Annotated in this window: 106 protein-coding genes, 2 tRNA genes and 1 pseudogene (2 of these 109 only partly in view); 58 read left to right on the forward strand and 51 right to left on the reverse strand. The window is 69.0% G+C overall.

Annotated features, from left to right (window positions below; translation table 11 throughout):
• Positions 1–708: the 5' portion of an MFS transporter gene (locus tag HPO96_RS15945; RefSeq protein ID WP_337796655.1), read on the reverse strand. It extends 534 nt beyond the left edge of the window; only the first 708 of its 1,242 coding nucleotides appear in the window; the start codon lies at positions 706–708; its stop codon lies beyond the left edge, outside the window.
• Between the two features lie 97 nt (positions 709–805).
• Here HPO96_RS15945 and HPO96_RS15950 point away from each other — a divergent pair, with 97 nt between their 5' ends.
• Complete coding sequence (locus HPO96_RS15950; protein ID WP_171674224.1) at positions 806–1,954, forward strand: alkaline phosphatase PhoX; 1,149 nt, start codon at positions 806–808, stop codon at positions 1,952–1,954.
• On the opposite strand, the gene HPO96_RS15955 is transcribed toward HPO96_RS15950, so the two are convergent.
• The gene (locus HPO96_RS15955) at positions 1,951–2,667 is read right to left on the reverse strand and encodes an SDR family NAD(P)-dependent oxidoreductase (protein WP_171674225.1); all 717 of its coding nucleotides are present in this window, start codon (positions 2,665–2,667) and stop codon (positions 1,951–1,953) included. The genes HPO96_RS15950 and HPO96_RS15955 overlap by 4 nt on opposite strands.
• Entirely contained in the window at positions 2,664–3,230 is a 567-nt protein-coding gene (locus HPO96_RS15960; RefSeq protein WP_171674226.1) for a TetR/AcrR family transcriptional regulator, read from the reverse strand. Before HPO96_RS15960 ends, HPO96_RS15955 begins: the two co-directional genes overlap by 4 nt.
• A 118-nt stretch (positions 3,231–3,348) precedes the next feature.
• On the opposite strand from HPO96_RS15960, the gene HPO96_RS15965 reads away from it, so the two are divergent.
• The 3 genes from HPO96_RS15965 to HPO96_RS15975 are packed head-to-tail and all read left to right on the forward strand — an operon-like array spanning position 3,349 to position 6,458.
• Entirely contained in the window at positions 3,349–4,266 is a 918-nt protein-coding gene (locus HPO96_RS15965; RefSeq protein ID WP_202885979.1) for an SDR family NAD(P)-dependent oxidoreductase, read from the forward strand.
• A gap of 55 nt (positions 4,267–4,321) precedes the next feature.
• Entirely contained in the window at positions 4,322–5,452 is a 1,131-nt protein-coding gene (locus HPO96_RS15970; RefSeq protein WP_171674227.1) for a peptidoglycan bridge formation glycyltransferase FemA/FemB family protein, read from the forward strand.
• Positions 5,453–5,456: 4 nt separating this feature from the next.
• Complete coding sequence (locus HPO96_RS15975) at positions 5,457–6,458, forward strand: alanine racemase (protein WP_171674228.1); 1,002 nt, start codon at positions 5,457–5,459, stop codon at positions 6,456–6,458.
• Here the strand turns inward: HPO96_RS15975 and HPO96_RS15980 are convergent, their stop codons facing one another.
• A complete protein-coding gene (locus HPO96_RS15980) occupies positions 6,459–7,877 on the reverse strand; it encodes an amidohydrolase family protein (RefSeq protein ID WP_171674229.1) in 1,419 nt (472 codons plus the stop codon). It lies immediately after the preceding gene.
• Between the two features lie 107 nt (positions 7,878–7,984).
• Here HPO96_RS15980 and HPO96_RS15985 point away from each other — a divergent pair, with 107 nt between their 5' ends.
• On the forward strand, positions 7,985–8,515 hold the full coding sequence (locus tag HPO96_RS15985; RefSeq protein ID WP_171674230.1) for a methyltransferase domain-containing protein: 531 nt from the start codon (positions 7,985–7,987) through the stop codon (positions 8,513–8,515).
• Here the strand turns inward: HPO96_RS15985 and HPO96_RS15990 are convergent.
• On the reverse strand, positions 8,508–9,617 hold the full coding sequence (locus HPO96_RS15990) for an MFS transporter (RefSeq protein ID WP_171674231.1): 1,110 nt from the start codon (positions 9,615–9,617) through the stop codon (positions 8,508–8,510). The genes HPO96_RS15985 and HPO96_RS15990 overlap by 8 nt on opposite strands.
• Positions 9,618–9,727: 110 nt before the next feature.
• Between HPO96_RS15990 and HPO96_RS15995 the strand changes: the two genes are divergently transcribed.
• Positions 9,728–10,621 carry a LysR family transcriptional regulator gene (locus HPO96_RS15995; RefSeq protein ID WP_171674232.1) on the forward strand — a complete coding sequence of 298 codons (894 nt, stop codon included), beginning with the start codon at positions 9,728–9,730 and terminating at the stop codon, positions 10,619–10,621.
• Here HPO96_RS15995 and HPO96_RS16000 read toward each other — a convergent pair.
• Complete coding sequence (locus HPO96_RS16000) at positions 10,611–11,759, reverse strand: NAD-dependent epimerase/dehydratase family protein (RefSeq protein WP_171674233.1); 1,149 nt, start codon at positions 11,757–11,759, stop codon at positions 10,611–10,613. The two genes, HPO96_RS15995 and HPO96_RS16000, sit on opposite strands and share 11 nt — an antisense overlap.
• Positions 11,760–11,890: 131 nt before the next feature.
• Between HPO96_RS16000 and HPO96_RS16005 the strand changes: the two genes are divergently transcribed.
• Entirely contained in the window at positions 11,891–12,319 is a 429-nt protein-coding gene (locus HPO96_RS16005) for a GtrA family protein (protein ID WP_171674234.1), read from the forward strand.
• Here the strand turns inward: HPO96_RS16005 and HPO96_RS16010 are convergent.
• Together HPO96_RS16010 and HPO96_RS16015 are read right to left on the reverse strand one after the other, a co-directional pair.
• Entirely contained in the window at positions 12,249–14,384 is a 2,136-nt protein-coding gene (locus HPO96_RS16010; protein WP_171674235.1) for a glycosyltransferase family 2 protein, read from the reverse strand. The genes HPO96_RS16005 and HPO96_RS16010 overlap by 71 nt on opposite strands.
• Positions 14,360–15,259 (reverse strand): NAD-dependent epimerase/dehydratase family protein, encoded by a 900-nt coding sequence (locus HPO96_RS16015; RefSeq protein ID WP_171674236.1) that lies wholly within the window; start codon positions 15,257–15,259, stop codon positions 14,360–14,362. Before HPO96_RS16015 ends, HPO96_RS16010 begins: the two co-directional genes overlap by 25 nt.
• Before the next feature lie 270 nt (positions 15,260–15,529).
• Here HPO96_RS16015 and HPO96_RS16020 point away from each other — a divergent pair, with 270 nt between their 5' ends.
• Positions 15,530–19,429 carry a GH92 family glycosyl hydrolase gene (locus HPO96_RS16020; protein WP_337796656.1) on the forward strand — a complete coding sequence of 1,300 codons (3,900 nt, stop codon included), beginning with the start codon at positions 15,530–15,532 and terminating at the stop codon, positions 19,427–19,429.
• A gap of 21 nt (positions 19,430–19,450) precedes the next feature.
• Here the strand turns inward: HPO96_RS16020 and HPO96_RS16025 are convergent, their stop codons facing one another.
• From HPO96_RS16025 to HPO96_RS16045, 5 genes are all read right to left on the reverse strand, one after another.
• A complete protein-coding gene (locus HPO96_RS16025; protein WP_171674238.1) occupies positions 19,451–20,164 on the reverse strand; it encodes a hypothetical protein in 714 nt (237 codons plus the stop codon).
• Positions 20,161–20,673 carry a SigE family RNA polymerase sigma factor gene (locus HPO96_RS16030; protein ID WP_171674239.1) on the reverse strand — a complete coding sequence of 171 codons (513 nt, stop codon included), beginning with the start codon at positions 20,671–20,673 and terminating at the stop codon, positions 20,161–20,163. Before HPO96_RS16030 ends, HPO96_RS16025 begins: the two co-directional genes overlap by 4 nt.
• A 268-nt stretch (positions 20,674–20,941) precedes the next feature.
• The gene (locus HPO96_RS16035; RefSeq protein ID WP_171674240.1) at positions 20,942–22,039 is read right to left on the reverse strand and encodes a mannosyltransferase family protein; all 1,098 of its coding nucleotides are present in this window, start codon (positions 22,037–22,039) and stop codon (positions 20,942–20,944) included.
• A gap of 103 nt (positions 22,040–22,142) precedes the next feature.
• Complete coding sequence (locus HPO96_RS16040; protein WP_171674241.1) at positions 22,143–24,371, reverse strand: transglycosylase domain-containing protein; 2,229 nt, start codon at positions 24,369–24,371, stop codon at positions 22,143–22,145.
• A gap of 120 nt (positions 24,372–24,491) precedes the next feature.
• Positions 24,492–25,976 carry a short-chain fatty acid transporter gene (locus HPO96_RS16045; protein ID WP_171674242.1) on the reverse strand — a complete coding sequence of 495 codons (1,485 nt, stop codon included), beginning with the start codon at positions 25,974–25,976 and terminating at the stop codon, positions 24,492–24,494.
• 216 nt (positions 25,977–26,192) lie between these two features.
• On the opposite strand from HPO96_RS16045, the gene HPO96_RS16050 reads away from it, so the two are divergent.
• From HPO96_RS16050 to HPO96_RS16075, 6 genes are all read left to right on the forward strand, one after another.
• Positions 26,193–26,774, forward strand: a complete 582-nt coding sequence (locus HPO96_RS16050; protein WP_171674243.1) for a PadR family transcriptional regulator — start codon at positions 26,193–26,195, stop codon at positions 26,772–26,774.
• Positions 26,771–27,850, forward strand: a complete 1,080-nt coding sequence (locus tag HPO96_RS16055) for an inositol-3-phosphate synthase (protein ID WP_171674244.1) — start codon at positions 26,771–26,773, stop codon at positions 27,848–27,850. Before HPO96_RS16050 ends, HPO96_RS16055 begins: the two co-directional genes overlap by 4 nt.
• 9 nt (positions 27,851–27,859) lie before the next feature.
• Complete coding sequence (locus tag HPO96_RS16060; RefSeq protein WP_171674245.1) at positions 27,860–28,690, forward strand: DUF72 domain-containing protein; 831 nt, start codon at positions 27,860–27,862, stop codon at positions 28,688–28,690.
• A gap of 65 nt (positions 28,691–28,755) precedes the next feature.
• Positions 28,756–28,908 carry a hypothetical protein gene (locus HPO96_RS16065; RefSeq protein WP_171674246.1) on the forward strand — a complete coding sequence of 51 codons (153 nt, stop codon included), beginning with the start codon at positions 28,756–28,758 and terminating at the stop codon, positions 28,906–28,908.
• Positions 28,905–29,822, forward strand: a complete 918-nt coding sequence (locus HPO96_RS16070; protein ID WP_171674247.1) for a hypothetical protein — start codon at positions 28,905–28,907, stop codon at positions 29,820–29,822. Before HPO96_RS16065 ends, HPO96_RS16070 begins: the two co-directional genes overlap by 4 nt.
• A 718-nt stretch (positions 29,823–30,540) precedes the next feature.
• Complete coding sequence (locus HPO96_RS16075; protein ID WP_171674248.1) at positions 30,541–31,719, forward strand: amidohydrolase; 1,179 nt, start codon at positions 30,541–30,543, stop codon at positions 31,717–31,719.
• A gap of 48 nt (positions 31,720–31,767) precedes the next feature.
• Here HPO96_RS16075 and HPO96_RS16080 read toward each other — a convergent pair whose 3' ends face one another.
• Positions 31,768–33,150 carry a pre-peptidase C-terminal domain-containing protein gene (locus HPO96_RS16080; protein ID WP_337796657.1) on the reverse strand — a complete coding sequence of 461 codons (1,383 nt, stop codon included), beginning with the start codon at positions 33,148–33,150 and terminating at the stop codon, positions 31,768–31,770.
• A 162-nt stretch (positions 33,151–33,312) separates the two neighbouring features.
• Positions 33,313–34,755 (reverse strand): zinc-dependent metalloprotease family protein, encoded by a 1,443-nt coding sequence (locus HPO96_RS16085; protein WP_171674250.1) that lies wholly within the window; start codon positions 34,753–34,755, stop codon positions 33,313–33,315.
• 142 nt (positions 34,756–34,897) lie between these two features.
• Here HPO96_RS16085 and HPO96_RS16090 point away from each other — a divergent pair, with 142 nt between their 5' ends.
• A complete protein-coding gene (locus HPO96_RS16090; RefSeq protein ID WP_171674251.1) occupies positions 34,898–35,335 on the forward strand; it encodes a YciI family protein in 438 nt (145 codons plus the stop codon).
• Position 35,336: 1 nt separating this feature from the next.
• Here HPO96_RS16090 and HPO96_RS16095 read toward each other — a convergent pair whose 3' ends face one another.
• On the reverse strand, positions 35,337–36,440 hold the full coding sequence (locus HPO96_RS16095; RefSeq protein ID WP_171674252.1) for a zinc-dependent alcohol dehydrogenase family protein: 1,104 nt from the start codon (positions 36,438–36,440) through the stop codon (positions 35,337–35,339).
• Positions 36,437–36,853 (reverse strand): acyl-CoA thioesterase, encoded by a 417-nt coding sequence (locus HPO96_RS16100; RefSeq protein WP_171674253.1) that lies wholly within the window; start codon positions 36,851–36,853, stop codon positions 36,437–36,439. Before HPO96_RS16100 ends, HPO96_RS16095 begins: the two co-directional genes overlap by 4 nt.
• A 40-nt stretch (positions 36,854–36,893) precedes the next feature.
• Here HPO96_RS16100 and HPO96_RS16105 point away from each other — a divergent pair, with 40 nt between their 5' ends.
• On the forward strand, positions 36,894–38,231 hold the full coding sequence (locus HPO96_RS16105) for an MFS transporter (RefSeq protein WP_171674254.1): 1,338 nt from the start codon (positions 36,894–36,896) through the stop codon (positions 38,229–38,231).
• Here the strand turns inward: HPO96_RS16105 and HPO96_RS16110 are convergent.
• The 4 genes from HPO96_RS16110 to HPO96_RS16125 form a co-directional block, all read right to left on the reverse strand.
• The gene (locus HPO96_RS16110) at positions 38,133–39,317 is read right to left on the reverse strand and encodes an ABC transporter permease (protein ID WP_337796658.1); all 1,185 of its coding nucleotides are present in this window, start codon (positions 39,315–39,317) and stop codon (positions 38,133–38,135) included. The genes HPO96_RS16105 and HPO96_RS16110 overlap by 99 nt on opposite strands.
• Before the next feature lie 215 nt (positions 39,318–39,532).
• Complete coding sequence (locus HPO96_RS16115; protein ID WP_171674256.1) at positions 39,533–40,228, reverse strand: ABC transporter ATP-binding protein; 696 nt, start codon at positions 40,226–40,228, stop codon at positions 39,533–39,535.
• A complete protein-coding gene (locus tag HPO96_RS16120) occupies positions 40,225–41,520 on the reverse strand; it encodes a peptidoglycan-binding protein (protein WP_171674257.1) in 1,296 nt (431 codons plus the stop codon). Before HPO96_RS16120 ends, HPO96_RS16115 begins: the two co-directional genes overlap by 4 nt.
• Complete coding sequence (locus HPO96_RS16125; protein ID WP_171674258.1) at positions 41,517–42,581, reverse strand: hypothetical protein; 1,065 nt, start codon at positions 42,579–42,581, stop codon at positions 41,517–41,519. The genes HPO96_RS16120 and HPO96_RS16125 overlap by 4 nt, the downstream gene beginning before the upstream one ends.
• 113 nt (positions 42,582–42,694) lie before the next feature.
• On the opposite strand from HPO96_RS16125, the gene HPO96_RS16130 reads away from it, so the two are divergent.
• The 4 genes from HPO96_RS16130 (at position 42,695) to HPO96_RS16145 (ending at position 46,495) form a co-directional block, all read left to right on the forward strand.
• Positions 42,695–43,393 (forward strand): response regulator transcription factor, encoded by a 699-nt coding sequence (locus HPO96_RS16130; protein WP_171674259.1) that lies wholly within the window; start codon positions 42,695–42,697, stop codon positions 43,391–43,393.
• Entirely contained in the window at positions 43,383–45,365 is a 1,983-nt protein-coding gene (locus HPO96_RS16135; protein ID WP_238355140.1) for a sensor histidine kinase, read from the forward strand. Before HPO96_RS16130 ends, HPO96_RS16135 begins: the two co-directional genes overlap by 11 nt.
• A 114-nt stretch (positions 45,366–45,479) precedes the next feature.
• On the forward strand, positions 45,480–45,899 hold the full coding sequence (locus HPO96_RS16140) for an MmcQ/YjbR family DNA-binding protein (RefSeq protein WP_171674260.1): 420 nt from the start codon (positions 45,480–45,482) through the stop codon (positions 45,897–45,899).
• Complete coding sequence (locus tag HPO96_RS16145) at positions 45,896–46,495, forward strand: hypothetical protein (RefSeq protein WP_171674261.1); 600 nt, start codon at positions 45,896–45,898, stop codon at positions 46,493–46,495. Before HPO96_RS16140 ends, HPO96_RS16145 begins: the two co-directional genes overlap by 4 nt.
• Here the strand turns inward: HPO96_RS16145 and HPO96_RS16150 are convergent.
• The 6 genes from HPO96_RS16150 to HPO96_RS16175 are packed head-to-tail and all read right to left on the reverse strand — an operon-like array spanning position 46,479 to position 51,958.
• Positions 46,479–47,432, reverse strand: a complete 954-nt coding sequence (locus HPO96_RS16150; protein WP_202885980.1) for an LLM class F420-dependent oxidoreductase — start codon at positions 47,430–47,432, stop codon at positions 46,479–46,481. The genes HPO96_RS16145 and HPO96_RS16150 overlap by 17 nt on opposite strands.
• Positions 47,432–48,178, reverse strand: a complete 747-nt coding sequence (locus HPO96_RS16155) for an SDR family oxidoreductase (RefSeq protein WP_171674262.1) — start codon at positions 48,176–48,178, stop codon at positions 47,432–47,434. Before HPO96_RS16155 ends, HPO96_RS16150 begins: the two co-directional genes overlap by 1 nt.
• A complete protein-coding gene (locus tag HPO96_RS16160; RefSeq protein WP_171674263.1) occupies positions 48,175–48,837 on the reverse strand; it encodes a histidine phosphatase family protein in 663 nt (220 codons plus the stop codon). Before HPO96_RS16160 ends, HPO96_RS16155 begins: the two co-directional genes overlap by 4 nt.
• A gap of 1 nt (position 48,838) precedes the next feature.
• The gene (locus tag HPO96_RS16165; protein WP_171674264.1) at positions 48,839–49,888 is read right to left on the reverse strand and encodes a phosphotransferase family protein; all 1,050 of its coding nucleotides are present in this window, start codon (positions 49,886–49,888) and stop codon (positions 48,839–48,841) included.
• Entirely contained in the window at positions 49,881–50,711 is an 831-nt protein-coding gene (locus HPO96_RS16170; protein WP_171674265.1) for an SDR family NAD(P)-dependent oxidoreductase, read from the reverse strand. Before HPO96_RS16170 ends, HPO96_RS16165 begins: the two co-directional genes overlap by 8 nt.
• Positions 50,708–51,958: an acyl-CoA dehydrogenase family protein gene (locus HPO96_RS16175; protein WP_171674266.1), complete on the reverse strand. Its 1,251-nt coding sequence runs from the start codon at positions 51,956–51,958 to the stop codon at positions 50,708–50,710. The genes HPO96_RS16170 and HPO96_RS16175 overlap by 4 nt, the downstream gene beginning before the upstream one ends.
• A 69-nt stretch (positions 51,959–52,027) precedes the next feature.
• Here HPO96_RS16175 and HPO96_RS16180 point away from each other — a divergent pair, with 69 nt between their 5' ends.
• Positions 52,028–52,627, forward strand: coding sequence for a TetR/AcrR family transcriptional regulator (locus HPO96_RS16180; protein WP_171674267.1), 600 nt, complete (start codon positions 52,028–52,030; stop codon positions 52,625–52,627).
• 358 nt (positions 52,628–52,985) lie between these two features.
• On the opposite strand, the gene HPO96_RS16185 is transcribed toward HPO96_RS16180, so the two are convergent.
• Both HPO96_RS16185 and HPO96_RS16190 read right to left on the reverse strand, forming a co-directional pair.
• Positions 52,986–54,431 (reverse strand): M81 family metallopeptidase, encoded by a 1,446-nt coding sequence (locus HPO96_RS16185; protein WP_171674268.1) that lies wholly within the window; start codon positions 54,429–54,431, stop codon positions 52,986–52,988.
• 376 nt (positions 54,432–54,807) lie between these two features.
• Positions 54,808–55,821, reverse strand: a complete 1,014-nt coding sequence (locus tag HPO96_RS16190) for a LacI family DNA-binding transcriptional regulator (RefSeq protein ID WP_171674269.1) — start codon at positions 55,819–55,821, stop codon at positions 54,808–54,810.
• A 125-nt stretch (positions 55,822–55,946) separates the two neighbouring features.
• Between HPO96_RS16190 and HPO96_RS16195 the strand changes: the two genes are divergently transcribed.
• Positions 55,947–57,854 carry a glycoside hydrolase family 30 beta sandwich domain-containing protein gene (locus HPO96_RS16195; protein WP_171674270.1) on the forward strand — a complete coding sequence of 636 codons (1,908 nt, stop codon included), beginning with the start codon at positions 55,947–55,949 and terminating at the stop codon, positions 57,852–57,854.
• On the opposite strand, the gene HPO96_RS16200 is transcribed toward HPO96_RS16195, so the two are convergent.
• Positions 57,851–59,374 carry an alkaline phosphatase D family protein gene (locus tag HPO96_RS16200; RefSeq protein ID WP_171674271.1) on the reverse strand — a complete coding sequence of 508 codons (1,524 nt, stop codon included), beginning with the start codon at positions 59,372–59,374 and terminating at the stop codon, positions 57,851–57,853. The two genes, HPO96_RS16195 and HPO96_RS16200, sit on opposite strands and share 4 nt — an antisense overlap.
• Positions 59,375–59,518: 144 nt before the next feature.
• On the opposite strand from HPO96_RS16200, the gene HPO96_RS16205 reads away from it, so the two are divergent.
• Positions 59,519–60,046 carry a GNAT family N-acetyltransferase gene (locus HPO96_RS16205; RefSeq protein ID WP_171674272.1) on the forward strand — a complete coding sequence of 176 codons (528 nt, stop codon included), beginning with the start codon at positions 59,519–59,521 and terminating at the stop codon, positions 60,044–60,046.
• On the opposite strand, the gene HPO96_RS16210 is transcribed toward HPO96_RS16205, so the two are convergent.
• On the reverse strand, positions 59,960–60,574 hold the full coding sequence (locus HPO96_RS16210) for a YgjV family protein (RefSeq protein WP_171674273.1): 615 nt from the start codon (positions 60,572–60,574) through the stop codon (positions 59,960–59,962). The genes HPO96_RS16205 and HPO96_RS16210 overlap by 87 nt on opposite strands.
• Before the next feature lie 53 nt (positions 60,575–60,627).
• Between HPO96_RS16210 and HPO96_RS16215 the strand changes: the two genes are divergently transcribed.
• Complete coding sequence (locus HPO96_RS16215; RefSeq protein ID WP_171674274.1) at positions 60,628–61,380, forward strand: aminotransferase class IV; 753 nt, start codon at positions 60,628–60,630, stop codon at positions 61,378–61,380.
• On the opposite strand, the gene HPO96_RS16220 is transcribed toward HPO96_RS16215, so the two are convergent.
• Positions 61,377–62,795 carry a CCA tRNA nucleotidyltransferase gene (locus HPO96_RS16220; protein WP_171674275.1) on the reverse strand — a complete coding sequence of 473 codons (1,419 nt, stop codon included), beginning with the start codon at positions 62,793–62,795 and terminating at the stop codon, positions 61,377–61,379. The genes HPO96_RS16215 and HPO96_RS16220 overlap by 4 nt on opposite strands.
• 75 nt (positions 62,796–62,870) lie before the next feature.
• Here HPO96_RS16220 and HPO96_RS16225 point away from each other — a divergent pair, with 75 nt between their 5' ends.
• The 9 genes from HPO96_RS16225 to HPO96_RS16265 all read left to right on the forward strand — a co-directional run bounded on the left by HPO96_RS16225 (position 62,871) and on the right by HPO96_RS16265 (position 73,113).
• Positions 62,871–65,135 carry a DUF6049 family protein gene (locus tag HPO96_RS16225; RefSeq protein WP_171674276.1) on the forward strand — a complete coding sequence of 755 codons (2,265 nt, stop codon included), beginning with the start codon at positions 62,871–62,873 and terminating at the stop codon, positions 65,133–65,135.
• Positions 65,128–66,774: a murein biosynthesis integral membrane protein MurJ gene (gene murJ, locus HPO96_RS16230; protein WP_171674277.1), complete on the forward strand. Its 1,647-nt coding sequence runs from the start codon at positions 65,128–65,130 to the stop codon at positions 66,772–66,774. Before HPO96_RS16225 ends, murJ begins: the two co-directional genes overlap by 8 nt.
• Positions 66,775–66,876: 102 nt before the next feature.
• Positions 66,877–68,535, forward strand: a complete 1,659-nt coding sequence (locus HPO96_RS16235; protein WP_171674278.1) for a protein kinase family protein — start codon at positions 66,877–66,879, stop codon at positions 68,533–68,535.
• Complete coding sequence (gene sigM / locus HPO96_RS16240) at positions 68,532–69,230, forward strand: RNA polymerase sigma factor SigM (protein ID WP_238355141.1); 699 nt, start codon at positions 68,532–68,534, stop codon at positions 69,228–69,230. The genes HPO96_RS16235 and sigM overlap by 4 nt, the downstream gene beginning before the upstream one ends.
• A 142-nt stretch (positions 69,231–69,372) precedes the next feature.
• The gene (locus tag HPO96_RS16245; protein ID WP_171674279.1) at positions 69,373–70,140 is read left to right on the forward strand and encodes an anti-sigma factor family protein; all 768 of its coding nucleotides are present in this window, start codon (positions 69,373–69,375) and stop codon (positions 70,138–70,140) included.
• 117 nt (positions 70,141–70,257) lie between these two features.
• The gene (gene trxB / locus HPO96_RS16250; RefSeq protein ID WP_171674280.1) at positions 70,258–71,241 is read left to right on the forward strand and encodes a thioredoxin-disulfide reductase; all 984 of its coding nucleotides are present in this window, start codon (positions 70,258–70,260) and stop codon (positions 71,239–71,241) included.
• A gap of 43 nt (positions 71,242–71,284) precedes the next feature.
• Positions 71,285–71,602, forward strand: a complete 318-nt coding sequence (gene trxA / locus HPO96_RS16255) for a thioredoxin (RefSeq protein WP_202886097.1) — start codon at positions 71,285–71,287, stop codon at positions 71,600–71,602.
• Positions 71,603–71,644: 42 nt separating this feature from the next.
• Positions 71,645–72,766: an N-acetylmuramoyl-L-alanine amidase gene (locus HPO96_RS16260; protein ID WP_171674282.1), complete on the forward strand. Its 1,122-nt coding sequence runs from the start codon at positions 71,645–71,647 to the stop codon at positions 72,764–72,766.
• A gap of 20 nt (positions 72,767–72,786) precedes the next feature.
• The gene (locus HPO96_RS16265; protein WP_171674283.1) at positions 72,787–73,113 is read left to right on the forward strand and encodes a PadR family transcriptional regulator; all 327 of its coding nucleotides are present in this window, start codon (positions 72,787–72,789) and stop codon (positions 73,111–73,113) included.
• Here HPO96_RS16265 and HPO96_RS37600 read toward each other — a convergent pair.
• From HPO96_RS37600 to HPO96_RS16285, 4 genes are read right to left on the reverse strand one after another with little or no spacing between them, the layout of a single operon-like run.
• A complete protein-coding gene (locus tag HPO96_RS37600; RefSeq protein WP_184999596.1) occupies positions 73,093–73,737 on the reverse strand; it encodes a permease prefix domain 1-containing protein in 645 nt (214 codons plus the stop codon). The genes HPO96_RS16265 and HPO96_RS37600 overlap by 21 nt on opposite strands.
• A gap of 30 nt (positions 73,738–73,767) precedes the next feature.
• Complete coding sequence (locus tag HPO96_RS16275; RefSeq protein ID WP_171674284.1) at positions 73,768–74,154, reverse strand: DUF2784 domain-containing protein; 387 nt, start codon at positions 74,152–74,154, stop codon at positions 73,768–73,770.
• A gap of 1 nt (position 74,155) precedes the next feature.
• A complete protein-coding gene (locus HPO96_RS16280) occupies positions 74,156–74,806 on the reverse strand; it encodes a GNAT family N-acetyltransferase (RefSeq protein ID WP_171674285.1) in 651 nt (216 codons plus the stop codon).
• A 42-nt stretch (positions 74,807–74,848) separates the two neighbouring features.
• The gene (locus HPO96_RS16285; protein WP_171674286.1) at positions 74,849–75,037 is read right to left on the reverse strand and encodes a hypothetical protein; all 189 of its coding nucleotides are present in this window, start codon (positions 75,035–75,037) and stop codon (positions 74,849–74,851) included.
• 138 nt (positions 75,038–75,175) lie between these two features.
• Between HPO96_RS16285 and HPO96_RS16290 the strand changes: the two genes are divergently transcribed.
• From HPO96_RS16290 to HPO96_RS16310, 5 genes are all read left to right on the forward strand, one after another.
• Positions 75,176–76,486 carry an aminotransferase class I/II-fold pyridoxal phosphate-dependent enzyme gene (locus tag HPO96_RS16290; RefSeq protein WP_171674287.1) on the forward strand — a complete coding sequence of 437 codons (1,311 nt, stop codon included), beginning with the start codon at positions 75,176–75,178 and terminating at the stop codon, positions 76,484–76,486.
• 109 nt (positions 76,487–76,595) lie between these two features.
• Complete coding sequence (locus tag HPO96_RS16295; protein ID WP_171674288.1) at positions 76,596–77,543, forward strand: D-alanine--D-alanine ligase family protein; 948 nt, start codon at positions 76,596–76,598, stop codon at positions 77,541–77,543.
• A gap of 24 nt (positions 77,544–77,567) precedes the next feature.
• Positions 77,568–78,368, forward strand: coding sequence for an SURF1 family protein (locus HPO96_RS16300; protein WP_337796659.1), 801 nt, complete (start codon positions 77,568–77,570; stop codon positions 78,366–78,368).
• Positions 78,365–78,706, forward strand: a complete 342-nt coding sequence (locus tag HPO96_RS16305) for a DUF3817 domain-containing protein (protein ID WP_171674289.1) — start codon at positions 78,365–78,367, stop codon at positions 78,704–78,706. The genes HPO96_RS16300 and HPO96_RS16305 overlap by 4 nt, the downstream gene beginning before the upstream one ends.
• Positions 78,707–78,748: 42 nt before the next feature.
• Complete coding sequence (locus HPO96_RS16310; RefSeq protein ID WP_171674290.1) at positions 78,749–79,552, forward strand: methyltransferase domain-containing protein; 804 nt, start codon at positions 78,749–78,751, stop codon at positions 79,550–79,552.
• A 191-nt stretch (positions 79,553–79,743) separates the two neighbouring features.
• On the opposite strand, the gene HPO96_RS16315 is transcribed toward HPO96_RS16310, so the two are convergent.
• The 8 genes and pseudogenes from HPO96_RS16315 to rpmH form a co-directional block, all read right to left on the reverse strand.
• A complete protein-coding gene (locus HPO96_RS16315) occupies positions 79,744–80,706 on the reverse strand; it encodes a ParB/RepB/Spo0J family partition protein (protein WP_171674291.1) in 963 nt (320 codons plus the stop codon).
• A 99-nt stretch (positions 80,707–80,805) separates the two neighbouring features.
• Positions 80,806–81,741 (reverse strand): ParA family protein, encoded by a 936-nt coding sequence (locus tag HPO96_RS16320; RefSeq protein WP_171674292.1) that lies wholly within the window; start codon positions 81,739–81,741, stop codon positions 80,806–80,808.
• Between the two features lie 500 nt (positions 81,742–82,241).
• A complete protein-coding gene (rsmG, locus tag HPO96_RS16325) occupies positions 82,242–82,877 on the reverse strand; it encodes a 16S rRNA (guanine(527)-N(7))-methyltransferase RsmG (protein ID WP_337796660.1) in 636 nt (211 codons plus the stop codon).
• A gap of 46 nt (positions 82,878–82,923) precedes the next feature.
• Complete coding sequence (locus HPO96_RS16330; RefSeq protein ID WP_171674294.1) at positions 82,924–83,430, reverse strand: R3H domain-containing nucleic acid-binding protein; 507 nt, start codon at positions 83,428–83,430, stop codon at positions 82,924–82,926.
• A 285-nt stretch (positions 83,431–83,715) separates the two neighbouring features.
• Positions 83,716–84,693 (reverse strand): annotated as a pseudogene (yidC, locus tag HPO96_RS16335) (membrane protein insertase YidC); the annotation flags it as partial.
• A 12-nt stretch (positions 84,694–84,705) separates the two neighbouring features.
• Positions 84,706–85,047, reverse strand: a complete 342-nt coding sequence (gene yidD / locus HPO96_RS16340; RefSeq protein WP_238355142.1) for a membrane protein insertion efficiency factor YidD — start codon at positions 85,045–85,047, stop codon at positions 84,706–84,708.
• Positions 85,044–85,394, reverse strand: a complete 351-nt coding sequence (gene rnpA / locus HPO96_RS16345) for a ribonuclease P protein component (RefSeq protein WP_171674296.1) — start codon at positions 85,392–85,394, stop codon at positions 85,044–85,046. Before rnpA ends, yidD begins: the two co-directional genes overlap by 4 nt.
• A gap of 23 nt (positions 85,395–85,417) precedes the next feature.
• Positions 85,418–85,555: a 50S ribosomal protein L34 gene (gene rpmH / locus HPO96_RS16350; RefSeq protein ID WP_132165595.1), complete on the reverse strand. Its 138-nt coding sequence runs from the start codon at positions 85,553–85,555 to the stop codon at positions 85,418–85,420.
• Between the two features lie 1,614 nt (positions 85,556–87,169).
• Between rpmH and dnaA the strand changes: the two genes are divergently transcribed.
• The 6 genes from dnaA to HPO96_RS16380 all read left to right on the forward strand — a co-directional run bounded on the left by dnaA (position 87,170) and on the right by HPO96_RS16380 (position 94,595).
• Positions 87,170–88,693 (forward strand): chromosomal replication initiator protein DnaA, encoded by a 1,524-nt coding sequence (gene dnaA / locus HPO96_RS16355; RefSeq protein WP_171674643.1) that lies wholly within the window; start codon positions 87,170–87,172, stop codon positions 88,691–88,693.
• Positions 88,694–89,132: 439 nt separating this feature from the next.
• Positions 89,133–90,278 carry a DNA polymerase III subunit beta gene (gene dnaN / locus HPO96_RS16360; RefSeq protein WP_171674297.1) on the forward strand — a complete coding sequence of 382 codons (1,146 nt, stop codon included), beginning with the start codon at positions 89,133–89,135 and terminating at the stop codon, positions 90,276–90,278.
• 26 nt (positions 90,279–90,304) lie between these two features.
• Positions 90,305–91,228, forward strand: coding sequence for a phosphogluconate dehydrogenase (NAD(+)-dependent, decarboxylating) (gene gnd / locus HPO96_RS16365; protein ID WP_171674298.1), 924 nt, complete (start codon positions 90,305–90,307; stop codon positions 91,226–91,228).
• Between the two features lies 1 nt (position 91,229).
• Complete coding sequence (gene recF / locus HPO96_RS16370; RefSeq protein ID WP_171674299.1) at positions 91,230–92,369, forward strand: DNA replication/repair protein RecF; 1,140 nt, start codon at positions 91,230–91,232, stop codon at positions 92,367–92,369.
• An 83-nt stretch (positions 92,370–92,452) separates the two neighbouring features.
• Positions 92,453–93,010 (forward strand): DciA family protein, encoded by a 558-nt coding sequence (locus HPO96_RS16375; RefSeq protein WP_171674300.1) that lies wholly within the window; start codon positions 92,453–92,455, stop codon positions 93,008–93,010.
• A gap of 271 nt (positions 93,011–93,281) precedes the next feature.
• The gene (locus HPO96_RS16380) at positions 93,282–94,595 is read left to right on the forward strand and encodes a hypothetical protein (RefSeq protein ID WP_171674301.1); all 1,314 of its coding nucleotides are present in this window, start codon (positions 93,282–93,284) and stop codon (positions 94,593–94,595) included.
• Here HPO96_RS16380 and HPO96_RS16385 read toward each other — a convergent pair.
• From HPO96_RS16385 to HPO96_RS16395, 3 genes are read right to left on the reverse strand one after another with little or no spacing between them, the layout of a single operon-like run.
• Entirely contained in the window at positions 94,585–95,142 is a 558-nt protein-coding gene (locus HPO96_RS16385; protein WP_171674302.1) for a hypothetical protein, read from the reverse strand. The two genes, HPO96_RS16380 and HPO96_RS16385, sit on opposite strands and share 11 nt — an antisense overlap.
• Complete coding sequence (locus HPO96_RS16390) at positions 95,139–95,738, reverse strand: hypothetical protein (RefSeq protein WP_171674303.1); 600 nt, start codon at positions 95,736–95,738, stop codon at positions 95,139–95,141. Before HPO96_RS16390 ends, HPO96_RS16385 begins: the two co-directional genes overlap by 4 nt.
• Entirely contained in the window at positions 95,735–96,382 is a 648-nt protein-coding gene (locus tag HPO96_RS16395) for a hypothetical protein (RefSeq protein WP_171674304.1), read from the reverse strand. The genes HPO96_RS16390 and HPO96_RS16395 overlap by 4 nt, the downstream gene beginning before the upstream one ends.
• A 254-nt stretch (positions 96,383–96,636) precedes the next feature.
• On the opposite strand from HPO96_RS16395, the gene gyrB reads away from it, so the two are divergent.
• The 10 genes from gyrB to HPO96_RS16440 all read left to right on the forward strand — a co-directional run bounded on the left by gyrB (position 96,637) and on the right by HPO96_RS16440 (position 105,852).
• The gene (gene gyrB, locus HPO96_RS16400; RefSeq protein ID WP_202885982.1) at positions 96,637–98,727 is read left to right on the forward strand and encodes a DNA topoisomerase (ATP-hydrolyzing) subunit B; all 2,091 of its coding nucleotides are present in this window, start codon (positions 96,637–96,639) and stop codon (positions 98,725–98,727) included.
• A 102-nt stretch (positions 98,728–98,829) separates the two neighbouring features.
• Positions 98,830–101,424: a DNA gyrase subunit A gene (gyrA, locus tag HPO96_RS16405; RefSeq protein ID WP_420371465.1), complete on the forward strand. Its 2,595-nt coding sequence runs from the start codon at positions 98,830–98,832 to the stop codon at positions 101,422–101,424.
• Entirely contained in the window at positions 101,424–102,383 is a 960-nt protein-coding gene (locus HPO96_RS37605) for a DUF3566 domain-containing protein (protein ID WP_202885983.1), read from the forward strand. Before gyrA ends, HPO96_RS37605 begins: the two co-directional genes overlap by 1 nt.
• A 106-nt stretch (positions 102,384–102,489) precedes the next feature.
• Positions 102,490–102,566, forward strand: a tRNA-Ile gene (locus HPO96_RS16415).
• A 36-nt stretch (positions 102,567–102,602) separates the two neighbouring features.
• Positions 102,603–102,734 (forward strand): DLW-39 family protein, encoded by a 132-nt coding sequence (locus tag HPO96_RS38260; RefSeq protein ID WP_337796661.1) that lies wholly within the window; start codon positions 102,603–102,605, stop codon positions 102,732–102,734.
• Positions 102,735–102,747: 13 nt separating this feature from the next.
• Positions 102,748–102,820: transfer RNA gene (locus tag HPO96_RS16420), tRNA-Ala, on the forward strand.
• Positions 102,821–103,322: 502 nt separating this feature from the next.
• On the forward strand, positions 103,323–103,811 hold the full coding sequence (locus tag HPO96_RS16425) for a hypothetical protein (protein WP_171674307.1): 489 nt from the start codon (positions 103,323–103,325) through the stop codon (positions 103,809–103,811).
• Between the two features lie 97 nt (positions 103,812–103,908).
• A complete protein-coding gene (locus tag HPO96_RS16430) occupies positions 103,909–104,469 on the forward strand; it encodes a sigma-70 family RNA polymerase sigma factor (RefSeq protein ID WP_171674308.1) in 561 nt (186 codons plus the stop codon).
• Positions 104,466–105,035: a hypothetical protein gene (locus HPO96_RS16435; protein WP_171674309.1), complete on the forward strand. Its 570-nt coding sequence runs from the start codon at positions 104,466–104,468 to the stop codon at positions 105,033–105,035. Before HPO96_RS16430 ends, HPO96_RS16435 begins: the two co-directional genes overlap by 4 nt.
• A gap of 169 nt (positions 105,036–105,204) precedes the next feature.
• The gene (locus HPO96_RS16440) at positions 105,205–105,852 is read left to right on the forward strand and encodes a VanZ family protein (RefSeq protein ID WP_171674310.1); all 648 of its coding nucleotides are present in this window, start codon (positions 105,205–105,207) and stop codon (positions 105,850–105,852) included.
• Between the two features lie 97 nt (positions 105,853–105,949).
• On the opposite strand, the gene HPO96_RS16445 is transcribed toward HPO96_RS16440, so the two are convergent.
• Positions 105,950–106,552: a pentapeptide repeat-containing protein gene (locus HPO96_RS16445; RefSeq protein ID WP_171674311.1), complete on the reverse strand. Its 603-nt coding sequence runs from the start codon at positions 106,550–106,552 to the stop codon at positions 105,950–105,952.
• Between the two features lie 225 nt (positions 106,553–106,777).
• Here HPO96_RS16445 and HPO96_RS16450 point away from each other — a divergent pair, with 225 nt between their 5' ends.
• Both HPO96_RS16450 and HPO96_RS16455 read left to right on the forward strand, forming a co-directional pair.
• Positions 106,778–107,668 (forward strand): NAD-dependent epimerase/dehydratase family protein, encoded by an 891-nt coding sequence (locus HPO96_RS16450; protein WP_337796662.1) that lies wholly within the window; start codon positions 106,778–106,780, stop codon positions 107,666–107,668.
• A gap of 273 nt (positions 107,669–107,941) precedes the next feature.
• Positions 107,942–108,697, forward strand: a complete 756-nt coding sequence (locus HPO96_RS16455; RefSeq protein WP_171674312.1) for a protein phosphatase 2C domain-containing protein — start codon at positions 107,942–107,944, stop codon at positions 108,695–108,697.
• On the opposite strand, the gene HPO96_RS16460 is transcribed toward HPO96_RS16455, so the two are convergent.
• The 3 genes from HPO96_RS16460 to HPO96_RS16470 are packed head-to-tail and all read right to left on the reverse strand — an operon-like array spanning position 108,679 to position 111,738.
• Complete coding sequence (locus tag HPO96_RS16460; RefSeq protein ID WP_171674313.1) at positions 108,679–109,542, reverse strand: DUF4328 domain-containing protein; 864 nt, start codon at positions 109,540–109,542, stop codon at positions 108,679–108,681. The two genes, HPO96_RS16455 and HPO96_RS16460, sit on opposite strands and share 19 nt — an antisense overlap.
• A gap of 43 nt (positions 109,543–109,585) precedes the next feature.
• Positions 109,586–111,121 (reverse strand): glycerol-3-phosphate dehydrogenase/oxidase, encoded by a 1,536-nt coding sequence (locus tag HPO96_RS16465; RefSeq protein ID WP_171674314.1) that lies wholly within the window; start codon positions 111,119–111,121, stop codon positions 109,586–109,588.
• A complete protein-coding gene (locus HPO96_RS16470) occupies positions 111,118–111,738 on the reverse strand; it encodes a TetR/AcrR family transcriptional regulator (protein WP_171674315.1) in 621 nt (206 codons plus the stop codon). The genes HPO96_RS16465 and HPO96_RS16470 overlap by 4 nt, the downstream gene beginning before the upstream one ends.
• Before the next feature lie 117 nt (positions 111,739–111,855).
• On the opposite strand from HPO96_RS16470, the gene HPO96_RS16475 reads away from it, so the two are divergent.
• Positions 111,856–113,394 carry an FAD-binding oxidoreductase gene (locus HPO96_RS16475; protein WP_171674316.1) on the forward strand — a complete coding sequence of 513 codons (1,539 nt, stop codon included), beginning with the start codon at positions 111,856–111,858 and terminating at the stop codon, positions 113,392–113,394.
• Positions 113,395–113,435: 41 nt separating this feature from the next.
• Positions 113,436–113,633: the 5' portion of an SDR family NAD(P)-dependent oxidoreductase gene (locus HPO96_RS16480; protein WP_171674317.1), read on the forward strand. Its footprint extends 522 nt past the window's final position; 198 of the gene's 720 nt are visible here — the first part of the coding sequence; its start codon is at positions 113,436–113,438; its stop codon lies off the right edge, out of view.

Genomic DNA, 113,633 nt, shown 5'->3' on the forward strand with positions numbered 1-113,633 from the left:
GGTCAGCAGCGGCACGGTCATCATCACGGGGCCGCCGAAGAGCGCGCTGTTCCAGAAGAGGGCGCGCAGCTCGCGGTGGCCGAGGATATAGCGCCAGCCGGCGGTGAGGTCGCGCTTGCCGAGCTGGACGACGGGCTCCGGCTCGGGCTGTTTGATCCGCCGGATGCCCAGCGCGGAGAGCAGGAACGACGCGGCGTCCACAGCCAGCGTCACCGTCGCCCCGACCAGGCTCACCAACAGACCACCGGCCGACGGGCCGATCGTCAGCATCAGCCAGTTGGTCTGCTCGAACCGGCTGTTCGCCTCAGCTCGCCCCTCCGGCGGCACGAGCGCCTTCAAATGCGCGCCGCTCGCCCCGGCGAACGCGATCGTCGCCGCCGCCTGCAGTACGCCGACCACGCAAAGCTGTGGATAACTCAGGACGCCGAACGCCGCCGCCACCGGCACACTGCCCAGCGCGACGAAGCGGACCAGGTCCGCGACGATCATCGCCGGCCGCTTGAGCCGGCGCTCGATCACATCGCCCAGCGGCAACGCGAACACCGCACCCGCCAGCCCGGAGACCGCCGCGAGCATCGAGACCTGCAAGGTGCTGACGTCGAGCGCGAGCACTGCTACAAGTGGCAAGGCGCCCTGACCGACCGCCGACCCGAAGGCACTGACCGTGAACGCGACCCACAACCGACGGAAGTCCGGACCCAAAGACACCCGGCGATCGTAGGAGCGCCCACCGACAGAAATCCGGCGTTCACATCCACTCGCTTGACTGCCCGGATCACCCCCATCGCCCCATGGAGGATTCGCAGTGGACCGTCGTACCTTTCTCCGCGCCGCCGTCGTCGGGACGTCGACCTCGGTCGCCTTCGGCTTCAGCGTCGTACCGGAAGCCCTCGCCTTCCCCGCGCAGACCGGCCCCAGCCCGTACGGCGCCCTACGGCCGGCCGACGCCAACGGCCTGCTGCTGCCGGCCAACTTCACCAGCCGCGTGCTGGCCCGCTCAGGTCAGTCGGTCGCCGGCTACACCTGGCACGGCGCTCCCGACGGCGGAGCCTGCTTCGCCGACGGCACCGGCTGGATCTACGTGTCCAACTCCGAGCTGAGCAGTGGCACCGGCGGTGCGAGCGCGCTGCGCTTCAACAGCAGCGGCACCATCAGCAGCGCCTACCGCATCCTCTCCGGCACCACCAGGAACTGCTCTGGCGGCGCTACCCCCTGGGGCACCTGGCTGTCCGGTGAGGAGACCGACCTCGGCTACATCTGGGAGACCGACCCGCGCGGCACGCAGGCCGCCGTACGCCGTCCCGCACTCGGCCGCTTCTCGCACGAAGCCGCCGCCGTCGACCCGGACCGGCGCGTCATCTACCTGACCGAAGACGAGACCAGCGGCGGCTTCTACCGCTTCGTCCCAACCACCTGGGGCGACCTGTCCGCCGGGACACTCCAAGTGCTCCGCGAGTCCGGCAGCACGCTGTCCTGGGTGACCGTCCCCGACCCGGACGGCAGCCCGACGCGCACCCGCCGCCAGGTCTCCGGCATGAAGGTCTTCAACGGCGGCGAAGGCTGCTACTACCGCAACGGCACCTGCTTCTTCACCACCAAGGGCGACAACCGCGTCTGGGCGTACGACGCCGTCAACAACACGATCGCGATCGCCTACGACGACAACCTCACCTCGAACCCGCCGCTCACCGGCGTCGACAACATCACCGCCACCAGCGTCGGTGACCTGTACGTCGCCGAGGACGGCGGCAACATGGAGATCTGCATCATCACCCCGAACGACGTCGTCGCCCCGTTCCTCCGCGTCAGCGGACAGTCCGGCTCCGAGCTCTGCGGCGTCGCCTTCAACCCAGCCGGCAATCGCCTCTACTTTTCCTCGCAACGCGGCACCAGCGGCTCCTCCAGCGGCGGCATCACCTACGAAGTGACCGGCCCCTTCCGCACCACGCTCTAACGCAGATTCAACCCACCATCCAGTACGACGACCTCTCCGGTGACGTAGCCGTTGCGGACGAGTGCCGACACCAGGTCGGCCACGTCCGCCGGCTGCGCACCCCGGCGCATCGGACTCGCCGTCCGCCACAGCTCCTGGGCCTCAGCCCAGTCCGCCGTCAGCGGCGTATCGACCAGCCCCGGCGCCACCGCATTCACCCGAACCTCCGGTCCGAGCGCAGCGGCCAACAGCTTCGTCACATGGTTCAACGCAGCCTTACTGGCGGCGTACGCCACCGAAGCCCCCTTCGGCCGCACCCCCGCATGGCTGGTCACATTGACCACGCATCCACCGGCCGAACGCAGTGCAGGCAGCGCCGCCGTGCACAACAACCACGGCGCGATCAGATTGACGTCCAGCACGCGCCGCCAGTCATCAGCCGACAGTCCGTCCAGCTCCGCATGCGGCACGGCCCAACTGATACCCGCGTTGTTCACCAACACGTCCAGCCGCCCATGCACCTGCAACACCGAGGGCACCAACCCACGCGCCGCATCGTCGTCCGCCAGCTCAGCCTGGTGATAGGACCCGCCCAGCTCGGCCGCCAGCGCCTCCCCTACCTCGCGGCTCGTCCGTGAGTGCACAGCCACGGTGAAGCCGTCCGCCGCCAGTCTGCGCGCGATCCCGGCGCCGATACCCGACGTGGAGCCGGTGACCAGCGCGACCTGCTTCATCCGCGGTAGCGGAGGCCGTCGACGAGGAGGTCGAGGAGCCGGCCTACCTGGTCACGGCGGTCGCCGGCGGCCATGGAGACGCCGCTGAGGTTGATGAGCAGGTCGTCGGCGGAGATATCGGTGCGGAGGTCGCCGCTGGCGGCTCCGGCGGTGAGGAGTTGGTCGATCGCGCCGACGAGGAGTTCGAGGCTGTGGTCGTAGGGGTTGGCCCCGGCCGCGATGATCGCGCGGAGGGCCTCGGCCATGCCGAGTTTGCGATGCATGAAGTCCGCGAAGCGATCCATCCAGGCGCGCAGAGCCTCGACGGGCGGTAGCTGCTCGAGAAGTTCCGGGGCGGCTTCGCAGACCGTCGCCAGTTCCTTGCGGTACGCCGCCTCGATCAGCGCCTCGCGGGTCGGGAAGTGCCGGTAGAGCGTGCCGATCCCGACGCCGGCATCCTTCGCGATGCCCTCGAGGGTCGCCTCCAGGCCGCATTTGGCGAACGCGCGGGCGGCCGCGGCCAGCACCTGGTCGCGATTGCGCTGCGCGTCGGCCCTGAGCGGGCGCGCCTTCGACTCGGTCATCTCCCCCTCCTCAGCACGAAACCTAGCGGACTTGATATCCGGAGGAGCCTCCGCTTTACTGGATTTACCGGAGGCTCCTCCGGTTAACAGCTTAGCTCGGAGAACAGGACACGACCTGATGAGCAGAATCACCACCCCCTTCGGCTACGACTCCACCGCCGCCGAGGTGATCGCCGGAGTCGACCTGACCGGTCGCCGCGCGGTCGTCACCGGCGGCGCCTCCGGGATCGGCGTCGAGACCGCCCGCGCGCTGGCCGGCGCCGGCGCCGAGGTCACCCTCGCCGTCCGCGACCGGGTCGCCGGTGAGCGCGTGGCCGCCGGAATCATCGATTCCACCGCGAACAACAAGGTGTACGTCGCGCCCCTCGATCTGGCCGACCAGGCGTCCGTCCGCGCCTTCGCCGCCAACTGGACCGGCCCGCTGCACATCCTCGTCAACAACGCGGGCGTGATGGCGTCGCCGCTGAGCCGCACCCCCGAGGGCTGGGAGAACCAGTTCGCCACCAACCACCTCGGTCACTTCGGTCTCACCGTCGGTTTGCACGACGCCCTCGCGGCCGCTGGTGACGCCCGGGTCGTCTCGGTCAGCTCCAGCGCCCACCTCAGCTCGGACGTCGTCTTCGACGACATCCACTTCGAGAACCGCCCGTACGACCCCTGGCTGTCCTACGGACAGTCCAAGACGGCCAACATCCTGTTCGCGGTCGAGGCGGCCAAGCGTTGGGCCGCAGACGGGATCGTCACCAACGCCCTGATGCCGGGCGGGATCCGCACTGCGCTCCAGCGGCACGTCGACGCCGAGACCGTGCGGCAGTGGGAAGAGCAGTACCAATGGAAGACACCCGAGCAGGGCGCCGCGACCTCCGTCCTGCTGGCCGCCTCTCCGCTGGTGCAGGGCGTCACCGGCCGGTACTTCGAGGACAACAACGAAGCACTGCCTGCGGTCGACGGCGTGAACATGTCCGGTGTCGCCGCGTACGCGCTCGATCCGGAGTCGGCCACTCGGTTGTGGGAGCTCTCCGAACAGCTGGTTTGATCACGAGACCGGCTCAGCTGGGGTTACTCAGGCTGGGCCGGTACTCTGACCCCCCGTGAGTGACTTGAGTATCCGGACCATCTCCGCCGACGAGCACGCCGCCTTCATCGCGGCGCGACCGTCGGCGAGTTTCTTGCAGACGCCGGGCTGGGCCGCGGTCAAGAGCGAGTGGAAGGCCGAGTCACTCGGCTGGTTCGACCCGGCGAACCCGAGCGAGCTGCTCGGCGCCGGTCTGGTGCTCTACCGGCAGATGCCGAAGGTCAAGCGCTACCTGGCCTACCTGCCCGAGGGCCCGGTGATCGACTGGGACGCGATCGACCTCGGCAGCTACCTGCGCCCGCTCGCGGCGCACGCGGCCGAGCGGGGCGCGTTCGGGATCCGGATGGGCCCGCCGGTGCCGACCCGGCGCTGGACGGCGAAGACCATCAAGGACGCGATCGCCGGCGGGCAGCAGCCGCGGCTCGGCGACGTCCGCCCCGACGTGATCGAGCCGTCGGGCGCCACCGTGGCGAATCAGCTGCGCAACCTGGGCTGGAAGGCCCCGCGCACCGGCGAGGGTTTCGCCGCCGGGCAGCCGCAGTACGTTTTCCAGGTCCCGCTGGCCGGTTACGGCCCGGAAGACCTGCAGAAGAACATGAACCAGCTGTGGCGGCGCAATATCAAGAAGGCCGCCAAGATGGGCGTCGAGGTCTCCCAGGGCGGCCCCGAGGATTTGAAGGCCTTCCACCAGCTGTACGTCGAGACGGCCGAGCGGGACCACTTCACCCCGCGTCCGCTGCCGTACTTCGAGAAGATGTACGCGGCGATGGCCAGCCAGCCGGCCGATTGCTGCGACTTCCGGGTCTACAACGCCCACCACGAAGGCGATCTGGTCGCTTCGACGATCTGGATCCGGGTCGGCGGTCACTCCTGGTACTCCTACGGCGCCAGCTCGACCGCCAAGCGGGACGTGCGCGGATCGAATGCGATCCAGTGGCGCATGATGTCGGACGCACTCGCCGAGGGTGCGACCGTGTACGACCTACGGGGCATCACCGACACCTTGGACCCGAACGACCCGCATGTCGGGCTGATCCAGTTCAAGGTCGGCACCGGCGGCGAGGCCGTCGAGTACGTCGGTGAGTGGGATCTGCCGTTGAACAAGGCGCTCTACACCGCATTCGACCTCTACATGAGACGGCGTTGACACCATGCCCCTGACCCTGCACGTCGATTCCGATCGATGGCGCGACCACCTCCGTTCCACGTGGAACCCCGATATCGTCCCGGTCGCCAAAGGCAACGGCTACGGGTTCGGCAACCATCGGCTGATCGCCGAGTCGCGTGCGCTCGGCGCCCGGACGGTGGCCGTCGGCACGTACTTCGAAGTCCCGCCGGACCCGCGGGAGGACGTCGTCGTCCTGACGCCGTGGCGGCCGTTCCTGGAGATGTCGCAGAGCAAGAACGTCATCCACACGGTCAGCCGGCTGGCCGACCTGGTCTCGATCCCGGCCGGTAGCCGGGTGCTGATCGAGGTCCAGACGTCGATGCGCCGGCACGGGATCGGCGCTCGCGAACTGCGCCACACCATGTTGCTGAACGCCCTGGACCGGATCCGCTTCGAGGGCTGGTCGCTGCACTTCCCGATGGGCGCCGGCGGGACGTCGGCCAACGTCCGCGAGGCCGCGCAGCTGGCCAAGCAGGCGATCGACGTCCGCCGCGGCCCGCTCTGGGTCTCGCACGTCCCGGCGCAGAAGCTCGGCGACATCGGCGAGAACGTGAAACTCCGGATGGGGACGGCGCTCTGGCTCGGCGACCGCGGCGCGCTGACGGTCCGCGCGACCGTCCTCGACGTCCACTCGGTCCGTCGCGGTGAGCGCGTCGGCTACCGCCAGCGGCGGGTCAGCGGCGACGGCCACATCCTGGTCGTCTCCGGCGGTACGGCGCACGGCGTCGGTCTGGAGGCCCCCACGGCGGCGGCCACCGTTCGCCAGCGCGCGATCGCGATGGCGAAGGGCAGCCTGGACGCCGCGGGGATGGCCTTGTCACCGTTCACGATCGACGGAAAGCAGCGCTGGTTCGCGGAGCCGCCGCACATGCAGGCCAGCATGCTCTTCCTGCCGTCCTCGGTGGCGCCGCCGGCCGTCGGCGACACGATCGGCGTCGACGTCCGCTTCACCACCACCTCGTTCGACCGCGTCTCGATGGACTGACTAACGCCCGAGGAGTACGTCGATGCGGTCGCCGGCCGCATCGGCGTCCCGGATCACCTTGGCGGTGTCGACGCCCACCAGGCGACCGTCGCGTTTGACGGCGACACCGTCGACGAAGACCCACGCGACGTTGGCGGGCTGGGCGTTGAAGACGAGCTGGCTGACCCAGTTGCCGTTCGGGGCGAAGTTGAGGGCCTGCGGATCGATGATCTGCAGGTCCGCCTTCTTACCCGGCGTCAGCGAGCCGATCTCCTTGTCGATACCGAGCGCCTCGGCGCCGCCGAGGGTGGCCATCCGCAGGACGTCGGCGGGCTGCGGGTAGCGCGTCGGGTCCATCGCGGTGGCGCGCTGCAGGCCGACCGCGGCGCGCATGTCGTTGAACATGTCGGTCGTGTCGTTGGTCCCGCCGTCGATACCGAGCCCGACCTTGATCCCGCGCGACGCCATCTCCGGCAGCCGGATGACGCCCGAGGCCAACCGCATGTTCGACAGCGGGTTGTGCGCGACCCGGATGTCGTTGGCGGCCAGCTCGTCGAGCTCCGCGTCGGTCATCTGGACGGCGTGGTTCATCAGCAGGCCGGGCCGGATGGCGCCGACCTTGCGCAGCGCCTCCATCTGGCCGGTGGCCGGGTCGCTCTTCGACTCGTGGACGTGCACGTTCAGCGCGACGCCGAGCTCCTTGGCCAGGTTCTCCGCGGCCTCGGTGCTGGCGAGGTTCTCCATCGTCGGGTGCTGGCCGATCTGCAGATGCGCCAGCGGGTTCCGGTCGATGACCTCCTTCTTCACCCGGCGGATCTCGTTGAGCGTGGCCGGATTGGTGTTGGCCGAGTAGGAGAAGAAGAAGCGCAGTTTCGAGTCCGCGAGGGCCTTCAGGCTGCCGTTCGCGAAGTCGGCGGAGAAGCTGTGCGACCAGTCGGTCGTGGTGGTGATGCCGGTGCCGATCGCGTCCAGCGCGGAGAGCCGGGTGCCGGCGTACCCCTCGGCGTACGCCGGTTTGTTGCCGTACAGCGGGAGCACGCACTCGGCGAGCCAGCCGTTCAGCTCCTTGTCGGTCGCGCAACCGCGGATCAGCGACTGCCAGGTGTGCGTGTGCAGGTCGACGAAACCGGGCATCACGATCTTGCCGCGGCCGTCGACCACCCGCGCACCGGCCGTGCCGGGCAGGTTCTTGCCGACCGCGGTGATGGTGTTCTTGGTCATCAGGACGTCGGCGTCCTTCAGGAGGCCGAGTGCGCCCTGGCCGACGGCCGGGTCCATCGTGAGGACCATAGACGCGTCGCGGATCAGCACCTTCGCGGTGCCGTCGTAACCGGTGCTGTCGAGCTGCTCGGTCGCGGTCAGCTGGTTGGCGCCCAGGGGCACGGCGAGACCGGCCACCAAGGTGAAACCAACAGCGAGAGCGCGGCGCCTGGTGAACATGGCGGAACCTCGATCGGGTTGGGGAAAAGGGTCCCGAACCTAACTCCCGGCAGTGTCACCAGCGGACTTCTTGACCTCAGGTGCACCTGAGGTTGCACCTTGGGTCCATGGACGCTCAGGAGTCGTCGGTCGAGGTCACCGACCCGGAGAAGTCCGCCGACCTGCCCGATGCCGACGGGTCGGTGGACAGCTATCACGCGCACCGGCTGTTTCATCAGCTCGAGGACCCGGTCCCGACGGTCGCCGAGGCCTATCGCGTACTGCGCCCCGGCGGCCGCTTCACCGCCCGCGGCCCGGACTTCGGGTTCCTCCTGATGGACAGCTCCGACCAGGACCTGACGGACGTCGTCCTGCTCGGCCTGGAGTCGCGATCGGTGGCGCCCCGCGCCATGCGCACGCTGCGGGACCTCCTTCTGGACGCCGGATTCCGGGACGTCGAGGTGGTCGTCGACAGCGCGGTCGTGACCGATCACGCCGTCCTCGCGGAGCGACTGATCACGGCCGCCGACGCCGCCGTCCAGAAGGCGCTGATCACCCGGGCGGACGCCGACGGCTGGCTGGCCGAGCAAGCCAAGCGCGGCCGGCATGACCGGTTCCTCGCAATCCTGCCGACCTTGGTGGTCAGCGCGCTCAGATGAGCAGGCTGACCACGATCGAGGGCAGGCCCATGCCGAGGTAGGCGATCACGAAGAACGTCGCCAGCACGCCCGCGCGGGACGTCGGCTCGGCGGCGATCACCACCTCGGCGACCGCGCTCTTGAACAGCAGCCCGGCCCCGGCGCCGGCGAGCGTCGCCGCGATCAGCAGCAACCACAGCGCCGGGAATGCCAGCGCCACGCCGGTCAGGATCAGGCCGATCGGGAACAGCGTCGAGCCGAGCCGCAGGATTCGGTCCCGTGGCACGCGGGCGAGCGCCAGCTGCGCGACCGCCGAGGCCGCGAACACCACGAACGGCGCCAGCGCGGCGACGAAGTACGACGTCACGCCGAGCTCGCGGCGGACCACGATCACCCCGAGCGAGGAGAACAGGCCCATCACCGCGAAGGCCGTCGCGCCGGTCAGAGCTGCCATCGCGAACGCCCGCTGCTGCCCGTCGCGCAGCGCGAAGCGAACCGGCGGATCCTGCTCGGCCAGCTCGGTGTCCACGGTCTCCGGGCTCGAGAGCACGAGCGCGAGCAGCCCGATCATGAGTACGCCGAGGACGACGTACGGCGTCCGCAGCGGGGACGGCGCCCACTGGCCCAGCGCACCTGCGATCAGCGGCCCGAGGGCAAGCCCTCCGAGGTTGGACGCCGTCGCGACCAGCGCTGGGAAGGTGGACGACGCATCCGGCCGGGCCTCCCGGTAGAGGTCGGTCAGATAGGTGGTCGCCGTACAGGCCATCAGACCGATCGCGACGCCGGTCAGCACCCGGCCGAGCAGCAGGGCCGGCAGCTGCGGCCAGATCGCGAGGATCGCGTCCGCCAGGATGCCGATCAGGAGTGCCGGCACGATGATGCGGCGCCGGCCAAGGCGGTCGGACAGGTGCCCGAAGATCCGCAGGCTGATCCCGGCGCCGAGCACCATCACCGCGAAGGCGATCGTCACGGTGGTCGGCCCGAAGTGGTCGCGGGCCTGGTAGAGCGGCCAGAGCGGCGTCGGCGCGGTGCCGAACGCCATCAGGGCGACGAAGGCCGCGGCAACGAACCAGAAGCCGGTCAGATGCCGGGTGCTGGTCGGCGGCGGCGCGGTGATGGTCATCGGAAACCTCTCGTAGTTGAGTTCTCATCCATGTGAACTCACATGAGGCATCGCGCGGTAGTAGCTTTACTGGGACTGCTTCAGATATTTTTCATCTCCGGGAGAGATAGATGGAGTTGCGGCACCTCCGGCATTTCGTCGCGCTCGCCGAGGAGCGCAGCTTTACAGCGGCCGCGCAGCGGGAGCACATCGTCCAGTCCGGGTTGTCGACCTCGATCCGGGCGCTGGAGAAGGACGTCGGCGCCCTGCTGTTCGTCCGCGGCACCCGGCCGGTCCGGTTGACCGCCGAGGGTCAGGCGCTGGTTCCGTCTGCCCGGCGGACGCTTGAGGCGGCGACCGCGGCCCGGCAGACGGTCCAGGAGGTACACGGCGTGCTGGCCGGGCGGCTGCGCATCGGCGCGCTGCAGAGCACCGGCCACACGCTGCCGTTCGCGAACTGGCTGGCCGAGTTCTCCCTCGCGCACCCGCGGGTGGAGATCGCGGTCCGCTTCACGGCTGCTTCGACGATGGTCGAGCAGGTGATCGACGGCGGTCTGGACATCGCGATGGTGGCGTTGATCGAGGACGATCCGGCCGGCCTGGACGTCGTTCCGCTGCTGACCGAGCCACTGATGCTGGCGTGCCCGGCGGGGCATCCGTTGGCCGGGGCCGACGCCGTCCGGCTCGAGGAGTTGGTCGGGGAGCGGTTCGTCGAGACGCCACCGGAATGGTCGATCCGCACGGTCATCGACGACGCGTTCCGCGCGGCCGGGATCCAGCGGCAGATCGCGGTCGAGGTGAACGAGTGGAGTATGGCGCTCGACCTGATCGCCGCCGGCGCCGGAGTCGCACTCGTCCCGGAAGGGCTGGACTTCGGGCTGCACCCGCGATCGACCGACACCGTCCAGCTGGTGCCGCTCATCGGCGTCCAGCTGGATCGGCGCGTCGATCTGGTGTTGCCGAGCGGGCATGCGGCGACGCCAGCCGCCCGCCGGTTCGCCGAACTCGTGCGAGCTAAGGTTTGAGCTTCCAACGGACAGTGGGCAACAGTGCGCTGGGATCGACCCGATCCTTGTTCAAGGCAACAATGTCGAACATCGACTCGATCAGCGTGTCGGACAACAGATGCGGCTGCAGGCCCAGCTCGACCAGACCGGTGTGCTTGACGTTGTAGTAGTGCTCGGCCTGCTCGACCCGCGGGTTCTCCAGGTGGTCGACCTGGACCGGGCCGGGGAACGCCGCCGCGACCAGCTCGGCGAGCCGGCTGACCGAATAGCTCTCGGTCATCTGGTTGAAGACCCGGAACTCACCTTGTTCCGCAGGGTTTTCCACCGCCAGCCGGATGCACTCGACCGTGTCCCGGATGTCGAGGAACCCACGGGTCTGGCCGCCGCTGCCGTACACGGTGAGCGGCTCGCCGAGCACAGCCTGAATGACGAAGCGGTTGAGCACGGTACCGAAGACGGCGTCGTAGTCGAACCGGGTCGCGAGCCGCGGGTCCTGCACGGTCTGCTCGGTCTGCTGCCCGTACACCACGCCCTGGTTGAGATCCGTGACGCGCAGCCCCCAGATCCGGCAGCCGAACTCGAGGTTGTGCGAGTCGTGCACCTTGCTCAGGTGGTAGAACGAGCCCGGCTTCTTCGGGTACAGCATCCGATCGGTGCGCCCGTTGTGGGTGACCTCGAGCCAGCCCTCTTCGATATCGATATTCGGTGTCCCGTACTCGCCCATCGTGCCCAGCTTGACGATGTGCACATCGGGGTTCGTCTCGGCGACGGCGTACATCAGGTTGAGCGTGCCGATCACGTTGTTCTGCTGGGTGTAGACGGCGTGCGCCCGGTCGATCATCGAGTACGGCGCGGCCCGCTGCTCGGCGAAGTGCACGATCGCCTCCGGCCGGAACTCGGCCAGCACCCGGTGCACGAAGTCAGCGTCGAGCAGATCGCCGAGGTACGGCGTGATCACCTGGCCGGAAAGCTCTTGCCAGGCGGCCACCCGGGTCTCCAGGTCCTCGATCGGGACCAGGCTCTGGACGCCGAGCTCACGGTCGTAACCGCGCCGGGCCAGGTTGTCGAGAACGGCGAGCTCGTGGCCGCGATCCGACAGATGTAAGGCGGTCGGCCACCCTAGGTAACCGTCACCGCCCAGGACGAGTACGCGCACGACTCGGCCGCCTTCCCTCGGGAACTGCTGACACCTACTGTCCTATCCCGGGGACCCGCTCCTTGAACCGGGAACGGGCTGGCAATTGGCTGAGAATTCGCTCCGTCGCGGCCCAGGTGCACAATGGCTGGGTGTTCCGAGAACGATGGTTGCTGTGGGCGAAGTACTCGGCATCCTCCGTAATCTCCACCGCGGTGAGTCAGGTCGCGTTCGCGATCTGTTACTGGTTCGGTCTGTTGCCGTTACTGGCCACCGTCATCGCGTGGGTGGCCGGCGGGATCCCGAACTACGTCCTCAGCCGGCGCTGGGCCTGGGGCCGCCGCGGCCAGATGTTGCCGTACGCAATCATCGTGGTCGGTAACGCGGCCATCGCCGCGCTGGTCACCAGCCTCACTGATCACGCTGCGCAAGCATGGATCGACTCCCGGTTCTGGCAGACGATGGTGGTCAGCGGCTCCTACTTCGCCACCTTCGCGGCGTTGTTCGTGGTCAAGTTCTGGTTGTTCGACCGCTGGGTGTTCGCCGACCCCGCGCCCGCACGTACTCCCGTAGCCAGCTAGTCAGCATCACCCGCGCATAGTTGGCGCCGTACACCAGGCCGGGGCCCTTCTTGCTGACCCCGTCACCCCTGCGGCGCATGGTCATCGGCAGCTCGACCACTCTGGCCTTTCGCGCCAGCACTCCGATCAGTAGCTCCGACGACTGGTACTGCGGCTCCCGCAGCGTCACCGAAGTCGCCAGCTCGGCCCGCATCGCCCGGAAGCCGAATGACGTGTCGGTCAGCCGCTGCCTGGTCAGCACGGACGCCAGTACGGCGAACACCCGGACGCCGAGCCACCGCAGCCGACTGTCTGCGTCCTCGCTGCCCAGCCTGCGCGATCCGGTGACGAAGTCCGCCTCGTTGTCGAGGATCGGCCGGAGCAGCGTTTCCAGCTCGTCGTTGTCGTACTGCCCGTCCGCGTCGGTCGTGACGACGTACTGCGCTCCGCCCGCCGCGGCCACATGGTAGCCGAGCCGCAGCGCCGCGCCCTGCCCGCGGTTGGTAGTCGCCTCGCAAACAAACGCTCCAGCTTGCTTAGCGACCGCTGCGGTGTCGTCGGTGGAGCCGTCGACCACAACGAGGACGTCGACCGGTAGCCCGGCACAGGTTTTTGGCATGCTGCGCAGTACTGGGCCGATCCCGTCCGCTTCGTTGTAGGCGGCAATCACGACGACCACCGGAGCGAACTGCGCGCTGATGGCCGCTTCGGCGTCCACCTCGTCGGGGTAGTCGGCCAGGGGTTGCACCTTGCCGAAGATGGCTCGTAGGCCGATCGCGGCGGCCAGCGGGAACAGCACCAACCCGGGGAGCTGGTACCGCCAGGAGAACTCGAAGGCCGCCGAGCCCAGCAGCAGGATCACACCGGTCGCAGCGGGCAGGAACGCGGCCGCGCGAAGCCCTCGCCCGAGCGCTGCACCGGCCAGCGCGATCAGCACACAGAGCCCCAGCAGTAGACCCGACGTGTAGCCGCCGTGCAGCTGGTACGCCCGGAGCACGGCTGCTGGGCCGCGGACGACCTGCGGCTCCTGACCGCCCCACTCGACCGCGGCCTTGGCGGTGTTGGGGTCCTGGAGGTTCGGGTAGGTCAGCTGGAACTGCCAGCGCTCCAGCGGTACGTCGTCGGGCGAGGTGGTCCTGGTCGGCGCGAAGCCCTTGGTGAAGTCCTTGAGCGCCGCCCAGGTGACGTCGAGTGGCTGGTGGCGGATGACGAGCCGGGCGAACTCGCTCGCCAGCTCCCGCTTCGTCGTACCGGGCGGGAGCGGGCCTGGCCAGTTCGGGTCGCCGTAGCGGTTGTGGGCGTACTGGTCGACGCCGAGGCGTTGGCCTAGTGGCTCCTTCGGGCAGAAGAGCTTGGTGCCCTCGTTCAGCGGCAGCTTGGCGCAGTCCGCAACCACAGCGGTCCGGCCGTAGAGCACCTGGTTCTCAGCGCCGGTGAAACCCCAACGGCCGGTTTCGGCGTGGAAGTACGTCACGTACGCGGCGACCACCAGACCGAAGCCGGCAACCACGGCCAGCACCTGTCGGCGGGCAACCAGCAGCAGGTAGAGCACTGCGGCGACGATGAGGGTCAGACCGATCGCTCTGACCGCGAAGGCCGCGCCGATGAGCAGCCCGGCGGCAGCCGCCAGCTTCCAGCCCGGTGCGCCCCAGCCGAGCAACAGCCACAGCACACCGACGAGCAGAACATCGAACAGCGTCTCCGCCATCACGTTCTGCTCGATCTGCACCTGGTAGGCGTCCAGTAGCAGCGGTGCGGCAGCGAGCGCGGCCAGCCAGCGGTAGACGCCCAACCGCCGGGCCAGTGCATAGATGGCGACGCCGAGCAGCAGGCCGACGACGTGCTGGACGATGACGACGAGCGTCGTACCGCCGAGAGCGACCAGCGGCCGCAGCACGATCGAGTAGCCGATCGGGTTGAGCTGGACCGGGCTGAGCGGCTCCATGTTGGTCAGGTACTGCACGGAGTCCGTGTAGATGATCCCCGGCTGGTAGGCGATCGTCGCGAGCACGCGCAGCGCCGTCCCCAGCAGGAGGAGGACGGCGAGCAGCCAGTGCCGCCTCAGGTGTGCTGGAAGTACTGCCATGTCCGCGCGAGCCCGTCCTCGAGCGACACCGTCGGGGCGTAGCCGAGGTCGTTGGTGATGTCGACGATCACTGCAGGCATCTCACCGGCCGGCGCCTCGATGTGCTCGACCGGGAGCGCCTGCCCGGTCGCCGTCCGGACCGCCTCGACCAGCTCCAGAACAGACACCGACCGGCCGGAGCCGATGATCGCGCGTCCGTCGTACTTGGTGTCGACCGCGCGCAGCACGCCGTCCACCACGTCGTCGATGTAGACGAGGTCGCGGCGCTGACTCCCGTCGCCGTACACCTGCACGCCGGTGCCGGCGAGCGCCGCCCGCATCATCCGCGGCACGAAGCTGTCCTTGTGCGACATGCCCGGCCCGTACACGTTCGTGAGCCGCAGCGCCGCCGTAGCCAGCCCGTAGCTCCCCGAGTACGCCGACAGCAGCATCTCGCCGGCCGCCTTCGTGGCGCCGTACGGCGTCAGCGGACGCAGCGGGAGGTCGGTGCTGATCGTCGCGGTCCCGATGTCACCCACGACCGCGTTCGTCGACGCAAGAACGAAGCTCTCCACCCCGCTCCCCCGCGACAGCTCCAGCAACACCTGCGTGATCGCCAGGTTCTGCGCGAAGGTCTGCATCGGCGCATCCACCGACCGCAACACCGACGTCAGCGCCGCCAGATGGATGACCGCATCCGGACGCGTCTCGAACGCCCCGATACACACCTCCTGGTTCGCCAGATCCCCGGTCACGACGTGCACCCCGTCGTCCCACGCCTCATCCGCCGGCTCCCGATCCACCGCAGTCACGGCGACGCCCCGCTCCCGCAGACCCCGCACCACCGCCCGCCCGATGAACCCGGCCGCGCCCGTCACCAGCACTCGCTCCGCCATATCGATCAACCTACCGGTGCCGGGCGAACCGTGAGCGAGCCGGGAACCGGCTGCGACAGGGTCTTGACCAAGAGTCGTCAAGCTAGGCAGGATCGCCCCTGAACGCGGGCTGACAACCTTGTCATCGGGGCCGCGCCATTTGTCGTGCAAGGAGCGTGGATGAAACTCCGCCGCCCACTGGGGCTCATCACGTCTGCAGCTTTGGTTGCCACAATGGTCACCAGCGTGACCGCGGCCCACGCCGTCACAACGACCGCAGAGGAGCAACCGGTGGCCACCGGTGCCTCGTTCTACACCTCGTTCGAGTCCGGGCAGCCACAGCCCGGATACACCGACACCGTCGAGACCGGCCGGGACGGCAAGCCCCGGGCGGACGGCGTCCGCGGGCCGACCCCGACCGGGATCGGCGGCAGCGAGATGGACAAGGTCACCAAGGTGACCGCGAACGGCGAGAACGCCGGGTCCGGCGAGATCGCCAGCAACGCCGCGGACGGCGACAAGTTCACCAAGTGGCTGGTCTTCGAGAAGACCGGCTGGCTGGTCTACGAGACGTCGGCGCCGGTCGTGATCAAGAAGTACGCGCTGACCTCGGCCAATGACGCCGACGGTCGCGACCCGCAGAACTGGACCATTCAGGGCTCCGCGAACGGCACCGACTGGACCGTGCTCGACACGCAGAGCGGTCAGAGCTTCGAGAACCGGTTCCAGACCAAGGAGTACAGCTTCGCGAACGAGACGGCGTACAAGTTCTTCAAGCTGGATGTCACGCTGAACCACGGCGAGAACATCGTCCAGCTCGCCGACTGGTACCTGTCCAACGGCGCGCCGCTGCCGCCGCCGGGTCCGGTCGCCGAGTCCCGGCTGGACTCCGGCCCGACGAGCGCCTACAACGCGCGGGCCAGGGTCGGTTTCACCGGCGTCAAGTCGTTCCGGTACGCCGGGCACCAGACCGCCGAGGGGCGGGGTTTCACCTGGAACAAGATCTCCGACGTCGACCTCAGGGTCGGCCGGGACACCCGGTTGTCGTACAAGATCTTCCCCGAGCACATCGAGGGCGACCTCAGCTACCCGAGCACGTACGCCGCGATCGACCTGGCGTTCTCCGACGGGACGTACCTGAGCGACCTGCGCGCAAAGGACCACCACGGCTTCGGCCTCAGCCCGCGCGGCCAGGGCGACGCCAAGGGCCTGTCCACCAACCAGTGGAACAACATCGAGGCCGACCTCGGCAAGGTCGCGGCCGGTAAGACGATCAAGCGGATCCTGATCGGCTACGACAAGCCGACCGGGCCGGCCGACTTCCGCGGCTGGGTCGACGACATCCGGATCGCCGCCGCGGTCAACCCGGACCACGCCGCCCAGAAGACCGCGGCCAAGCACCCGTCCGACCTCGCGCTGACCACTCGCGGCACGAACGCGACCGGCGGCTTCTCGCGCGGGAACAACTTCCCGGCGACCGCCGTCCCGCACGGCTTCAACTTCTGGACGCCGGTGACGAACGCCGGCTCCCGCTCCTGGCTGTACGACTACGCGAAGGGCAACAACGCCGACAACAAGCCGACGATCCAGGCGCTGTCGATCAGCCACGAGCCGAGCCCGTGGATGGGTGACCGGCAGACCTTCCAGGTGATGCCGCAGACCTCAGCGACCCCGACCGCGAGCCGGACGGCGCGCGCCTGGTCGTTCAGCCACGACAACGAGATCGCCCGTCCGTACTACTACGGCGTCGAGTTCGACAACGGGAACGCCGCCGAGATCGCGCCGACCGACCACGCCGCGATGCTGCGGTTCAGCTTCCCGAAGGGCGGCGCGTCGCTGGTCTTCGACAACGCGACCAACGAGGGCGGCCTGACACTCGACCCGGAGACCGGTGTCGTCACCGGCTTCAGCGATGTGAAGAGCGGGCTGTCCACCGGCGCCGGCCGGCTGTTCGTGTACGGCGTCGTCGATCAGAAGGTCGTTGCCTCCGGCAAGCTCTCGAACGGCGGCGGCGCCAATGTCGGCGGGTACTTCGGGTTCGACCCGAAGGTGACGCAGGTCCAGCTGCGGCTGGCGACCTCGCTGATCAGCACCGCGCAGGCGCAGCAGAACCTCGAGCTGGAGCTCCCGGCCGGGTCGAAGTTCGGCCGGGTGAAGGACGCGGCCCAGGCGCTGTGGGACGCGAAGCTGCGCACGATCGAGGTCGAGGGCGCGACGGCCGACCAGCTGACCACGCTGTACTCGAACCTCTACCGCCTGTTCCTCTACCCGAACAACGGCTCCGAGAACACCGGCACGAAGTCCAAGCCGGTGATCACCTACGCGTCGCCGACCTCGCCGAAGGTCGGCGCGGACACCCCGACCGAGACCGGCTCGAAGATCGTCGCCGGTCAGACCTATGTGAACAACGGATTCTGGGACACCTATCGCACGGTGTGGCCGGCGTACTCGCTGTTCTCGCAGGACACCGCGGCCGACCTGGTCAACGGGTTCGTCCAGCAGTACAAGGACGGCGGCTGGATCTCCCGCTGGTCGTCCCCGGGCTACGCGAACCTGATGGTCGGCACGTCGTCCGACGTGGCCTTCGCGGACGCGTACCTGAAGGGCATCAAGGGCATCGACGTCCAAGCCATGTACGACGCCGCGGTCAAGAACGCGTCCGTCGTCCCGCCGTCGCAGAACGTCGGCCGGAAGGGGATGGACCTGTCCACCTTCCACGGCTACACCGCGAACAGCACCGGTGAGGGCTTCAGCTGGTCGATGGACGGCTACATCAACGACTACGGCATCGCGAACCTGTCGAAGGCGCTGTACGTGAAGGCGAAGAAGAACGACCCGCGCAAACAGGAGTACCTGGACAACTACAAGTACTTCCTGAACCGGGCCCGCAACTACGTCACGCTCTACGACCCGACGGTCGGCTTCTTCCAGGGCAAGAACCCGGACGGCTCCTGGGGCACTTCGCCGAACCTGTTCGACCCGCGCGACTGGGGTCACGACTACACCGAGACCAACGCCTGGAACATGGCCTTCTCGACCCCGCAGGACGGCGCCGGCCTGGCCGCGATCTACGGCGGCCGCGACGGCCTGGCGAAGAAACTCGACGAATTCTTCTCGACGCCGGAGGACGCCCTGCACCCGGGCGGCTACGGCGGCACGATCCACGAGATGCTCGAGGCCCGCGACGTCCGGATGGGCCAGTACGGGCACAGCAACCAGCCCTCGCACCACATCGCCTACATGTACGACTTCGCGGGTCAGCCGTGGAAGACGCAGGAGAAGGTGCGCGAGGTGCTGAACCGGCTCTACCTCGGCTCGGAGATCGGGCAGGGGTACCCGGGTGACGAGGACAACGGCGAGATGTCGGCCTGGTACCTGTTCAGCATGCTCGGCTTCTACCCGCTGCAGGTGGGCTCGCCGTCGTACGCGATCGGCGCGCCGCTGTTCACCAAGGCGACCGTCCGGCTGCCGAACGGCAAAAAGCTGGTCGTGAACGCACCGGGTAACAGCGCGAAGAACCTGTACGTCAAGGGCGTCCGGGTGAACGGCAAGAAGTGGACCTCCACGAACCTGCCGCACGACCTGATCGCGAGCGGCGGCCGGATCGACTTCGAGATGACGGACCGCCCGTCGAGCTGGGGCACCGGCCGCAAGGACGCGCCGCCGTCCCTGACCACCCCCGGCGAGGACCCGAGCACCTGGCGGGACTCCACCTCGGACGACGGCGCCGTCGTCGCCTCGGGCACCACGGACGTCTCCGCGCTGACCGACAACGACACCAAGACGCAGGTCACGCTGACCGGCGCCAAGCCCACCGTCACGGTCGCTCTTCAGCAGGGCCGCCCGGTCGGTATGTACACCCTGACCAACGGCGCGACCGGTACGGCGCCGTCCAGCTGGGTGCTCGAAGGGTCGAACGACGGCGCCACCTGGTCGACCGTCGACAAGCGGACCGGGGTGACCTGGCCGTGGACGTCGTACACCCGGTCGTTCGCCATCGCATCGCCGAAGGCGTACACGCAGTACCGGCTGGTCCTGACCGGCGGCACCGACGGCGTGACCCTGTCCGAGCTCGAACTGCTCGGCACGCTGAAGGGCGTCGAGACCGGCACCCACCCGAGTGACAGGCGAGCCGCAGCGGCCCGCCCGACCCCGACCCCGTCGCAGTCGATCGACCGCAACTACGGCTGAGCGAACTCGCCGGCTCCTGCCCTACCCCCGGTAGCGGCAGGAGCCGGCGAACTTCAGCAGGGTCGCCTCGTCCCATCCGAGCGTGGTCGCGTCGTTGGTCACGACGATGACGCGCGCACCGGTTGTGCTCTGCCGGACGAACACCTCGCGCAGCCCGTCACTCTTCGGGCCGGGGGTGATCACGGCGTCCTTACTGCCGGCCTTGACGTGCGGCAGCTCGGTCCACGGGACGCCGAATTTGTCCGGCACCAAGCCGTTCCCTTCGTCCCGCATCATCGCCCAGCGCAGCGTGATCTTGTCGTCGTTGTACTGCTGGTGCGACTTGGGCAGCTTGGGATCGTACAGCTGGATCTGCTCGTACTCGCCGCCGACAAGCAGCTTGGCGGTCCAGCCGAAGGGGACCACATTGCAGGTGAGCCCGCCCGGGAAGTTTGTCGTCTGTACCGCCAACGGCACGTAGGACTTCGCACCGGTCGGCCGGTTCGTCGGTTCGGTCGTCGGTTGGCTCGTCGTGCCGACGACCTCCGGGAGGGTGTTCGCGGTCGGGCCGCCGGGGAACACCGCCCAGGCGATGCCGATCACGACGGCGGTAGCCACGGCGCCAGCGCCGATCCCGGCGACCCGGCGGCGGCGGACGGCGCGCCGGCCGCGATCGAGGTCGGCGGTCAGATCGGTGTCGGTGACGGCCGGCTCCGCACCCGCCGCATCGTCGAGGAGAAACTTGAGGTCGGTCATCGCAGGCTCTCCAGGGTCTCGAGGGAGTCGTGCAGGAGATCGCGCATCGTCGCGAGCGCTCGGGATGTCTGGGACTTGACCGTGCCCTCGGTACAGCCCATCAGCTCGGCGGTGGTCCGGACGTCGAAGTCCCGGAAGTAGCGCAGTACGACGACGGCGTGCTGCCGCCGGGGCAATTTGCCGAGGGCGTCCAGCACGGTGAGCCGCTCGGCCGGATCGGCTCCGCTCGGCGGGGCGGCGTCGTACATGTGCTCGGTCGACGACTCCCGCCGGCGCCACATCCGCCGTCGCTCGTCCAGGAACGCGTTGATCAGGATGCGGTCGGCGTACCGCTCCGCACCCTCCTCGCGGCGCACCTTCGCCCAGTGCACGTAGAGCCGGGTCAACGCGACCTGCACCAGGTCCTCAGCCCAGTGTGCGTCCCCCGACGCCAGTAGCCGCGCCGTCCGGAGCATCCGGCCCCGGTGCGCGGTCACGTACTCGAGGAACTCCGTTTCGCGATCGCTCACGGTCTGCCCTCCCTGTCGGTGATTTCACCCTGCATCTACTGGGTGCGGACACCTGGAGGTTGCAAACGAAAATCGGGCGGCGACCGGTGTGATCGGTCGCCGCCCGGTGGTCCACCGGCGGAGCCTGCCCCTGAAAGGTTCCGCCGGAAACTTGAGGAGGGGTGGCGGTCCCCGCCCGGACTACCACCCCTTCACCCCTAACGACGGACCAAATCGGCGTCCGGTTGCCTTCGGAGTCAAAGAGTCCACATCGCGGACAACTGACCGGTCAGCCGGACCAGCGGCCGGTGAGGAACGCACTCGCCCAGAGGGCTGCCAGGGGGATCGCGAGGGTCAGGTAGAACCGCCCCGCCCACCGGCTCCGGTGGACGAGGACGGCCAGGCCGATCCAGAGCGGCCACCACAGAAGGGTGGCTCGGGTCAGCGAGTAGATCCAGAACGACGTACAGAAGGCGCCGACGGTCGCGGCGACCCAGGCCGCCTCACCCCAGGAGCGGCGCCAGAGCAGCCAGACGAGCAGGGCGAGGCCGACGAAGAGCGCGACCAGCTCGGCCCGGAACATCCACGTCCAGTCGCTGCGATCACCCGCGAAGTGGCCCCGCGAGGCGGCCTCGAACGTGTGCACGAGCGACGTCCACGGCCAGGTGAACTCGCGCGCCCAGCCCTTCTCCTGGGCCTCCTGCCAGGCGAACCACGAGCCGTGGATCTCCTTCAGGTAGGCCATGAAGCCGAGCACCGGGACAGCCGGGACCAGCAGCCAGGGCGCCGAGGGCCAGTCGCGTTTCTTCGAGGTGAGGAACTCGACGAGCAACGCGAAGATCAGGAAGAGCCCGGAGACCCGGACCGTTGCAGCCAGCGCGACGAAGATCGCGGCCCGGGCCCACCGGCCCTGCCGCGCGGCCAGCCAGGCCGGGAACGCGAACGCGCAGAACAGCGCCTCGGTGTAGCCGGCGGCGAGGAACACCCCGACCGGGGCGGCGTACCAGACCAGGGCGGCGTTCGGCCCGAGGTTCTTGAGCTCGGGGAACTCGTACTGCGCGAGGCGGGCCAGGTAGACCCCGGCGACCAGGCTCGCGACCGCGGAGACGGCGATCCCGGCGGCGACGTACCCGATCCCGGTCCAGTTGACGATGTGGACGAGCAGCGGGAAACCGGGGAAGAACGCCGCCAGCGGCGCCTGCGACGGCTCACCGTTGTCGTACCCGTACTGCGCGAGCGCGTTCAGGTGCCAGACGTCCCACTGCAGCCAGGCCTTGCGGACGTCGGGGTATTCAGCGCCGCGGTTGAACAGCAGCGGCGCCGAGAGCGACACCAGCACGAGCGCGAGCCGGGTCAGGAACCACCACCCGAGCACCTCGCGTGTCATCGCGGCCGGCAACCACCGCCGCAGCCCTGCCCCCTCCACTCGCGCCCGCCGCGCGCGCCCACCCCTGGGCGCGCCCGCAGCGGGCGGCTGCGGCGTGGCTGGACTACTGACCACCACCGCCGCCACCCTCACCCGGCGGTGGGTCCTCCGGGTCGGGGTCGCCGGTCGGGAAGGTGATCGTCGGCCGGCCCGGTGTCTTCGTCGGCGGCGTCTCCGGCGGCTTCGGCGTATTCGTGTTCGGTGGCGGGCTATTGGTGGTCGGCGGCGGCGTATTGGTCGGCGTCGGCGTGTTCGTCGCCGGCGGCGGTGACTTCGGTGTGTCGGTCGGCGGCGGCGGCTTCGGGCTGTCCTCCAGCTCGTCCTCCGGCGGCTCGGTGAACTCCGTTTCGCTGACGCCGTCCAGGGCCGGCTCCATGAAGGCCATCCAGGTCTTCAGCGGCCAGTTGCCGCCGAAGAACGCCGGGTCCTTCGAGTACGGGTCGAGGTCGGACTCACCGATCGTCCCGGCCCGGTAGATCACCGCGGTCGACATCGTCGTGGTGTATCCGGTCCACCACGAGGTCAGCGTGTCGGTGCCGGCCTTGCAGCCGCCACAGGCGGCGTCCGCCTTGCGGTGCTCGAAGCCGACGCCACCGGCCGTCCCGGTCTTACCGGCCGCCGGCTGGTCGAGCTTCTTGGCTCCGTCACCGGTGCCGTCCTCGACGACCTTCGACAGGATGAAGTTGACCCACTGCGCCGTCCGGGGCTCGAAAGCCTGCTTGACCGGGAGCTTCTTGTCCTCCCAGACGACCTTGCCCTTGCGGTCGGTGATGCTCTTGATCGTGTGCAGCTCGACCTGCTTGCCCTCGGCGGCGAAGGTCGCGTAGGCGTTGGCCATGTCGACCGGCGAGGCGTACGGGTCCGGACCGAGGACGGTCGCCGGGTTCTCACGACCCTTCTCGAGGACGGTCGTCTTCGGGATACCGGCCTTCTCGGCGGCGTCCACCAGCTTGGACGGCCCGTTCTCCATCTGCTTGTCGACCAGGTCGTAGAACGCGGTGTTCACCGAGTCCTTGGTGGCGTCGACCAGGTCGACCACGCCGTAGTCGTGGCTGAACTCGTTGTTGAACTCCTGGCCCTGGACCTCGATCGGGCTGTCACCCTGCAGGTTGCGCTCCCACGGGTTCCACTCCTCGTCGATCGCCGCGGCCACCGCGAACGGCTTGAACGTCGACCCCGGCCGGGCCTTGGCGGTGGCCCAGTTGATCTGGTTCTTCAGGAAGTCCGGACCGCCGTACATCGCGACCAGCTGGCCGGTGCCCGGCTTCACCGCGGCCATCCCGACATGCAGGTTGTCGCGCTTCTGCGGCCGCCGCTCGGTGGCCGCGGTGACCATCTTCTGCTGCAGGTCGTAGTCGAAGGTGGAGACGATCTTGTAGCCGCCGCTCTCGATCTCCTGCTCGGAGTAGCCGCGCTTCAGCAGCTCCCGGCGGACCATGTCGAGCAGGAAGCCGGACGTGCCCTTGTACTTGTTGCTCTTGGGCTTCTTGTTCAGCTTCGGCAGCGCCTTGGCGTACTTCGTCTGCTCGGCCTCGGTGATGGTTCCGCTCAGCCGCATCCCGTCCAGCACGTAGCGGTAGCGCTGCAGGATCCGCGGGTGGTTGGCCTTCACATCGATGTCGAACAGCGTCGGGTTGTTCAGCACGGTGGCCAGGAACGCGGCCTCGGGAACGGTCAGCTTGTTCGGGTCCGGCTTGCGGAAGTAGGCCTCGCCGGCCGCCGAGATCCCGTAGGCGCCCTCGCCGAAGTAGATCGTGTTCAGGTAGCCCTCGAGCGTCTTGCTCTTGTCCTGCTGGCGGCTCAGCTTCGTCGCGATGAACAGTTCCTTGAACTTCCGCGACGCCGTCCGCTCCTGGGTCAGGTACATGATCTTCACGTACTGCTGGGTGATCGTCGAACCACCCTGCAACTGCTCGCCGCGGGCGATGTTGAACGCGGCCCGGGCCATGCCCTGCGGCGAGATCCCGGGGTTGGTCCAGAACGTCCGGTCCTCGGCCGCGAGGATGGCGTCCTGTACGCGCTTCGGGATCGCCTTCAGCGGGACCGACGTCCGGTTCTGGTCGTAGAAGGTGCCCATCGGGCGGGTGCCGTTGGCCCATGTCACCGTCGAGGTGTTCGCCTCGAACGCGACGTTGCCGTCCGGGATCCGGGTCTTCTGGTAGATGATGAAGAAGGCCGCGGTGCCGAGAATGATGCCGAGGCAGCCCAGCGCGGTCAGCCAGCCGAGCACGCGAACCGCCCAGTGCCGCTTGTGGCGGCGCGGCGGAGCGGCCTTTCTACGAGCTTCACTCACTGTGCAATCCTCGACGATCTCGCGGAAGTCATTGCCCCACAGACTACGGCGGGTGTGGTAACGGGCCCGAATCCGCTCCGGATGCTAACAAGTCACCGGTTCGCGGGCGAACTCGTGTGATCAGCCGGTCACATGCGGTGCCAGCAGCGTGACCGCGATCAGCGCCGCCGGGAAGCAGGCGAGGAACATCGTGAACGTGTACCCCATGATGTCGCGCGCCTTCAGCCCGAGGATCGCCAGTGTCGGGAGCATCCAGAACGGCTGCAACAGGTTCGCGCTCGCCTCGCCCAGGTCGTAGACGACGACCATCCAGCCGGCGTCCACCTTGAGCTCGTTCGCGGCCTCCAGCACGTACGGCGCCTCGATCACCCACTTGCTGCCGCCGCTGGGGACGAAGATGCCGAGCACACAGGAGTAGATCGCGATCAGCGGCGGGAACAGGAACTGGTTGCTCGCCTGCACCAGCCAACCGGCCAGCCGGGCCGAGATCCCGGTGTAGGCGATCATCCCGAAGATGCCGCCGTACAGCGGGAACTGGAGCAGGACGCCGGCCGCCGCGGGCACGCCGTCGCGGACGGCCCGGACCATCCGCCACGGCCGCCAGTGCAGGAACAGGGCGAGCAGGAAGAGGATCAGGTTCACCGTGTTGAGGTCGAGGGCGCTGAAGAAGCTCTTCCCGTCGAAGTAGCGGATCAGGTAGACGACGCCGAGCGCCACGATGAGCAGGGTGAACAGCGGCGAGTGCTCCAGCCAGTCACCCGGCCGCCGCTGCTCGCTCTGCTCCCGCTGACCGTTGTACGCCGAGCCGCGGCCGATCAGCGGTTTGAGCTCGATCCCGAGGTCGTCCGCCGTCCGCGAGCTGGCGGCGCCCGGTGCGATGAACCAGGCCATCACGACGCCGACGACGTACACCAGGAGCGTCGCGACCAGCGCCTGCCAGGTGAAGATCGTGTCGCTGAGCGGGATCAGCCCGCTGGCGCGGCCGCCGGCCTTGATCACCTCCTGGACCGGGGCCGGGCTGCTGCTCGCGCTGGCGACCTGCAGCGCCGCCGAGCCGGACAGGCCCTGCGCCCAGACCGTGCCGAGGCCGAGGAACGCCATCGCGCCGAGCGCGCGGTAGTCGGCCCTGGGCACGTTCCGGGCCACCTCGCGGGCCAGGATCGCGGCGAAGATCAGGCTGAACGCCCAGTTCAGGTACGACGCGAACATCGCGACCGCGGCCACGAACGCGACCGCGGAGCGCGGGTTCTTCGGGATCCGCGCCAGCCGGGCGATCAGCCGCGCGACCGGGCCGCTGGTGGCGACGGCGTACCCGCCGATGATGATCATCGCCATCTGCAGCGTGAACGTGATCAGGCTCCAGAACCCGATCCCCCAGGCGTCCACCAGGCCGAAGCCCTTGGTGGCGGCCGGGTCGTCGGGGCGTTGCAGCAGCGGCTCACCGGTGAACAGCCCGAACAGCAGCACCACGAAGGTGCCGACCAGGACGAAGCCGAACGCGTCCGGCAGCCACTTCTCGGTGAACGCCGTGAACCGCAGGGCGACGCGAGCCAGCGGCCCCTCACCCTCGACCTCGTGTCTCGCGTGTTTGCCGTGGTCGGTCATGACCCTCCGCTCCGGGACCGACGCAGTGCGTCACCCGATTAACGCATCTGGGCGGCTGACGTAACAGCTTCTCCCGGCGCGTCATTTGTTCGGGGTGACAAAGGGCGACTTTGTCATGAGTTGTCCACAGCTCGGAGCTCTGCTTATGGTGGCGACGCGATGTATCGAACCGATACATCAGGTTCTGACAAACTGGACCGAGGGAGGTGGTGGGTGATGGGAAACCGCAGTGGCGTCCTGGAGCTCGCCGTACTCGGTCTGCTGCACGAAGCGCCGATGCACGGCTACGAGCTCCGCAAACGCGTCAACGCCCAGTTCGGGTGGGGTCGCGTGCTCTCGTTCGGGTCGCTCTACCCGTGTCTGAAGGCGATGCTCCGCAACGGCCTGATCACCGCCGACTCCGGTACGCCGGAGTCCGGGCGCAGGCCGAAGATCGTCTACACGATCACGGCCGACGGGAAGGACCACTTCGCGCACGCGATGCACGACGCGGGTCCGTCGGCCTGGGAGGACGACACGTTCGGCGTCCGGTTCTCGTTCTTCGGCCGGACCGATCCGGCCACCCGGTTGCGCATCCTCGAGGGCCGGCGCGCCCGGATGGAGGAGCGGCTGGCCAACTTCCGGGCGGCGATGAGCCGGACCGCGGAGCGGATGGACGCCTACACCCTCGAGCTGCAACGGCACGGCCTGGAGTCGGCCGAGCGCGAGGTCCGCTGGCTGAACGAGCTGATCGACGGCGAGCGCAGCCGGCACGCCTCCCCCCACCCCCCACCGCCTGACCAAGGAGATACCAGATGAGCTCGATCCGGGTAGCGATCGTCGGCGTCGGCAACTGCGCCAGCTCGCTCGTCCAGGGCGTGCACTACTACCGTGACGCGAAGCCCGAGGAGCGCGTCCCCGGTCTGATGCACGTCCAGTTCGGTGACTACCACGTCCGCGACGTGGAGTTCGTGGCCGCGTTCGACGTCGACGGCAAGAAGGTCGGCCTGGACCTGGCGGACGCCATCGGCGCCAGCGAGAACAACACGATCAAGATCTGCGACGTGCCGCCGACCGGCGTCACGGTTCAGCGCGGTCACACCCTGGACGGTCTCGGCAAGTACTACCGCGAGACCATCACCGAGTCCGACGCGGCCCCGGTCGACGTCGTCCAGGCGCTGAAGGACGCCGCGGTCGACGTCCTGGTCTGCTACCTGCCGGTCGGCTCCGAGCAGGCGGCCAAGTTCTACGCGCAGGCCGCGATCGACGCGAAGGTCGCCTTCGTGAACGCGCTGCCGGTCTTCATCGCGGGGACCAAGGAGTGGGCGGACAAGTTCACCGCGGCCGGCGTCCCGATCGTCGGCGACGACATCAAGTCGCAGATCGGCGCCACCATCACGCACCGCGTGCTGGCCAAGCTGTTCGAGGACCGCGGCGTCACCGTGGACCGCACTTACCAGCTGAACGTCGGCGGCAACATGGACTTCAAGAACATGCTCGAGCGGGACCGCCTGGAGTCGAAGAAGATCAGCAAGACCCAGTCCGTCACGTCGCAGCTGGTCGAGGACATCGAGCCGCGGAACGTGCACATCGGCCCGTCCGACTACGTCGCCTGGCTGGACGACCGCAAGTGGGCCTTCATCCGGCTCGAGGGCCGCAACTTCGGCGACGTCCCGCTGTCGCTGGAGTACAAGCTCGAGGTCTGGGACTCGCCGAACTCGGCCGGCATCATCATCGACGCGATCCGCGCGGTGAAGATCGCCAAGGACCGCGGCATCGGCGGGCCGATCCTGTCCGCGTCGTCGTACTTCATGAAGTCGCCGCCGGAGCAGTACGCCGACGACGTCTGCCGCGAGCTGGTGGAGAAGTTCATCCGCGGTGAGGTCGAGCGCTAGGTTTCAGGTATGCGGCTCCACGTGGGATGTGCTCAGTGGACACATCCCGCGTGGCCGCAACCACCGCGCGCGAAACTCGCGTCGTACGCGTCCTGGGTGAACGCGGTGGAGAGCAACACGACCTTCTACGGCATCCCGGCCCGCTCGTCGGTGGAGAGCTGGGCCGCGCAGACCCCGCCGGACTTCCGCTTCGTGGTGAAACTGCCGCAGATCATCACCCACGAACGCCGGCTGAACGACATCGCGGCGCCGTTCCACGCCTTCGCCGCGGCGGTCGAGCCGCTCGGGCTGCGCAACCACGCGATGTGGGTGCAGCTGCCGGCGTCGTTCGCGCCCGCTGATCTGGGCATTCTGGACGCGTTTCTGCGGGGCGCGCCGCGTGAACATCGGTACGCCGTCGAAGTCCGCCATCGGGCCTTCTTCGACGACCCGCGCGCCGCGGCCGCGCTGGAGCAATTGCTGTTGCGCGCGGGGGCCGAATGGGTGCCGTTCGACACCCTGACGCTCTTCGGACAGCCGGCGACCAGTCTGGCCGAGCGCGATGCCTGGATGAAGAAGCCGCGCGTCGGTCGGCGGACGGTCGCGCTCACCGGCGCCCCGATCGTCCGTTATATCGGTCGCGACTCGGTGCCGGAGACGGTGGCCGGCTGGGAGTATCTGGTCGAGCTCGTCGTCGGCTGGCTGGGCGAGGGACGCTCGCCGACGATCTTCCTGCACACGCCGGACAACGTCGAGGCGCTCAACCTCGCCCGCCGCTTCCACGCCGCGGTTCGCGAGCTGGTGCCCACGCTGGGCACGCTGCCCGAGCCGGTCTCGGTGGAGCCGCCGACCCTGTTCTGACGGAGTTATCCACAACTTCGAAATCGCCGGTCGCCGATGGGGTCGATCTCCGTATGTTCCCCGGCATGGAACCTCTCGAAGAGCGCAAGGCCCGCGCCGAATGGCTGATCACTGAGCTTCGCCGACTCGCTACCGCCGCCGAAGACCCAACCCAGCAGACCAACCTGCACCGCTCCGCCGATTCCCTCATCCGGCTGGCCACGGCGTACCGCCCATGACCCCCACCTCGCTGGAGGAGCTCCTGCTCTGCAGCGGCGCCGCTGCCCTCCAGCTCTCCGGCGCCGCCCAATCCGCCTGGAACGGCCAGGTCGTCGACGCCCGGGACGGCGTCCTCGGCCTGGCCCACTGGGACGGCACCCTCCACCTCGACCGCGAGACCATCCTCGACCCGCTCCGCGAGATGTACGCCCTGGCCGGCAAACACCACCCACCCACCCTCCTCGCCCACTACCGCGAAGCCCTCGCCACCCTCCTCCACGAGCACTCCCACTTCCTCGGCCCACCCGGCGCCACCCAAGAAGCCGCCCGCATCGCCTTCACCCGCCCCGGCAGCCGCCAACTCGAAGAAGGTATCGCCGAAGCCTGGTCCCAGGACCATCTGACCGCCTACCTCACTTCACTAGGCATCCACAAAGTTGCCCCCGGCATCGAAAACCTGCGCACGGTCGGCTACTACCCGGCCTACGTCACCGCCGCCCGCCTGCTCACCACCGACCTCGACACCCGCAACAACCTCACCCCCGGCACCACCCTCCACACCCTCAACAACCAAACCGCCGAACACCAACTCCCCGCCCTCGTCACCCTCTACTACCTCTCCACCCCCCTCCCCACCCTCGAACCCACCGGCGCCCCGACCCGAGAACACCTCGAGTCCCTCCTCCGCACCACCCTCCCCGCCCTGGACGCCCAAACCCTCCTCCCCCACCCCCAAGCCACCACCCAAGCCCGCCAACTAACCCACTCCCTCCTAACCCGCCTACACACCGACCTAACCCGAGCCACCACCTTCTACAAAGCCTTCGCCGGCCTCCCCACCCCAAACCCCAACCACCCCACCACCCCAACCTCCGCAGGCACCCGGTCCCGCAAACTCACTCACCCAGCCCCACAACTCCAACGAGGTAGCTAAGCGGACTCTCAGCCCGACTCCGAAGCCCAACCAAGTCCGCGCACGACACCAGCTCGCGCACCGCCGCCAAACCACGACGCCCACGTCGAGCAACTCCTCGCGATCAGCAGCCGGCGACGGCGTCCACCCGTATCGCCCAACCCGAAGAACTGCAGTCGCCGCCCACCACTCCCGCCGGACACAACGGATGCCGAGTCGGCAGGCCACCGCAGCTGGAACGACGACGTCGTCCGGAGGGATCTCAATGGGTCTCTTACTGGCACGATCAGCTCATGCCATCTGAACTTGAAGGCGCCGAACAGCAACTGAGTATCTTCGAAGGCTTCCTCGTTGCGCTCGACCGTCGCGACGAACTGCTCGCCATCGTGGCTCGTTCCTCCAGGTCTTGTACGCGCTCGCGTCGTCGAGCAGCTCGTCAGGTCCCACCCAGCACGTGATCTTGTTGGGGCCTCGCTACACGTGGGCGTCGGCCTGCGGGATGAGGTGAACCGCCTGCCTGGAGCCGGGCGCTCGTCGTCGAGCCGCGCGTGCGGAACGCTCCCATCCGCCCGGGCGCCTTAAGGACAGGAGGTGGTGGTTGGTGTGTCGTGGTTGGCCGCCTGGGTGGTGCCTGGGTTGGTGCTGAGAGGGCCGCACCTCCTGTCGTTGGTGTTGCGCGGGAGGTGGGGGTGGGCTGAGGGCGTGAGAGGTTGGGGGGACGGCGAGTTTGGAGGGTTTTGTGGAGTTGGTGGCGGAGAGTGCGGGGTTGGCGGCCGGGTTGGTGGGGTTGCGGCGGGAGTTGCATCGGGATCCTGAGGTGGGGTTGGTGTTGCCGCGGACTCAGGAGCGGGTGCTGGAGGCGATTGCGGGGTTGCCGTTGGAGGTGAGTCGGGGGCGGGAGGTTTCGTCGGTGGTGGGGGTGCTGCGGGGTGGGCGGCCGGGACCGACGGTGTTGTTGCGGGGAGATATGGACGCGTTGCCGGTGGTCGAGGAGACCGGGCTGGAGTATGCGTCGGAGAACGGGAACATGCATGCGTGCGGGCACGACCTGCATACGGCTGGGCTGGTGGGGGCGGCGCAGTTGTTGTCGGCGCATCGGGAGGAGTTGCGGGGGAACGTGGTGTTCATGTTCCAGCCCGGTGAGGAGGGGCTGGGCGGCGCGGGGTACATGTTGCGCGAGGGTTTGTTGCAGGCGAGTGGGGAGACGCCGATCGCGGCGTACGCCGTGCATGTGTGGGGTCTGGCGCCGAAGGGGCTGTTCCAGACGCGGCCGGGGACGATGATGGCCGGCTCGAATCAGCTGCATGTGACCGTCCACGGGCGCGGCGGGCATGGGTCGACGCCGCATACGACGGCGGATCCGGTGCCGGTGGTGGCGGAGCTGGTGGGTGCGCTGCAGACGTACGTGACGCGGCGGGTGAACGTGTTCGACCCGGTCGTGATCACGGTGACGCAGCTCAAGGCCGGGATCGCGATCAACGTCATCCCGAACGAGGCAACCCTCGGTGCGACTGTTCGGACGCTGTCGAACGAAACGTTCGAGCAGCTGTCGCGTGAGCTACCAGCGCTGGCGGAGTCGATCGCCGCGGCGCACGGCTGTACGGTCGACGCCCGGCTCGATCTCCAGTACCCAGTCACGATCAACGACCGCGAGCGGACGCCGGAGACGCTCGCGAAGCTCACTGAGCTGTTCGGCCCCGAGCAGGTCGAGTTGCTGGACAACCCGCTGATGGGTGCCGAGGACTTCTCGATGGTCCTGCAGGAGGTGCCGGGCTCGTTCGTCATGCTGGGCGCCCGGCCGGACGACGTGCCCGCGGCCGACGCGCCGTCGAACCACTCAAGCGTGGTCCGGTTCGACGACGACGTGCTGCCGCTGCAGGCGGCCGCCTTGGCCCACCTGGCAATGAGTCACCTGTAAGAGGCCTGCGGCCGGCCGACGCCAGATGTCGGCCGGCCGCAGGAGCCCTCAGGAGGTGGCGAGCTTGAGCGTGTAGATGCCGCGGCTGCCGTAGGTGGAGTAGCCGGTGTTGAGCGGGCTGCCGTAGCCGACGTTGTCGACGCGCAGGTAGTAGGTGCCTGCGGCGAGGTTGGCGGTGACGGCGGCGTTCAGGCCGGTCGGGGTCGCGGCGTCGGTCTGGCCCGCGGCCGGGTCGTTGGACGCGACGACCGTCCCGGCGCTGTTCAGCAAATCGAGCTTGATGTCGAGGTTCCCACCCGAGGGTCCGGCGTTCGCAGTCGCCGTGTAGTTGCCGGCGGCACCTACTGTGACCTTGTAGACGTCGGTGTCGGTCTCGGTGGCGATGTAGCCGGTCACCGGCGTACCGACGGTCAGCGCCGCGGCGGCCGCGGTCGTGTCACCGGCTTCGTCGGCGCGCAGAGCGAGGCCGTGGCTGCTGATCACCGCGTAGTCGTCCTCGGTGTTGTTGGCCTCGGCGTACTCGCCCTTGCTCCACTGGCTGATCCCGCGGTAGTACCCGACGCCCATGATCGGCGCCCACGCGCCGTGGCCCTGGTAGTACCCGACGGACGGCGTCCCGTCGTGGTTCAGACCGACGTTGTGACCGGCCTCGTGAGACGCGGCCTCGGCCAGGTTCTTCGCGCCGGTTCCGACACCGCGGGTGAAGACCAGCGCCGGCTGGTAGTAGTCGTGCTGACCGCTGTTGTCGTAGACACCGATGTAGGCGACACCGCCGCAACCACAGCCGGACTGATACCAGGTGTCCGGATCGATCAGCACCCGCGTTCCGTACTGCTGGTCAGCCGTCCCGGAGCGGTCGATCGCGGACTGCGGGGGCGCCTGCGTGGTCACGTCGACGTCGAAGGCGGCGTAGTCCTCCGCAACCCGCGCCCACACATCGCGTACGACGTCCTGCTCGGCCGTGCTGTAGTTCGCCGGGTCGCCGTCGGTGTCGTACGGCGACACGTTGACCGGGTCGACGCTCTTGGCGGCGTTCCAGGCCGTACCGGTGATGGTGTGCCCGTCGAAGTCCAGGTAGATCACCTTGTTCGAGCCGGGCTTGCTGTGCAGCTCGAACGCCGGGCCGGTCGCGCCGGCGACCGCCTCGGTGGCCCAGCGCGGTGAGGCCTCCTCGGCCTGCTGCGCCTTGGTCAGCTGCGGCTCGCGAAAGAACAGGCGACTGCCGGCGTCGAGCCAGGCGGTCTTGTCGGTCGCGAGTACACGCTGTAGCTGGTCGGCGGCCATTCCGTTGCGCTGAGCGACCTCAGCGAGGCGATCCTGCACTTTGCTCAGTGCAGTGACACCAGGAGTGGGCTGACCGAGCAGCTGGTCGAGCGGCGATTGTTGCGCGTCGGCACGGGCTCCGGCCGAGATGGCCAGCCCTCCGAACACAACGGCACCGGTGCAAGCGAGTGCACCAGTGCGGCGGATTGTCTTCCTCATCCGGTTCCTTCCAGGGGTTGGGCGGTGCGGTCCCCCCAGGACCTAGGTCCCCCTAAGGACCCGGGGCCGTCGATCTCGGTGGGAACGGCGGCCCCGGGTTGCTCAGATGTGTCAGCTCACGCGGACCGTGTAGGCGCCGCGGCTGCCGTACGTCGAGTAGCCCGTGTTCAGCGGGTTGGCGTACCCGACGTTGTCGACGCGCAGGTAGTACCGACCGGCGGTGACCTGGCGGCTGATGCTGGCGCTCAGACCGGTCGGCGTGGCCGAGTTGCTCTGGCCCGAGGCCGGGTCGGCGGTGGCGACGACCGCGCCGCTGCTGTTCAGCAGGTCCAGCTTGATGTCGAGGTCCGCACCGGAGGCGGCCGCGTTGGCCGCGAAGGTGAAGGTCCCGGCGGGCAGGTCGATGCCGAAGACGTCGACGTCGGAGTCACTGGCGTAGACACCGCTGACCGTGGTGCCGCGGGTCAGGTTGGTGGCCGCGGCAGTGGTGTTGCCGTGGTCGTCGGCGCGCAGCGGCAGACCGTTCTGGCCGATGACGGTGAAGTCGTCTTCCCGGTTGTTCGCGTTCGAGTACTCGCCCTTGCTCCACTGGCTGATCGCCTTGGAGTAGCCGACGCCCATGATCGGCGCCCAGGCGCCGTGCCCCTGGTAGTACCCGACGGACGACGTGCCGTCGTGGCCAAGGCCCAGGTTGTGACCAGCCTCGTGCGACGCGGCTTCGGCGATGTTCTTCGCGCCGGTACCGACACCGCGCGTGAAGACCAGAGCGGGCTGGTAGTACGCGTGCTGGCTGGTGTTGTCGTAGACGCCGACGTACGCGACGCCGCCGCAACCGCACCCGGACTGGTACCAGGTGGTCGGGTCGATCAGCACGCGCGTGCCGTACTGCTGGTCGGACGAGCCGGAGCGGGTGATCGCCGACTCGGCCGGCGCCTGCGTGGTCACGTCCACGTCGAACGGCGCGTAGTCCTCGGCGATCCGGGCCCAGACATCGCGGACGACGTCCTGCTCGGCGGTGCTCCAGTTGTTCGTGTTGCCGTCGGTGTCGTACGCGGTGACGTTCACCGTGGCCGGCTTGCCACCGGTGTTCCAGGCAGTGCCGGTGATGGTGTGGCCGTCGAAGTCCAGATAGATGACCTTGCTCGCACCAGGCTTGCTGTGCAGCTCGAACGCCGGACCGGTGGCGGCGGCAACGGCCTTGGTGGCCCAGCGCGGGGACGCCGTACTGGCCGCGCGCTCCTTGGTGGTGGCGACCGGCTCGCGGTAGAACAGCTTGCCGGTGCGGTCGAGCCAGCTGGTCTTGTCAGTGGCCAGGATCGTCTGCAGCTTGCCGGCCGGCATGCCGTTGGTCGCTGCGAGCTCGGTGAGTCGCGACTGGACCCGGCCGAGCGCGGCCTTACCTTGAAGCTCCTGACCGAGCAGCTGATCGATCGGGGTGGGGACGGGGGCGGTCTCCTGGGCGCCGGCAGAGTTGCCGGCGACAACGGCCAGGGCGCCGAAGGCTACTGCTCCGGCGCCGACAAGCGCTCCGAAGCGACGGGGGCGGGTTTGCATAAGGGGTCCTCCTCAGGGACTCCGCGTGTCTCACTTGACTTGCCTCACAAGCGGTATGCGAGATCACACTGTGCGTAGCCTGCCTGATGGGTTGCCCCGCTGTATACATTTTTCGCCGGATTTAACGTTCAGTGGAGGGTCGATGCGGTACGTGATGATGTTCCGGTCCAGCGCGAAATCGGAGGCCTGGGCGGAGCCGAGCGAGCAGAGCCTGACCGAAATGGGTCTGGTGATGGCCGAGATGGCCGAAACGGGCGTCCTGATCGCCGGCGAGGGTCTGTTGCCGAGTGATCGCGGCTTCCGGCTGGAGGCGACCGAGGGCCGGCCGCGGGTGCTCGACGGGCCGTTCGCGGAGACCAAGGAGCTCATCGCCGGCTTCTGTCTGATCGAGGTCGCCTCCCGCGAAGAGGCGCTGGAGTGGGCCCAGCGCTGCCTGGCCGCCGATCACGGGAACTGCGACGGGCTGGAGATCAGGCAGGTCGCGACCGCGGACGACTTCGGCGACAACTTCACCCCGGAGGCGCGTCAGCGCGAGGAGGAGACCTGGGCGTTGCTGGACGCCCGGCGGCGCGGCGAGTAGGTCAGAGCAACAGCACCTGGCGGATCGACGTACCGGCCGCGAGGGTGTCGAAGGCATCGTTCAGGTCGTCGAGGCCGACAGTTGTGGTCAGCAAGCGGTCCACCGGTAGCCGGCCGGCTTGGTAGAGCGCGATGTACCGCGGGATGTCCCGGCTCGGTACGGCGGAGCCCAGGTAGGAGCCCTTCACCGTGCGCTCCTCGGCGACCAGGCTCACGGCGGGCACGCTGAAGGCCTGCGACGGATGCGGCAGCCCGACAGTGACCGTCGTACCGCCGCGGCGCGTGGCGGCGTACGCCTGCTCCAGCACCTTCGCACTCCCCACGGTCTCGAAGGCGTAGTCGGCGCCACCGGAGGTGGCCTCGCGGATCTCCTGCACCACGTCTGGGCCGGCCTGGAGAGCGTGGGTGGCGCCGAGTGAGCGGGCGAGCGCCAGCTTCTCCGGTACGACGTCTACCGCGACGATCGGGTGCGCACCGACCAGCACCGCGCCAAGCAACGCAGACAGACCAACTCCACCGAGGCCAAAGACGACCGCACTGCGCCCGGCTTGAAGCTGGGCGGTGTTGACCACGGCACCCACACCGGTCATCACAGCGCAGCCGAACAACGCTGCGATCTCCGGCGGCAGCGCCGGGTCGATCTTGACGGCGGATCGCGCCGAAACCACAGCGTGGTCGGCGAAGCCGGAGACACCCAGGTGGTGATGCACTCCGTCCAGGCGGCGTACGCCGGACAGCAGCGTCCCAGCCGTGTTCGCAGCAGCACCCGGCTCGCACAGGGCAGCTCGGCCCTCGGCGCACGGCCCGCACGCGCCACAGGCCGGTACGAACGCGAACGCCACCGCATCCCCAGCGCTGAAGCCGGCCGCCGATGACGCGACCACCTCCCCCGTCGCCTCATGGCCGAGCAGCATCGGCATCACCCGCGGCCGAGAACCGTCGATGACGGACAGGTCCGAATGACACAGCCCCGCGGCGCGGACGCGCACCAGCAGCTCTCCCGGCCCAGGCGGTGCCAGCTCGACCTCCTCGATCCGCAGCGGCCGCGACTCGGCGTACGGCTTCGGCAGCCCCATCTCACGCAGTACCGCGCCGCGGACGATCATGCGCTGATCCCCTCCAAAGCCTGGCGAATACCGTCCGGAATCGGCACCGGACGCCGATCCGCCCGGTCGACGAAAACATGCACGAACCGCCCGGTCGCAGCCGGCTCGTCAGCTGCCTCGGCGAACAGCCCGATGTCGTACCGGACGCTCGAGTTGCCCACCCGCCCGACGCGCAGCCCGGCGTCCACCACCCCCGGAAACTCCAGCGGCGCTTTGAACGTGCACTGCGACTCGACGCACAGCCCGATCACCGCACCGCCGTGAATGTCGAGGCCGCCGACGCGGATCAGGAAGTCGTTGATCACGGTGTCGAAGAAGCTGTAGTACTCGACATTGTTCACATGCCCGTAGACGTCGTTGTCCTTCCACCGCAGCGTGATCGGCAGGAAGTGCTTGAAACCAGACCGGTCCATCCACTCAGACTAATGTCGGAGTCAGGGTTAGGGTGCAGTCGTGCGGTTCATCCGGGATCTCGGGACGCTGTTGCGGCGGTGGGATTTTCGGCGGCTGTTCGCGGTGCGGCTGACGTCCCAGTTCGGTGACGGGGTCTTCCAGGTCGCGCTCGCGTCGTACGTGTTGTTCTCGCCGGAGCGGGCGCCGGACGCCGCGGCGATCGCCGGGCTGTTCGCGGTCGCGCTGCTCCCGTACTCCGTGCTCGGACCGTTCACCGGCGTGCTGCTGGATCGGTGGTCGCGGCGGCAGATTCTGTTCGGGGCGAATCTGACCCGGGCGGCGCTGGTCTGTGGCGTCGGCGTGATCGTTGCGGTCGGCAATGCGGGGGTGCCGTTCTACCTGGCGGTGTTGCTGACGCTAGGGGTGAACAGGTTCCTGCTGTCGGGGCTGTCGGCCGGGCTGCCGCATGTCGTCGAGCGCGACGAGCTCGTGATGGCCAACGCCGTGACGCCGACGTCCGGTACGGCGTCCTTCCTGGTCGGCGGCGGAGTCGGGGCCGGGGTCAAGCTGCTCGTCGACTCCGATCTGGCTGTGCTCGGGCTGACCGTGGTCGTGTACGTCGGGGCCGCGCTGCTCGCGTTGCGGCTGAAGCGGCGTCAGCTCGGGCCTGATCTGCAAGGGGACGAGCCTGGGGTGCTCGAGGCGCTCGGGACGATCGCGAAGGGGCTGGTCGACGGCGGGCGGCATCTGCGGGAGCGTCGGCAGGCCGCGCTCGGGCTGGCCGCGATCGGCTCGCTGCGGTTCTTCTTCGGGCTGATCACCGTGCAGATGATCCTGCTGTACCGCAACTACTTCTACGGGCCAGGTCAGCTGGACAACGCGTTCGGTGCGCTGGCGATCGCGACCGGCATGGTCGGCGCCGGGATCTTCGTCGCCGCGCTGGTTACGCCGTGGGCGACGCGGGTGCTGGCGTTGCGGCAGTGGATCACGGTGCTGTTCGCGGCGGCCGCGGTGGTGACCGTCGTACCGCTCGGGTTGTTCACCCAGCCGGCGATGATCGTCGGCGGGTTCCTGACCGGGTTCTGCGCGCAGGGCGTGAAGATCAGCGTCGACACCCTCGTGCAGACGGGTGTCGACGATGTCTACCGCGGCCGAGTCTTCTCGTTGTACGACATGATCTTCAACGTCGGGCAGGTCTCGGCGGCCGCGCTCGGCGCGCTGATCCTGCCCGACAACGGGAAGTCCTATCCGGTGCTGGCGTTCATCGCGCTCGGCTTCGCCGGCACCGCGGTGCTGTACTCACGCGCCGCGCAGCGCGGTGATCGGCTGGATGGCGGAGGCCTTCCAGGCCGGGTACGTCCCGGCGATCAGGCCGATGACCGCGCCCAGCAAGGGTGATCCGAACGCGAGCGTGTTGTCCAGGATCGGCGTCCAGTCCTTGCTCCAGGAGACGCCGACGGTGAGCAGGACGCCGACCGCCGTCCCGAGCAGGCCGCCGAGCAGACCGACGATCACGCTCTCGACCAGGAACTGCGCGGCGATATGTCTTCGCGCGGCGCCGAGGGCCCGGCGGAGGCCGATCTCACCGATCCGTTCCAGCACCGAGAGCAGCGTGACATTCGCGATCCCGAGGCCGCCGACGAGCAGAGCGACGGCGCCCAGCAGCAGGAACAGGGCGTTCAGGTCGGACTCGACGCCCTTGCGAACGGCACCCTGTTTCGGCGGGGCGTCGACGCTCAGGTTGCTCGGGTTGTTCGGCTCGATCGCTTTCGGCGCCTGACCGGCGATCAGCTGGGCCGCGCCGACGGCGGTGCGGATCTCGATCGCATCCGGGGCCTTCAGGTCGTACGCCGCTTTCGCCGTGCCGTTCGGGATGATCAGCGCGTCGTTCAGCTCGGCGCGGCCGGAGACCGAGTCGAGGATGCCGATCACGGTGTAGGGCTGGTCGCCGATGAAGACGGCCGGCTGGCCGTCGACCCGGTTGATGCCCAGCCGCTCGGCGGCATGCTTGCCGAGGACAACGACCTTGTCGGCGCGCTGGTCGTGGCCGGCGTCGAAGAACCGGCCGGTCTTGAGGGCCGCGCGGACGGCTTCGAACAGCCCCGCCGAGCCGGCCATCACGTTCAGCGCCTTACCTTCGCTGCCGTCCAGCCCGACGCTGCGGACCAGGTCGTCGCCGATGTTCACCGTACTCACGGTGCCCACCGCCTCGACCCCGTTCAGCCGCCCCAACCGCAGCGGCGCATCCCACGGCAGCTCCGTCGCCGCCTCGCCCTCCTGCCCGTTCTTGTCCCCCGGCTCGACCACCACCCGCGTCGCCTGCGCCAGATCGAACTTCTGACTGATCTGCCCCGCCGCCGTCTGCCCGAGCCCCACCGTCCCCACCAACGCGGCGACACCCAGCACGGTCCCCAACGTCGTCAGGATCAGCCGAGTAGGTCGCGCTGCGACACCAGCCAGCGCCTCATCAAGCAGATCCCGCACCGAAGGACGCCCCCGCCGACCGCCCCCAACCACGCTGGGGTCCGGGCGGAGAGGGCGCCCCCGCCGACTCCGCCCCGAGTCGGCGGGGGCTGTTGCGGCCCGCCCGAGCAGCCGTCGCCGGCGGCGACGTGGCGGAGGTGAGGAGGACTCCGCCGGGCTGTCGGGGGGATTGGACGGCCCGCCGGTGGGAGGGTCCGGGGGGCCTGCTGTGGGGGTCACCATTGGAGGGTTCCGTCTACTATGCGAACTCGGCGTTGGGCGCGGGCGGAGACGTGGTCGTCATGGGTGATGACGGCCAGGGTCATGCCGCCGGCGTGGAGTTCGTCGAAGAGTTCGAGGATGGCTTCGGCGTTGGCGCTGTCCAGGTTGCCGGTGGGTTCGTCGGCCAGCAGGAGGCTGGGTTCGGCGACCAGGGCGCGGGCGATGGCGACGCGCTGGCGTTCGCCGCCGGAGAGGGTGGTCGGGCCGAAGTCCATCCGGTGGGCGAGGCCGACGCGTTCGAGGGCGACGCGGGCGCGGGCCATCCGTTCGCGGCGCGGGACGCCGACGTAGACCATCGAGAGCGCGACGTTCTCCAGCACGGTCCGGTGCGCGAGCAGGTGGAAGGACTGGAAGACGAAGCCGATCCGCTCACCCCGCAGGACGGCGCGCCGTCGCTCACGGAGGCTCATCGTGTCCACCCCGTCGAGGCGGTAGACCCCGCCGCTCGGGTTGTCGAGCAGCCCGAGCAGGTGCAGCAGGGTCGACTTGCCCGAGCCGGACGGTCCGACGATCGACAGGTACTCGCCCTGCCGGATCGTCAGATCGACATCCTTGATCGCCTCCACCTCCGGCGGTCCGGGGAAGAACCGGCGGACGCCGATCATCTCCACCACCGGAGCCGGCAACGCAACGCCCACGGGGACCGTCATCGTCCGACCACCACCTGGTCGCCCTCGCCGAGTTTGGCGTCGCCGACCGGCGTCACCGCGGCGAATCCGTCCGCCGACAGCCCGACCTTGACCGGCACCAGCTCGGTCTTCCCGTCCCGCAGCACCTCGACCCGCGACGCGCCGTCCGACCCGGCGGACAGTGCCGCCAGCGGCACGGTCAGCACCTTGCCGCTCGTGCTCTTGACCGGGATCGTCACCCGGACGTTCGCGTCCCGCAGCTGCTCGAGCTGCTTCGCGTTCAGCTTGTTCGGCGCGACCACGACGTCGTACGACTCGCCCTTGCGGGTCGCCCGCTTCACCTTGGCGTTCACCGTCGACCCGTCGCCGAGGGTCAGGATCGCGGCCATCCCCGGCTTGAGGTTCTCGCCGGCCGCCGCGTCGACCTTGAGCGTGACGACCAGGGCCGCCCCGCTGGCCGACATCACCGCGCCGCTCGCCGTCCCGCCACGCTCGACGTTCACCTTGTCGACCCGCCGCGGCAGCGACTTCACGTAGACGATCTCGGCGACCGGCAACGGCGTCCCGGCCTTCAGTTCGGCGTCGTCCTGCGCCTCGCGGGCATCGGCCAGCGCCTCCTTGGCGTCCTCGACCGCGCCCTTCTGGACGGTCAGGTCCGGCGCCTTGGCGTCCTTGGCCTGTTTCAGCTGCGACTGCGCCTGGCGGAGAGCCTTCTTCGCGGCGTCGGTGTTCTTCTTCGCCGCGTCCGCCGCATCCTTGAGCTGCTGCTCGGCCTCGGGCGCGTCGTACCCGGCCTGCTCGTACAGCTCACGGACGGCGCGCGCCGTCCCGCTGTCGTACTTACCGTCCACACTGCCCGGGTCGAACCCGAGCCGGTCGAGCGTCCGCTCCAGCTGCAGGACGTCGGGGCCCTTGCTCCCCGGCGCCAGCGAGCGGTACATCGGCAGGACGCCGGCCAGCGCGATCACCGGCCGTCCGACGATCTCCAGCAGCGCCTTGCCCTCGGCGATCGTCGACCCGACCGCCGGGACCTTCCCGGTGACGATCGCCGGCGTCGTCAGCCCGCTGGTCTCGACCCGGATGTTCACCGCGCCGTCGAACGACGCGTCACCCCGGCCGACCACCTTGCTGGACAACGCCTTCTTCTCGACCGGGACCGTGATCTGGGAGGCCTTCGGCGCCGCCGTCTTGGCCGCCGCGTCCTCGGGTGAGGTGATCCGGGCGCCGGCCACGACGCCGACCCCGAGCGAGGCGGCCGCGAGCGAGGCCACCCCGACCAGGATCTGGCGCCGCGACTTGGGTGATGAGGTCACCGGTTCGCCATTCCGTCGCGGTACGCCTCGAGCTCGGCCTTGTGCTGCTCGACGAACTCCTTCTCCATGGCGTACTGGACCTTCTTGTACGGCTCGTCGTACTTCGCCGCCTTGCACTTCTGGTCGGCGACCGCGAGCTCGGTCTCGGCCTTGCGCAGCTCGGCCAGCTTGGTCGCGTCGACCTTGTCGAACGACGGCGGCCCGACCACCGTGACGCTGCCGTCCTTACCGGGGCTGGGCGCTTCCGGCTTGTTCCCGGTCAGCTCGTCGAGCTGCTTCTGGATCTTCTCCCGCGGCTCCTCGAGTTTCGTGAACCCGCTGTGCCCGGCGTCGGCCAGGCAGTCCGACCAGGCCTTGATCGCGTCCACGACGCCCTGGTCGCTGTTGATCCGCTTGTTCAGCGCTTCCAGGTCCTTGAACAGCGCGTCGTACTTCTTGAAGTCGTCCTTGCTCTGGGTCGGATCGCCGTAGGCGTCGGAGAACGCCTTGCCGCGGCAGCCGATCTCCTCGGGTTTCGGTTTCGTGCCGTCCATCGGGATGGCGACGGCCATCCCGTCACCGGCGCCCTTGCCGTTCAGCGCGGTGTCGTAGGCCTTCTGGGCGGACGGCGAGAGCGCGTCCCGGATCTTCTTGTTCGGGTCGGCGTCCTGGTCGTCGGCGCCGGCCTTGGACCAGTCGATGGTGCTGACCCCGTAGCCGTACTGCTCGGCGAACTTGTCCGGCGGCAGGTCGAAGGCCTCGGCGAACTTGCTCTTCTTCCGCGACTCCGGCGGGACGGCGACGTACTCGAATCCGGCCGCCTTCATACAGGCCACGGTCGAGTCCTCGACCTTGCGCTGTTTGGCCAGGTCCTCCGCGGAGGACTCGGTGGCGCCGCCGGCCCGGACGGCGCGCACCGAACCGCCACCGCTGCTGCTGATGAAACCCTCGCCCATGTACTCGGCGAGCGGGCTCTTGTCGGTCTTGCCGTCACCCGCGACGGGCGACTTGTCCTGGTTGTTCCCGCAGGCTGCCAGGGCCAGGACGGCAACCAGGGCGAGCGCGGTGGTTTTGGTTCTCATGGCAGTGGAGCGTGCCGTCCGGGTCGTGAAGAACCTGTGAAGGACCGGTTTGCACCCGATGCTCTCAGTCGATCTTCATCGGATTCTCATGAAGTTCGGGGACATTAAAGAGCATGCCTGCCCGGATCCTGGTCGCCGAAGACGATGTCAAACAGGCCGAACTGATCCGGCGGTACCTCGAGCGGGAGGGGCATCTGACAGTCGTCGTCCACGACGGTCGCGCCGCGATCGACGAGGCCCGCCGGCGTAGTCCGGACCTGCTGGTCCTCGACGTGATGATGCCCAAGGTGGACGGTCTGGACGTCTGCCGGGTGCTGCGTGCGGACGGCGACGTCCCGATCATCATGCTGACCGCCCGCTCGACCGAGGACGACCTGCTGCTCGGGCTCGATCTGGGCGCGGACGACTACCTGACCAAGCCGTACAACCCGCGCGAGCTGGTGGCCCGGGTCCGGACCGTGCTGCGCCGGACGCGCAGCCGCGCCGAGGGTGAGGTGTATCGAGTCGGCGAGCTGGAGATCGACCCCGGGCGGCACGAGGTCCGGCTGACCGGTGAGCTGGTCGACGTCACGCCGGCCGAGTTCAAGATCCTGGCCTGCCTGGCCGCGGCGCCCGGGCGGGCGTTCTCCCGGCAGCAGCTGCTGGAGCACGCGTTCGGGTTCGACCACTACGTCTTCGACCGGACGGTCGACGTCCACGTGATGAACCTGCGCAAGAAGATCGAGCCGCCGGGTGGGGCGCCGGCGTACCTGAAGACCGTGTACGGCGTCGGCTACAAGCTGGCGGACAAGGTGGGTTCCGATGCGTCGTAGTCTGCTGGTCCGGTTCCTGGGGTTGTCGCTGGCGGTCGCGCTCGGCGCGGTGGTCGCGACGGCGGTGATCGCGTCGTACAGCACCACCGAGTCGTTACAGGGCGAGCTGGACGCGAACGCCGGGCAGCTGCAGGCCGACACCCGGATCTACAGCTCACTGAGCGACTACGCCGTGAATCACAACGGCTGGGCCGGTGTCGACAAAGAGGTCCGTCGACTCGCCGACGAAACCGGCCGCCGGATCGCGGTCACCGAGCCCGACGGCACCGTGATCGCGGACTCGGCCCGAATGCTCGGCGCCGCGCCCGAGCTGCCCTCGGTGCCGGCGGCAACCATTGACGCGAGCAACCAGGCCGGCCTCGCGTCAGCGGTACCGCTCATGTCGTACAAGGCCGTCGGCCGGACGGTGTCGGTCGGCTCGGCGGTGCAGTTCACCTCGGCCCGGGCCTGGGCGCCGATCGGCGACCCGAGCTGGGGTCTGACCGACAAGGAGCGGGAGGAGCGGGCGAAGCTCGCGCAGCAGGCCGCCGACTGTCTGGACGCCCGCGGCTTCCCCGCCTACGTCGCGACCAGTGACGGGACGACGACGGTGACGATCCAGGCCGGTCAGACCGATGACGGCACCGGCCTGGAGATCGTCCAGCCGGCGAACGGCTACTTGATGGCCGGCGTCGAGGCGCAGCTCGCCGACAGCGTGCCGCCGACCGCCGGTAAGCCGATCACCAAGGCCGACAAGGAGCGCGCCGAGGAGGCCACGGCCCGGTCCAAGGCCGCAGCCGCCTGTACGCCGAAGGGCCTGTACGCCCCCAGCGCCAAGGCGAAGCTGGTCAACGACGACGAGGTCCGGCGGGCCAAGGAGTGCCTGGACGCGGCGAGGATCAAGTTCACGCTGACCCGCACCGAGGACGGCTTGCAGCAGGTGACGGTCCCGAAGGGGACCGAGGCCACCACCCCCGCCCAGTTCTTCGAATGCGCCCAGCAGGCGAGCTCACAGGCGCTGGCGCCGTACGTCGCGCCGCCCGCGCAGCTCTTCCTCGGGTCGAAGAGCACCTTCAACCTGTTCTCGGCCGAGGGCATGTTGCGGACGGCGGCGACCGCGCTCGGCGTGATGCTGATCGCGGCCCTGGTGATGCTGCTGACCGGGCGCCGGCTGGTCCGGCCGATCGTCGCGCTGACCGGCGCGGCCCAGCGGATGCGGAACGGCGATCACGCCGCTCGCGTCCCGGTCACCGGGAAGGACGAGGTGGCCCGGCTCGGGCACGCGTTCAACGCGATGGCCGAATCGATCCAGCGCGCGGACTTCCAGCGGAAGGCGATGGTCAGCGATGTCGCCCACGAACTACGGACCCCCTTGGCCAACATCAAGGGGTACCTGGTCGCGTCGGAGGACGGCGTCGTCCCGCTGGATGCCGAGCTGGTCACCTCGCTCCTCGAGGAGACCGGCCTGCTCGAACACCTCGTCGCCGACCTGCAGGACCTCGCGCTGGCTGACGCCGGCATGCTCCGGATGCACCCGGCCGAACGCAACCTGACCGAGATCGCCCAGCAGGTCGTCCTCGCGCACCGCCCGGCCGCCGAAGCCGCCGGCGTCACGCTCACCGCCGACGTCCCCGCCCAGGCGATGGCCGCTGTCGACAACGCCCGCATGCGCCAAGCCCTCGGCAACCTGGTCGCCAACGCCATCCGCTTCACCCCGACCGGCGGCACCGTCGTCGTCGGCGTCCGCCCGGTCGACGACGGCTACAACCTCACCGTCACCGACAACGGCGCCGGCATCGCCGAAGAGCACCTCCCACACCTCTTCGACCGCTTCTACCGAGCCGAACAGTCCCGCTCCCGCACCACCGGCGGCAGCGGCCTCGGCCTGGCCATCACCAAACACCTCATCGAAGCCCACCAAGGCACCATCACCGTCACCAGCCGCCTCAACTCCGGCTCCGTCTTCACCGCCTGGATCCCCCGCAAGCACTAACAACAGGACGTACAGGCCCACTCGCCTGCTCCAGAGGCCCGGCCGCAGCGGCCTGCGCAGAGCTACGCAGCCGACTACGTCCTGTCCTTCAGGCTGACGACCTACGATCGGACCATGGCGGGGAGGCAGGCCCGAGTAGCCGACGTGCACGCGGTCGCGCGCGCGATGCCACATGTCACGGTGTGGGAGCGGGACGACGGGACCGACCGGCCGGTGTATCAAATCGGCGGGAAGTCGTTCGTATTCTTCCGGACGGCGCGGCCCGACGCCGTCGATCCGGTGACCGGGGAGAAGTACGACGACGTGATCATGATCTGGACGGAGTCCGAGGACGAGAAGCTCGCGCTGCTCGCGGACGACTCCCTGCCGTTCTTCAGCACCCCGCATTTCGACGGGCATCCGTCGGTGCTGGTCCGGGCGAGCCGGATCGGTGAGCTGAGCCGGCAGGAGCTGACCGAGATCGTTCAGGACGCATGGCTGTCCCGCGCATCCGCCCGCCGCGCCACGGCCTGGCTGAAGGAGCATCGGCTGTGAGCTACTACCCCGGCGGGATTGCCGCTCCGGACTACAACCAGAAGCCGCCGCGGATGAACCGGGCGGGCCTGGTGATCGTGTTGATGCTGGTGTTGCTGGTTGCGGTGGTTGGGACGGGGATCGCGGTGGCGGTGCGGCTGGTGAACAGCCGGGAGAGCGCGGAGCCGGCGCCGGCGCCGGTGACTTCGGTTGCGCCGAGCAAGAAGCCGACGCAGCCGGTGAAGCCGACGACCACGCCGTCGGTGAAGAAGCCCTCGGTGACGCCGGTGCGGCCGGTGCAGATCACGCCGGAGGGGCCGCGGGGCGGACCGGAGGGGGTGGCGAAGCAGTTGGTCGCGCGGCTGAACGCTAACGACGGCCGGGGTGTCGGCGCGCTGGCCTGCCCCGACGCGAACAACTTGCTGCAGACGCTGCTGCGGACGCAGGTGAAGCAGCCGGCCAAGCTCACGACCGGGCGGACGATCGCTCAGGAGCCGGTGATCGCCATCGAGCTGTCCGGGACGATGAACGGCAAGGGCGTGAGCGGCGTGATCGTGATCCGGGACGACAAGCAGGGCTTGTGCGTGCAGGCCTTTCAGGTCATTCGGTTGCCGTAGCCAGGGAGCGGGCGGTGTCGAGGAGGTTGGCGCCGGTGGGGAGGGTGGCGATGATGGGGGTGTCGAGGCCGTTGGCGACGTAGCGGTTGATGTGGGCTCGGCAGGCGGCTGGTGAGCCGTGGACGATCAGGTCGTCGATCACTTCGACCGGGATGGCGGCCATGGCGGCGTTGCGGTCGCCGGCGGCCCAGGCCTCGCGCAGGGGTTGCATCGCGGGGCCGCGGCCGAGCCAGTCGTGGAAGGCGGCGTAGCCGGGGACGGTCAGGTAGGTCGCGATCAGGTAGCGGCCGATGTTGCGGGCCATCTCGGCGTCCTCGGTGACGCAGACGAAGATCCGCGCGGCCAGCTCCTTGTCCGGTCCGAGCTCGGCCCGGACTTGGCGGACGTCGTCCGCGGACAGCCAGTTCGTGATCGCGCCGTCCGCCTCGCGCGCGGCCAGCTTGAGCATCTGCGGCCGGAGCGCGGCGAGCATGATCGCGGGCGGTACGTCAGGCGCCTTCTCCAGCCGGAACCGGTTGATCGTGAAGCTGTCGAACGTCCCGTCGACCTTCTCGCCCGCGAAGGCCTGCCGCAGGAAGCGCAGGACGTCGCGCGTCCGCGCCAGCGGCGGGTCGTAAGCGATCCCGTTCCACCCGGTCACGATCGTCTCCGACGAGGCGCCGATCCCGAGCACGAACCGCCCCGGCGCGAGATCGGCCAGCGCGGCCGCGCTCATCGCCAGCGCCGCCGGACCGCGCGTGTGCACCGGTACGACGGCCGTCCCCAGCCGAAGCCGATCGTCCCACTCCGACGCCAGAACCAACGGGGTGAACGCATCCGCCCCAGCCACCTCGGCCGACCAAAGATCCGTGTACCCCAACCCGGCCAGCTCGGCGATCAACGACCGGTGGTCCCGCAGTGGGACGCCGGTCAGCGGCACCGTCAGCCCCCAGCGCATCAGATCAGCTTCCGCAGGATCGGCAACGGAACCGCCTTCATGAACCGCGCCAGCGGCACCCACGGCCAGGCCGGCACGTACGCGTTCGCCTTCTCCGCCTCGATCGCCTTCACCATCGACCGGACGCCGGGCACGGTGTCGACGATCAGCGGCGTGTTCTGCACATGCTCGTTCAATGCGGACTTGATGTACCCCGGGTAGATCGTGCTGATCTCGATAGGCTTGTTCAGCATCTCCATCCGCAGCCCCTCGGCCAGCGACGCGACCCCGGCCTTGGCGGCGGCGTACGCCGTGATCGTCTTCGGCAGCCCGCGGAGCGCGGCGGCCGACGCGATGAAGACCAGATGACCCGCGTTCCGCGCGCGGAAGAGCTCCATCGCGGCCTCGGCCTGGGTGAACGCGGCCATGAAGTTCGTCTGCAGGGTCTCCCGGTTCACCTCCGGCCGGCCGGTGCCGACCGGCACGCCCTTGCCGATCCCGGCGTTCACGATGATCCGGTCGAGCCCGCCGTGCGCGGCGTCCGCCTCCCGGAAGACCGTGAACACCTGCTCGTCATCGGTGACGTCGAGTTTGTGGACGGTGATCGTCAGCCCGGGGTGCCGGTCGAGGAACTCGTCCCGGAGCGCGGCCAGCCGGTCCTCGCGGCGGGCGGTCAGCGCGAGGTTGTGCCCCTTGGCGGCGAACTGCCGGGCCATCTCCTCGCCCAGCCCGGCGCTCGCACCCGTGATCAAGATGTTCCGTCTCATCGGTAGGTGAGCCTTTCGCTGCCGTCGAAGTGTCCGTGCTCGTTGTAGCTGACCATCGTCAGTCCGCTGCGCCCCGACACGACTTTGGTGATCGCGGTGTTGATCGTGACCGGGTTCAGCCGCGCCCAGAGACCGTCGCCGCCGGAGAGCAGCCGGCTGACGACCGCGGCGATCGGCCCGCCCGAGGTGAACACGAGCGCGGTCTCGCCTTTGCCGAGCCGCGCGGCGGTTCGGCGTACGGCGGCCTCGGACCGGTCGCAGAAGGCCTGGAAGGTCTCGTCGTACCCCGCGCCGCCGTCGATCCAGCGCTGCGTCGCCGCGGTGAACATCTCCTGGAAGGCCCGTTTCGGGTTCCCCGTCCGGGCCAGGTCGGCGATCATCAGGGCGCGCGCCTTATACGCCGGTTTGTGCGCGACGATCACCTGGTCGTGGTCGAACTCGTCGTACCCGTGGTCGATCTCGGCGGTGAAACCGGCCAGCGTCGCGGTCTGCTCGTGCCGGCGCATCGACCCGGCGACGACCAGGTCGGCGCGGATCCCGCGGGCGGCCAGATCGGTGCCTAGGGCAACGGCCTGCTGCTCGCCGAGGGTGGAGAGTTTGTCGTAGTCGCGGGCGCCGAAGGACGCCTGCGCGTGCCGGACCAGGTAGATCGTCGGCATCTCAGGCCTGCCGGATGATCCGTCGGCAGCGGCGTTCGAGCAGGTTGACCGGGAGCCAGAAGTTCTTGAACTTCGGGTTCCGGGTCTGCTTGTGGTGGTAGCGGTAGTAGATCTGCTGCGCGATCGCGGCCAGCCGGAAGAGCCCGAAAACCTCGTAGAACGCCCAGTTCTCCGGTTTCAAACCGGACTGTTCGGTGTAGTAGGCAACGATCTCCGCGCGGGTCAGCATCCCCGGCGCATCCGAGGGCTGCAGCCGGAATCGGCGGAACGCCCAATCGTCATCCGTCTGAACCCAATAGGCCAACGCACTGCCGAGATCCATCAGCGGATCGCCGAGCGTGGCCAGCTCCCAGTCCAGAATGCCGGCCACGTGTTGCGGTTCGTCGGGGTCGAGGACGACGTTGTCCAGCCGAAAGTCGTTGTGGATCACGCAGATCCGGGCGTCGGCCGGCTGGTTCGCGGCCAGCCAGGCCATCACCTTCTCGAAGCTGGGCACGTTCCACGTCTTGGCCTTGCGGTACCGCTCCGACCAGCCGCTGACCTGACGCCCGACGTACCCCTCGCCGCGGCCGAGGTCGGACAGACCGGCGGCCGCCGGGTCGACCGCGTGCAGCTCGACGAGGGTGTCGATCAGCGTGAAGCCGAGCTGCCGGGTCTGCGCGGTGGTCAGCTCGACGCCGAGCGCGGACCGGCGTGGGATCGTGCCCGCAACCCGCTCCATCACGTAGAAGTCGGAGCCGAGTACCGACTCATCGGTGCAGTGAGCAACCATCGTCGGCACGTACCGGAAGACCGGCTTGAGCGCGGCCTGGATCCGGAACTCGCGGCCCATGTCGTGGGCGCTCTTCGCCTTGGTGCCCGCGGGCGGACGGCGCAGGATCAGCTCCTGCCCGGGGTAGCTGAGCAGGTAGGTCAGGTTCGACGCGCCGCCGGAGAACTGCTTGACCTCCGGAACACCTGGCGGCAGCTCGGTCTGCTGCCGTAACCAGGTGTCCATCGCGGCGACGTCGAACGCGTCCTCGGCTCGGACGGCGCGAGCGCCGTCACCCATGGGTGGTGCCGCCGCCGGGCGTCTCCGCGACAGAGGTGGCGTCGCGGTCGGCCCGAACGGCGCGTGCGGTTGCCTTGGCGGCAATCTTGTTCATCTGGCGGTCGTAGAGCGGGCGGGCCCAGCGCTTGGTCAGGTAGGCCATCCGGGCCGGGCGATCGGGGACGATCAGGAAGCGCCGCTTCGCGATCCCGGCCAGGACGACGGTCGCGATGTCGTCGGCCGAGCGCGGCGACTTCTCGATCAGTTGGCGGGCCGACATCCGCATCGCCCGGTCCGCACCCTGGAACGAGTCGGCCAGGTTCGTGCGGAAGAACGACGGGCAGATCACCGACACCGCGATCCCGAACGGCTTCAGCTCGTGGGACAACGTCTCGGACAGCGCGACCACGCCGGCCTTGACGGTGTTGTACGAGCTCATCATCGGCGGATGGACCAGCCCGGCCACCGAGGCGGTGTTGACGATCTGGCCGGAGCGCTGCCGCTTGAAGAGCGGGGTGAACGCCCGGCAGCCGCGGACGACGCCCATCAGGTTGATGTCGACGACGCGATCCCACTCGTCGAGGGTCTCGACGTCGATCCGGCCGCCGGTGGCGATCCCGGCGTTGTTGACCAGGATGTCGAGACCGCCCCACTGCTCCTCGCACCAGGCGACCGCGGCCGCCCAGTCCTCGGGGCTGCGGACGTCCAGGCGGAGATACGGGCCGTCGCCGGCGTACGTCGTACCGATGTCGGTCCGGAGGACTTGGTGGCCAGCGGCAACGAACTTCTCGACCAGGGCGGCGCCGAGACCACTCGCACCGCCGGTCACCAGAATCCTGCTCACTTGGCGGCCTCTTCTTCCTTGCGCTCGGCCAGGTAGCGGGCGAGCTCGATGCGGGCGACGACGCCGCGGTGCACCTCGTCGGGACCGTCGGCGAGGCGGAGCGCGCGGGCGCTGGTCCAGGCGGCGGCGAGCGGGTAGTCGTCGGAGAGACCCCCGCCACCGTGCAGCTGCATCGCCATGTCGATCACGTCCTGCGCCATCCGCGGCGCGACGACCTTGATCTGGCTGACCTCGCTGAGCGCGCCCTGCAGGCCGACGGTGTCGAGCAGGTACGCCGTCTGCAACACCAGCAGGCGAGCCTGGTTGATCGCGATCCGGGCGTCGGCGACGCGCTCCCGGTTGCCGCCGAGGTTGACCAGCGGCTTTCCGAACGCGTGCCGGCTCGTACCGCGCTGCAGCGCGAGCTCGAGCGAACGCTCGGCCAGGCCGATCAGCCGCATGCAGTGGTGCACCCGCCCCGGGCCGAGGCGACCCTGCGCGATCTCGACCGCGCGGCCCGGCCCGACCAGGATATTGCCGGCCGGCACCCGGACGTCGGTGAACGACACCTCGCCGTGGCCGAACGGCTCGTCGTACCGGCCCATTGCCGGTAGCAACCGCTCGACCTTCACCCCGGGGGTGTCCCGCGGGACGAGCACCATCGTGTGCCGGTTGTAGCGGTGCGCCTCGGGGTCGGTGAGCCCCATGAAGATCAGCAGCTCGCAGTCGGGGTGGCCGACGCCGGTGCTCCACCACTTGCGGCCGTTGATGACGACCTCGTCGCCGTCCGGGATCGCGGTCGCGGCCATGTTGGTCGCGTCCGAGGAGGCGACATCCGGCTCGGTCATGCAGAAGGCGGATCGGATCGTGCTGTCCAGCAGCGGTTTCAGCCACTGCTCCTTCTGCGCCGCGGTGCCGTAGCGCAGCAGAACTTCCATGTTGCCGGTGTCGGGCGCGTTGCAGTTGAAGATGTACGGCGCGATGAACGAGCGACCGGTCAGCTCGGCGATCGGGGCGTAGTCGACATTCGACAGGCCCTCGCCGTACTGCTCGTTACCGGGCTCGGCCGGTGGGAGGAACAGGTTCCACAGACCCTGGGCGCGGGCCTTGCTCTGCAGCTCCTTGAGCACGGGCTGCGGTTGCCACGGATCGGCAGCGGCCAGGGTCGCGGCGTGCAGTTGCGCCTCGACCGGCTCGATCTCGGTCCGGATGAACTCCTCGACCCGCCCGATCAGATCCTGAGCACGGGCGGACGGTTCGAACCCCATCGCACTCCTTCCGGGTTCCCTGGCGGGGTACCGCCGGGTACGGGTTGACCGTAGCGCACCATTTGAGCAATGCTCAACAGTGTGGACAACAGATTGACCGCGGAGGAGCGGAAGAAGCAGCTCGTCAAGATCGGCTTGATGATGTTGCGCGATCAACCGATCCACGAATTGTCGATCGATGCCATCGCCGGCCAGGCCGGGATCTCCCGCAGTCTGCTGTTCCACTACTTCCCCAGCAAGCGCGACTACTACGTCGCGGTGATCTCCGCGGCCGGTCGGCGGCTGCTCCGGGTGACCAAGCCCGACGACGAGCTCGCGCCGGATGCCGCGCTGCGGGAGATGCTGGTCCAGTTCGTCGCATTCATCTCGCGCCGGCGGACGGCGTACATCTCGTTCGTCCGCGGCGCGGCCGGCGGTGACGACTACGCCGTCGAGGTGTACGACGACACCCGGATCGGGCTCTGCCGCCGGATCCTCGGCTTCCTCGGCACACCCGAGGTGGCCGACAACCGCGGCTCCGCCGAGTACCTCCGCATCCACGCCTGGCTCGGCTACACCGAGGATCTGGCGATCGAGTGGTCCGGCCTGGCCGAGGACGCCCGCCCGATGACCGCCGACGAGCTCATCGACCACGCCATCGACGCCCTCCACACCCTCCGCAAGCTCTGACCCCACCACCGCCTTTCCTGGGCCCGCCCATCCGTTTGCTGGGCCCACCCACCCGTTTGCTGGGCCCACCCACCCGTTTGCTGGGCCCACCCACCCGTTTGCTGGGCCCACCCACCCGTTTGCTGGGTCGGCCCACCCGAGGCAGGGTCGGCCCATTGCCTGCGATGGGTAAACCCCTCCGATCGTGGGTCAGTCCAGCAAGCGCCTTCGTAAGCAGCTAAGGGAGGGCCATTTGCTGGGTGGGCCAAGGAGAGCTGGGGTGGGCCAAGCGCAGGCTGTGGGTACGCCCACCTGCAGGTGGGTCAGCCCAGCAAATGCGGGGGGGGGAGGGGTGCCGCGGGGGTGGGGATGCCGGAGGTCAGATCAGCTCGGGGGTGAGGTCGGGGTCGGGCATTTGGGGGTCGAAGGGGAAGAGTGGGCGGATGATGTTGTGGTGGCCTAGGCGGAGGAGGTCTTGGTCGACGCCGCCGGGGGTGAGGGCGAGGAGCCAGTCGGCCGCGAGGTCGTAGAGCTCGGGTTCCAGGTAGCCGATCTTGACGATGACGAGGTCGGTTTTGGCTGGGTCGAGGCCGAGGAGGGTGAAGTCGGCCAGGTGGTGGTACGGCTTGCGGCGGGTGGTGAGGATCGCGTGCAGGCCGCCGGCCTGGACGACGGCGACCGTGCCGCCGACGGGGTCGTCGGAGAGCGAGAAGACGGTGCCGGTGAGCTCGACCGGGCCTGCCGGGCCGGAGTCGACCTTGCCGCCCGCGGCGACGCTGACCGGGTTTCCGACCCCGGCCGCAACACACGCGGCGACGGCGTCCGGGTCGGTGATACTCGCGTGGATCGCGGTCGCCCGGCCGGTGGTCAGCTCGTCGATGGTGAGTAGTTCGCGGAGCGTCCAGGAGACGTCGCCCGCGCCGCCGGCCGTCGGGTTGTCCCCGGAATCGCTGATCAGGAAGGGGCGCGCCGTACTGTTCAGGCCGGCCGCGACGCACGCATGCAGGGTGCCGGTCGGGGCGACGAACTCGAAGTCCGCGCGGGCATCCCAGTAGGCGCGGGCCAGCTCGTACGCCCGGTCGGCGATCAGCTGCTCGTCGTCCCCCATCACGACGACGGCCGCCTGACAGCGCGGCTCATCGGCCCACGCGTACCCGACCCAGACGGCGGCGTCCAGGACGCCGGGCTCGTCCGCGATCTCCGCGACGCGGCGGTAGATGGACGCCGCCGGCTCGATCCGCGTCGACGTCTTCTCCCCCGGTAACAACACCGGCACCTGAACCCAGGCCTTCTTCGGCTTTCCCAAGCCCGACCGCAGCCGCTCCACCAGATTGCGCGCCGTCCGCTCGCGGCTCTCCATCGCATCCTCGTGCGGCGCCATCCGGTAGCAGGTGATCAGATCCACCGATTCGCCGAGTTCACGCGACACATTCCCGTGCAGATCCATCGACGTCGACACCAGTACGCCGTCGCCCAGCGCCGCCCGCACCCGCGCTGCCAGATCCGCCTCGGCGTCCACGCGCCCCACCACACTCATCGCGCCGTGGATGTCGAAGAACAACCCATCCAGCGGCCCAGCACTCCCGATCCGCTCGACGATCTCCGCCGCGAACCCCTCGTACACCTCCCCCACCACAGCCCCACCCGGCAACGACCGAGCATGTACCAACGGCACCCACTCAACCCCCGCCGCCCACCCGCTGCTCAAAAAGTCGTACCGAGCCAGCAGCTCGTCCCCCCGCCGCACATCGAAGTCCGCCAACCCGGCCCGATGCGGCGAAAACGTACTCGACTCAATAGCAACCCCAGCAATCCCGATCCTCATACACCTCAACCTTTCACACACCTCCGGCGTAGGTCAGCCACAACGGCCGGCCACTTCGCCTGACACGAGCTGCCAGCGGCCGCGAACTGCAGGAGGAGGAGCAGCCGCCGTGCCCACCCCATGGGCGAGGTGAGCGGCGCCCCGCACGGCGGGCGGCACAGTCGGCTCCGGCGGCCGGCCACTTCGCCTGGCACAAGTAGCCAGCGGACGAGCGCCGAGGGCTCATCCCGTGGGTTGGGTGGGCGGTGCCGGGCGGTAGGCCCGTCAGGTCGCGGGGCCGGGGGCGAGCTCGGGCTGGCTCGGCTCCGGCCGTGGTTGTCGGCCGCTGGCTACTTGAGCCGGGCGGAGTGGCCGGCCGGGTGGGCGGACTTGCGTTTCAGGGGACGGGGGCGGTGGAGGCTCGTACTACTAGCTCGGTGGCCAGTTCCAGGTGGAGGGCTTGGATGGGGTGGCGGGTGAGGAGGCGGGTTAGTTGGGTGGCGGCGAGGCGGCCCATTTCGGCCAGGGGTTGGCGGACTGTGGTGAGGGGTGGGGTGGTGGCCTGGGCCAGGTCGAGGTCGTCGAAGCCGGCGATGGAGAGGTCGGTGGGGACGGTGAGGTTGAGGCTGGCGGCAGCTTGGAGGGCGCCGATGGCGGCTTTGTCGTTGAAGGCGATGAGCGCGGTGGGCCGGGGGGTCAACGAGAGCAGGTCGAGGGCGGCTTGGTAGCCGTCGGGGGTGGTGGGGTGGGTGTGGCGGGTGTGGGCGGGGGTGGGGAGGATGCCGGCGTCGGCGAGGGCGGCGTGGTGGCCGGAGAGGCGGGCGTCGGCGGCCAGCCATTCGCGCGGGCCGGCGATGACGCCGATGCGGGTGTGGCCCAGGGAGAGCAGGTGGGCCGTCAGTTGGCGGGCGCCGGAGTGGTGGGCGGCGGAGACGGAGGGGATGTGTGGGGGGAGGGTGGTTCGCGGGTCCACGACGACCAGCGGGAAGCGGCGGGTGGTCAGGTGGATCAGGTCTTCGGGGGGCTCCGGCGGGAGGATGAGGATGGCGCCGGCCAGCTCGCGCTGGGCAGGTAGCCGAGCCAGCACCGGGTCTTGGGCTGCCGCTTCACCGGCGTTCAGGACGACCTGGCGGCCGTGCCGGTCCAGCGTCTCGGCGATCGAGGAGACGATCAGGCCGAAGTAGTCGGTGAGCACGTACGGACAGCGGACGAAGACGGCGCCGTCGACCGGTTTCGGCGTACCGCCGCGGGGCGTGGGAGCGCGCAACCCGAGCTGCTCGACGGCGCGCTCGACCAGGGCCCGGGTTTCCGGCGCGACCCGGCCCTGCTGGTTGAGCACCCGGGAGACGGTCGCGATCGACACCCCGGTCGCGGCCGCCACCTCGCGGACCGTGACGCGCCGCTCAGGCATTTGTTACATCACTTTGTTTCACGCTCAGCACTCTAAACCCAGGCGGCAGAGCATTGACAGAGCCAGTTTCACATCGTTTCCTGAGGCCGTTTGTTGCACTTTGTTTCACACCCCTGAGGAGTGCGATGAGAACACCCTTGGTCGCCACCGCCCTGGCGCTCACCACCAGCCTGCTGACCGTCCCGGTCGCCCAGGCCCACCATCCGAAGCCACCCCAGGCGCGCGTCTGGGTGACCACCCCCGACCGCGCCGAGCTGCTCCACGAACGCCCGCCGGTCGCCTTCGATCGGACGTCGAGCGACCTGACGACGATCACGGTCGACCCGCGGACGACGTACCAGACGATGGACGGCTTCGGCGCCTCGATCACCGACTCGGCCGCGGCCGTGCTCTACCGGCTCAGCCCGGCCGATCGCGAACAGACGCTGCGCAAACTGTTCGACCCGAAACACGGCATCGGCGTCAGCTTCCTCCGGCAGCCGGTCGGCTCCTCCGACTTCACGGCCGCCGCCGAGCACTACACGTTCGACGACATGCCGCCCGGCCAGACCGACTTCCCGCTGAAGCACTTCAGCATCAAGCACGACGAACAGCAGATCCTCCCGCTGCTCAGGCGCGCCAAGCAGCTCAACCCTCAGCTCAAGGTGATGGCCTCCCCGTGGAGCCCGCCGGCCTGGATGAAGGACGGCGACTCCCTCGTCGGCGGCCGGCTCAAGGACGACCCGAAGGTGTACGACGCCTACGCGCGCTATCTGGTGAAGTTCGTCGAGGCGTACACCCGGGCCGGCGTCCCGGTCGACTTCCTGACCATCCAGAACGAGCCGCAGAACCGCAAACCCGACCGCTACCCCGGCTCCGACATCCCGGTCCGCCAGGAGGCCGCGGTGATCAACGCGCTCGGCCCGCTGCTCCGCAAAGCCAGCCCGCGGACGAAGATCATCGGCTACGACCACAACTGGTCGACCCACCCCGGCGACATCGGTACGACGCCGCCCGGCGAGGACCCGGAGACCGACTACCCCTACAAGCTGCTCCGGTCGTCGGCGGCCAAGTGGATCGCCGGTACGGCGTACCACTGCTATTCGGGGAACGCGGCGGCTCAGACCGCGTTGCACAAAGCCTTCCCGACCAAGGGCATCTGGTTCACGGAGTGCTCGGGCTCGCACGGCCCGAACGACACCCCGCCGCAGATCTTCCGCGGCACGCTCACCTGGCACGCCCGCAACCTGATGCTCGGGACGACGCGCAACTGGGCCAAGTCCGTCGTGAACTGGAACATCGCCCTCGACTCCACCGGCGGCCCGCACCTCGGCGGCTGCGGCACCTGCACCGGCCTGGTCACCCTGCAGACCGACGGCACGGTCACCACGGACGCCGAGTACTTCACGATCGGCCACCTGTCGAAGTTCGTGAAACCCGGCGCGGTCCGGATCGGCAGCACGTCCTACGGAACGACGGGCTGGAACGGCCAGCTGATGTCGGCCGCCTTCCGCAACCCGGACGGAACGACGGCGCTCGTCGTCCACAACGAGAACGACGCCCCGCGGAAGTTCGCGGTCGCGCTCGGCGACCGCGCCTTCGAGTACGAGCTCCCCGGCGGCTCGATCGCGACGTACACCTGGGCACCGACCCGCGGGATTACGCCGACGCCCGTCTCGTTGGACGGCGCCACCGCGACCGCATCGGTCAACGGAGTTGAAGCCGGGCTGGCGATCGACGCCGACGGGTCGACCGTGTGGACGAGCAAAGAGTCGCAAACAGCAGGTCAGTCGCTGCAGATCGACCTGGGATCACGCGAGTACTTCAACCAGCTCGCATTGGACAGCGGTGGTCAGGCCGGCGACTTCGCCGCGAGCTGGTCAGTTGCTGTGAGCAACGATGGAGTGCGCTGGTCGAAGCCGGTGATAGGAAGCTCCACCGGACAACTCACCACTGTCGAGTTGAAGTGGACGTCTGCGAGGTACGTCCGCATCACCTCGAACAGCACCGGTGCGCAGTGGTGGAGCCTGGCTGACGTCCGGCTCTATCGCTAGGCGGTCTCGATCCGGGCGCTGCCCCGGCCGGTTCGGACCTGGTAACTGGTGCTGACGCCCGCGTCGGGGCGGAGCTTGTCGACCGCTCGGTACGACAGCTTCGCCTCGTCGCGGGTTACCTCCAGGACGCCGTACCCGTGCTGCCGCATGTCGATCAGCCGCAGATGCGGGTTGTACTGAAACCGCTTCTGCTCCTCGGCTTTCGCCCCGGCCGCGCCCTTGAGGTCGCCGGTGTTCGTCGACGACACCGACGGGACGACGAACTCGACGCCGGCCCGCTTCGTCCCGGCCGGGTTCCCCGGGCTGCCGGGCGCGAACCCGGTGTTCCACAGCTCGCCGGCGAACGTGTCGTGATCGTCGCCGGTGACGACCACCAGGTCGGAGACCCGATCGGCCGCGAGTGACATCAGCTCGGTGCGTTCGGCGCCGTACCCGTCCCAGGTGTCCATGAACGCGCGCTCGCCGTTCGCGCCGGTGATCATGCCCATCATCATGTTCGGGTTGGCGAGCACCTTCCACCGCGCGCCCGACGTCCGCAGACCTTCTTTCAGCCAGGCCTTCTGCGGCGCGCCGAGCATCGTCCGCCCGGCGGCGTCCGCGGCTTCGCAGATGATGCTGCCGCCGTCGTCACACGGCTGGTCTTCCTTGTACTGCCGGTTGTCGATGGCGAACAGCTCAGCGGTCTTGCCGAGCCGCAGCGAGCGGTACGTACGGGTCATGTCACCGGCGTACCGCGGCACCGGCATCCGCTCGAACCACGTGTGCCAGGCGGCGGACCGCTTCTCCTTGAAGAACAGTTCGGGCAGCGACCAGTTGTCCAGGCTGTAGTTGTTGCGGAACTCGTGGTCGTCCCACAGCGGCAGGAACGCGTGCTGCGCGTGCATCGCCCGCAGGTTCTCGTCACTGCGGTAGAACGTGTACTTCGCCCGCATCGACGACAGCACCTGCGGGTAGAGGTTCAGATCGATCCCACGGACGCCGGGCACCGAAGCCTCGTAGACGTAGTCCCCGAGGCAGACGACCAGGTCGAGCTCCTCTTCGGCGAGGTGCTTGTGGACGGCGTAGTACCCCTCGGTGAAGCCCTGGCAGGTGAAGAAGCCGATCCGCACCGGCTGGTTCGAGTCCGCCGGGCGCAGGGTCTGGAAGCGGCCGACCGGAGAGGCGGTGTCCTTCCCGCGGAACTGGTAGAAGTACTCCTCACCCGGCTGCAGCCCGTTCGCCTGAAAATGCACGCAACCGTCCCACTGCTTCTCGGCGATCACGGTCCGCACGATCACCGGCCGGGACAGGTCGCGCTGCCGCGACACCACGATCGCCAACTCGGCATCGCCGTCGAGGAGCCCGCGCGGGACACGGGTCCACAGCGTCGCGCCGTCCGTCCGCGGGACGCCGGCCATCACCCCCTCGGGGAAGGTCGCCCCGACGACGAGATTCGGCGACGCGTCGGCCGCTCTCCGCAGCACCGGCGTACCGGCGAGCAGGGACACACCACCCAGCAGCGTTCTCCGGCGCAGTCTCATGGCGGAAATAATGAAAGATTTTCATGAACAGTGGAAGAGCTGAGCGCGACCAATCAGTAGCTTTTCGTGTCCTCACGACGTCCCGCCGCCGGCGAGAGGAATCCGAAACAGCCGCGTCATGGCGGCTTGCTACCGTCCGAGCGCATGATCGACGATCTCGAACTGCGGGCCGTCCCCAGCTCCGACCCGACCGTCCTGGCCCTCGCGACCGCGCAGCAGGCCGAGCTCGCCGCGCTCTACGGCGAGGACCAGCCGCAGGTCGGCCTGCATCCCGAAATCGCCTTGACGCTGCTGCTGGTGGCCGGCACCCCGGTCGGTTGCGTCGGTCTGCAGCCGGTCGAGCCCGGTCTCGGCGAGATCAAGCGAATGTACGTCGAACCGGCGTCCCGCGGCTGGGGGTTGTCGCGAATCCTGCTGCGCGCGGTCGAGGACCAAGCGCGGGCCGCCGGCCTGACCCGGTTGCGCCTCGAGACCGGCACCCGGCAGCGCGAGGCGGTCGCGCTCTACACGAACCACGGCTACCTGCCGACGCCGCCGTACCCGCCGTTCGAGAACGAGCCGGAGTCGCTCTGCTACGCGAAGGATCTAGGCGAGGTCGAGGACGAGCGCGTTGCCGTCGCGGTGGAAGCCGAGGCGGTTGAGGTACGGCGAGGAGTCGCGCATCCGGGGTGATGCGAGGACCTGCTGGAAGCCCTGGTCGGTGAAGACGTCACTGCGCCGGTAGACGAACTCGCCGGGGGTGAAATCCCGGTACGCCGGGAGCACGTAGTCGAGGTCGATCTGCGCCCGGCCGTGGCCCGCATCGTGCGCAAGCACAACGCCGACCGTGCTCTCGCCGCGCTGGACCAGGAACGCGTATGGGCTCCGGCCCAAGGTGAACCCCGGGTTGAACTTGCTGATATCGCGGCTGTGCGCCGCCAGCACATGGCTCAGGTACGCGTCGTCCGAGTTCACCCGCAGCACTTCGTACTCGGCCTCGTCATGCCGGTGCCGGACCAGCCGCCACAGGTGCACGAGGTTGATCACCGCGAGGACGGCGTTCATCCCGACCATCGGCCAGACGCCGATCACCAGATTGAACCCGACCAGCACGACACAGCCGACCAGGTTCAGCACCCGCAACCGCAGGATCCGCGTCTGCAGCAGTGACACCACCACCAGCGCGGATCCACCCCACCCGATGATGCTCCACACGTCCACACCGCGAGCGTAGACCAGCAACCGCACTGGTTTGCTCAGGCGAGACTGACACTGTGACCGAAACGCTGCTCCTGAACGGCCAGCCACTCCACACCGTGACCACCGAGTTGCTCCGGGCAACCACCTACGCCCACTTCACCTCCATGCAGGTGCGGTCCGGCCACGTCGACGGCCTCGACCTGCACCTCGAACGCCTGGACCGCAGTACCCGGGAGGTGTTCGGCCGACCCCTCGCCGCCGACCGCGTCCGGTCGACCCTGCGCGCCGGCCTCGACCGAACGGACGGCGACGCCACCTTCCGGCTCACCATCGTCGGCGGCGCCGACCTACTGCTCCGCATCGAGGCCCCGATCGCGCCGGCCACCACACCGCTGCGCCTGCAACCGGTCGAGCACCAGCGCGCGCTGCCGCATCTCAAGCACACCGGCTCGTTCGACCTCATCTACTTCGGCCGACGGGCGCAGGAGGCGGGCTACGACGATGCGGTGTTCCACAACGCGACCGGTGCGATCTCCGAGGCGACCATCTGGAACATCTGCTTCGCCCGCGGCGCCACGATCACCTTCCCGAGCGCGCCGGTCCTGAACGGCATCCGCCAACAGGTCCTGCAACGCGGCCTCGCCGACTTCGAGGTCGCCCCGGTGCACTTGAACGACTTACCGACGTACGACGCGGCGTACCTGACGAACTCGATCGACCCGGCGCTACCGGTCGCTGCGATCGGCACGGTCAGCTTCGAACCGCACGCGGAGTCGGCCGCGGTGATCGCGGCGGCGTACGCGTCCCAGCAGGCTCAGGCGATCTAGCGCTCGGACCACCAGCGGAGGAGTTCCTCGCGAGCCCGCTCTTCGCCGAGCGGGCCCTGGTCGAGGCGGAGCTCCATCAGGAACTTGTAGGCCAAGCCCACTTCGCGGCCGGACGGGATGTCGAGGATCTCCATGATCTGGTTGCCGTCGAGGTCGGGCCGCAGGGAGTCGAGCTCCTCCTGCTCCTGCAGGCGGGTGATCCGGGCTTCGAGGTCGTCGTACGCCGTGCGCAGCGCCTCGGCGCGGCGCTTGTTGCGGGTGGTGCAGTCGGCCCGGGTGAGAACGTGCAGCCGTTCGAGCTGGTCGCCGGCGTCGCGGACGTAGCGGCGGACGGCGGAGTCGGTCCACTCGCCGTCGCCGTAGCCGTGGAAGCGCAGGTGCAGCTCGATCAGCTTGCTGACCTGGTCGATCTGCTCGTTGCTGAAGCGGAGTGCCTTCATCCGTTTCCGGGCGAGTTTGGCGCCGACCACGTCGTGGTGGTGGAACGTCACTTTGCGCTCGCCCTCGAACTTACGCGTCTTCGGTTTGCCGATGTCGTGGATCAGCGATGCGAACCGAACGACGAAGTCGGGCGTCGGTACAGACAGGCGCGATTCGAGCGCGATCGCCTGATCGAGGACGGTGAGCGAGTGCTGGTAGACATCCTTGTGCCGCTGGTGCTCGTCCTCGGCGTCGCGCAGCGCGGGCAGCTCCGGCAGCACGTGTTTCGCGATCCCGGTCGAGACCAGCAGGTCGAGGCCGATCCGCGGGTGCGCCGCGAGGATCAGCTTCTCCAGCTCGTCGCGGACGCGTTCGGCCGAGACGATCGTGATCCGCTCGGCCATCGCGGTCATCGCGGCGACGACGGCCGGGTCGGGTGTGAACCCGAGCTGCGCGGCGAACCGGGCCGCACGCATCATCCGCAGCGGGTCGTCGGAGAACGAGTCCTCCGGGCTGCCCGGCGTCCGGATCACCTGGCGGGCGACGTCCTCCATCCCGCCGAACGGGTCGACGAACTGGTGCGACGGCAGCAGGATCGCCATCGCGTTCATCGCGAAGTCGCGCCGGGCCAGGTCGCCCTCGAGGCTGTCGCCGTAGGCGACCTCCGGTTTGCGCGAGGTGGGATCGTAGGACTCCGACCGATACGTGGTGATCTCCAGGACCCACTCGCCCTTGCGACAACCGATGGTGCCGAACGCCTTGCCGATATCCCAGATGTGGTCCGCCCAGCCGGCCAGCCGCCGCTCCACCTCGTCGGGGTGGGCTGACGTGGCGAAGTCCAGATCCTTGCTCCCGCGGCCGAGCAGAATGTCCCGGACCGGACCGCCGACCAGGGCGATCTCGTGGCCCGCGGCAGCGAACCGGGCGCCGAGCTCGTCGACGACAGGAGCGATCGCCAGCAGTGACTGGACGGCTTGCCGCTGTACGGCTGACAACGATCCGGCAGAGCTTCCAGTTGGGCCTGACTGGTCGGCAAATGGTGACACGGGGAACTAGGTTACGGTGACGGCGTGTTCAGACGGCGACTGAGGCTCTCCGCGGCAGTGACCGCGAGCCTGCTGATCGTTGCCCCGGCAGCGATTTCCGCGGTTCCGGCGGTGGCTGCGGACGACGATCCGACGGTCGACGTCGCGATCGACTCGTTCCTGCCGGCCGTGCCGAAACCCGGTGACGCCGTCACGATCAAAGGCACCGTCACGAACACCAGTACGGCGACCTTCGAGAACCCGCAGGCGATCACCTGTATCGACCGCGACCGGCTGGCCACCGCCGCCGATCTCGCCGCCGTCCCGGACGAGCAGAACGTCCCGATGCGCGAGCGCAGCACCTGCACCCGGATCACCGCCGAGCAGGCCTTCCAGGAGTTCGACGGCAAGCTGGCCCCGAAGGCCAAGGTCCCGTTCACGCTGACCATCCCGTGGAGCGAATGGGAGATCAGCAACAAGACGGGCGCCTACACCGTCGGCGTCACCTTCCGCGGCGATCCGGACGGGCAGGCGCGCCGGACGGCGGGCCGCGCGCGGACCTTCCTGCCGGTGATCGGCACCGAACCGCCGGCTCGCCAGGTGAACACCGCCCTGGTCATCCCGCTGCGGCACCGGCCGACCCAACTCGGCGGTCAGCGGTTCGCGAACGAGTCCCTCGCCCAGGCGATGGGCCCGGGCGGTGAGCTGCGCCGGCTGCTCGATCTCGGCAAGAACCGCCGGGTGACCTGGCTGCTCGACCCGTCGCTGGTCGACGAGGCCGAGCAGATGGCCAAGGGCTACGTCGTCGGCGAGAACAAGTCGGCCCCGGCCGGCACCGGCGGCAAGATCGCCCAGGCGTGGCTGAACGCACTCAACGACAGCCAGGCCAAAGGCAACCAGATCGTCCTCCTCCCGTACGGCGACCCGGATGTGGCCGGCCTGGTCGACTCGGGCGCTCCGCTGCGCGAGATCCTGCGGGAGGCGCGCACGATCTCCGAACAGGCCAACATCGCCCGCGGCGCGACCAACGGCCTGTGGCTCGAAGGCGGCGCCGCGGCCAGCCGCTATCTCGCCTTCGCGACCAGTGGTTTCCGCGGCTCCCGGCCGAACGAAGAGCTGAACCTGATCAACAGCGCCGCCTGGGCGACCGAGGCCCGCACGGCGTTGGTCCCCGGCACGTCGGTCTACCAGGTCCTGACCCCGGAGGGCCCGGCTCGCCAGTCGCGGGCCGTGGTCGCGGATTCCGCGCTCACCGCCGCCGGGCCGGACGTCGGCACGACGAACAACCCGGTCCAGGTCCGGCAGCGGCTGATCGCGGAGACCGCGTTGCTGGCCGCGAGCGGCAGCGGCCCGGCCAGCACGGTCCTGTTGCCGGCCCGCGCCTGGGACGCGACTCCGCAGGCGATCGGCGCGCTGATCGCCGGCCTGACGCAGCCGTGGATCAATCCCGTCACCGTCGACCAGGTCGTGAAGGCGACCGCGAAGACGCCCGTGATCAAGGCCCCGACCGCCCCGCGCCGCAACGCGTTGCTGCCGGAGGCCCAGCTCGACGCGGCCGCCGCCGTCGACAAGACCCTGACGACCTTCGAAGGCCTGCTGGACGAGCCCGAGGCCGTTCAGGAGCCCCTGCAGAAGAGCTTGTTGCGAGTCGCCTCGCTGAGCTGGCTCGGCTACCCCGACGAGGCCAAGCGGTTCGGCCAGATCGAGTTCGGCTCGGTGCGCAAGCAGGTGGACGCCGTCCACCTGGTCAACACCGCGGTGGACAGCGGCCGCGCCAAAGAGATCAAGGTCAACCTCGCCGGTAGTAACGGCACCTTCCCGCTGACCATCGCGAACGATCTGGACCACCCGGTCTGGGTCGGCGTCCAGGTCACCTCGGCGAACCGGTCCGACCTGCGGATCAACGCGGTCAAGCCGGTGCTGCTGGGCGCCGGGAAGAAGTGGACGCCGCGCATCACCGCGAGCGCCGAGCAGAACGGCGTCATCCGCGCCTACGCCCAGGTCGTCACCCGCGATCAGCAGCCGGTCGGCAAGCGACAGGAGCTGCTGATCCAGGCCACGCAGTACGGCAGTGTCGGCTGGGTCCTGGTCGGCGCCGCCTGCGCGCTGCTGTTCGGGACGTCGTTCGTCCGCATCTACCGGCGGATCCGCGCAGAGCGCAAGAACCCGCCGTCCGTCGAAGCCGAGGCGCCGACCGACGACCCGCTGCACCCGGCTCCGTTGCCGGCCGCCCCCGCAACCCCCGACGCGAATGCCGGTACGCCGGTCGACGCCTCGCTGAAAGAAGGAGTCGGCTCGAAGGATGGCTGACCGCACCCTGCGCTCCGCGGCGGTGATGGCAGTCGGGACCGTGCTGTCCCGCCTGCTCGGATTCGTCCGGATCGCCCTGCTCGCGGCTGCCATCGGCACCGCGCTCCGCGGCGACATCTTCACCGCCGCCAACACGATCCCGAACAGCCTGTACATCCTGCTGGCCGGCGGCGTCTTCAACACCGTGCTCGTCCCGCAGCTGGTCCGCGCGATCAAGAACCACGACGACGGCGGCCAGGACTTCACCAACCGGGTGCTGACCTTCGGCTTCGTGATCCTCGCGATCGTCACGACCGCCTGCGTCGTGCTGGCGCCGGCGATCGCGCAGCTGTACATGCCGGACGAGCTGCAGGATCCGTCACGCGCGGCGGAGAAGGACGCGCTGGTCATGTTCGTCCGGCTCTGCCTGCCGCAGATCTTCTTCTACGGCGCGTTCGTCCTGGTCGGCCAGGTGCTGAACGCGCGCCGGCGCTTCGGCCCGATGATGTGGGCGCCGATCGCGAACAACATCGTCGCCTGCGCCTCGATCGTGGTCTTCCTGCTGATCTACCGGACCGGTGACAACCCGGCCACCTACACCAGCGGGGAAGAGCTGCTGCTCGGCCTCGGGCACACGGCCGGCATCGCCGTCCAGCTGCTCGTGCTGCTGCCGTACCTGAAGGCGAGCGGGCACACCTACCGGCCGAAGTTCGGCCTGCGCGGGACGGGCCTCAGCCAGACCGCCAAACTCGGTATCTGGACGATGCTGTTCGTCGCGGTGAACCAGGTGACGCTCGTCGTGGTCACCCAGCTCGCGCTGGCCGGTAGCGCCTCGGGTGACCCGGGCGCGAAGGCCGGTCTGTTCGCCTACCAGACCGCCATGCTGATCATCCTGGTCCCGCACGGCATCATCACGGTCTCGCTGGCGACTGCCGCGCTGCCGCAGATGTCGGCCCTGGCCGCGGACGGCGATGTGGCCGAGGTGGCCCAGCTGTCGGCGCGCTCGATCCGGCAGACGCTGGCCATCGTCGTCCCGGCGGCGGCCGCGATGATCGCGTTCTCCTACCCGATCGTGACGATCATCGCCGGCTACGGCTCCGGTAAGAACAACCTGCAGCTGATGTCGTACACGCTGATCACACTCGCGCTCGGCGTCGTCCCATACACCGTGCAGTACTTTCAGCTACGCACGTTCTACGCCTTCGAGGACACCCGGACGCCGTTCTTCCTGCAGTGTGCGATCGCCGCGACCAACATCACGGCCGCGCTGATCGGCGTCCGGGTGCTGCTCGACGATGAGCACCTTCGGTTCAGCGGTGTGATGCTGGGCGCGGCCTTCGCGCTGTCCTATCTGGTCGCCGCGCTGATCTCCCGGCCGGTGCTTCGCCGCCGGGTCCCGCGGGTACCGGGTGCCGGGATCGGGCTGCCGCTGGTCGCGATGCTGATCGCCGCCGGGTTCGGAGTCGGGGCCGGGCGGCTCGCGCTGTGGGCGCTCGGCCTGGCCGTCGGCCTGGACGGGCCGATCGGCGCCGTCGTCCAGCTCGGCGTCGCGGCGCTGGTGATGTTGCCGGTGTACGCCGCCGTGGCCCGGGTACTACGCATTCACGAGGTCAACGACGTGGTGTCGATGGTCACATCGAAGCTGCCCGGCCGCCGCTGATCGAGTCGCTTGTGCACTCGTGCACCGGTACCGCATCACGATGCCACTACGATGGTGGCTGCGTTAGGGCCGACCAGTGCATCTAGGAGGGCGAGAGACACCGTGTCGAACCAGACCGTCAGTCCGGGTGCTCTGCTCGCCGGCCGCTACCGGATCGCCGAGTTACTCGCGGAGATCGACGGTGCGCGGGTGTGGCGGGCAGTGGACGAGGTGCTCAGCCGAGCCGTCGTCGTGGATGTCCTGCCGGTCGGCGACCCGCGCACGAACCTGCTCTTCGACGCCGCCCGGCGCGCCGCGGCCGCGGCCGACCCGCGCTTCCTGCGGGTGCTCGACTGCGACATGTACGAAGGCGTCACCTACTGCGTCCGTGAGTGGGCCGGCGGCCGCCCGCTGGAGCGGATGCTCGCCAGCGGCCCGCTGACCGGCCAGCAGGCCGGCTGGCTGGCGCGCGAGGTGTCCGAAGCCCTCGAGAACCTGCACCGCACCGGTCACTCGCACGGCTCGATCAGCCCGTCGACCGTGGTCGTGACCGACGCGGGCGCGATCAAGGTGGTCGGCCTGGCCACCGAGGCCGCGCTGCGATCGGCCGGTCCGGGCTCCCCCGAACAGGATGTCCGCGCGCTCGGCGAGCTGCTCTACGCCTCGCTGACCGGGCGCTGGCCAGGCGCCGTCCCGGCCTGGGGTCTGCACCCGGCGCCGGTCGAGCACGGCCGGTTGATGAGCCCGCGCCAGGTACGCGCCGGCGTCCCGCGGTCCCTCGACGACATCAGCGACCGGCTGCTCAGCGACCCGCCGCGGCACCACGCGCCGCCGATCACCAGCGCCGCCGGCCTGTCCGCGGCGCTCTCCGGCGTGGTCGGCAGCTCACACGAGCCGCCGAACCAGATGGACGAGACCGTTCAGGTCGCCCAGCAGAACGGCAGCATCGACGACGCGACCCAGGCGATGCCGCAGGCGGCGCCCCCCGCGCTCGACCCGACGCCGGCGTACCAGCCGACCAACGGTCACCGCGCGGAGACGGCGTACGCCGCCGCCGAGACCAGGCCCCAGCGGCGTCAGCCGGCCCCCGCGACCAGTGGCGGCGGCAGCCGGCGCCGGGTCGAGGAGCCCCGGCAGAAGCAGAAGGGCGGCTGGGGCGGGCGGATCCTGATCCTGCTCGCGATCCTCGCGCTGCTCTCGGTCGTCGCGATGGCGCAGTTCCTGCTCAAGGGCGCGATGAACAACGACCAGGGCGGGGACGACGACACCAGCGGCGGTAAGCCGCCCGCGGCCAGCACGCCGCCGCCGTCCGCCTCAGGCGCGCCGGCCAAGATCGTCGCCGCCAAGGACTTCGACCCGAAGCCGGAAGGTAACGGCGAGGAGCACCCCGACGAGGTGGAGAACACCTACGACGGCAAGACCAGCACGGTCTGGACGACGATGAACTACCGGAGCAACCCGGAGTTCGGCGGCCAGAAGCCCGGCGTCGGGATCGTCTACGACCTGGGCGCGCCGACGCCGATCTCCAAGGTCGTCGTCACCCTCGAGGGTGACGAGACCAGCCTGCAGCTGATGATCCCGAAGGACGACGTCAGTCAGTCGCCGTCCAAGGTCAACGGCTGGACGCCGGTCGCCACCAAGGAGGACCAGCCCGAAGGCCCGGTCACGCTGACTCCGGACGCGCCGGCCGAGAGCCGCTACGTGCTGGTCTGGCTGACCAAGGTCCCGAAGGCCGACGGCGGCTATCGAGGCACGATCGCGGAGGTCTCGATCCAGAAATGACGGCTCACCTGGATTCGGGGCCTGCGCACCCGCCCCGGATCGGCGTCGACCACCCGGTCGCCCAACCCGTGCACGCGGCGAGTTACGACCAGCTGGACGACCACGAACTGCTCCGGCTGCACGTCGCCGGGAACCCGGACACGTTCGGCTTCCTGGTCAAACGGCACCGGGACCGGATGTGGGCGGTCGCGATCCGTACCCTCGGTGAGCCCGAGGAGGCGGCCGACGCGCTGCAGGAGGCGTTCATCTCGGCGTTCCGCCGGGCCGACTCCTTCCGCGGCGACGCCAAGGTGACCACCTGGCTGCACCGGATCGTCGTGAACGCCTGCCTGGACCGGATCCGCCGCCGGCAGGTCCGCCAGGCCGACCCGCTGCCCGAGGACGAGGACCGCGCGGCCGAGCTGGCCGGCCCGGCCGAGGACGATCCGGCCGAGGTCCGGGAGCGCCGCATCGACGTCCTGAACGCGCTCAAGCAGATCAACCCCGACCAGCGCAGCGCCCTCGTCCTGGTGGACATGGAGGGGTACTCGATCGAGGAGGCCGCGGCCATCCTCGGGTGCGCGCCGGGCACGGTGAAGTCGCGCTGCGCGCGCGGGCGGGCCCGGTTGCTGCCGCTGCTGCGGCACTGGCAGACCACCCGCGGCGGCTCCGACCTGCCGGAAAAGACTGCCGCCGAAACAGTGGGAACCGAATGATCGGCGCGACCGTCGTAGCGGAGTCGCCTGGGGTTCGCCCCGACTCTGGCGGCCCGACTGCCGACGTCTTCGACCGGAGTACTCCACCGATGACCACACCGCGCGCCTCTTGGGGCACGTCCCGTTGGGGGGCGAGTTCGCTATGACCGATTCCGGTCTGCCGACCAGTGAGCACCTCGAGCACCTGGACACGGACACCATCGCCGACCTGATCGAGAACCTGCTGCCCGCCGCCGAGGCGCACAGTGCTCGTGAACATGTGAAAGCGTGTCCGGACTGCCAGCTCACCTACGACGCGCTGTTGGAGCTGTCGGAGGATCTCGCCGAGGAGGGCCGGAGCGACATCCCGATGCCGGCCGACGTCGCCGAGCACCTGGATGCCGTGATCAGCTCCGAGGCCGTGATGCGCGCCTCCACCGTCGGCGTGCACTCGCTGGTCCAGATCCGCGAGGAGCCGCACCGGCACGTTCCGAAGCTGCTCGGCGCGGCCGCGGCCGTCGTCCTGGTCGCGGCGGTCGGCGTCGGCGTCGTGGTCGCGACCAAGGACCGCGCGGGCGAGAACGCCGCGAACACCAACCCGACCGCGATCCTGCCGACCGGTACGCCGTCGCTGTCGCTGTCCCAGATCGCTCCCGAGGCCCAGCGCTGGCTGGAGAAGGGCGACGGCGCGCCGCTGCTGAACGGCTCGGCCACCGAGATCGCCTGCGCCAAGGTCTTCGCCTCCGGCCGGCCGAACCCGCAGCTCCGGCTCGTCCAGCCCGCGAAGGTCGACGGCAAGCGCGCGACCGTGATCGGGTTGCAGGGCGGTTCGCCGCGCGACATCCAGTTGTTCGTCGTGACCGGATGTAATGACGGCAGTGGCGCGGCCGCGCCGTACTACGACACCACGGTGACGCTCCGAAACCGCTGATCACGCCTGGTGGGCCGGGGGCACGTAAGGCGCTCGTAGTCGGTACCGTGGGAATGGTCGGCCTCAAGGATCCGTTGAGTACGACGTACCTGTCTCGACGACCCGAGGAACGCCTGTATGAGCGACTCCATTCGCAACGTCATCATCGTCGGTTCCGGCCCGGCCGGTTACACGGCCGCGGTGTACGCCGCGCGCGCCCAGCTGGAGCCGCTCGTCTTCGAGGGCTCCGTCACGGCCGGCGGCGCGTTGATGAACACCACCGAGGTGGAGAACTTCCCCGGTTTCGCGCAGGGCATCATGGGCCCCGCGCTGATGGACGAGATGCGGCAGCAGGCCGAGCGCTTCGGCGCCGAGCTGGTCGCGGACGACATCGTCGCGATGGACCTGACCGGTGAGATCAAGTCGGTCACCGACTCGGCCGGCGGCGTGCACCAGGCCCGCTCGGTGATCCTGGCGATGGGCTCCGGCTACCGCAAGCTGGGCGTCGAGCACGAGGACCGGCTGTCCGGTCACGGCGTCTCCTGGTGTGCGACCTGTGATGGGTTCTTCTTCCGGCAGCAGGAGATCGCGGTCGTCGGCGGCGGTGACTCCGCGATCGAGGAGGCCACCTTCCTGACCCGGTTCGCGTCGAAGGTGACGCTGGTGCACCGTCGCGACGAGCTGCGCGCCTCGAAGATCATGGCCGACCGGGCCTTCGCGAACGACAAGATCGAGTTCGCGTGGAACTCCGAGGTCGCCGAGATCCAGGGTGAGTCGAAGCTGACCGGCGTCGTCCTGCGCGACACCCAGACCGGGGAGACCCGCGAGCTGCCGATCACCGGCCTGTTCGTCGCGATCGGGCACGACCCGCGCTCGGAGCTGATCCACGGCCAGATCCGCCTCGACGAGGAGGGGTACGTGTTGACCCGCGAGGGCAGCACGGAGACCAACCAGCCGGGCGTCTTCGCCGCCGGCGACCTGGTCGACCACACCTACCGCCAGGCGATCACCGCGGCCGGCAGCGGCTGTGCCGCCGCGCTGGACGCCGAGCGCTGGCTCGCGACCCTCGAGTTCGAGCACACCGTGGCGGCTGCGGACGCCACCGAGCCCGTCACCGTCTGAACCTCACACACCACCCGAAGGAGATACGCCCGTGGGCGAGAAGATGAACGCCGTCACCGACGCCGAGTTCGACCAGACCGTGCTGAAGAGCGACAAGCCGGTCCTGGTCGATTTCTGGGCCGAGTGGTGCGGTCCGTGCCGCCAGGTCTCGCCGATCCTGGAGGAGCTGAACGCCGACCACGGTGACAAGATCACGTTCCTCAAGATGAACGTGGACGAGAACCCGGTCACCCCGAGCAACTACCGTGTCACCGGTATCCCTACCATCAACGTCTACGTGAACGGTGAGCTCGCGAAGTCGATCGTCGGCGCCAAGCCGAAGGCGGCGCTGCTGAAGGAGCTCGCCGACTTCACGGCGTGACCTTGTAGGTAGGACACCGTCCGCCACGGCTAGGAGTGATGTATGGAAGGCCCGCACGGCGTGTACCGGATCGGCGACAGCGGTGAGGCGGTCGCCGAGATCATCGGCAAACTGCAGCGGCTCGGCCTGCTGCACGGTGGTCACGACCTCTACGACGAGGCGACCGCGCACGCCGTCCGGGGCTTCCAGCAGCAACGCGGGCTGATGATCGACGGCATCGTCGGCCCGCAGACGTACCGCGCGATCGACGACGCGCGCTGGCGGCTGGGCGACCGGCTGCTGACGTACGTCGTCTCGCACCCGTTGACCGGGGACGACGTCCTCGCCCTGCAGGCCAAACTGCAGGAGCTGGGCTTCGCCGTCGCCCGGATCGACGGCATCTTCGGGCCGGACACCCAGCGCGCGGTGACCGAGTTCCAGCGCAACATGGGTCTGCCCGCCGACGGGACCTGTGGGCCCTCGACGTTCAAGGCCCTGCAGCGGATCAAGCCGATGGCGACCGGCGGCCGGCCGGATGCCCTGCGCGCCTCCGAGGCTGTCCGCGCCGCTGGGCCGCGGCTGTCCGGCAAGACCGTGGTGATCGACCCGGGCCACGGCGGCTTCGACTACGGCTGGGAGGGCTACGGGCTGCGCGAGTCCGACGTCGCCTACGACCTGGCCGCTCGGATCGAGGGTCGCCTGGGTGCAACCGGCGTCCGGGCGTACCTGTCCCGCGGTCGGGACCAGGGGCCGGACGAGCTGGCCCGCGCCGCCTTCGCGAACGAGACCGACGCGAACCTGTGCGTCTCGCTGCACACCGACGGCTCGACGAACCCGGCCGCTCAGGGCGTCGCGACGTACTTCTACGGCAACGACCTGCACGGCGCCTCGTCGAGTGTCGGCGAGCAGTTCGCCGGGCTGGTCCAGCGCGAGATCGTCGCCCGGACGGACCTGCTGAACTGCCGTACCCACGCCAAGACGTGGGATCTGCTGCGCCGGACGAAGATGCCCGCCGTGCGGCTGGAGATCGGCTACATCACCAACCCGCACGACTCGGCCCGCCTGGCCGACCCGGCCTTCCGCGATGTGATCGCCGAGGCGATCGTGGTCGCCATCCAGCGCGTCTACCTCCCGCCGGAGCAGGACGCCGCGACCGGCATGTTGCGCTTCGGCCAACTCATCTGAGCTTTGAGTAGACTGCCTACATGAAGGCGGATGTGTTGCGGGGTCACCTCGACCCGATGATCCTCGCGGTCGTCGAGCACGAGCCGCTGCACGGGTACGCGATCATGGAGGCGTTGCTGGAGCGCAGCAAGGGCGCCCTCGATCTGCCGACCGGCACGCTCTACCCGGCCTTGCGCCGGCTGGAGCGGGCCGGCTACCTGGAGAGCGAGTGGAACGCGGACGGCGGGCGCCGCCGGCGCACGTACCAGCTGACGCCGAGCGGCCGGAAGATGCTTGCCTCCGGCAAGGAAGAGTGGCTGAGCTTCCGGACCGTCGTCGAAGGGGTCCTACGCCCGAACGAGGCGTAGCCCGCGGCCGGCCTGTAGCCCGACCAGCAGCAGCGGTACGACGACGAACGCACTGACCGGCAGCACATCGAGCTGCCCGGAGCTGCTGCTCGACTCCCAAGTCATCGCGATCCCGCCGAGGCTGACGACGATCGCACTACCGATCGCGAGCAATGCCGTCAGCCGGGCGCCGTGCCGCCGAACCACCGCGAAGCGCTGACCGAACCCCGTGGCCAGCACAGCGATCACAGCGCCGACGATCGACAGACTCCCGATCAGCCGGACGACGATCTCCAGGAAGACACTCAGCTCGGTCGGCCCGCCGACGTCCTCGTTCCAGCTCCAGACCCCCGGCTGCCAGACCAACGGCTGGACGATCATCACCACGAACAACAGCGCGGCCGTCTGCCGGCTGTGCGCGACCGACAGTTCTTGGCGGTACGCCGGGGCGACGTCGGACAGGTCGCCGAAGTCGGCCACCGCGGCCCGCTCGGCGTCGTCCCGATCCAGTCCGTCGGCCTCGAAGGCCTCGGTGGCGTCGATCAGGTGATCCCGCGCCTCGGCGAGCAGGTCGGCCTTCTTGCGGCGCGGACCGGGCAGGGCCTTGCGCAGCCCGTGCAGGTACTCATCGACAGCCGTGGACATGTTTCCGATTGTCCGGCACCGGACGGTTCTTCACGTCCGGGATTCCACTGAGGCGACCCTCGACCGGCGCCGGCTCCGGAGGACGAAGAAGCCGACGTACGAGATCACGATCAGCGCGAAACCGATCTTCTCGGCGGTCGGCGTCGCGCCCTCGGGCCAGATCGTGCCGTCGAGGTAGTGGTTGATGTAGCCGGTGGCGTAGACCTCCTCGCCGCCGCGGCGCAGGAAGGACTTCTCCGCGCCGGTCAGCGGGCAGTCGTAGTCGATCACCACGATCGCCAGGCTCCAGACGGCGACGGCGAGATGCGCCCAGACGACCTTCGGCCACTTCCAGGCAAGGAAACCGCCGAGGACGAAGAAGAGCAGGAAGGCCGCGTGCAGCACCATCATCACGTCGGCCAGCAGTCGCCACCCCATGTCAGTGCGTGCGGGTGGTCTCGGCGGCGTCCCGCACGGTGACCGGTGGCGCATGCTCCGGCCGGATCGCGCCCATCAGTCGCTCCACAGCTGCCTCCATCTCACTGCGCCAGGTGATCGCCGAGCGCAGGTCGAGGCGCAGCCGCGGGTTGCGCGGGTGCTCCCGGACGACGGCGAAACCGACCGCTTGCAGAAAGTCGGTCGGCCAGACACAGCCCGGGCCGTCCCACCGGGAGTCGCCGAACGCCTCGATCGCCCGGAAGCCGCGCTTCAGGATGTCCTTCGCCACGGCCTGCACGATCACCTTGCCCAGCCCGAGCCCGAGATAACGCGGCAGGATGCGACCGGTGGCCAGGACGACGGCATCCGCGCTGACAGGCGCCGTCGGAAACGCCTGGACGCGCGGGAGGTACGTCGCGGGCGCGTAGACGGCGTAGCCGGCGATCTCCTCGTCGACCCACAGCACTACTCCGGCGGGCCCCCAGTCGAGCAGGAGCTGGGACAACCACGCCTCCTTCTCCAGCGCGGTGTCGCCGTTGCGGTTGGCCTGCCGGGCCGCCACCGGGTCGAGCTCCCAGAACACGCAGTCACGGCAGGGCGCGGGCAGCTCGCCGAGAGTGGCGAGCGTCAGCGGTTCCAGCCGGCGGGCCATCAGCTCAGCCTGTTAGCTTCGTCACGATCAGCGGCTCGCGGCTCATCGGACCGCTGGTTCGGCCGCCGGCGCCGGTGGCCGGACGTCCGTCGTCTCGGCCGCGCGGGGCGCGACGTACCGCTGCTGCACCTTGGCTGCCGGCTGCCGCCGGAACAGCTCACCCGCGAAGCCTGCAAGGATTCCGAACAGCAGCCCGCCGAGCGCCCAGCCGGCCGCCTTGCCCACGCTCATCCCGAAACCTGCCTTCCGCCGCCTGCCCCTATAAGGCATGGTAGTGAGAGGTAGCGCCGTTCCACAGCCCACGCGCGCATGGGCTGCAGAGCGTAGCCTGGTTGCTTCCCCTCATCACCCCCGTCCAGGAGTGGCCCTGTGAGTGCTGACGTGCCCGATGTCCGGCAGACCCGACTCGACAACTACGTCGACCGGTACGCAGCACGGACCAAGGGCATGACCGCATCGGAGATCCGGGCGCTGTTCTCGGTGGCGAGCCGGCCCGAGGTGGTGTCGCTGGCCGGCGGGATGCCGAATATCGGCGGTCTGCCGCTGGATGTGGTCGGCAGCGCCGTGCGGGATCTGGTGATCGACCACGGCGCGACGGCGATGCAGTACGGCTCCGGCCAGGGCGACCCCGGCCTGCGGGACCAGATCTGCGACATCATGCGGCTCGAGGGCATCGAGGCGCACCCGGACGACGTCGTCGTCACGGTCGGCAGTCAGCAGGCGGTCGACCTGGTGACGCGGGTGTTCTGCGATCCGGGTGACGTGGTGATCTGCGAGGCGCCGTCGTACGTCGGCGCGCTCGGCGTCTTCCGCGCGTACCAGTGCGAGGTCGTCCACGTCGCGATGGACGACGACGGCGTCGTCCCGGAGGCGCTGGAGCAGGCGATCGCGACCGTCCGGGCCGCGGGGAAGCGGATCAAGTTCTTCTACACGATCCCGAACTTCCACAACCCGGCCGGGGTTTCGCTGTCCGACGAGCGGCGCGCGCGGGTGCTGGAGATCTGCCGGCGGGCCGATCTGCTGATCCTCGAGGACAACCCGTACGGCCTGCTGGGTTTCGACGGTGAGCCGCAGCGGGCGCTCCGCGCGGAGGACCGCGAAGGCGTCATCTACCTCGGCTCGTTCTCGAAGACGTTCGCGCCGGGCTTCCGGGTCGGCTGGGTGGCCGCGCCGCACGCCGTCCGGGAGAAGCTCGTGCTGGCGCAGGAGTCGGCGACGTTGTGTCCGCCGGTGTTCAGTCAGCTGGCCATCTCGTCGTACCTGAGTAGGCACGACTGGCTCGGCCAGGTGAAGCAGTTCCGGGAGATGTATCGCGAACGCCGGGACGCGATGCTCGCCGCGCTGACCGAGAAGATGCCCGCGGCAACGACCTGGACGAGACCGGGTGGCGGCTTCTACGTCTGGCTGACGCTGCCCGAGGGGCTGGACGCGAAGGCGATGCTGCCGCGCGCGGTCACCGCCCGGGTCGCGTACGTCCCCGGAACGGCCTTCTTCGCCGACGGTTTCGGCGCGCAGTGCATGCGGTTGTCGTACTGTCACCCGACGCCGGAGCGGATCACCGAAGGGGTGTCCCGGCTGGCCGCGGTGATCAATGAGGAGCTGGAACTCCGGCAGACCTTCGGTCCGTTGCCACCTGGCGCGGCCCACGGCTACGAGGCCCCGGGGCCAGAGCTGAGTTAAGTCTGCTGCGGGCGGGCTGAGGTTGCTGACTCGCTAGCGGTACCGTTCCAGTGGGCCTCGGGACCGGCGACCACGCCGGAGTCGCCTTCGAGTGATCGGGAATTGTGTGATGAGTGATCTGGGTCGAGTGCTGGTACTGGCCGGCGGGCTGTCGCACGAGCGGGACGTCTCGCTGCGCTCCGGCCGTCGCGTCGCCGACGCGTTGCGCAGTGTCGGGGTCGAGGTCGAGCAGCGGGATGTCGACGCGAGCCTGGTCGAACGCCTCCGCGAAGACCGGCCGGATGCGATCTTCCCGGTCCTGCACGGCGTCACCGGTGAGGACGGCGCGCTCCGCCAGGTGCTCGACCTGTACGGCGTCCCGTACGTCGGCGCCGAGCCGGCCGCGTGCCGCACGGCCTTCGACAAGCCCGTCGCGTCGACGATGGTCGGCAAGGCCGGGCTGTTCACGCCGCCGTCCGTCGTCCTCGGGCACGACACCTTCCGCGAGTTGGGCGCGGGCGCGCTGATGGACGCCGTCGTCCAACAGGTCGGGTTGCCGCTGGTGGTGAAGCCGGCCCGCGGCGGATCGGCGCTGGGCGCCTCGATCGTGCGCTCGGTCGAGGAGCTGCCGGCCGCGATGGTGAACTGCTACGCCTACGGGCCGGTTGCGCTGATCGAGAAGTACATCGACGGGATCGAGGTCGCGGTGACTGTCGTCGACACCGGCGACGGGCCGCGCGCGCTGCCCGCGGTGGAGATCGTGCCGGACTCCGGGTTCTACGACTACGAGGCGCGGTACACGGCGGGGGCGACCGAGTTCGTCGTACCGGCTCGGCTGTCGCCGGAGGTGGCCGGCGCGTGTGCGGCCGCGGCGGTGACGGCGCATGTCGCGCTGGGGCTGCGGGATCTGTCGCGCTCCGACCTGGTCGTCGACGCGGACGGCGTGCCGTGGTTCCTCGAGGTCAACGTGGCGCCGGGGATGACCGAGACCTCGCTGGTGCCACTCGCGGCCGAGGCGGCGGGGATCGAGCTCGGCGTCCTGTGCCGGGACCTGCTGGCTGCCGCCGCGGCCCGCTGAGTCCGTGGTTGCTAGATTCTTGAGGTGACCGTGTCGACCGAGCGCCCACTGTGGCGGACGATCCTGACCCCGCGGTGGATCGCTCTGCTCGCGCTCGCGCTGGCGATCGCCGGGGTGATGACGGTGATGGGCGTCTGGCAGCTCGACGTCTACCAATCGAAGACCGCGGCCGCCACGGCCAAACGCGCCACCGAGCCGCCGGTTCCTCTGCAGTCGCTCTTCTCGGTCGACGAGGGCCTGCCCTCCAAGGCCGTGGGTCGCCGCGTCACCGTCTCCGGCACCTGGGGCCCGGCAGCAGACCAGGTCTTCATCGCCGACCGCCTGAACGGCGACCAGAAGGGCTTCTGGGTGGTCACCCCGCTGATGGTTGATTCAGCTGGAGCGGTCATGGTCGTTCGGGGCTGGGTGGCGTCCGTCGACTCCCCGACTGCTCAGCCCCCGACGGGCAGCGTGCAGCTCGACGGCTCGGTGATCGCGTCCGAGGCCGCCGACTCTTCGGGTGAGGCGGCCAAGGGCCGGGTCCTCTCCTCGCTGCGCATCCCGACGATCGTGCACCTGGTCAACTACCGCCTGTACGACGGTTTCGTCGTCCAGACTTCGCCTGCGGCCACCGGCCTGGCCGCCGTCCAGCCGCCCGCGCCGCCGACCGATCACGCCGGCCTGCGCAACGTCGCCTACGCCTTCCAGTGGTGGATCTTCGCCGCCTTCACGCTCTGGATGTGGGCCCGGATGGTGCTCGACGCCCATCGCAGCCGCGACGACGAAGACCCCGCTGACGACCAGCCCGCCACGGCCCTGGAGCCGACCGGTACCGTTTCAGCGTGACCTCTCCAGCAGACCCCGCCACCGCCCAGCTCGCCCCTGCCACCCGGAGCGCTCTCACCCGCTACCGAGTGATCGCCTACATCGTGGGCGTGATGCTGCTCCTGCTGCTCTTCGTCGCCATGCCGCTCAAGTACCTGGGCGACAACTCCGCCGCCATGAACATCATCGGCCCGGCCCACGGCTGGCTCTACGTCGTCTACCTCCTCGCCACCTTCGACCTCTTCCGCCGCGTCCAGTGGACCCTCCCCCGCCTGGCCCTGATGGCCGTCGCCGGCACCATCCCCTTCCTCTCGTTCTACGCCGAGCGCAAGACCACCCACGAACTCCTCAACCGCTAAACCCGTTGGGCCGCCGCAACCGCACGCCCTAGCGTCGCCGGTGTGAACGCCCTCGAAGACATCACCGCAGCAAACCGGGCGAGCTGGAACTCCATCCACCCCGCCCGCCCCGGTCACCCGCCCGCCTTCTTAGCCGCGGGCGGCACCGCCCTCCAACCCGAGGAACTCGCCGCAGCCGGCGACGTCACCAACCGCCGCCTCCTCCACGTCGCCTGCTCCTGCGGCGACGAAGCCCTCTCCTGGGCCGCCCAGGGCGCCACCGTCACCGGCATCGACATCTCCGAAGTAGCCATCGCCCAGGCCCGCGCAAAGTCCGAAGCGACAGGTATCCATGTCGACTTCCACCGCGCCGACCTCTTCGATCTCCCACCCGAGTTGGTCGACTTCGACCTGATCTACCTGAGCTGGGGCGCGATCTGCTGGGTCCCCGACCTCACCCGGTGGGCCGCTGTCATCGCCGACCGCCTGGCACCCGGCGGCGCCGTCCTCCTCGCCGAGCACCACCCGGTCTGGGAAGTCCTCACCGCCAAGGACCCCAGCACCCTGGAGCTGACCGCCGACTACTTCGGTCGGACGACTCCCCGGGCGGTGATCGAGAACTCGAAGCTCCCGACCGGCGCACGCGACACCCCGGAGCCGCCGCCGTTCTCGGCGTACATCTGGCCGGCGGCGGATGTCATCACCGCTCTGCTCGCCGCCGGGCTGTGTCTCACCCACTTCTCCGAATCCCCCGCGAGTCACAGCTACCCCGCATTGGGTGATCGTGCGGAGTGGCTTCCGGCGACTTATTTGGTGCGGGCGGAGCGCGATGTTTCACGTGGAACATCGCCGCGAGTTCCTAAGTAGCTTTGTCGACATATCGCTCGTCCTGTCGAGACCCTGATATTCCTCTGTGAGCGCGATTCTGCGGGCCGGGCTGGGACGGCCGGGAGAGCGGGGACGCGGAGAATCCGTTCTGGAGAGGAATATCGGGGGCTGGAAACAGCAAGCGGCCCGCGCTGGGGGCGCGGGCCGCTGGAGTGCTTGAGGGCTGAGGGCTACTCGGCTTTGTTGGGGTCCATCAGGGTGACGATGCGCTCGAGGTCGTCGATGGAGGCGAACTCGACGGTGATGCGGCCCTTGGTCTTGCCGAGGTCGACTTTGACGCGGGTCTCGAAACGATCCGAGAGCCGGTCGGCGAGGTCGACGAGGCGCGGAGCGACGGGCTTGTTGCGACGGCGCTGAGGGGTCGGGTCTTCGGCGTTCATGTCGCCGAGCGCGACGATCTCCTCGACCGTGCGGACCGACAGGCCTTCGGCGACGATGCGCTGGGCGAGGCGCTCGATGGCGTCGCCGCTGGGGAGCCCGAGCAGCGCACGAGCGTGACCCGCGGAGAGGACGCCGGCGGCAACACGACGCTGGACGGACGCCGGCAGCTTCAGCAGCCGGAGCGTGTTGGAGATCTGCGGCCGGGAGCGCCCGATGCGCGTCGCGAGCACCTCCTGCGTGCAGCCGAAGTCGTCGAGCATCTGCTGGTACGCCGCCGCCTCTTCGAGCGGGTTCAGCTGACTGCGGTGCAGGTTCTCCAGGAGCGCGTCCCGGAGCATCACGTCGTCCTGTGTGTCGCGGACGATCGCGGGGATCGTCGTCAGACCGGCCGCCTGGGTGGCTCGCCAGCGGCGCTCCCCCATCACCAGCTCGTACTTGTCGCCCTCCAGCCTGCGGACGACGATCGGCTGCAGCAGACCGATCTCCTTGACCGAGTGCACCAGCTCGTCCATCGCGTCTTCGTCGAAGACCGAGCGCGGCTGCTTCGGGTTCGGCGTGATCTTGCCGACCTCGATCTCCGCGAACTCCGCTCCCGGCACCGCGGCGAGCTCGGTCTCCGGCTGCCGGACGGCGCCGGCCACCGGCGGAGCGCCCGGAATGGAGCTGGACTTGCTGCCGAGTGTCGTCGGAGTGCCAGGAGCGGGGTTGCTGGGGATCAAGGCCCCAAGACCGCGTCCGAGTCGGGTGTTCATCGCGCTCCCTAGTTCGACAACATGCTGAGGGACAGCCTACGCACTCCGTTTCACGTGAAACGGAGTGCGGGTGAATTCACCACCGCGTCGTGCGACGGATCAGGCGTTGTTCCGCATCGCGATCTCGCGCGATGCCTCCAGGTACGACAGCGCCCCGGCCGAGGCCGGGTCGTAGGCGAGCACGGTCTGGCCGTGGCTGGGCGCCTCCGAGATCCGCACCGAGCGCGGTACGGCGGTGCGCAGGACGGCGTCCCGGAAGTGACCCCGCACCTCGGCCGCGACCTCACCGGCGAGCTTGGTCCGCGCGTCGTACATGGTGAGCAGGATCGTCGAGACGTCGAGCCCCGGGTTCAGGTGCGACTTCACCATGTCGATATGCCGCAGGAGCTGGGAGAGCCCCTCCAGCGCGTAGTACTCGCTCTGGATCGGGACCAGCACCTCACGGGCGGCGGTCAGCGCGTTCACGGTCAACAGGCCGAGGGACGGCGGGCAGTCGATGAAGACGTAGTCGTACTTCTCACCCGCGGCCTCGGTCTCGGCCAGGTGCGCGTCCAGAGCGCGCTTCAGCCGGCTCTCCCGGGCCACGATGCTGACCAGCTCGATCTCGGCGCCGGCCAGGTCGATTGTCGCGGGGACCACCTGAATCCCCGGGTGCTCGGCACACGGCTGCAGGAGCTTGCCGAGCGACTCACCCTCGATGACCGCCTCGTAGACACCCGGGGTGCCCTCGGAGTGGTCGATGCCGAGTGCGGTCGACGCGTTGCCCTGCGGGTCCAGATCGATGACCAGGATCTTCGCGCCGTACAGTGCGAGACCGGCGGCGACGTTCACGGTCGTCGTGGTCTTACCGACGCCGCCCTTCTGGTTGGCGACCACGAAGACCCGGGTCTCGGCGGGCAACGGGAACTCCCGGCCCATCGTGCGTCCTTCATTCACCAGCAGGGTCCGTTCGGTGGCGGCGGCGATCGGAGTCTCGAGAAGTCGTCGCTGAAGCTCGTCCGTCGTGGCCCGCGCGGCGATCTGTGCGGCAGTCATAGCGCCCATTCCAATAGGTGCGGGACTTGGCCCGAAGAGGATGTCAGTAGGGGTTGGAGCTGGTCTGCTCACAGCTTCATCCACAGGCTTCTGTGGATGAATCCCCGTCTGCGAAGGCAGTTTGGTGCGGTCGTCATCCACAGGCGGTGGAGACTCGGAGTCATCGGTGTCGGCATCGACCAGGGACGCCGTTTCACGTGAAACACCATCATCTCCCGAAGTCTCCGTTTCACGTGAAACGGGCTCCGGCGTGGGCGACGGAATGAGATCGAGACCACTGGCGGCGGCCGCTCGAAGCGCGGCGCCGTCAGCGGGTGGGTGGTACTCGGTGCTGCTGATCGGGGCGCTCTCGGGTTCTGCGGCCAGAGCCGGCGCCGGAGCGGGCTCGCTGGTCGGTGAGTCGGCGGGAGCAGGGTCGACCGGCCAGCCGATCGCCTGCGACCTCTCCGGTTGCCCGGTGCTCTTCTCGGGCCACCCGAGGGCACGACTCACCAACCCGCTCACCTCCCAGATCTTCCGCGCCGGGATCCCCCTGCAGCACGTCCGGCCACAATACTCACGACAGTCGTCGGGTGGGCCAGTTCATCTGTGCCGAGTTGATGAATGTGCCACAGCTCGGCGCCCAGCTTGGTCAGTTCGCGCTCGGAGCCGTCCAGCTCCTCCTCCGCGGACTCACCTTTCATCGCCAGCATCAGCCCACCTTCGACACACAACGGCAGACACCACCCCGCCAGTTTGCCCAACGGCGCAACCGCCCTCGAGGTCACTACGTCGTACGACGCTCGCGGCAGTTCCTCCGCCCGCGCACGGACGACGGTGGCGTTCTCCAACCCCAGCGCGTCGACGGCCTCTTCGAGGAACGTCGTCCGGCGCAGCAGCGGCTCGACCAGCGCGACCTGAAGGTCCGGGCGAACCAGCGCCAGCACCAGCCCCGGCAGCCCGGCTCCGGTGCCGATATCGGCGACCGATGCCTCCTCCGGGATCAGGCGCTCCAGGACGGCGCAGTTCAGCAGGTGCCGGTCCCACAGGCGCGGAACCTCCCGCGGGCCGATCAGGCCGCGCAGGGTGCCCTCGGTGGCGAGGAGTTCGGCATAGGCCGAAAGCGGCACCGCCGCCCGTGGATAAAGCTTCTCCACGAGCGGCGGTGTTTCACGTGAAACGGAGTCGGTCACTGGCCCACAATCATGCTGGTTGGACGACGACGCGACGCCGGGGCTCTTCACCCTCGGACTCGCTCGTCAGGCCGGCGGCCGCCACGACGTCGTGGACGACCTTGCGCTCGAACGGCGTCATCGGGTCGAGCCGCACCGGAGCGCCGGAGGCCTTCACCTCGTCGACGGCCTTCCGGCCGACCTCTTCCAGCTCGGCCTTCCGGTTCGCCCGGTAGTTCGAGACGTCGAGCATCAGCCGGGACCGCTCACCGGTCTCCCGGTAGACGGCCAGCCGGGTCAGCTCCTGCAGCGCCTCCAGGACCTTCCCCTTCTCACCGACCAGGTTGTTCAGCTCGGCGCCGACGATCGACACCGCGGCGCGGTCGCCGTCGATGTCCATATCGATATCGCCGTCCAGGTCGGCGATGTCGAGCAGCTCCTCCAGGTAATCCGCGGCGATATCGCTCTCCGCCTCGAGGGCTTTCAGCCGGTCGGCCGAGCCGGACTTCGTCTCGGTGTTGTCAATGCCGTCGGTCACGGCAACTCCTTCGCAGTGTTGAGGCCCGCCCCACGGGGACCAAGGACGTACGCGAGCAAGTAAGGAAAGGTCAGCCGATCAGCGGGAGCCGCCGGGCTTCTTCTGGGCGGCCTTGCGCTGCGCGGCCGACTTCGCCGCGGGCTGACGCTTGGCGCCCGATCCCTTCTTGCCGGCCGGCTGCTTCTTGGCAGCACCGGCCTGAGTCTTGTTGGTCGGCGCGTCCTGCTTCGGCGCGCTCTGCCCGTTGGCCGCAGCGGTCGAGTCGGCCGCGCCCGACGTACCGGTCCGGCGATCGTTCCGTGACTGGCGCTTCGGCTGCTGACGCTGAGCCGGACGACGGTCCGTCAGGGTGTCGGCGTCGCCGTCGGCAGCGCTCGCCAGGCCCTCGTCGGCCGGCCGGCCCGTGCGCTTGTTGTGCTCGCGCTTCCGAGCCTCCATCGCGTCGTACGCCGGGGTGCCGGGGGCCGGGTTGCGGCGGATCACGTAGAACTGCTGACCCATCGTCCACACGTTGGAGACGAACCAGTAGATCAGCACACCGATCGGGAAGTTGAAGCCGCCGATCAGGAAGAAGATCGGGAAGACGTAGAGCATGATCTTCTGCATCTGCGCCGCCTGGCCCTCGAGGGCCTCCTTCGGCATGTTCTTCCGCATCAGCTGCAGCTGCGTGATGAACATCGTGGCGGTCATCAGGATGATCAGCACGATCGCGACGGCCTTGACGTTGGTCGAGCCGTCGCCGTTGGCGCGCAGGAAGGTCTGGGAAATCTCGGCGCCGAAAATCTTCGCATGCCGCAGGGACTCGACGTGCGGCGCGATCACACTGCTGTGCGCCTCACCCTTGGACGCCCCGTCGAGCACCCGGAACAGCGCCAGGAAGACCGGCGACTGGAGCAGCAGCGGCAGGCACGAGGAGAACGGGTTCGTCCCGGTCTCCTTGTACAGCTTCATCATTTCCTGACCGAGCTTCTCCCGGTCGTGGCCGTACTTCTTCTGCAGCTCCTTCATCTTCGGCTGCAGCAGCTGCATGTTCCTGCTGGACCGGATCTGCCGGACGAACAGCGGGATCAGCAGCGTGCGGATGACGATCGTCAGGCCGGCGATGGACAGTGCCCAGGCCCAGCCGCCGTTCGGGTCGAGCACCTGGCCGAGCAGCCAGTGCCAGCCGACGAGCAGTGCGGAGACTGCCCAGTACAGCGGCGTCATGACCGCGTTGAACACGTCCACGATCCCGTCCCACAAGGCGAGTCCGGGGATGGCCAGAAGAGTTGTCACTCAAGCACCTCGCTGCACAGGCCCGGCGTCGGCGGACGGCCCGGGCTGGTTGGCGGAGACGAGCTCTCCGCGCTGGTCGACATCTGTGGGTGGAACGGGGTCGTAGCCGCCGGGGTTCCACGGGTGGCAGCGGGCGAGTCTCCGCGCCGCCAGCCAGCTACCGCGCACCGCACCGTGGCGTTCGACCGCCTGGAGGGCGTACGCCGAACAACTCGGGTAGAACCTGCAGACCTGCCCGTACAGCGGGCTGATCAACAAGCGGTACAGCTTCAGAAAACCAACGATCCCGGCCTTCAGCGGGTTCCGCAGGACGGGCATCAACCGTGCGAGTGCCGGCCTCATCGCGGTTCCAGCAGTCGGCGCAGCGCGCCGTCGACATCCGCGACCAGCTCGTCGTACGACGCCGAGGCGGACGACGGTAGGGCGCGGACGACAGTCAGGCTGCCGGCCGGTAGCTCCGGAACCCGCGCGGCCAGGACGGCACGCAGGCGGCGGTGGACCCGGTTCCGGAGAACCGCGTTGCCCACCGCCTTGTTCACCACGAAGCCGACGCGCGCCGGTTCGCGGGTGCTGCCCGCAGGTGCGAACAGCAAATGGACCACCACCGCGCGCCGAGCGGCTCGCCGCCCACTACGGACGGCGCGCCGAAAGTCGTCGGACCGGCGTAACCGGTGCGACGCGGGCAACACGGGGTGGTCACCGTCGAGATCGCTCAGGCCGCGAGGCGCTGGCGACCCTTGTTACGGCGGGCGGCGATGATCGCGCGCCCCGCACGGGTACGCATCCGAAGACGGAAGCCGTGCTTCTTGTGCCGGCGACGGTTGTTCGGCTGGAACGTCCGCTTGCTCACTGGAATGACTCCGGTTACTCGAGATCAGTTGGTCGACAGATCCGATACCGGACCTGCTGCTGGTGCAGTCCTGCACACCAATCGAGAACCGAGAGGTGGTTCCGCAGGGAGCGCAGCACGAAAGGGCCGGTTCAACACCGACCGATCCACGGTACGTGGCCGCCTGTGGACAGGTCAAACCAGCTGTCCCCAAAGTTGTCCACAGGCTTGTGGACAACACGGTGGATAGTCGAATGGTGAACACAGGGTCACACAGCCCCGGGGATGACCGCGAACCGTGACGGGTCCACCACGACTACGCTCCGACGTCCACTCGACACGCCGCTAGTTGCCCCCAATTTGCTGTTCATAGCCTGTGGATGACGGCTTGTTCCAGCGTGGCCAGACTTGTTAGCGTCAGCCCCTCACACCAGAGGTCCCGTACCGCGCAATCGGTAACCAACCTGATCCACGCGTCGTTCACAACTGTGGACAACCGTGTGGACAGTGCGGGTGTCGGGTCTAAGGTCGCGCCGCCCGGAGAGCTTTCCGGAACGCGCCGGCCACCGCAGCGATGGATTCGGGGAGCAACGCGTGGTCGAGGACCATTCCGTCGGTACTGAGTACCCGACGGCGGATTACACCGGGGTGCCGGAACACACAGCGGTGGACAGGCCTGGGGACAAGTTCGCCCCGGACGCCGAGCCCCAGCTGAACCGGTACACCCCCAGCCCGCCCGAGCAGCCGGCCGACACCGGCCAGGATCTCCGCCCGGAGCCGGCCACCGACTTCCGCTCGGAGCTCCCGATGCAGCCCGAGCTCCCGGTCGCGCCACCCGAGCCCCAGCTGGAGCTCCCGGTCGCCCAGCCGACGACGCAGCCGATCACACAGCCGGCCGATCACCTCAGCCCGTCGCTGCCGATTCCGGAGCCGCCGGCAGTGCATGGCTACCGGCCGTACCAGTACCGGTCCGCCCTGGAGCGCGCCGCCACCGAGTTGCCCGCCGCATTCACCTCTGCTCCGCCGCCGATCGCTCCCCCGATCGGTACGGCGTACTTCGGCGCCGCACCGTCGATCAGCGCGCCGCGCTACGAGCAGAAGCCGCGCTGGACCAGCGGCCGCCCGCTGGCCGCGCCGCAGGCCGGCAACTCGTGGGAGTCGAGCAACGAGCCACCGAAACCGGAGCCGACTCAGCAGGCGCCGGTTGAGCAGTTCCCCGCGCAGCAGCCGCCCACCGAGCAGCCTCCGCAGCAGGTGTCACAGCAGGTCCCACAGCAGGTTCCGCAGCCACCAGCTCAGCAGCAGCCATCGAACGAGCAGCTTCCGCAGCCGCAGGTGCCGCAGCAACCGTCGAACGAGCAGTACGCCGTAGCGCAGCCGGAACAGTTCGCACCGCAGCAGCCGCAGGCCGAGCAGTACCCGCAGCAGCCGCAGTCTCCGCAGGCGCCTGCGCAGCAGCCGGTCCAACACACGCCCGTACAGCACACTCCGGTCCAGCAGGTGCCGCAGCCCCCGGCGCCTCAGGCAGCAGCACCCCACCCACCGCAGCAGCCAGCGCCGACACCTCAGTCGCCCGCCGCTCCGGCGCCTCAGCAGGCTGCTCCGGCAACAGACCTCGGTGAGGCGTGGACGCGGGTGCTGGCCGGCCTGCCGCCGAACCAGCGCGCTTGGCTGACCAACTCGCGGCCCGTCACACTCCACGAGAGCACTGCGATCGTGGCCGTCCCGGACGACTTCACCCGCGGTCAGCTCGAGACGCGTCTGCGTCCGGATCTGGAGCGCATCCTCTCCGAGAGCTTCGGCCGCGACATCCGGATCGCCGTCACGGTCGACCCGTCCCTCGACCCCGAGCTCCAGACGCCGCAGCCGCCGCCCGCGCCCGTCGTCCGGGAGCCGCTGCGTACCGAGGGCTCTTTCCAGCCGACGATCCAGTCCGCGCTGACCGACCCGATGGACCAGGCCAACCAGCCGCAGTACGCCCCGCCACCGCAGGAGCCGCCCGCTCCGACGTACGAGCAGCCGGCCCCGGCGTACGAGCAGCAGCAACCGCCCGCGCAGCCGTTCGGTCAGCCGCCGGCACCCGCGCCGGCCGCGGCGCAGCAGGCGACCGAGGCCCAGGGCGAAGCCCGGCTGAACCCGAAGTACACCTTCGAGACCTTCGTCATCGGCAGCTCGAACCGGTTCGCCCACGCGGCCGCGGTCGCCGTGGCCGAGGCGCCGGGCAAGGCGTACAACCCGCAGCTGATCTACGGCGACTCCGGGTTGGGCAAGACCCACCTGCTACACGCGATCGGCCACTACGTGCGCAGTCTCTACACCGGCGCCCGGGTTCGGTACGTCTCCAGCGAAGAGTTCACCAACGACTTCATCAACGCGATCCGCGACGACAAGGCCGCGCAGTTCCAGCGCCGGTACCGCGACGTCGACGTCCTGCTGATCGACGACATCCAGTTCCTGGAAGGCAAGATCCAGACCCAGGAAGAGTTCTTCCACACCTTCAACACGCTGCACAACGCGAACAAGCAGATCGTGATCAGCTCCGACCGCGCGCCGAAGCGGCTGGAGGCACTCGAGGACCGGCTGCGGAACCGGTTCGAGTGGGGCCTGATCACCGACATCCAGCCGCCCGACCTGGAGACCCGGATCGCGATCCTGCGGAAGAAGGCGGCCACCGAGCGGCTGACCGCGCCGCCGGAGGTGCTGGAGTTCATCGCGTCCAAGGTGCAGACGAATATCCGCGAGCTCGAGGGCGCGCTGATCCGGGTGACGGCGTTCGCCAGCCTGAACCGGCAGCCGGTCGACCTGAGCCTGGCCGAGATCGTCCTCAAGGACCTGATCCCCGAGGGCAGCAAACCCGAGGTGACGGCCAGCATGATCATGGGCCAGACCGCCTCGTACTTCGGGCTGTCGATCGACGACCTGTGCGGATCGAGCCGCAGCCGGGTGCTGGTGACCGCGCGGCAGATCGCAATGTACCTGTGCCGCGAGCTCACGGATCTGTCGCTGCCGAAGATCGGCCAGCAGTTCGGCGGCCGCGACCACACCACCGTGATGCACGCCGAGCGGAAGATCCGGCAGCTGATGTCGGAGCGGCGTTCGGTCTTCAATCAGGTGACCGAACTGACCAACCGAATCAAGCATCAGGCCAAGCAGCAGTAACCACACAGCCTGGGGACACAGCTGTGGAAAACTGTGGGTACTCCGGTGGATGACTCGCTTTGTCGTGTGGACGGCCTGTGGGGACAGAAATCTTCATCCACCGTCGTCCTCAACCGAAGCGGGGACTGTCCACACCGAGTTCACAGGCCAATGTGGGCTCTGACCTGCGAACTCGTCGCTTATCCACATTATCCACCGGTGCTAAGAACACTATGGAATCTGTAGAGGATGCGAAGGCCACAAAACGAACGAGCGGCCCGATCTGGGGAAAACCCGGTCTCGCGCCGCTTGCCGGGACCTGTCAGGCTGTCCTCGAAGGCCACTTGTTCGACGCCGACGCGACCCGCCCGAAGCGCCACGTCATCCCCGATTGGCACCGACCACACGTGCACGTGGCAGGATCTGCCTGGCACCCAGCCGAATCAGGAGGCAACCCGCGGTGAAGTTTCGCGTCGAGCGCGACGTACTGGCCGAGTCGGTGGCCTGGGCCGCGCGCAGCTTGCCCAGTCGCCCGAGCGTTCCGATCCTTGCCGGACTTCTCGTCGAGGCCGGGGACGGGCAGATCACGCTGTCCGGCTTCGACTACGAGACCTCCGTCCGCGTCACCGTGCCCGCACAGGTGGCCGACGGCGGTAAGTGCCTGATCTCCGGCCGGCTCGTCGCCGATATCTCCAAGAGCCTCCCGAACCAGCCGGTGGACATCGCCGTCGACGGTGCCAAGGCTCAAGTCACCTGTGGCAGCTCCCGGTTCACGCTCCAGACGCTGCCCACCGAGGAGTACCCGTCGCTGCCGGAGCTCCCGGCCGCCAGCGGCACGGTCAAGGCGGATGTCTTCGCCCAGGCCGTCTCCCAGGTGGTCACGGCGGCCGGCCGCGAAGACACCCTGCCGGTGCTGACCGGGGTCCGGGTCGAGATCGAGGGCTCCACGATCTCCCTGCTGGCCACCGACCGCTACCGGCTCGCGATCCGTGAGCTCGAGTGGACGCCGGAGTCCCCGGACGCCTCGGCGGCCGCGCTGATCCCGGCCCGCGTGCTCTCCGAGACCGCGAAGGCGATGACCGGCTCGGACGTGATCGTCTCGCTGGCCGCGGCCGGCGCCGGTGACGGCATCGTCGGCTTCGAGGGCCAGGTCTCCGGCGGCAGCCGCCGGGCCACCACCCGGTTGCTGGACGGCGAGTTCCCGAAGGTCCGCGGCATCATCCCGACCGACGCGTCGATCGCGACCCGGGTCCGGATCGAGACCGCGACCTTGGTCGAGGCGGTGAAGCGCGTAGCTTTGGTGGCGGAGCGGAACGCACCGGTTCGGCTCACGTTCGCGGAGGACAGCGTGACCCTGGATGCCGGCAGTGGCGACGAGGCGCAGGCCTCGGAGTCCCTGGAGGCGCGCGTGGTCGGCGACCCGGTGACCGTGGGCTTCAACCCGACGTACCTGCTCGACGGGCTCGGCGCCATCGGGACGTCGGTCGCACACCTCGCGTTCACCCAGGCGACCAAGCCGGCCGAGCTGACCGGCGTGATCGACTTCGAGGCGGACCCGATCAGCGAGTTCCGCTACGTCCTGATGCCGGTTCGCCTGAACAGCTGAAAGCCAACAGAACAAGGGGATTCACGATGGAGCTCGGCCTTGTCGGTCTCGGCAAGATGGGCGGCAACATGCGCCAGCGGATCCGCAACGCCGGTCACACGGTTGTCGGGTTCGACCACAATCAGGAGATCTCCGACGCGACCGACCTGGCCGATCTGGTCGGCAAGCTGACCGCGACCGACCAGCCCAAGGTGGTCTGGATCATGGTTCCGGTGCAGGCGATCGACCCGGTCGTCACCGAGCTCGCCGAGCTGCTGTCCCCCGGTGACATCGTGATCGACGGCGGCAACAGCCGCTGGACCGACGACACCCGCCGCGCCGCGCAGCTGGCCGAGAAGCAGATCAAGTTCGTCGACTGCGGTGTCTCGGGCGGCGTCTGGGGTCTGGAGAACGGCTACGCGCTGATGTGCGGTGGCGACCAGGAGACCGTCGCGACGGTGATGCCGATCTTCGAGGCGCTGAAGCCCGAGGGCGAGTTCGGTTTCGTGCACGCCGGCAAGGTCGGCGCCGGCCACTTCTCGAAGATGGTCCACAACGGCATCGAGTACGGGATCATGCAGGCGTACGCCGAGGGCTACGAGCTGCTCGAGGCCGCGGATGTCGTCGAGAACGTGCCGGAGGCCTTCGAGTCCTGGCGCGAGGGCACCGTCATCCGCTCCTGGCTGCTCGACCTGCTGGTCAACGCGCTCAAGGACGACACCCACCTGGAGAAGATCGCCGGGTACGCCGACGACTCCGGTGAGGGCCGCTGGACGGTCGAGGCCGCGATCGACCACGCCGTCCCGGTGCCGGCCATCGCGGCCGCGCTGTTCGCGCGGTTCGCCTCCCGGCAGGACGACTCCCCCGCGATGAAGGCGATCGCCGCGATGCGCAACCAGTTCGGCGGCCACGCGGTCAAGGGCGCCGACTCCGCGGATCCGTCGTACGCGACACCGCCGGTCAAGCACTGAGGTGTATGTCACCGCCCTGGGTCTGATCGACTTCCGGTCCTACCAGCAGGCGGAGGTCGAGCTCGCCCCGGGCGTGACGGCCTTCGTCGGACCGAACGGCCACGGCAAGACCAACCTGGTCGAAGCGATCCACTACTGCGCGACGCTCGGCTCGCACCGGGTGGCGAACGACGCACCGTTGGTGCGGGCCGGCGCCACCCGCGCGGTCGTGCGGACCGAGGTCCGCAGCCAGTACGACCGCGACGTCGTGATCGAGCTCGAGATCAACCCCGGTAAGGCGAACCGGGCCCGGCTCAACCGCTCGCCGGTCCCCCGGCCGCGTGAGGTGCTCGGGCACCTGCGGACGGTGCTGTTCGCGCCGGAGGATCTCGCGCTGGTCAAGGGCGATCCGTCGGAGCGCCGCCGGTTCCTGGACGAGTTGCTGACGTTGCGGGCGCCGCGAATGGCCGGCGTCCGGTCGGACTACGACCGCGTGCTGAAGCAGCGGAACTCGTTGCTTCGTAGCGCTTCGCAGGCCCGTCGGCAGAATCGGTCGAGTGCGGCGGAGGGCCAGCTGCGGACGCTCGAGGTTTGGGATTCGAACCTGGCGCGGACGGGCGCGGACCTGCTCGCGACCCGGTTGGAGTTGCTGGAGGCGCTGCGTCCGTTGGTCGCCGAGGCGTACGACGCGGTTGCCCGGGGCAAGGGCGATGCCCGGCTGGAGTACAAGTCGTCGGTGCCGCTGGAGCCCGGTGTGACGTCGCGGGAGCAGCTGACCGAGGTGATCCTGGCCGCCGTCCAGGAGAAGCGGCAGGACGAGCTGGACCGCGGGGTCTCGCTGGTCGGGCCGCACCGGGACGACGTCCTGCTCGGCCTCGGGGACTTGCCGGCCAAGGGGTACGCGAGTCACGGTGAGTCCTGGTCGTACGCGCTCGCGTTGCGACTGGCGTCGTACGAGCTGCTGCGCGCGGACGGAGGTGAGCCGGTGCTGATCCTGGACGACGTTTTCGCCGAGCTCGACTCCCAGCGCCGGGACCGCCTGGCCGAGCTGGTCGCGCCCGCCGAGCAGGTGCTGGTGACGGCCGCTGTCGGCGCGGACGTGCCCGCAGAGCTCAGCGGCGCCCGCTTCGACGTCGGCGACGGGACCGTGCGACGTGCCTGAACCCGGAAATTCCTGCGAGAGGACATCTGGAGCCCCCACGCCTACTGCGCTGCACTCGGCTCGCTACGGCGCGGAGTCTCCAGATGTCCTCTGAGAGCGGCTCTGAGAGCGAAGTCGCTCCGGAGCTTCCGGAGGAGGTCGAGCACGACAAGCAGGGCTTGGACCTGGCGAAGTCCCTGGCCGGCCGGCTCAAGCAGCAGGCCGCGGCCGGCGGTTTCAAGCCGGTCAAGCGCCGTCGGCGTCCGCGCATCGACGGCGCCCAGATCAGCAGCGCCCGCCCCGACGACCGCGACCCGCAGAAACTCACCAACACCCTCGGCCGGCTGATGCGCGACCAGGGCTGGGAGGTGGACGTCGCCGTCCACGGCGTGATGGCCCGCTGGCCCACCATCGTCGGCCGCGAGATGGCCGAGCACTGCAAGCCGGAGTCCTACGAGAACACCGTCCTCACCGTCCGCACCTCCTCCACCGCCTGGGCCACCCAACTCAAACTCCTCGCCCCCGACCTGGTCCGCCGCCTCAACGCCGAACTAGGCGAAGGCACCGTCACCATCGTCAACGTCCAAGGCCCGCACGCCCCCAGCTGGCGCCGCGGCCCCCGCACCGTCAAAGGCCGCGGCCCCCGAGACACCTACGGCTGACCGCTCACAATCTGTTACGCGTCCGTCATTCTCGATAACTACCGTGACATCCATGAGACGACTCCTGGCAGCCGCGCTCACCCTCGGCGTCCTCGGCACACAGCTGGTCGCGACGCCGGCCGAGGCAGTCGGGCGGGGCGAGAAGTGCCTCGAAGCCACCGGTCCAGTGTGAGTGCGCCGCCGGTGTCGTACGGCATCATCAAGGAACGCCTCTGACTGCTGCGGGGTCGGCACTCCGCGCGGACCTGAGAGTCCTCTAGGATCGGGCGCGATGCGCACGCTCGTTGACGGCCTCCGCGAGATGGTCCAGCTGATCGGGGACACGTTCCGGCTCTGGTGGCGGAACCTGCTGCCTCTGACCATGTGGTGGCTGGCCGGGTACGTGGGCTTCAAGGCCTGTCTGCGGGCGGCGATCTGGCTGGACGAGCATGCGCACGGGAGCCTGGGGACGGGCGTCTTCGCGGTCGGCGTGCTGTTGCAGCTGATTGCCGCGGTGGGCATGATCCGCACCTGCGCGACCTCGCTGTACCGCTGGCGGGACGCCGCGCGGAGCAGCGCGGAGGAGACCGAGGACCCGACGCAGCGCGGCTTCCTGGAGCTGATCGCGCTGACGCTCCTGCCGCTGGTCGCGGTCTGGTCGGCATGGGGCTTCCTGGAGGACCAGGTTCAGCAACTGTCGGCGAGTAACAGCGTCGAGCGCGGCGTCCAGGCCGGGGCCGGCTTCTTCGAGCTGACCAACGGGGCCTGGCACAAGTACCTGCCGGCGATCGTGACCTTGCTGGTCGTGCGCCGGATCCTGCAGGCGGTGGACGACCGCTGGCCGAGCCGGCCGATCAAATTCATGCAGGTCTGGGCGGAGTCGTTCTTCCTGCTGCTCACCGTCGTCGTGACGCCGTACGCGATCGACGACGCCAAGGAATGGTTCTCGCAGCGGAGCTTCTGGTACTGGTCGGTGGACTGGTGGGACGGGCTCAAGGGGTTCTTCGAGGACATCAACGTGCCGATCCCGGCCGGGATCGAGTTTCTCTGGGGGTTCACCTGGGAGACGCTCTGGCCGCTGTTCAAGCTGGGCGTGGCGGAGCCGTTGACCTGGCTGGCGATCACGACGGTGGTGTTCGGGCACCGGGTGCTGTCCAGCCAGGGAGTGTTCACCGGGACCGGTCTGGAGCGCCGGCTCGGCGGGCGGGTCGGCGTCGAGGCGCCGCAGCCGAATCGGTTCGTCGCGCTGACCAACAAGGCGCCGGATCTGGTGCTGGGCGGCTTCCGGGAGAAGTTCTACCCGACGCTGAACGCGTTCCGGCTGCTCGTGCGGGTCGGTCCGGTGTTCCTCGGCGTGGTCTGCATGCTCTACACGTTCTGGCTGCTCGGCGAGGACTGGCTGTTCGTCCTCATCCAGCGCCTGATCGGGATTCACGGCGTCCGCTGGGGCCTGATGAACCACGAGCTCGCCGACCTGATCCGCAGCCTGATCTTCGAGCCGATCCGGATCGCGTTGCTGGCGGCGGCGTTCGACCTGTGTATCTCGGTCGGCAGCCAGCGGCGCGCCGAAGCGGCCGCGGCTGCTCAGGAGCCGGTCAAGGCTTGATGACGTACCGGCGGTAGTTGTCCCGGTCGGTGAGCTCCACGCCGCTCAGATGCGGCACGGCCTCCTGCGGGACGATGAAGATCTGGGCCAGCTTGTTCGCCTTGTTCCGGATCATCGGGTGGTCGCTGTCCGAGCAGCGGGTCGGCACCGGGTACTTGGACGCGTCCGTGGCCGCCCAGCTGTTGCCGCGGTCGTCGCGCAGCTGGGTGGCGCAGCTGAAACCGCCCTCCTTCAGCCGCAGGCCGTCGAGCGGTGTGACGCTCAGGTCCGCGACGACGATGACGGCGCCGGTCGGGCGACCGACCCGGATCTCCTCGCCGTCGGTGTCGACCAGCCGGGTGTAGACGTCCAGCGAGTTCAGCTGCCAGGTCGCCTTGCCGATCGTGACCGGACCCTTGTCGACGACCTCGTGGATCGCGCCGTCGTTGTAGTTCTGCTCCGGATCGCCGAGATAGGTCCGCAGCGTCAGAAAGCAGGCCAGGGCCAGCAGGACCACCAGCAGCGAGATCTGCGCGGCCGCCCGGGCGGCGCGGGTGCCGAGCCTCATGACGACACCCGGGTTTCCGATCGGGGCAACACGTACTCTTCCGCGGCGTTGTCGATCAACTTCTGTGCGCTCTCCTCACTGGGGATGCCGAGGTCGACCGACACCTTGCGGTTCAGCACGTTCCAGAACTGCTGCGGCCGGACGTCGAGCGTCAGCCCTTGGAGCTCGGTCGGATCGACCTCGAAGACGATCGATCCGGAGACCGTGAAGCCGGCCGCGCCGAACTCGATCCCGGAGTAGATCATCGCGATCGGCGAGAAGACGGCGTCACTGTCGGAGGTGAGCGTCGCGATCGGGGTGTCGGGCTTCTCCGGGCCGCGGCTGGTCTGCCACTCGACCGCGACGAAGATGCCGTCGGTCTCGATCGGCTTCTCCGACGAGGATGCGGTCGGCTCCAGCACCCCCTTGACCAGCTTCACCCGGACGACGGTGATCGACGCCTCCTTGCCGAACTGCAACGGCTCGCCGATCGTGCCCTTGCTGATCATGATGTTCTGCTCGTCGAAGACGTGTTCCGGCGTCGCGAGCCGGGTCAGGCCGCCGATCAGCACGAACAGGATGCCGACCAGGATCGTCGCGGGGCGGTAGAGCTTCACCGGTACTTGTCCTCCTTGACGACGACGGTCGGCCGCAGCCGGACGACGGCGGTCGCCTCGGGGTTGTGCCAGTACGGCGTCTCGTCGGCGCCGAGCAGCCCGTCGTCGGACTCGTACTTCTCCCCGAGGATGCCGACCTCGATCTCGTCGGCGGTGAAGTCCGGCGGGATCTCGAACTTGGTGTAGCAGCTCTGCGGCGGCAGCCCGTACACGATCGACCAGCCCGGCTTACCGCGGCAATAGGCGCCGCTCGACTCGACCAGGTCGGCGCCGTTGCCCGGCACCCAGCGCAGCAGGTTCTGCCGCGGAGTGCCGCTCTGGTACTCCTCGGTGTCGATGTTGCGGATGTCGAAGTACACCAGCAGCTCGGCCTTGGCGGTGGAGTAATCCGTCTTCGGCTCGCGGACGATCTCGGAGCGGGTGAAGCCGAACTCCCAGCGGCCCGCCTCGACGGTCGCCGGGGTATCGGCGGTCACGGTCAGCGTGGGCACCGCTCTGCCCTGCCGCTCCTTCCAGCCGCCGGTCGCCAGCACGATCAGCGCCAGGACGACCACGACGCCGATCAGGATCAGCCAGGTCCGCCGGTGCCGGCGGATCACCCGATCCGCGATCAGGTCGTCGATGACGTCGTCGAGACTTTCCACGGCCCCGATCCTAGAGGGAAGCGGGTGCTTGACGGGTGGTCAGTGGTCAAACGCTCGGAGGCCACTGAGCGCCCGTGAGCGCTTTCCGGCCCCCCTCCTGCGAGAGGGGACATGGCGAGGAGGGCGAAAAGACGCCCTGAGGTGAGTTTCGGGCGGCTGGTGGCAGGTTCTGCTTCGGTCGACGGGTAGGATGGACCACGTACGACGAGCCGCGCCTCCAATAACACTGTAGGGGCGGCTCCCACTGTGCCGCGATGCCTCGCGAACGCGGGGTCCGAGGAGGACAACAGCCGGTGACCGACGAGCCGACCGAGATCGACGCCAACCTGTCCGCCGACCCCGGGCCCGACACCGGTACCTATCCCGAGACGACCGACGTCATTCCGTCGAGCATCGTCGAGCGGGAGTACGACGCGAGCGCGATCCAGGTCCTGGAGGGGCTGGACGCCGTCCGCAAGCGGCCCGGTATGTACATCGGGTCCACCGGTGAGCGCGGTCTGCACCACCTCGTCACCGAGGTGGTCGACAACGCGGTCGACGAGGCGATGGCCGGTTTCTGCGACCGCATCGTCGTCACGCTGCTCGCCGACGGCGGCGTCAGCGTCAAGGACAACGGCCGCGGTATCCCGGTCGACATTGTCGAGTCCGAGGGCAAGCCGGCTGTCACGGTCGTGCTCACCGTGCTGCACGCCGGCGGCAAGTTCGGCGGCGGCGGGTACAAGGTCTCCGGCGGTCTGCACGGCGTCGGCGTCTCGGTGGTGAACGCGCTGTCCTCGACCCTGCGCGTCGACGTGAACAAGAACGAGAAGATCTACACCCAGTCCTTCACGATGGGCGTTCCGGACGCCGACCTGGCCGAGGTCGGGACGTCGGACACCAACGGGACCACGGTCACCTTCTGGGCCAACCCGGACGTCTTCGAGACCACGACGTACTCGTACGAGACGCTGGCCACCCGCTTCCGCGAGTACGCGTTCCTGAACAAGGGCCTCGAGCTCGTCATCCGCGACGAGCGCCCGGACCACGTCGACGACGACGGCAACCCGATGGAGCAGTCCTTCAAGTACGACGAGGGTCTGGTCGACTACGTGAAGTACCTGACCGGTATCCGCGAGACCGTGCACCGCGACGTGATCTCGTTCGAGGCCGCGACGGTCGAGAACACGATGAGCCTCGAGGTCGCGCTGCAGTGGAGCGGCTCCTTCCAGGAGTCCGTGCACACGTTCGCGAACGCGATCAACACCCACGAGGGCGGTACCCACGAAGAGGGGTTCCGGGCCGCGCTGACGTCGCTGGTGAACTCCTTCGGCGAGGACCAGGGCATCATCAAGAAGAAGGAGGACCGGCTCACCGGTGACGACATCCGGGAGGGCCTGACCGCGATCATCTCGGTCAAGCTCGGCGAGCCGCAGTTCGAGGGCCAGACCAAGACCAAACTCGGCAACACCGAGGTCAAGGGGTTCGTCCAGCGCGTTGTCAACGACAAGCTCGGCGCCTGGTTCGAGCAGAACCCGCAGGAGGGTAAGGAGATCGTCCGCAAGGCGACCGCCGCGGCGAGCGCCCGGATCGCGGCCCGCAAGGCGCGCGACCTGGCCCGCAACCGCAAGGGTCTGCTCGGCGGCGGCGGTCTCCCGGGCAAGCTGGCCGACTGCCAGTCGACCAACCCCGAGGAGTGCGAGGTCTACATCGTCGAGGGTGACTCGGCCGGCGGCTCCGCCAAGGGCGGCCGGGACCCGAAGTTCCAGGCCATCCTGCCGATCCGCGGCAAGATCCTGAACGTCGAGAAGGCCCGGATCGACAAGGTCCTGCAGAACAACGAGGTCCAGGCGATCATCTCCGCGCTGGGCACCGGTATCCACGAGGACTTCGACGAGGAGAAGCTCCGGTACCACAAGATCGTGATCATGGCCGACGCCGATGTCGACGGCCAGCACATCCGGACGCTGCTGCTCACGCTGCTGTTCCGCTTCATGCGGCCGCTGATCGAGCAGGGCCGGGTCTACGCCGCGCAGCCGCCGCTGTACAAGATCCGCTGGAGCAACCAGCAGCCGGAGCTGGCCTACACCGAGCGGGAGAAGGACGGGCTGCTCGAGGCCGGCCACGAGGCCGGTAAGAAGCTCCCCAAGGAGAACCCGATCCAGCGCTACAAGGGTCTGGGTGAGATGAACGCGCAGGAGCTGTGGGACACCACGATGGACCCGGCCAACCGGGTGCTGCTGCAGATCACGCTGGACGACGCCGTCCGCGCGGACGAGACCTTCCAGACGCTGATGGGCGACGACATCGAGGCACGGCGCAACTTCATCCAGCGCAATGCCCGCGATGTCCGCTTCCTCGACATCTGATCCGCGTCTTCCACCTGAACTGAACGGGACGAGCTTTCCATGACCGAAACTCCCACCTCGCCGCAGCACGACCGGGTCCAGCCCCTCGACCTGCAGACCGAGATGCAGCAGTCGTACCTCGACTACGCGATGGCCGTCATCGTCGGCCGTGCGCTGCCCGAGGTCCGCGACGGCCTGAAGCCGGTGCACCGCCGCATCCTCTACGCGATGTACGACGGCGGCTACCGGCCGGACCGCGGTTTCAACAAGTGCTCCCGCGTCGTCGGTGACGTCATGGGTCAGTACCACCCGCACGGCGACTCGGCGATCTACGACACCTTGGTCCGGCTCGCGCAGCCGTGGGTGATGCGGGCGCCGCTGATCCAGGGCCAGGGCAACTTCGGCTCACCGGGTAACGACCCCGCGGCCGCCATGCGGTACACCGAGTGCCGGATGGCGCCGCTGGCGATGGAGATGGTCCGCGACATCGACCAGGAGACCGTCGACTTCCGGCCGAACTACGACGGTAAGTCGCAGGAGCCGGTGATCCTGCCGGCCCGCTTCCCGAACCTGCTGGTGAACGGCTCGTCCGGGATCGCGGTCGGGATGGCGACCCAGATCCCGCCGCACAACCTGCGCGAGGTCGCGGCCGCCGTCGACTGGGCGCTGGCCAACCCCGAGGCCACCCGCGAGGAGCTGCTCGCGGCCTGCCTGCAGCACATCAAGGGCCCGGACTTCCCGAACGGCGCCCTGATCGTCGGTTACAAGGGCATCGACGACGCCTACCGCACCGGCCGTGGCTCGGTCACCATGCGCGCGGTCGTCGACATCGAGGAGGACGCCAAGGGCCGCACCAGCCTGGTCGTCACCCAGCTGCCCTACATGGTCAACCCGGACAACCTCGCGCAGAAGATCGCCGAGCTGGTCAACACCGGCAAGATGACCGGGATCGCCGACATCCGCGACGACTCCTCCTCGCGGACCGGCCAGCGCCTGGTGATCGTGCTCAAGCGGGACGCGCAGCCGCGGGTCGTGCTGAACAACCTCTACAAGCACACCCAGCTGCAGGACACCTTCGGCTGCAACATGCTCGCGCTGGTGGACGGCGTCCCGCGCACGCTCAGCGTCGACCTGTTCATCACGCACTGGATCAGCCACCAGATCGAGGTCATCCAGCGGCGGACGCGCTTCCGCCTCCGCGAGGCCGAGAAGAACGCGCACATCTACCGCGGCTACGTGAAGGCGCTGGACGCGCTCGACGAGGTGATCGCGCTGATCCGGCGCAGCCCCGACGTCGAAGAGGCGCGCACCGGCCTGATCCAGCTGCTCGAGATCGACGAGATCCAGGCGCAGGCGATCCTGGACATGCAGCTGCGCCGGCTGGCCGCCCTGGAGCGGCAGAAGATCATCGAGCGACTGACCGAGCTCGAGGCGATCATCGCCGACCTGCAGGACATCCTGGACAGCCCGGAGCGGCAGCGCACGATCGTCAAGGACGAGCTCGCCGAGATCGTCGAGCGGTACGGCGACGAGCGGCGGACCGAGATCATCGCGGCCGACGGCGACCTCTCCGTCCAGGACCTCGTCCCCGACGAGGACGTCGTGGTCACGATCACCCGCGGTGGTTACGCGAAGCGGACCAAGGCCGACCTCTACCGGACGCAGAACCGCGGCGGTAAGGGCGTCCGCGGCGCCGCGCTGCGCGCCGAGGACGAGATCAACCACTTCTTCGCCACCACGAACCACCACTGGATGCTGTTCTTCACCACCAAGGGCCGGGTCTACCGGGCCAAGGTGTGGCAGCTGCCGGAGTCCGCGCGCGACGCCAAGGGCTCGCACGTGGCCGGCCTGCTCTCCTTCCAGCCGGACGAGGAGATCGCGCAAGTGCTGACCCTGCGCGACTACGAGGCCGCCGACTACCTGGTGCTCGCGACCAAGAAGGGCCTGGTCAAGAAGACGGCCCTGACCGACTACGACTCGGCCCGGCAGAGCGGCATCATCGCGGTCAACTTCCGCGAGGACGACGACGAGCTGATCGGGGCCGATGTCGCTTCGGCGTCCGACGATCTGCTGCTGGTCTCGCGGAAGGGGCAGTCGATCCGCTTCACCGCGAACGACGAGCAGCTCCGGCCGATGGGCCGGGCCACCTCCGGCGTCACCGGCATGAAGTTCCGCTCCGGTGACGAGCTGCTGTCGATGTCGGTCATCCGGGCCGGCGAGGACGAGGAGGCGCAGTTCGTCTTCACCGTCACCGACGCCGGGTACGCGAAGCGCTCGAAGGTCTCGGAGTACCGGCAGCAGGGTCGCGGCGGGCTCGGCATCAAGGCGGTCAAGCTGAACGACGAGCGCGGCTCGCTGGTCGGCGCGATCACCGTGTACGACGGTGACCAGGTGCTCGCGATCAAGGCCAGCGGCCAGGTCGTCCGCAGCCGGGTGGACAGCGTGCCGGTCAAGGGCCGGGACACGATGGGCGTCCGGTTCGCCGGGGTCGGCGAGTCCGACGCGGTGGTCGCGATCGCGCGGAACACCGATCTGACCATCGAGGCCGAGGAGTCGGAAGAGGCAGCCGAGGGTACTGCGACCGAAGCTGCCCAGGATGTGGACGGTTCGACAACCGAATCCACCTCTGCGAGCGTCAGTACTGACGACGAGCGTTCGACTGATTCCGACGGCGCGGCTACCGTCGAAGACGACGAAGCCGGCCAGGAGGGTAACTGATGACCAACCGCGCGAGGCCGACATGGCCCGAGGGCGCGGACAGCTCCAAGACCCCGCGCCCCGCGCAGGGCGGGAAGCAGTCCGGCCCGGCCACCCCGGCCTCCAACGGTCGTTCCACCGCCGCTCCCAGCGGCAACGGCCGGCCAGCCACTCCGGCGAACGGGCAGCGTCCCGCCGCCGAGCTCCGGCAACCGCAGCAGCGGCCCGGCACGCCCGCCCAGCAGCCCCCGGTCCGCCCGGCCAGTCAGCCGGGCTCGGGCCAGCCTGGCGCCGGGCAGTCGGGTGCCGGGCAGTCCGGTGCGAAGTCGCGGCCGGCGCCGGCGCCGAGTACGCCGGGGCGTCCGGAGCCGTGGCAGGGTGGCGGCTCGACGGCCAACCCGGCCGCGCGGGCCGGTGCGACCACGGGCGGTGCCGCGGCGGGAGCGTCGTCGTACGGGCTGACCGGGAAGAGTGGCGACAAGAGCGAGTCCTTCAGTGACAAGGTGAGCGCCGCGCGGCAGGCCGTGCTGGACAAGGCCTCCGCTGTCACCGGCAAGAAGGACGACAGTGAGAGCGTCGAGTTGGGCGCCAAGGGGTTGGGTCGGCCGCAGACCCGCAAGGCCCGGCTGCGGATGTCGCGGATCGAGCCGTGGTCGGTGATGAAGACGGCATTCCTGCTGTCGATCGCCTTCGGCATCGTCGTCTGGGTCGCGGTCTTCATCGTCTGGACGGCGATCGAGACGGCCGGTGTCTTCGACAACATCAACAGCACGGTCACCGAGGTCCTGGGCAACCCGAACTCGGAGCCCTTCCGCGTCGAGACCTACATCAACCGCGGCAAGGTGATGGGTTTCACCACCCTGCTCGCCTGTGCCGATGTGCTGATCATCACGGCCCTGGCCACCCTGGGCGCCTTCCTCTACAACATCGCCGCCACGCTCCTGGGCGGCCTCGAAGTCACGCTCGCGTCGGAAGACTGAGCCTCTCCGCACCCCCGGAGCCACCCGCTCCGGGGGTCACCCGGAACCGTTTTGTGAGACAGGCACCTGGTGGGGTAATCTCTCCCAGGTTCCACCCCGTAGATACGGGCCTATAGCTCAGTTGGTTAGAGCGCTGCCCTGATAAGGCAGAGGTCACTGGTTCAAATCCAGTTAGGCCCACCACCCGATCGCGAACCCCCGGATCCGAGGAGTCCCCCCGTGCTCAGAAAGCTCCTGCTGGTGCTCCTGGCCGGTATCGGTGGATACTTCGCCTACAAGAAGACCCAGCAGTCCCGCGCCGACAAGGACCTCTGGGCCGAGGCCGTCGACCCGGTAACCCCGGGCCGCTGACCACTCCCCACCCGGGGGCGTAGCTCAACTGGCAGAGCACTGCCTTTGCAAGGCAGGGGTTAGGGGTTCAAGTCCCCTCGTCTCCACGAAGCCGATAGGCGACCTATGTCCGCGGAAAGCGCGGACCGGGTCGCCTTCGTCGTTTGTGCGCCTGCGCTCCGCTTGGCGCGAGCAGGGGCTCCGCCACCCGCACCCCCTGCGACCTCGCTTCGCTCGTCGCCCCCCTCGCCTGAGCTGTTCGCTGACCTGCGGTGGTCGGGTCGGCTGTTTGCTGACCTGCGGTGCTCGCCTGGGCTGGTTGCTGACCTGCGGTGGTTGGCTGGGCTGTTAGCTCGCCGGCGGTGCTCGCCTCTGCTTCTCGGCTCGTCGCCCCCTCGCTTGAGCTGGTCGCTGACCTGCGGTGGTTGGCTCGGCGGTTTGCTCGCCGGCGGTGCTCGCCTCGGCTGTTGATTCGCCGCCCCGCTCACCTGGGCTGTTTGCCGACCTGGGGTGGTTGCTCCTGTGGGTTGGTTTCACGTGGAACGGGTGGGCTGGTTGGTGCGTAGCGTTGGGAGAGGTGGGGTGGGGGCAAATACTGAGGAGAAGGTGATGAGTGGGTTGTGGCGGAAGTGGGTGTTGGTTGGGGTCGCTGGGTGCGTGGTGCTGGCGGCTGGTGTGGGAGTGGCGGTGCGTCTGATCGGCGAAGGGACGTCGGCGGGGTACGCGGTGACCACGGAGGCCGACGGCATGGTCAAGGTGCGGCTGTATCGGCTCGATCGCGTTGAGGGGCTCGAAGAGCGGATTCGGGCGGCGGGGATCGCGGCGGAGGTGGCTCACGTGCCTGCGGGGACGTACTGCCGGCGGACGCCGCCTGCTGTTGAGCAGTTCGAGCGGGGCGCCGTCGCCTATGAGACGGCCAAGGAGTCCGAGACCACTCCGTTCGTCAGCAGCATGATCCTTGACCCGAAGCGGTTCGGCGGGATGACGCTGGTGCTCGAGATCGCGGACGGGGGGAAGTACGCGAAGACCGGGGTGCTCGGGCAGCGGGTGCGGACCGGGAGCTACGGGCCGTGTGAGGTGGTCGACCCGAGCAAATGATCGTTGCCTGGAGCACCTTGTGAGGAGCTGGCTGGTTGGTACGTAACGTTTGGTGGGGGGTGGGCTAAGTACTTGCGACTGTGATGGAGGGACGGGCGTGAGTGGTGTAGCTGAGATTGGGTGGGATCCGGATGCTTTTGAGCGGTTCTATCGGGAGCACGTGGAGAGAGTGCAGCGGTTTGTGGCTCGGCGGGTCGAGGATCCGTATCTGGCTGCGGATTTGACGGCTGATGTGTTTCTGGCGGCTGTTGATGCTTCGGCGGGCTATCGGGAGCAGCTGGGTACGCCGGTCGGGTGGTTGTACGGGATTGCGCGGAATGTGGTCGCGGGTGAGCGGCGGCGGAAGGCTCGGGAGTTGCGGGCCAATCAGCGGGTCTCGGGACGGCGGTTGTTGACGGCGGATGACGTCGGGCGGCTCGAGGAGCGGATTGATGCTGAGGCTTCGGCGCGCCAGCTGATTGCGGCGATGGGTGAGTTGCCGGAGGGGGAACGGGCGGCGCTGGAGTTGGTCGCGGTTGACGGGTTGTCGCCGCAGGAGGCCGCGCAGGTGTTGGGGATTCGGGTTACGGCGTTTCGGGTTCGGTTGCATCGGGCTCGCGGGCGGCTCAGGTCGCAGTCACTTCAGCTGGTGTCGACTCCTGAGGAGGCCATTTCATGAATACGTTCGAGGACAAGCTGTTGAATGAGCTGCGGGCGGTGGTCGCGGAGCGGCCGGCGCCGATCGAGGTACGGCGGAAGCGGCCGAAGCGGGTGTTGATCGCGGTGGCGGCGTGTCTGACGCTGGCGGCTGGTACGGCGGTCGCGGTGCCGCTGATCGGTGGCGAGCAGGCGACGTCGTCGGCGTACGCGGTGACGACGCAGGCCGATGGCAGGGTCAAGGTGCAGATCTATCGGCTCGAGGATGTCGAAGGGCTGGAGAAGCGGATTCGGGCGGCGGGGGTGGCGGCTGACGTGACTCTGGTGCCGGTGGGGAAGTACTGCCGGCGGACGCCGACTCCTGTCCGCGCCAAGTTCGACGAGAAGGCCATGATGATGGAGTTCGTCGGTGACGGGGTCACGACCGTCGCCAATCTGGTTCTCGACCCGAAGAGGTTCCGCGGCACGACCCTGTTGCTGGATATCGCGGCCGCGGAGAAGAGCAAGAAGCCGGGGTTGTTCTTGCCTGAGCAGGTGGTGAGCGGGAGCTACGGGCCTTGTCAGCCGATCCCGAAGCCGAGCAAATGATCGTTGCCTGGAGCACCTTGTTGAGGTGACAGTTTGTGCTCGGATTGTCACGGGCTGTTTGCGGATGCGTGCAGATGTCCGGACAAGGCTGGCGGGTGGTGTGGCGGACGACAGATCGTCAAGAGGAAGAGAGATCGAGTCAGGCGGCTGACCACGGGAGGTCCGACGAGTGCTCGAGACTTATCGCGGCATTCCACATCTGTTGGACACCTGGCTCGTGCTGACCGGTATGGCACTGCCGGTCGCGCTCTCGTCGCTGCGGCGGCCGGGGAGACTGCTCCCCCGCCTCGCGGCGTTCGGAGTACCGGCGGCGGTCGCGCTGGTACTCGCGGCGACGCTCAGCCCGACGCCGCATCGGATGGGCGTGGTCGGTCAGTGCGGTACGCACCTCGCGACCACCGGCGGGCTGACCTCGGTCCAAGGGCTGCTCAACGTGTTGTTGTTCGTGCCGGCCGCCGCGCTGCTGGCGCTGGCGAGTAACCGGCCCGGGGACGGGATCGCCGCCGGGATCGGACTCTCGGCCTCGGTCGAGGCGATCCAGGCGCTGCTCCCGACCCTCGGCCGGTCCTGCCAGTTGCACGACCTGATCGCGAACACGGCCGGCGCCTTCGCCGGGGTCGCGCTCGCGCTCGGACTGAAGAGCGTCACCCGCGGCCGCCGGCTGGTGACGAACCAGTACGTCGTCGAACACACGGCCATGGTCGTCATCCGGCCCCGGCCCCCGGCGCGGCACCGCCGGGATCAGCTCGCGCCTCGACCCGTTCCGATCGTGGCGAAATCCACCAACGGCCTCCGCCCGGTGGTGAGGGCGCGCTGACCCGTCACTGAGCGAGCAGAGAGTTATCCGGAAGGTTATCCACAACTCGTGGATAACCCGGGGGATGACGCCTGCTCCGCCGTAAGTTATCCACAGGCTAGGGCCTGACGTCGAGCCCGAGCGCGGTCGCGATCACCATCGCCTGGGTCAGATCGATCCGCGCGTCGCGCAGTCCGACGGTCAGCGGGTCGACTGTGGACAAATCCGAGCCGCGCAGATCCGCGCCGGTGAAATCGGCTCGCTGCAGCGCGGCGCCGGACAGATCGACATCCCGGAAGACCGCCTTGGCCGCCTTGACGCCGGTCAGCTCGGCTTCGCGTAACCGTACCCCGGTGAACGACGTTCCGCGCAGATCCGCGCCGGGGAGACCGGTGAACGACCAATCGCCGCCGGCGACCTTCAGCAAGTTGTAGGTGCAGTCGTCGAAGAAGCTGCCGACCAGCTTGCACCCGGTGAACGTCGCGTCGAACAGCGAGCAGCGGACGAACGTGCAGTTCACGAAGGCGGCATCGGTATGCGTCGAGGCATTGAAGCGGACGCCGCGGAACGTGCACTCCTCGAAGACGCCGCCGCGGTTGGCCACCTCGGTCAGATCGCTGTCGATGAACAGCACCCGCCGATACGTCCGGCCGGACGGATCCTCGTCGTCCCACTCCCGGATCGTCGACTCGGTCGGCGCCGCGCCCCGGTTTCCCGCCATCGAACTCCTCCTGACCGCCGGTGTCGAGGCCACCCTGTCACGCCGTTCCGACAGCTAGGGCGTGCTTGGCGTGCCCCCGCACACCGAGCTACCGCACCGAGCACCTCCTCGCAACGGCGCGGACACGCCAAGCACGCCCTGGCTGTAATGGTGACGAGTCAGGTTGTGATGGTGCCGCCGGAGAACGTTCAGCCGACCGACAACTACGGGCCGCACGATGGAGGAGTGAGCGGAACCGAGCGGGTGATGGTGTTCGGCGCGAGTGGCTTCCTCGGCGCCCGGATCTGCGCGCTGCTCGCCGAGCGAGGTGTCGAGTACCGGGGGCTGAGCCGCAGCCGGGGCGAACCGCATCTGCGCTGCGACCTGGCGACCATGCACTCCTACGCCCTGGAGACCCAGATCGGGATGTACAAGCCGACTGTGGTCATCAACGCGGTCGGCGCGACTGTCGGCGAGCCGGCCGAGCTGGTCGCCGCCAATGTCACCGCGGTCGAGGCGCTGCTGACCGCCACCCGGGAGAACGCCGGGCACGCGCGGTTCGTCCAGCTCGGGTCCGCGGCCGAGTACGGCGGGGGCACGCACGGCGCCAGTCAGGCGGAGGGGTCCACCCGGCGACCGGTCGGGCCGTACGGGCTGAGCAAACTCGCCGGCTCCGAGCTCGCCGTCCGGGCCCAGCGCAACGGCGGGGACGTCGTCGTGCTGCGCATCTTCGATGTGATCGGCCCAGGAGCCCCGGCCACCACCGTCACCGGTCGGGTGATCGAGGATCTTCGGGATCGGCAGCAGATCGAGGTCGGCTCGCTCGACGTCTGGCGGGATTTCATCGACGTCCGCGATGTCGCCGAAGCCGTCGTCGCCGTCGCGCTCACCGACGCCAAACTCCCCGCCGTCCTGAACGTCGGCACCGGCCGTGCCACCCTCGCCCGCGACGTCGCCGGCCAACTCTTCGAACTCAGCGGCCAACCGGCCCGGATCGTCGACGACCCCACCCACGACGGCGCCCTCGGCGACCCTTGGCAACAAGCCGACATCACCCTGATCGCCCACCACCTCGGCTGGTCCCCCAAGATCGCCCTCGACCAATCCCTCGCCGACGCCTGGGCGGAGCCCCGCTAGCCAACCCGCTGCGCGGGGCGGGGGAAGGACGGGGGGTGGGGGACGAACACCGCCGTGTCCGGTGGAGTAGGCAGTCGACCGGTGGTGGCACCACCAGCGTGGTCGCTCGGAGACATCGGGGCGGTCGCCCGGAGGGCAGGCCGGCGTGGTCGCCGGGAGGGGGTGGTGCGGGGGCGGGTCGCCCGGGGGCAGGGCTGGGTGGGTGCCCGGAGGGGAGGTTGGGGTGGTCGAGAGCGCTGTTGGGGTGAACTGGGGGCCGGGGAGACTGGGTGGGTGGAGATTCGGTTCAGTTCGCAGGCGGCGCCGGATCGGGTGGGGGCGAACGAGGATCTGGTGGTGAGTGGGGCTGGGTTTGCGGTGGTGCTGGATGGGGCTACGCCGATGCCTGGGGTGGAGTCGGGGTGTCGGCATTCGGTGGCTTGGTTGGTGGGGCAGCTCGGGCGGTTTCTGGCACCGGGGTTGGTGACGGGCTCGGAGGCGTCGTTGGCCGAGCTGCTGGCGGAGGCGATCGAGGCGGTTGGGCGGGAGCACAGTGATACGTGCGATCTGGGGAACCCGGACAGTCCGTCGTCGACGGTAGCGATTGTGCGTGTGCAGTCCGAGGCTGTGGAGCATCTGGTGTTGGCTGACTCGCCGGTTGTGTATCGGGCACCCGCGGGTGAGGTGACTGTGCACAGCGACGAGCGGTTGGAGCGGTTGCCGGAGCGGACGGTGGAGAGCGTTCGGCGGTTGCGGAACGCACCTGGTGGTTTCTGGGTGGCCAGTACGAAGCCGGACGCGGCTTACGAGGCGGTGACCGGTACGACGGATCGCAGCGAGGTGGAAGCGATCGGTGTCTTGAGTGACGGCGCGTCCCGGTTCAGTGAGCAGTACGGGCACTCATGGGAGGAACTGATGGCAGTGCTCACCAGCGAAGGCCCGTCGAGGCTGATCGACCGGGTGCGGGCGTACGACGCGGCTGCGCCGACCGTGCGGTGGAAGCGGTACGACGACGCGACGGCCGTGCTCCTCTACGAGCTCGGCCGGTAGGAGGGGAAGTCCTGCCGCTGGCTGTACTGCGGCAGTTGCGCCGTCGCCGGCGGGACAGCCGACCGGTCCTGCTGCCAGCGGCTCAGCTGCAGCATCAACAGCGCACCGGACACAGTCGCGACGACGAGCAGGACTGCGGCGACGCTGAACGCGATGTCGACGCCGAGCGCCACACCGACCATGAAGTCCTGCAGGCCGTAGAACTCGACCGACCCGGCCGCCTCCGACTCCTGGAACGAGGAGACCAGCCGGACGAAGTAGTAGATGAAGCCAGTGACGGCCGTGCCGGTGGCGAGCAGCAGAACGGTCCAGTAGCCGGCCCACGCCACCCACCAGCCGTACAGCAACGCGCGGATGCGCACACTGCCCGCCTCCTCCGGCGAAGGGGCGCTACCCGCGACGACGTCCTCGACGACCTGCAGTGGGTACCAGAACTGGACGATCGGGCAGAACCAGCTGCCGATCGCCCAACCCGAGCTGCGCCGGTGCAGCGAGCGACCGGGGTTGAAGAAGTCGCTGTTCTCCCGCGCCATCCACAACCAGGCCAGGAACGCCACACCGGTCGCGATCTGCAGGTAGAACACGATGTTCAGCACGGCGCTCGCCCCGAAGATCGACCGGACGCCGCGGTCGATCTCCTCCTCCGACAGCATCAGATAGATGAACCGCTTGACCTCGTCGTACGAGCGCCACATCAGCACCGACTGGAGGACGGTGCTCAGCGCGGTGAGCCCCATCAGCACGATGGCGATCACCGTCGGCCAGTGCAGCGACTTGTAGCGCGGCTGCACCTGGTACGGCGGCTGGTACGGCGGATAAGGCTGTGTCGGATACGGCTGGCTCACTGGGCACCTCCCCGGGTCAACGGTATCCCGGGGTAGGGAGCGATCAGACGGTCGCGAATGCTTCCCGGACGGCGGGCAGCGCCAGCTCGCGGTCAGCGGCCGACAGGCCGATCCGGGTCCGCCGGTCGAGGACGTCGTCCGCGTCGAGCGCGCCTTCGTGCCGGACGGCGAACAGCAGCTCCGCGAACGTCGTCCGCAGCCCAGGAGCGATCGGCTCGAGCCAGGACGCCGGCCCGTCGATCACCTGCGGCGCCTCGACGCCGTACCGCCGGACGAACCGCGTCGGCGCGGCAACCGCCGCCAGCCGGACCCGGTCGGCAGCACCCACCAGCGGGATCCGGTGCGTCAGGCACGGCCGCCGTGTGCTGAGCGTGGATTGCGCGAGCGCGGTGTCCAGCGCATCCTGGGCCATCCGTCGGTACGTCGTGAGCTTGCCGCCGACGATCGTGACCAGACCGTCCGGACCGGTGATGACCGCATGCCGCCGCGAGATGTCAGCCGTCTTGCCCGTGTGATGGCCGGTGTCGAGTAGCGGGCGCAGCCCGGCGTACGTGCCGAGCAGATCGGCCCGGGTCAACGGGACCTGTACCGCACGGTTGATGGTGTCCAGGAGGAAGTCGATCTCGGCATCCGTCGCTCGCGGTACGTCGCTGACCGGCCCAGGCGCGTCTTCATCGGTCAGACCGACGTACACCCGGTCATCAGGCGCCGGGATCGCCATCACGACTCGGCGCAACTGCCCGGGGACCGGCACGGTCAGCACGGCCGACAGCCCACCGAACGCGGACTGCGGGAAGACCAGATGCGTGCCGCGGCTGGGCCGCAGTTTGATCCCCTCCGCGACCTGCCCGGCCCAGATCCCCGCTGCGTTGATCACCACTGAGGCATCTACCTGCAGCCGCTGGCCGGTCAGCTGGTCGACCAGTACGGCGCCTTGCCCGGTCACCTCGGTCGCTGCGACCCGGGTGAGCACGCGAGCGCCGTACTGCGCCGCGGTCCGCGCGATCGCGATTACCAGCCGGGCATCGTCGTACAGCTGGCCGTCCCAGGTCAGGAAGCCGCCGCGCATCCCCTCTGGTCGCAGTGTCGGGGCGTAGCGCAGGATCTCGGCCGCGCCGACGCGACGGGAGCGCGGGAGGTAGTCGCCGCTGGTGCGTGCAAAGGTCCGCAGTACGTCGCCACCGAGGAAGGCGCCGCGAACCAGCGCCGCCTCCGACGCCTTGGCCTGTGGCAGCCAGGGCGCGAGCTGTGGAACCGGATGCACCAGGTGCGGTGCGGTCGTCTTCATCAGGATGCCGCGCTCGACAGCACTCTCGTAGGCGATGCCGACATGACCGGAAGCCAGGTACCGCAGACCGCCGTGGACAAGCTTCGAACTCCACCGACTGGTCCCGAACGCCAGGTCGTGCTTCTCGACCAGTGCGACAGTCAGACCACGCGCCGCGGCATCCAGCGCCACCCCGGCGCCGGTCACTCCCCCGCCGATCACGAGCACATCGACCTTGCCGGCCGTACTCAACCACTCCAGCTCGCGGGTACGGCGGGCCGCGTTCAGCGCCGCGTTGCCCAGGCTGATCATGGGACCAGGTACCTGGTGAGCATTTCGCGGAGCTCGGTGTCGAGGTGGACATACTCGTCCGCGTCGGCCATCACCGGGCCGGAAACCGCCGAGGCGAGTGAGATCAGGATGATCTGCCGGGCCAGCCAGACGTGGTCGCCGGCGCGGATCGAGCCGTCCCGCTGGCCGGCCTTGATGCCTTCTTCGACGAGCGCCAGGTGGGCGACCGTCGAGCTACCGCGCCGCTCGAGCAGGTACGGCGTGAGGAACTCCGGGTCGAGCTCGATGATCTTGCGCATCAGCGGGTGCACGCGCGTCCGCCCGACGACCTGGACGACCCCCTCGACGAGCCGGCTGCGGCCGTCGACGGCGTCCGGCTGGAAGGCCGAGACGAGCGCCGTCGTCCACTCCCGCGTCATCAGCGCGGCGACCACGGCCTGCACATTCGGCCAGCGGCGGTAGAGCGTCGCGCGGGAGACCTCGGCATGGCGGGCGATATCGGCCATCGTCATCCGGCGCATCCCGATCGCGAGTAACAGCTCGTACGCCGCGTCCAGGATCCGCTCCTCGCCGATCGCATTCGCGGGGGTCGGACGGGAGCTGGTCTCGGAACCCGATTCGCTGCTACGCTGAGACATCACACGTCAGAGTGTATCAGCGACTCCGACGTCCTGGGAACCGTCCTGGGCAGGTGGCATCAGGGGTGTCATCTGTCCAGGACGCTACCCCGGCGAACAAGTGATGGGGAGTCTGCGATGACCGAGTCCGACCTTGCGGTGGTGCAACTCACGCCTGGGCGCTGGGGTGACCCGACGCATCGGGCCGAGGTCCCGCCGGCGGCGCTGGCCGCTCTGCAGCAGCTCGGCGTTCACCGCCCGCCGCCCTCGGCCGAGCCGGTCGATCGCCCGGGCCCGACCGAAGCGCAGCTCGCCTTCCTGACGGCGGTGGTCGGCGTCGAGCACGTCGCGACCGACCTGGCCGCCCGCTGGGCGCACACCCGCGGCTACTCGACCCCTGACCTACTCCGGCACCGCTCCGGTGACACCACAGGCATGCCCGACGCGGTCGTCTTCCCCGGCTCACACGACGAGATCCTGCAGTTGCTCGCCGGCTGCGCGGAGCGCGACCTCGCCGTCGTCCCCTACTCCGGCGGTACGTCGGTTGTCGGCGGCCTCGCCGCGTCCCGCCGTTTCGTCACCGTCGTCGATCTGCGCCGTCTCGATCAGCTGGTCGAGCTCGACGAGATCTCGCGGACGGCGACCCTTCAGGCCGGTGTTCGCGGGCCGGCCGCGGAGGCGCTGCTCGCCGCGCGCGGCTACACCCTCGGCCATTTCCCGCAGTCCTACGAGGGCGCGAGTATCGGCGGGTACGCCGCCGCCCGGTCGAGCGGTCAGGCCTCGGCCGGCTACGGCCGCTTCGACCAGATGGTCGTCGGTCTGACCCTGGCCACCCCGCGCGGCACGGTCCAGCTCGGGCGGGCGCCGATGTCCGCGGCAGGTCCGGATCTGCGTCAGCTCGTGCTCGGCTCGGAGGGCGCCTTCGGCGTCATCACTTCGGTCGTCGTCCGGGTCCGCCCGCGGCCGACCGAGCGACACTTCGAGGGCTGGCGGTTCGAGTCCTTCGACGCCGCGCTGACCGCCGTCCGCCGGCTTGCTCAGGACGGGCCGCTGCCGACCGTGCTCCGGCTGTCCGATGAGGCCGAGACCGCGGTGAACCACCCGGCGTACGCCGGCAGCGCGCTGGTGATCATCGGCTTCGACGGCCCGTACCAACCAGGGACTGCGGCTGTGCTGACCGAAGCCGGCGGTCAGAGCCTCGGCGCCGAGGTCGGCGACGCGTGGCGAACCGGTCGCTATCAAGCGCCCTACTTGCGGGACCCGCTGCTGGACGAAGGCGCGCTGGTCGAGACGCTCGAGACGGCGACGTTCTGGTCGCGTATCCCGGCGTTGAAGGCCGAGGTGACCGAGGCGTTGGTGAAATCGCTCAGCGACCAAGGCACGCCGCCCTTGGTGATGTGCCACGTCTCGCACGTCTACGAGACCGGCGCCTCGCTCTACTTCACCGTCGTCTGCGCGCAGCACGACCGGCCGGTAGAGCAATGGCAGACCGCGAAACAGCAAGCCAGCCAGGCGATCGCGGCCGCCGGTGGCACGATCTCGCACCACCACGGCGTCGGCGCCGATCATCGCGCCGCGTACGCCGCGGAGATCGGGCCGCTCGGCGTCGCGGCATTACAGGCGGTCAAGGATGTGCTCGACCCGGACGGCATCCTCAATCCGGGCATTCTGATCTGACCCTTGACCTCAAGTTCGCTTGAGGTATGACGGTAGTGCGCATGACTCCCGAACCTGCCAACCGTCCTGTCGCTCTGATCACCGGCGCTTCCGCCGGTCTCGGCCTCGCCCTGGCCCACGGCCTCGCGGATCGCGGGTGGGCGCTGGTGATCGACGCCCGCGGCGCCGATGCCCTGAAGGAAGCCGCCGACGCGCTCGCCGACCGCACCGACGTCGTCCCGCTGGCCGGTGACATCACC

The organism is Kribbella sandramycini (genome assembly GCF_013131805.1).
Lineage (GTDB): Bacteria > Actinomycetota > Actinomycetes > Propionibacteriales > Kribbellaceae > Kribbella > Kribbella sandramycini.

What these genes read in the sequence shown, in the direction of transcription:
- HPO96_RS16260 (WP_171674282.1), top strand. Translation starts at nt 71,645, where the DNA reads ATGGAAGGCCCGCACGGCGTGTACCGGATCGGCGACAGCGGTGAGGCG.
- HPO96_RS16425 (WP_171674307.1), top strand. Translation starts at nt 103,323, where the DNA reads ATGAGTGGGTTGTGGCGGAAGTGGGTGTTGGTTGGGGTCGCTGGGTGC.
- HPO96_RS16015 (WP_171674236.1), bottom strand. Translation starts at nt 15,259, where the DNA reads ATGGCGGAGCGAGTGCTGGTGACGGGCGCGGCCGGGTTCATCGGGCGG.
- HPO96_RS16155 (WP_171674262.1), bottom strand. Translation starts at nt 48,178, where the DNA reads ATGAGACGGAACATCTTGATCACGGGTGCGAGCGCCGGGCTGGGCGAG.
- HPO96_RS16025 (WP_171674238.1), bottom strand. Translation starts at nt 20,164, where the DNA reads ATGACCGACCTCAAGTTTCTCCTCGACGATGCGGCGGGTGCGGAGCCG.
- sigM (WP_238355141.1), top strand. Translation starts at nt 68,532, where the DNA reads ATGACGGCTCACCTGGATTCGGGGCCTGCGCACCCGCCCCGGATCGGC.
- HPO96_RS16185 (WP_171674268.1), bottom strand. Translation starts at nt 54,431, where the DNA reads ATGAGGATCGGGATTGCTGGGGTTGCTATTGAGTCGAGTACGTTTTCG.
- HPO96_RS15955 (WP_171674225.1), bottom strand. Translation starts at nt 2,667, where the DNA reads ATGAAGCAGGTCGCGCTGGTCACCGGCTCCACGTCGGGTATCGGCGCC.
- HPO96_RS16265 (WP_171674283.1), top strand. Translation starts at nt 72,787, where the DNA reads ATGAAGGCGGATGTGTTGCGGGGTCACCTCGACCCGATGATCCTCGCG.
- HPO96_RS16285 (WP_171674286.1), bottom strand. Translation starts at nt 75,037, where the DNA reads ATGAGCGTGGGCAAGGCGGCCGGCTGGGCGCTCGGCGGGCTGCTGTTC.
- HPO96_RS16295 (WP_171674288.1), top strand. Translation starts at nt 76,596, where the DNA reads ATGAGTGATCTGGGTCGAGTGCTGGTACTGGCCGGCGGGCTGTCGCAC.
- HPO96_RS16055 (WP_171674244.1), top strand. Translation starts at nt 26,771, where the DNA reads ATGAGCTCGATCCGGGTAGCGATCGTCGGCGTCGGCAACTGCGCCAGC.
- HPO96_RS16465 (WP_171674314.1), bottom strand. Translation starts at nt 111,121, where the DNA reads ATGATCAGCCTGGGCAACGCGGCGCTGAACGCGGCCCGCCGTACCCGC.
- HPO96_RS16085 (WP_171674250.1), bottom strand. Translation starts at nt 34,755, where the DNA reads ATGCAAACCCGCCCCCGTCGCTTCGGAGCGCTTGTCGGCGCCGGAGCA.
- HPO96_RS16065 (WP_171674246.1), top strand. Translation starts at nt 28,756, where the DNA reads ATGGAACCTCTCGAAGAGCGCAAGGCCCGCGCCGAATGGCTGATCACT.
- HPO96_RS16115 (WP_171674256.1), bottom strand. Translation starts at nt 40,228, where the DNA reads ATGACGGTCCCCGTGGGCGTTGCGTTGCCGGCTCCGGTGGTGGAGATG.
- HPO96_RS16435 (WP_171674309.1), top strand. Translation starts at nt 104,466, where the DNA reads ATGAATACGTTCGAGGACAAGCTGTTGAATGAGCTGCGGGCGGTGGTC.
- HPO96_RS16200 (WP_171674271.1), bottom strand. Translation starts at nt 59,374, where the DNA reads ATGAGACTGCGCCGGAGAACGCTGCTGGGTGGTGTGTCCCTGCTCGCC.
- HPO96_RS16385 (WP_171674302.1), bottom strand. Translation starts at nt 95,142, where the DNA reads ATGAGGCTCGGCACCCGCGCCGCCCGGGCGGCCGCGCAGATCTCGCTG.
- gnd (WP_171674298.1), top strand. Translation starts at nt 90,305, where the DNA reads ATGGAGCTCGGCCTTGTCGGTCTCGGCAAGATGGGCGGCAACATGCGC.
- HPO96_RS16050 (WP_171674243.1), top strand. Translation starts at nt 26,193, where the DNA reads ATGGGAAACCGCAGTGGCGTCCTGGAGCTCGCCGTACTCGGTCTGCTG.
- HPO96_RS16190 (WP_171674269.1), bottom strand. Translation starts at nt 55,821, where the DNA reads ATGCCTGAGCGGCGCGTCACGGTCCGCGAGGTGGCGGCCGCGACCGGG.
- HPO96_RS16090 (WP_171674251.1), top strand. Translation starts at nt 34,898, where the DNA reads ATGCGGTACGTGATGATGTTCCGGTCCAGCGCGAAATCGGAGGCCTGG.
- murJ (WP_171674277.1), top strand. Translation starts at nt 65,128, where the DNA reads ATGGCTGACCGCACCCTGCGCTCCGCGGCGGTGATGGCAGTCGGGACC.
- HPO96_RS16130 (WP_171674259.1), top strand. Translation starts at nt 42,695, where the DNA reads ATGCCTGCCCGGATCCTGGTCGCCGAAGACGATGTCAAACAGGCCGAA.
- HPO96_RS16045 (WP_171674242.1), bottom strand. Translation starts at nt 25,976, where the DNA reads ATGACCGACCACGGCAAACACGCGAGACACGAGGTCGAGGGTGAGGGG.
- HPO96_RS16070 (WP_171674247.1), top strand. Translation starts at nt 28,905, where the DNA reads ATGACCCCCACCTCGCTGGAGGAGCTCCTGCTCTGCAGCGGCGCCGCT.
- yidD (WP_238355142.1), bottom strand. Translation starts at nt 85,047, where the DNA reads ATGAGGCCGGCACTCGCACGGTTGATGCCCGTCCTGCGGAACCCGCTG.
- HPO96_RS15995 (WP_171674232.1), top strand. Translation starts at nt 9,728, where the DNA reads ATGGAGTTGCGGCACCTCCGGCATTTCGTCGCGCTCGCCGAGGAGCGC.
- HPO96_RS16150 (WP_202885980.1), bottom strand. Translation starts at nt 47,432, where the DNA reads ATGCGCTGGGGGCTGACGGTGCCGCTGACCGGCGTCCCACTGCGGGAC.
- HPO96_RS16165 (WP_171674264.1), bottom strand. Translation starts at nt 49,888, where the DNA reads ATGGGTGACGGCGCTCGCGCCGTCCGAGCCGAGGACGCGTTCGACGTC.
- HPO96_RS15980 (WP_171674229.1), bottom strand. Translation starts at nt 7,877, where the DNA reads ATGTTCACCAGGCGCCGCGCTCTCGCTGTTGGTTTCACCTTGGTGGCC.
- HPO96_RS16160 (WP_171674263.1), bottom strand. Translation starts at nt 48,837, where the DNA reads ATGCCGACGATCTACCTGGTCCGGCACGCGCAGGCGTCCTTCGGCGCC.
- HPO96_RS16195 (WP_171674270.1), top strand. Translation starts at nt 55,947, where the DNA reads ATGAGAACACCCTTGGTCGCCACCGCCCTGGCGCTCACCACCAGCCTG.
- HPO96_RS16475 (WP_171674316.1), top strand. Translation starts at nt 111,856, where the DNA reads ATGACCGAGTCCGACCTTGCGGTGGTGCAACTCACGCCTGGGCGCTGG.
- HPO96_RS16175 (WP_171674266.1), bottom strand. Translation starts at nt 51,958, where the DNA reads ATGGGGTTCGAACCGTCCGCCCGTGCTCAGGATCTGATCGGGCGGGTC.
- HPO96_RS16140 (WP_171674260.1), top strand. Translation starts at nt 45,480, where the DNA reads ATGGCGGGGAGGCAGGCCCGAGTAGCCGACGTGCACGCGGTCGCGCGC.
- HPO96_RS16180 (WP_171674267.1), top strand. Translation starts at nt 52,028, where the DNA reads ATGCTCAACAGTGTGGACAACAGATTGACCGCGGAGGAGCGGAAGAAG.
- gyrB (WP_202885982.1), top strand. Translation starts at nt 96,637, where the DNA reads ATGCCTCGCGAACGCGGGGTCCGAGGAGGACAACAGCCGGTGACCGAC.
- HPO96_RS16035 (WP_171674240.1), bottom strand. Translation starts at nt 22,039, where the DNA reads ATGACACGCGAGGTGCTCGGGTGGTGGTTCCTGACCCGGCTCGCGCTC.
- HPO96_RS16275 (WP_171674284.1), bottom strand. Translation starts at nt 74,154, where the DNA reads ATGGGGTGGCGACTGCTGGCCGACGTGATGATGGTGCTGCACGCGGCC.
- HPO96_RS15960 (WP_171674226.1), bottom strand. Translation starts at nt 3,230, where the DNA reads ATGACCGAGTCGAAGGCGCGCCCGCTCAGGGCCGACGCGCAGCGCAAT.
- trxA (WP_202886097.1), top strand. Translation starts at nt 71,285, where the DNA reads ATGAACGCCGTCACCGACGCCGAGTTCGACCAGACCGTGCTGAAGAGC.
- HPO96_RS16280 (WP_171674285.1), bottom strand. Translation starts at nt 74,806, where the DNA reads ATGGCCCGCCGGCTGGAACCGCTGACGCTCGCCACTCTCGGCGAGCTG.
- trxB (WP_171674280.1), top strand. Translation starts at nt 70,258, where the DNA reads ATGAGCGACTCCATTCGCAACGTCATCATCGTCGGTTCCGGCCCGGCC.
- HPO96_RS16060 (WP_171674245.1), top strand. Translation starts at nt 27,860, where the DNA reads ATGCGGCTCCACGTGGGATGTGCTCAGTGGACACATCCCGCGTGGCCG.
- HPO96_RS15975 (WP_171674228.1), top strand. Translation starts at nt 5,457, where the DNA reads ATGCCCCTGACCCTGCACGTCGATTCCGATCGATGGCGCGACCACCTC.
- HPO96_RS16375 (WP_171674300.1), top strand. Translation starts at nt 92,453, where the DNA reads ATGTCCTCTGAGAGCGGCTCTGAGAGCGAAGTCGCTCCGGAGCTTCCG.
- HPO96_RS16100 (WP_171674253.1), bottom strand. Translation starts at nt 36,853, where the DNA reads ATGGACCGGTCTGGTTTCAAGCACTTCCTGCCGATCACGCTGCGGTGG.
- HPO96_RS16010 (WP_171674235.1), bottom strand. Translation starts at nt 14,384, where the DNA reads ATGGCAGTACTTCCAGCACACCTGAGGCGGCACTGGCTGCTCGCCGTC.
- HPO96_RS16315 (WP_171674291.1), bottom strand. Translation starts at nt 80,706, where the DNA reads ATGAACACCCGACTCGGACGCGGTCTTGGGGCCTTGATCCCCAGCAAC.
- HPO96_RS16320 (WP_171674292.1), bottom strand. Translation starts at nt 81,741, where the DNA reads ATGACTGCCGCACAGATCGCCGCGCGGGCCACGACGGACGAGCTTCAG.
- HPO96_RS16380 (WP_171674301.1), top strand. Translation starts at nt 93,282, where the DNA reads ATGCGCACGCTCGTTGACGGCCTCCGCGAGATGGTCCAGCTGATCGGG.
- HPO96_RS16470 (WP_171674315.1), bottom strand. Translation starts at nt 111,738, where the DNA reads ATGTCTCAGCGTAGCAGCGAATCGGGTTCCGAGACCAGCTCCCGTCCG.
- HPO96_RS15990 (WP_171674231.1), bottom strand. Translation starts at nt 9,617, where the DNA reads ATGACCATCACCGCGCCGCCGCCGACCAGCACCCGGCATCTGACCGGC.
- HPO96_RS16125 (WP_171674258.1), bottom strand. Translation starts at nt 42,581, where the DNA reads ATGAGAACCAAAACCACCGCGCTCGCCCTGGTTGCCGTCCTGGCCCTG.
- HPO96_RS15985 (WP_171674230.1), top strand. Translation starts at nt 7,985, where the DNA reads ATGGACGCTCAGGAGTCGTCGGTCGAGGTCACCGACCCGGAGAAGTCC.
- HPO96_RS15965 (WP_202885979.1), top strand. Translation starts at nt 3,349, where the DNA reads ATGAGCAGAATCACCACCCCCTTCGGCTACGACTCCACCGCCGCCGAG.
- HPO96_RS16245 (WP_171674279.1), top strand. Translation starts at nt 69,373, where the DNA reads ATGACCGATTCCGGTCTGCCGACCAGTGAGCACCTCGAGCACCTGGAC.
- HPO96_RS16205 (WP_171674272.1), top strand. Translation starts at nt 59,519, where the DNA reads ATGATCGACGATCTCGAACTGCGGGCCGTCCCCAGCTCCGACCCGACC.
- HPO96_RS16135 (WP_238355140.1), top strand. Translation starts at nt 43,383, where the DNA reads ATGCGTCGTAGTCTGCTGGTCCGGTTCCTGGGGTTGTCGCTGGCGGTC.
- HPO96_RS37605 (WP_202885983.1), top strand. Translation starts at nt 101,424, where the DNA reads ATGACCAACCGCGCGAGGCCGACATGGCCCGAGGGCGCGGACAGCTCC.
- gyrA (WP_420371465.1), top strand. Translation starts at nt 98,830, where the DNA reads ATGCAGCAGTCGTACCTCGACTACGCGATGGCCGTCATCGTCGGCCGT.
- HPO96_RS16445 (WP_171674311.1), bottom strand. Translation starts at nt 106,552, where the DNA reads ATGGCGGGAAACCGGGGCGCGGCGCCGACCGAGTCGACGATCCGGGAG.
- HPO96_RS16095 (WP_171674252.1), bottom strand. Translation starts at nt 36,440, where the DNA reads ATGATCGTCCGCGGCGCGGTACTGCGTGAGATGGGGCTGCCGAAGCCG.
- HPO96_RS37600 (WP_184999596.1), bottom strand. Translation starts at nt 73,737, where the DNA reads ATGTCCACGGCTGTCGATGAGTACCTGCACGGGCTGCGCAAGGCCCTG.